This is a genomic window from Streptomyces sp. NPDC041124 (assembly GCF_055592385.1).
On sequence record NZ_JBVIYR010000001.1, the window covers coordinates 805,956 to 917,239 of the forward strand.

Below are 111,284 nucleotides of genomic sequence, written 5' to 3' on the forward strand. Positions count from 1 at the left end.
CGACCGCGCCGCCGTCCTGCCGTGCGCGCCGGCGCAGCAGCACGACGACGCCCGCGCCGAGGCCCAGCGCCAGCAGCGCCGCGCCGCCGATCAGCGTCATGCCCCCGGCGCCGGTGAGTGCCAGACCGCCCCCGGTGTCGTCACCCGTGACGTCACCGGACGAGCCGTTCGTGCCGGACGAGCCGTTCGTCCCGGAGTCGCCCTCCCCGCCGGACCCGGGCGGGGTGGAGCCGCCCGACGTGCCCCCGTCGTCCCCGTCGCCCGTGCCGCCGTCGCCCGTGCCCCCGTCCGTCGCGCCGTCGGCGCCGTTGAGCACGATCCAGGCCGAGTTGTTGGTGTGGTCGGAGTCGAAGGGGTTGTCCCACTCGGGCAGCGCCACCTTGCCCCGGGCGCCCTCGACGACCCGGTCGACGCGCAGCTCGAACGGGAAGTCCAGCGCGGCGTTCTCCAGCAGCGGGGTGCTCACCCAGCAGAGGTAGCCCTGCACACCCTCGTCGATGGTGGCCGCCCCGCAGCCCTTGGGCACCGAGGTGACGGTCGCCCCCTCGGGGACGGCCACGGTGAACCCGAGGGGCTCACCGCCGGAGCGCAGGGCGCTGATCCAGGCGGGACCGTTGTTGCGGAAGCCGATCCTCGCCGTGACGGTGTCGCCCGCCCCGGCGGTCCCCGAGGAACCGGTCAGTTCCAGGTCGTAGGTGTTGGTCGTGGGCAGGTCCACGTCCGCGTACCGGGAGTAGTCCGCGGGGTTGGCGGAGGAGAGCTTCCTCAGCGTCAGGTCCCCGCCGGTGCCCGGCCGGTAGTCCTTGGCGGCGCGCAGCGCGGCCGCTTCGTCCGGGGCGAGGGCGGTGAAGGAGTAGGTGAAGACGTCGTGCAGCGCGAAGTCGGCGGTCTTCACCTTCAGCGGCCCGGCCAGCGCGTAGGCGGTGCCCGCGTCGATGCGGTCGGGGAAGGTGCAGAGGGCGTCGGTGCCCTGGCGCAGCAGGGGCCCGGTGGTCACCTCGGCGTAGGCGCAGTTGCCGTAGGAGTCGGGGAAGGACACCCCGCGCGAGCCGTGGAAGCGCAGCACCGCGCCCTCGGCGGGCATGCTGCCGGCGTTGCGCAGGCCCACGGGCGCCTCGTAGGTGCCGCCCGCCCGGAGGCCGTCCGGCACCGACAGCGTGCGGTTGAGGAACTCGGGGCCGCCGACGAGCACGTCGATGGTGAGCGGCGTGAACTCCAGTCCCTCGCCCTCACCGGTGACGGTGATGCTGCCGAGGTCCCCGGCCTCGCTGTCCTCGCCGATGTCGAGCCGGATGCCGCCGACCCTGTTGTACCGGTCGCCCGCGTACAGTTCGCTGCCCGAGCAGACGGCGACCGGGCCGTCGGCCTCGCACGGGAGCTTCACCTTCGCCACGCCCGCCAGTGCGCTCGCGTCGATGCGGATCGTGTAGTCCCCGGTGAACACGGGCGGGATGACGCCGTCGCCCTCGAACGGCTCGCCCGGGGCGTTCAGCCGGAGGTCGACCTGCGGTTCCGAGGGATCGCCGTTGTCGGAGTGGAGCGACAGGTCGACCCGGTCCTCGCCGGTGATCGTCACGGGCAGGGGCGCGTCGGCCGCGTGGGCGGTGCCCGCCGCACCGGCCGCGATCAGACTCGTGGCGGCCACCAGCCCCAGGGCTCTGAGCGGCCCGAGGCGCCGGTTTGCCTGCTGTGTCATGGAAGGCTCTTTCGTCGAACGGGACGTGCCCGGCTGGGTACGTCCCGTTCGACGGCCGCCGTGGACGATCAGTTGCCCACGGAAGTGTCACGCGGTGATCACGGTCACGCATACCTCGCGGTCACAGCGGACAACGGCGGACACACCGCCTCACGCCTTCGGTGCCACCTTGCTCAGCCCGTTGATGATGCGGTCCATCGCGTCGCCGCCCGTGGGGTCGGTCAGGTTGGCGAGCAGCTTCAGGGTGAAGCGCATCAGCATCGGGTGGGTCAGTCCGCGCTGGGCGGCGATCTGCATGACCTTCGGGTTGCCGATCAGCTTCACGAAGGCGCGGCCGAGGGTGTAGTAGCCGCCGTAGGTGTCCTTGAGCACGCGCGGGTAGCGCTGGAGCGCGATCTCCCGCTGGGCCGGGGTGGCCCGCGCGTGCGCCTGGACGATCACGTCGGCGGCGATCTGCCCGGACTCCATGGCGTAGGCGATGCCCTCGCCGTTGAACGGGTTGACCAGACCGCCGGCGTCGCCGACGAGCAGCAGTCCGCGCGTGTAGTGCGGCTGGCGGTTGAAGGCCATGGGGAGCGCGGCGCCGCGGATCGGGCCGGTCATGTTGTCCGGGGTGTAGCCCCAGTCCTCCGGCATGGACGCGCACCAGGCCTTGAGGACCTCACGCCAGTCCAGCTCCTTGAAGGAGTCGGAGGTGTTGAGCACGCCGAGGCCGACGTTGCTGGTCCCGTCGCCCATGCCGAAGATCCAGCCGTAGCCGGGCAGCAGCCGGTCCTGCGGCCCGCGGCGGTCCCACAGCTCCAGCCACGACTCCAGGTAGTCGTCGTCGTGGCGGGGCGAGGTGAAGTACGTACGCACGGCGACGCCCATCGGCCGGTCCTCGCGCCGGTGCAGGCCCATCGCCAGGGACAGCCGGGTGGAGTTGCCGTCGGCGGCCACCACCAGCGGGGCGTGGAAGGTGACTTCCCGCTTGTCCTCGCCGAGCTTGGCCTTCACGCCCGTGATGCGCCCGGTCCGGTCGTCGATGACGGGCGCGCCCACGTTGCAGCGCTCGTACAGCCGGGCGCCGGCCTTCTGGGCCTGCCGGGCGAGCTGCTCGTCGAAGTCGTCGCGCTTGCGGACCAGACCGTAGTCGGGGAAGGAGGCCAGATCCGGCCAGTCGAGCTGGAGGCGGACGCCGCCGCCGATGATGCGCAGGCCCTTGTTGCGCAGCCAGCCGGCCTCCTCGGAGATGTCGATGCCCATCGACACCAGCTGCTTGACGGCGCGCGGGGTGAGGCCGTCGCCGCACACCTTCTCGCGCGGGAACTCGGTCTTCTCCAGCAGGAGCACGTCGAGTCCGGACCGGGCCAGGTGGTAGGCGGTGGTGGAGCCGGCTGGCCCCGCGCCGACGACGATCACATCGGCGGTGTTGTCGGAGAGGGGCTCGGTCACGGCGGGATCTCCCCAAGTTCGAAATCTGCGTGCCGACCGGCACTGGACACGGGCAGTCTATTCAGCGGCATTGATCACCCGGCTGAAGGGCTGCCCCGTGAACCGAGCTCTCCCCGCTGTACGGCTGCGTGTTCCCACCCATGAGGACGCCTTCACCTGGCACCGGATCTTCGACGACCCGGACGTGATGGAGTTCCACGGCGGCAAGGCGGCGGACCTGTCGGTCTACGAGGAACTCACCGCCCGCCAGCGCCGGCACGACGCCCAGCTCGGCTTCTGCCTGTGGACCATGACCGACGCGTCCGGGCAGGTCATCGGCTTCACCGGCGCCCAGCCGTGGGAGCGCGACTGGGGCCCGACGGGCGAGATCGAGATCGGCTGGCGGCTCGGGCGGGAGCACTGGGGCAAGGGCTACGCCACCGCCGCGGCCCGGGAGACCCTGCAGCGGGTGGGCGCGGCGGGCGTGACGGGCGTGGTGGCGATGGTGGACGCCCGCAACGCCCGTTCCGTGGCGGTCACCCGGCGGCTCGGGATGCGCCTCGCCGAGACCTTCATGACCCCGGTCTCACGGCGCGAGGCCCACTGCTACCGCCTCGGCCTCCGGACCGACACCCCGCCCGGCCACTCCCGGTGACCCATCGCTACGGAACGCCAGGCGCCGCTTCCGGCGGATACCGCACCGGACCACCGTGCCGGTACCGCTGGGGGTGACGTCCGTGCGAGTGACACCCGGGGGACCCGGGCCCCCCGGAGTGCGTGTGTGCCGGGCCTGGTCGCACCGATGGCCGTGGACGCGCGCGAATCGGCCCGCGCGCGGGGCCCGTTCGTGCACGCCCCGGACCGGCCGGACGTCCGGCACGCCGTCGCCGATCAGCTGCCCTTGAAGCCCCGGTGCAGCGCCACCACGCCGCCCGTCAGGTTTCGCCACGCCACCCGCGACCAGCCGGCGCCCTTCAGCCGGTCGGCCAGCCCGGGCTGGTCGGGCCAGGCGCGGATGGACTCGGCGAGGTAGACGTACGCGTCCGGGTTGGACGACACCGAGCGGGCGACCGGCTGCAGCGCGCGCATCAGGTACTCGGTGTAGACCGTGCGGAACGGCGCCCACGTCGGATGCGAGAACTCGCAGATGACGATCCGTCCGCCGGGCCGCGTCACCCGGTGCATCTCGCGCAGCGCCGCGTCGGTGTCCTGCACGTTGCGCAGCCCGAAGGAGATGGTGACGGCGTCGAAGACGTCGTCCTTGAAGGGCAGCCGGGTCGCGTCGCCCGCGGTGTACGGCAGCCAGGCGTGGTTGCGCTTGCCCACCCGCAGCATGCCGAGGGAGAAGTCGCAGGGCACCACGTAGGCGCCGCTGCGGGCGAAGGGCATCGACGACGTGCCCGTGCCGGCCGCCAGGTCCAGGACCTTCTGCGCGGGCCGGGCGTCGACGGCCCTGGCGACCTCCTTGCGCCATCGCCGGTCCTGCCCGAGGGACAGCACGTCGTTGGTCAGGTCGTACCGTTCCGCGACGTCGTCGAACATCGAGGCGACTTCGTGCGGCTGCTTGTCCAGGGATGCGCGGGTCACGGGCCCATTCTTGCAGCCCTCCACCGGCCCGTCCCCGGCGGCGTCCCGTCCCGCGCCCGGACCGGTCAGCGCCGCCGGTACACCAGGCGGCCGCCCACGACGGTGGCCACGCACGTGGACGCGCCGTCCCGCACGAGGGCGTCCCGGTCGGGCACGTCGAACACCGCGAACCGCGCGGGTCTCCCGGCGCCGAGGCCCGGCAGCAGCACGAGGGGCACCGGGGAGAGCGCCGGGGGCCCGGGCAGTGCGGCCGGACGCCCCGCCAGGGCGAGCCCGGCCCTGCGCACCGCGTCCAGGGCCTCGCGGCTGCGCAGTTCACCGGCGACCGCGACCGTCCCGTGCGCCAGCATGCGCTGTACTCCGCGGCGTGCGCTGGCGGCCCGCGCGGACGGTCCGGCGCCGAGGAGTGCCCGCGCCCGCTCCCCGAACACCGGCTCGGTACCGAGCCGGTCCGCCTCTCGCGGGTCGGGGTGGTACGCCTGCTCCAGCAGTTCCGGACCGTACGGGTTGAGCAGTCCGGGCGTCAGGATGCCGGGCCACCTCCGCGGTCGGGCGCCCGGATGACCGGCGGCCAGCTGTTCGTACGGACCGACGGCGGCGATGTGCGCGCCGTCGACCACGACGGCGGCCTCGGGCGAGGCGTCGGCGGTGTGAAGGGTCAGCACGGGGACGTCAGTTGGCGGACAGGAGCTTCAGCTCCGGGTGGGCCGTGCCGCCCTCGATGGCGGTGGAGGAGATGTGGGAGACGACCCGGTCGTCGACCGGGTCGTTCGCCGGGTCGTCGTGCACGACGAGGTGCTCGTACGTCGTCGACCGCTGGGCCGGGACGCGGCCCGCCCTGCGGATCAGGTCGATGATCTCCAGCCGGTTGGAGCGGTGCCTGGCGCCGGCGGAGGAGACCACGTTCTCCTCCAGCATGATCGAGCCGAGGTCGTCCGCGCCGTAGTGCAGCGAGAGCTGGCCGACCTCCTTGCCGGTGGTCAGCCAGGAACCCTGGATGTGGGCGACGTTGTCCATGAAGAGCCGGGCGATGGCGATCATCCGCAGGTACTCGAAGAGGGTGGCCTGCGTGCGGCCCTTCAGGTGGTTGTTCTCGGGCTGGTAGGTGTACGGGATGAACGCGCGGAAGCCGCCCGTGCGGTCCTGCACGTCCCGGATCATCCGCAGGTGCTCGATGCGCTCGGCGTTGGTCTCGCCGGTGCCCATCAGCATGGTGGACGTGGACTCGACGCCGAGGCCGTGCGCGATCTCCATGATCTCCAGCCACCGCTCGCCGGACTCCTTCAGCGGAGCGATGGCCTTGCGCGGGCGCGCGGGCAGCAGCTCCGCGCCGGCACCGGCGAAGGAGTCGAGCCCGGCCGCGTGGATCCGGGTGATGGCCTCCTCGACCGGCACCTTCGAGATCCGGGCCATGTGCTCGACCTCGCTCGCCCCCAGGCTGTGGATGACGAGCTGCGGGAACTCCTTCTTGATGGCGGAGAAGTGCTCCTCGTAGTACTCGACGCCGTAGTCCGGGTGGTGGCCGCCCTGGAACATGATCTGCGTGCCGCCGAGTTCGACGGTCTCCGCGCAGCGCCGCAGGATGTCGTCGAGGTCGCGGGTCCAGCCCTTCGCCCTGTCCTTCGGGGCCGCGTAGAAGGCGCAGAACTTGCACGCCGTGACGCACACGTTCGTGTAGTTGATGTTCCGCTCGATGATGTACGTCGCGATGTGCTCCGTACCGGCGTACCGGCGCCGGCGTACGGCGTCGGCGGCGGCGCCCAGCGCGTGCAGCGGGGCGTCGCGGTAGAGGTCGAGGGCCTCTTCCGGAGTGATCCGCCCACCGGCGGCGGCACGGTCGAGGACGGTCTGAAGCTCGGCCTTCTCGGTCACCGGCGTCCCTTTCGCAAGGTTCACAAGGGTTGTGGACGGACCGATCCAGCCTACGTCAGCCGCCCGTGACGCCCGGCGTCAGGCCGCGTACGCCCCCATCAGCAGCCCCACGAAGGCGCCGCCGATCAGGAACGGACCGAACGGGACGGCGGTCTTGCGTCCTGCCTTCCCGGCGACGACCAGCGCACCCCCGTACAGCGCACCGGACAGGAACCCGGCGAGGGTGCCGAGCATCACCGCCGGCCAGCCGTACCAGCCGAGGACGGCGCCCGCGCCGAGCGCGAGCTTCACGTCGCCGAATCCCATGCCGCCCGGGTTGATCCGGTACAGCACGTAGTAGCCGGCGCCCAGCGCGAGGGAGCCCAGCAGGGCCGTCGTCCACGCTCCGGCGTGCTCCGGGAGGAGAGCGGTGACGCCCAGCAGGGCCAGGGCGGCCGCCGCGAACGGCAGGGTGAGCGGGTCGGGCAGCCGCCGCACCCGGAAGTCGACCACCGCGAGCAGCACCCCGACGGGGGCCAGCAGCAGCCAGACGGCCAGCTCGGGCCGGGTGCCGGTGGCGGCGGCGAGGACGGCGCAGACCAGGGCGGTGACGACGACGGAGGCGGCACCCGGTCCGTACGGCGGTCCCGCGCACGGCTCGCACCGCGGGCGTCCGAGCCATCCGCTCATCGCGTGCCCCGCCGGACACGCCGCACGCCAGGGCTCGTCCGGGGGGACGGAGAACCGGTAGGCCGCCCGGGGCAGCACCGCGCCCGCCACCGCGCCCCACAGCGCGGCGAAGGCGACCAGCGAGACGTACAGGCCGTCGCTCATCCGGCCACCGGCGGGACGGTGGCGGTGCGGGGGCGGTGGTGTCGCGGCATGGGGAGCGTCCTGGGGCGAGGGGAGGGGGCTCTGTCGGGCCCTCAGATCCTAGGGACTTCCCCGGGCGCGAAAAAGGGCACCGGATCCGCCCTGGATCCGGTGCCGGTGAGGCCGCGGGGCCGTCAGTACAGCGTGGCGTGCAGGTGGCCGTCCACCGAGACGCCCTGGGCCGAGACCGAGGCGCCCATGCCCGCGGTGATGCCGAGGTTGCCGGCCTCGACGTGGACGCCGAGGGCGCCCGGCGCGGCGTGGACGCCGAGTTCGAAGGCGGCGCCCGCGCCCGCCTGGCCGCCGGCGACGGCGTCCAGGTCGGCGTCGGAGAGCTCGGCGGTGTGGATGTGGGGGGCGAGGTGCATGGGGCGCGTTTCCCTTCGGAGGACCGGATCACGTGGGGGGGAGACCCGATCAAAGCACGGGCGGGAAAGGGCGGCCAGCCGGTCGTCCGCCGCGCGGCACGCGGCCGGTCCGGCGCGTTCACGACCCTGACACGACGGTCACCCACCGGCCCCGGTTCTTCACGCGGACCGGCCCTCCCCCACCCCTGCCGGACCCCTCCCGGCGGCCCGGGAGGGGTCCGGCAGGGGTGGGGCGCGAAAGCTGTGCAGATCCGCGGAAGGTTCCGGGCAGCCCCGCCCCGGGAGGCCGTCGCCGACCGGGGCGAGCAGGACCGTGCGGGGTTCCTGGTCGCGGACGCCGCGGTTGTCCCGCGCTCCGGCAGCGCAGTGCGGTGGCGCCCGGGCCTCAGGGCCCCAGCAGTTCCACCTCGACGTCCGCGGGGAAACCCGTCGTCGGCCCCACCCGGCGGGCGAACTCCGCGACCGCCTCCAGCTGCGGGGCGCCGAAGCTGAAGTCGAGGGTGGTGAAGTACTGGGCCAGGGTCCGCTCGTCGAAGGCCTCCCAGCGGGCCGCCTGCTCGGCGACCTTGTCGACCTCCTCCAGGGAGACGTTGCGGGAGGTGAGGAAGGCCTCGTGCACCTTGCGGGTGATGACCGGCTCGCGCTCGGCGTAGTCGCGCCGGGCCGCCCAGATCGCGAAGACGAACGGCAGGCCCGTCCACTCCTTCCACAGGGCGCCCAGGTCGTGCACGTCCAGGCCGTAGCGGGGGCCGTCGACCATGTTGGCGCGCAGGGCCGCGTCCCCGATGAGGACGGCCGCCTCGGCCTCCTGCATCATCAGGCTCAGGTCGGGCGGACAGGTGTAGTAGTCGGGCTGGACGCCGTACCGCTCGGCCAGGAGGAGCTGGGCGAGGCGCACGGAGGTGCGGGAGGTCGACCCGAGGGCGACCCGGGCGCCGTCGAGCCGGTCCAGCGGGACCTGCGAGACGATCACGCAGGACATCACCGGGCCGTCGCAGCCCACGGCGATGTCGGGGAAGGCGACGAGGCGGTCCGCGTGCTTGAGGTACTCGACGAGGGTGATGGGCCCGATGTCGAGGTCGCCCTGCACCAGCTTCTCGCTGAGCTTCTCAGGGGTGTCCTTCGTCAGCTCGAAGTCGAGGAGCGTGCCCGTTCTCGCGAGCCCCCAGTACAGGGGCAGGCAGTTCAGGAACTGGATGTGGCCGACGCGCGGCCGGGTGCGAGGATTGTCCACATCCCGAGGCTAGCCCTCACCCGGACCGCGAAACCCTTCACCCCCTTGTTCACCTTTGAACGACCTTGAGAAGGGGTGCGGACGGGGCCCGCAAACATTCGAGTGACGTGATCTTGACCTCTGTTGCATCGGGCCTCCTGCGTGCTAGGCTCATCGCAAGTTGCAGTTTGGTTTCCCTTGCAGTACAGAGCCTGCGGAGCATGTGACCGCGGGCTCTCGTCGTTCTCAGACGGATGCAGTTGTGCGGAATTGGTCTTCACACTTGCTGGTTCTGGAGCAGGGCAACCCTTTGGGCCCAAGGAGGGCTTATGGCTACCGGAACCGTGAAGTGGTTCAACGCCGAAAAGGGCTTTGGTTTCATCGCCCAGGAAGGCGGCGGCCCCGACGTCTTCGTCCACTACTCCGCGATCAACGCGAGCGGCTTCCGCTCGCTCGAGGAGAACCAGCAGGTGTCCTTCGACGTCACGCAGGGCCCGAAGGGCCCGCAGGCGGAGAACGTCACCCCGGTCTGATCCTCCGATCCGGGAACGACTAGCAGTACCCAAGGAGCCCCGCGCCGTCAGGCGACGGGGCTCCTGCCTTTCCGCCCGGCCGGCCGCGCCTCACCCGTCCGGCCCCATTTCCCGGTCCGTTGTGCGCCCGGACCCGCCGGGCACGTGGGCCCGCCCCGTCCCGGCCGGCGGCACCGTCGGCGTGTCGTTCACCCGGTCGCCGCGCACCCGCGACCGGGGACGGAGGCCCCCCATGAGGCAGGGCCACGGTGCCGGCCGGGGCTGTCGGCGGCGGCGGATGGGGTCCCCGCCCATGACACCCACCGACGCTCACCACACGGCCGCGACCCGTACCTTCTACGACGCCATCGCCGAGGACTACGCCGCCGAGTTCCACGACGTCCTCGCCCGCCTGCCCCTGGACCGGGCGCTCATGGCCGCTTTCGCCGAGCTGGCCGGCAAGGGCGGCCAGGTGGCCGACCTGGGCTGCGGCCCGGGGCGGGTGACCGCCCACCTGGCCTCCCTCGGCCTCCCTCGGCCTCTCCGTCCTCGGCGTGGACCTGTCGGAGTCCATGCTCGCGATCGCCCGCCGCGAGAACCCGGGCCTGCGCTTCGAGCAGGGTGCGATGCAGCGCCTGGACCTCCCCGACGGCTCCCTCGACGGCGTCGTCTCCTACTACTCCACCATCCACACCCCCGAGGACGAGCTGCCCGCCCTCTACGCCGAGTTCCGCCGGGTGCTGGCCCCCGGCGGCCACCTCCTGCTCGCCTTCCAGGCCGGCGACGAACCGCGCCGGTACGAGAGCGCCTTCGGCCACCGGGTCGCCCTCGACTTCCGGCGCATGCGTCCGGAACGCGTCGCCGCGCTCCTGGAAGCGGCCGGCTTCACCGTCGTCCAGCACTCGGTGCGCGCGGCCGACACCGCACACGGTGAGACGACCCCCCACGCCTTCCTCATCGCCCGCACGCCGGCCTGACCTACCCGTACAGCCCCTCCACCTCCTGCGCGAAGTCCCGCAGGATCGCCTCCCGGCGGAGCTTCATCGACGGGGTCAGGTGGCCCGCCTCCTCGGTGAAGTCCACCGGGAGGACGGTGAAGCGGCGGATGGACTCCGGGCGGGAGAGCATCCTGTTGGCCTCGTCGACGGCGCGCTGGACGATCGCCAGCAACTCCTCGTCGTCGGCGACGAGCTCCGGCGGGACCGGGTGCCTGCCGTTCATGCGGCGCCAGTGGGCGATGCCGTCGGGGTCGAGGGTGACCAGCGCCGAGACGTACGGGCGGTTGTCGCCGAGCACCATGACCTGGGAGATCAGGGGGTGGGAGCGGAGCCAGTTCTCCAGCGGGGCGGGGGCGATGCTCTTGCCGCCCGCGGTGATGATCAGCTCCTTCTTGCGGCCGGTGATGGTGAGGTAGCCCTCGTCGTCCAGTTCACCGATGTCACCCGTGGGGAGCCAGCCGTCGGGGGCGGCGGGGGCGACGCCGCCCGCCTGGGAGTCCCAGTAGCCGCGCAGCACGTGTTCGCCGCCGAGCAGGATCTCGCCGTCGGCCGCGATGCGGACGCGGGTGCCGGGCAGCGGCCAGCCCACCGTGCCCAGGCGGGGTTTGAGCGGGGGTGTCACCGTCGAGGCTCCGGTGGTCTCCGTCAGGCCGTACCCCTCGAAGATCTCGATGCCGGCGCCGGCGTAGAAGGCGCCGAGGCGGCGGCCGAGCGGGGAGCCGCCGCAGATGGCGTAGCGGACCTTGCCGCCCATGGCGTTGCGGATCCTGCGGTAGACCAGCGGGTCGTAGAGGGCGCGGGCGGCCTTCAGGGAGCGGGAGGGGCCGGGCCCCGAACCGGTCTGCCTCTCCTCGACGGCCTCGCCGTAGCGGCGGGCCACCGACACCGCGCGGTCGAAGGTCGCGGCCCGTCCGCCCGACTCGGCTTTCGCGCGGGCGGAGTTGAAGACCTTCTCCAGCATGTACGGGATGGTCAGCAGGCAGGTCGGACGGAAGCTCGCCAGGTCCGGCAGCAGGTCCTGGGGGGCCAGGCTCGGCGCGTGGCCGAGCCGGACCCGGGCGCGCACGCAGGCGACGGCGACCATCCGGCCGAAGACGTGCGACATGGGCAGGAAGAGCAGCACGGAGGCTTCTTCGCTGGTCCGGGCCTTGAAGATGGGGTAGAGCAGCTCGATGGCGTTGTCCACCTCGGCGAAGAAGTTGCCGTGGGTGAGGGCGCAGCCCTTGGGGCGGCCGGTGGTGCCCGAGGTGTAGACGAGGGTGGCGAGGGTGTCGGGGACCAGCATGCCCCGGCGCACCTCGACCTCGGCGTCGGGCAGGTGCGTACCCGCTTCCGCGAGCGCGTCGACGTGCCCCTTCTCCATGGTCCACACCCGTCGCAGGTCGGGCAGGTGCGGGAGTTCGGGGCCGAGGGCGGCGGCCTGGCCGGTCGTCTCGGTGATCAGTGCGACGGCGCCGGAGTCGTGCAGGATCCAGCGGGTCTGGAAGACGGACGAGGTGGGGTAGACGGGGACGGTGACCAGGCCGGCCGCCCAGGCGGCGAAGTCGAGGACGGTCCACTCGTAGACGGTGCGCGCCATGACGGCGATCCGGTCCCCCGGTACCAGCCCTTCGGCGATCAGGCCCTTCGCGACGGCCAGGACCTCGGCGGCGAATCCCCTCGCCGTCACGTCCTGCCAGCCGTCGGCCGTCTTCCGGCTGAGCACCACCGCGTCGGGTGCCGTGCGCGCGTTGTCGAAGGGCAGGTCGGCGAGCGATCCGTGCCGCACCGGTGGGGCGAACGCCGCCACGGACACCTCCCGCACGACTCCGTCCAGCCGCCGGATCTCGGGCTCGACCGGGACGGGCGCTCCGTAGACGTCGTCGTCGAGAGCGGTGGAGGAATGCGCGGGTGACACGGGCGGCTCCTGGGGGCGTGCAGTGCGACTGCTCGGTGCCACGACGTACGTGCCTCGCACGCCGAGGCGCTCATCGGTGGCTTCCGGCGAGGGGGGCGGCACCGGTCGGTGCCGGGATCGTACGGCGGTGACGTGGGGAGTCTGTGCGGGTCCAGGGGTGGTACGGAGCCGGGGCTGTGCAGTGTCGGGGGGCGCGTGAGGTCACCCCCGTACGCCCGCGCGCCCCGGGGGGCTCACGGGCGTTCCAGGATCGCCGTCACCCCCTGCCCGCCGGCCGCGCAGACGGAGATCAGGCCCCGGCCCGGGGCGTCCCGTTCGGCGAGGAGGGCGGCGAGCGTCGCCACGATGCGGGCGCCCGTGGCGGCGAAGGGGTGGCCGGTGGCCAGGGAGGAGCCGGCCACGTTCAGGCGGGCGCGGTCGACGGGCGCCAGACCCCGCTTCTCCCAGGCCGCGAGCGTGGCCAGCACCTGGGAGGCGAACGCCTCGTGCACCTCGATCAGGTCGAAGTCCGCCATGCCGAGGCCGGCCCGTTCCAGCATGCGCGGGACCGCGTACGCGGGCGCCATCAGCAGGCCGTCCTCGCCGTCGGCGACGTCCCCGTGCACGAAGTCCACGGCGGCCGTCTCGTGCGCGGTGAGGTAGGCGAGCGGTTCCACGCCGCGTTCCCCGGCCCACTCCTCGCTCGCCAGCAGAACGAGGGCGGCGCCGTCGGTGAGCGGGGTCGAATTGCCCGCCGTCATGGTCGGATCGGGCCGGTCGAGGCCGAACACGGGTTTCAGCGCGGCGAGTTTCTCCACTGTGGAGCCGGGGCGCAGGTTCTGGTCGCGGTCCAGGCCCCGGAACGGCACCACCAGGTCCTTCAGCAGGCCGCGTTCGTACGCCGCCGCCAGTCGCTGGTGGCTGGCCGCCGCCAGTTCGTCCTGGGCCTCGCGGGTGATGCCCCAGGCGCGGGCGGTGACCGCCGCGTGCTCGCCCATGGACAGGCCGGTGCGCGGCTCGGCGTTGCGCGGGATGTCGGGGACGAGGTGCCCGGGCCGCGCCTTCGCCAGCGCCTTGAGCCGGGCGCCGAGGGACGTGGCGCGCCGCGCCTCCAGCAGCGCCTTGCGCAGGTCGTCGTTGACGCCGAGGGGCGCGTCGCTCGCGGTGTCGGCGCCGCCGGCGATCGCGGCCTCGGTCTGGCCGAGGGCGATCTTGTTGGCGGCGGCCACGACCGCCTGGAGGCCGGTGCCGCAGGCCTGCTGGATGTCGTAGGCGGGGGTGCGGGAGTCGAGCCGGGAGCCGAGGACGGTCTCCCGGGCGAGGTTGAAGTCACGGCTGTGCTTGAGGACCGCTCCGGCGACGAACTCCCCGACCGCGCCGGGTGCTTGCAGTTCGTACCGCTCGACCAGGCCGTCCAGCGCGGCGGTGAGCATCTCCTGGTTGGAGGCGGTGGCGTAGGGGCCGTCCGACCGGGCGAAGGGGACACGGCTGCCGCCGATGACCGCGACGCGCCGGACGGCGGCCGGCTTCAGGGTGCTCATCTCGACCTGCTCCTCACCGGTGACATAGGATTACCTCCGGTAACCTTACTCCAGAGTAAGGCAGCTGGGAGCAAGCAGGGCAAGGACCGCACGCACGGAGGAACCCCCATGGCCGACCGCTACCTGAGCTTCACGGGCACCCCGCCCGGCCGCTTCCTGACGCGCCGCCTGGGCCTCCCCCAGCCCGCGCCGCTGCGCCGCTGGTCGCCCGACCGGCCGTCCCTGGACGGAGGACTGCTCCACCTCACGGCCGGGAAGTCCGACCTCGGCCTCGGCCCCGTGCTCGCCCGCACCGGGCTCGCCTCCGACGACGCCACCGGCCGGCCCGCCGCGGTGGTCCTGGACGCCAGCGGGGTGCGCGACATCGAAGGGCTCGCCGAGGTGCACGCGGCGCTGCATCCCGTCCTGCGGTCGGTCGCCCCGAGCGGCAGGATCGTGGTGCTCGGCGCCCCCCTCGACCCGGCCGACCACCATCAGGCCGCCGCCCAGCAGGCGTTGGAGGGCTTCACCCGCTCCCTCGGCAAGGAGACCGGCGGGGGCAGGACCGTGAACCTGGTCCGCCTCACCGACGCCGACGCCGCCGAGTCGACCCTCCGCTTCCTGCTCTCCCCCAAGTCGGCCTACGTCAGCGGCCAGGTGATCGGGACCGGCACGCACGAGCCGGCCGCCCCGCACGACGCCGACCGCCCCCTCGCCGGCCGCACCGCCCTGGTCACCGGCGCCGCCCGGGGCATCGGCGAGGCGGTCGCCGAGACCCTGGCCCGCGACGGCGCCCGGGTGGTCGTCCTCGACGTGCCCCGGGCCGAACAGGACGCCCGCCGCGTCGCCGAACGGCTCGACGGCATCGCGCTCCCCCTCGACATCACCACCGCCGACGCGGGCGCCCGGATCGCCGACGCCCTCCCCGACGGCCTGGACGTGCTGGTCCACAACGCCGGCGTCACCCGCGACCGCCGCCTGGTCAACATGCCCGCCGAGCGGTGGAGTTCGGTGCTGGAGGTCAACCTGGCGAGCGTGCTGCGCACGACCGACGCGCTGCTCGCCGCCGGGGCCCTGAAGCGCGGCGGGCGGATCGTGGCTACGGCCTCCATCGCGGGCATCGCCGGGAACGCCGGGCAGACCAACTACGGGGCGTCCAAGGCCGGGATCACCGGCCTGGTCCGCTCCCTCGCACCGCACGCGCACGCCGCGCACGGCGTGACGGTGAACGCGGTGGCGCCCGGCTTCATCGAGACGAAGATGACGGCCGCCGTCCCGCTGCTCATCCGTGAGGCGGGACGCCGGATGAACTCCCTCGCGCAGGGCGGACTGCCCTCCGACGTCGCCGAGACCACCGCCTGGCTCGCCCACCCCGCCTCCGGCGCGGTGAACGGACAGGTCGTACGGGTCTGCGGCCAGAGCCTGCTGGGGGCGTGAGCACGCCATGACGCCCGCATCCCCGCCCACGCTGGAACTCTCCGGGCCGCCCGCCCTCGCGCCGCTGCTCACCCGGGGCGCCCTGCTGTCGCCCCTCAAGCGGCCACGCGCCGGCACCGGACACCCCCGCACCCGGCTCGTGCTGCCCGGCCTGCGCGTGGACCCCGGCCGGCTCGCCGCCTACGAGCGGGTGTGCGGCTTCCCCACCGGCGCGGACGCGCTGCCGGTCACGTACCCGCACGTGCTGGGCTTCCCGCTCGCCATGCGGCTGATGAGCGCACGCGACTTCCCGCTGCCCCTGCTCGGCCTGGTCCACACGTCGATAGGGATCACCCGGCACCGCGCCACACCGTCCGCCGACACCTACGACCTGGCGGTGCACGTCGACGGCCTGACCCCGCACCGGTGTGGCACGCAGGCCGCCGTGGTCACCGCGCTGCTCTCCGGCGGGGAGGTCGTGTGGGAGTCACGGAGCACCTATCTGGCCCGGCACCGGGTCCCCGCCGAACACACCGGGGACCCGGCCGCCCCGGCCGGAGCACCGCGGGACCGCACGCCCCTGCCCGCCCTCGCGGAGTGGAAGCTGCCCGGTGACCTCGGCCGGCGCTACGGAGCCGCGTCCGGCGACCGCAACCCCATCCACCTGTACCCGTTCACCGCCCGCCTCTTCGGCTTCCCCCGCGCCATCGCACACGGCATGTGGACCGTCGCCCGCTGCCTCGCCGCCCACGGCATCCCGGACACGGCGGAGATCCGGGCGGACTTCAGGAAGCCTGTGCCGCTGCCCGCCGCGGTGACGTACGCGGCGCACGGCGGACGCTTCGAACTGCGCGGATCCGGCGACCGCCTTCACGTCACCGGCGAGGTCCGCCCGGCCTGAACGTCGGAGGCGTCGCCGTCCTCGGGCGGGGACCAGCGGCGGCCGGCCATCAGGTCGCCCAGCCCCGCCCAGGCGAAGTTCATCAAGGTGGCCGCCGACTGCCGTGCCGTGACACCGGACGTGGTGTTGGCCCAGTCGGCGAGCGACTCGGCGGCCCCGACCAGGGCCTCCGCGAGCCCGGAGACCTCCCGCTCGGGGAAGTCGGGGTCGCGGTGGGCCTCCCGGGCGGCGACGAGGATGAGCTGCGTCACGAACGCCACGATCTCCGCGCGCATCGCGGCGACCTCGGCGGCGAACACCTCGCCGTGCGTGCGCGCCTGGAGGTGCAGCACCGCCCAGCCGTCGGGGTGCCGGGCGGTGTGCGTGAAGAACGCCGTGAGGCCCGACCAGAGCTGGCGGTCCGCCGGCAGCTCCGGCCGGGCACCCGCGCGGACCGCCTCGGTGAGGGCCCGCGCCTCCCGCCGGATGCAGGCGGTGAACAGGTCCTCCTTGGAGTTCAGGTACAGGTACACCAACGGCTTGGACACGCCCGCCAGTTCGGCGATCTCGTCCATCGACGCCGCCATGTACCCCCGCTGTCCGAAGGTCCGTACGGCTGCGTCCAGCATCTGCTGTTCACGGACCGCACGCGGCATCCGCTTCGTCTTCACGGCACCCATGGGACAACAGAGTACGGTCCCTCCGCTACCGCGGGTCGTGGCCGCCGTCGTCCGCCCGCCCCACCAGGTCACCGAGGCCCGGCCGGTCACCCGCCGTCAGCCGCGGCAGCAGCTGCGCGGTGAACAGCGTGGACAGCGCCGAGGTGTCGGTGCCGCCGTCGGTGCGCACCACCACCGGCTGCGGGGCCTTCCCCGCGAGTCCGGCGCCCACCTCCAGACGGCGGCGCGCCAGCTCGTACTGGAGCACCGCCCGGTTGTCCCGGTAGGCCTTGGCCAGGGCGCGCTGGGCGCGGGCCTCGTTCTCGGCGGCGATCAGGCCGCTGCGGCCGCGGGTCTCGATCTCGAACCGCACCCGCTGCGCCTCGGTCTCCTGCCGCTCCAGCAGCTGCGCGACCTCCTCACGGGCCCGGTTCAGGGCGGCCTTCACCTCGACGATCCGGGCGTCGCGCACCTTCTTGGCCCGCTCGATGTCCATGCCGAGGCTGTCGATGCGCCGCTTGCGGGTCAGGCCCCACTCCTGCTCGTAGGCGGTGCGCTCCTTGGCGATCCGCTCCCGGGTGGCCAGGTGCTGCTGGTACTGCGTCGGCAGCTGCACATCGGGGATGTTGCAGCCGGTGACGCGCACGCCGTAGCCGGAGAGCTGCCGGTTGAGGAGTTCCTGCATGTCGGCCACGTCCGATCCGCGCAGGTCGTAGGCGCGCTCGGTGCGCATCTGCCGGGCCCGCTGCCGGATCGCGTCCTGCACGGCGCTGGAGAGCACCAGGTCGAAGTTGCCCGCGCCGATGGTGCGGACGAACAGCACCGCGTCGGTGATGCGGAACTTCAGGAAGAACTCGATCGAGCGCAGCGGCACGTTCTCCCGCGTGGGGCAGGCCATGACCGGCGCCGAGTACGGGATCTCGGTGGCCGTGTCGACGACGAAGTCGACCCGCGACCAGGGGTGCCACAGGTAGTGCCGGCCGGCGTCGAGCGTGCGGGTGACCGCCCCGTAGCGGGTCAGCACCCCGTGGGTGCCCTGCTCGATCTCGACGATCGAGGAGCGCCACCACCACAGCGCGCCGATCAGCAGCAGCACCGCGCCGCCCGTGTAGGCGAGGCCGGCGAGCGCGCCGTAGGCGACGTCGGCCGCACCGTCGGAGCCGGCCTCCTTCAGCGTCAGCATCACGCCCGTCAGCAGGGTGTACGCGCCGAGCCACAGCGGCAGCATCCACCACAGCCGCTGCCGGTGACGGGGGATGATCACGGGGATGAGGGTGTCGGCCTCGCCGCCGCGCAGCAGCCGGGCGATGTCGCTCCAGGGGGCGACGGCCTCGGAGATGACCGAACGACGGTGGTAACGGGCGGAGCTCACTGCTGGGCCTCCTCGGCGGACTCGGACACGTCTGCGGCCGCGGTGGCCACGGGCTCCTCGCCCGCCCCCGCGCCCTCGGGCATCTGCGGCACCGTCGGCCGCTCGGCCGCCAGCAGCGCGCCGATCTCCTCCTCGCGGGCGGCGATCCGCGCCGACACCTCCGTGAGCCGGCCGCGTACGGCGGCCATGTCCGCGTCGCTGAACAGCTCCGCCCCGCGCTCGCCGACCAGTTCCCTGGCCAGTTCGAGGAAGTCGATGCCGGCCGCGCCGGTGGCGTCCACGCCGCCGATGCGCACCAGCCGGGGCAGGTGGTCGGCGACCTGCTCCAGGGTGTCGAGCACCTGCTGCTGGTAGCGGTACTCGAGGATCTCCGGGGCCTGCGCCGCGGTCACCGCGCGGATGTCGAGGGCCTGCGCCTCCAGCAGCGCCGCGTTGGCCTTGGCCTCCGACTCGGCCTGGACGTAGCGCTGGCGGGCCAGGGCCTCGGCGCGGTTGGTCTCGCGCTCCACGGCGGTGTCCATCTGCGCCTGGTACTGGGCGATGTCCGCCTGGATCGCGGAGAGCGTCTCCTGGCTGGAGGCGAGCTCCCGGGTCAGGTCGCCCTCGTCCTGCTCCTTGCGCAGCTGGAGCGCGTACTCGTGGGTGTACGCCTCCTTGGCCATGCGCACCATCTCGGGCGCGGCCAGGTCCATGCGGTAGCGCCGGTCGGACGGCTCGGCGTGGGTGATGTTGGCGTTGGTCAGCTCCACGGCGGGACGGAACTGCTGGTTGAGCTGCTCCAGCAGACGGCCGCTGTCCTCCCCCACCATGTCGTAGATACCGGCCGCCTCCTGCTCGTAGATCAGGCTGCGGATGGTCTCGCTGACCGCGTTGCCGAGCTTCTCCTCGAAGCCGCGCACGGCGCCGAGGGTGTAGACGAACTCGACCGGGTCGCTGATCCGGAACTGGATGAACAGGTCGATGGACGCCTTCACCCCGCCCTTGGTCGGGGCCTCGCGCACCGGCGCGTTGAAGGGGTACTCGCGGGTGGTGTTGACGATGTACGACACCCGCTTCCACGGGCTCAGCAGGGTGACCCGGCCGGGTCCGACGACCTTCTCCAGCTTGCCGAACCGGGTGATCATCGCCTGGCAGCCGTCCGGCACCATGACCAGGCCCTGCCGCCACCACACGAACGCGACGGCGGCCAGCGCGATGATCCAGTAGTGGAGTCCGAACAGCGGGTTCGTGAGCCCGTCACCGCCGGTCGCCGACACCACCGAGGTGCCCACGACTCCGATCACCAGCAGCGACAGCACCGGCAGCATGGACAGCAGCGAGCGGCCCTTCGGCATCACCATGGGGCAGATGGCGTGCACCACCTCGCCGTTCTCGCGCAGCTGCTCGCTGCGGCCGAGCGCCTCACCGGCCTCGTCCAGCGGCACCGTCTTCTGCCGCATCACGGTGTCGACGGAACTGCCGTCCTGTTCCCGGGCCGCCGGGAAGTCGGCGGGGTCCATGCCCTCGCCCTCGGCGGCCCGGTGTTCCCCCTGCTCACCGCCCGCGCGTCCGCCACCGCCGACGCGGCGGCGCAGCTCGTCCTGGGCCGCCGCGCGCGGATCGGCGCCGGAGGCGACCGCCCCGACGACGTTGCGTAGGCCCTGCGCCCGCGTACGTGCCACGGGTTCCCCCTTCGCGTGTGGTGCTGATCCGCTGGTCCCTGCCGGATCACCTCTGTGACTGATGTGGTTCCGGTGATTCCACACCATGGCGGGAACAGCGGTAAGGGGCGCTCCCAGCAACGGTCACCTGCCGGTGGTTGCCGGGAAACGCCCCTTCGCCCGGGGTGCGGGGGCCGTCAGGCCGCCGCGGGCACCCGCTGCGGCTCGTCGGCGGGGGTCTCGTCCACCGGGGAGGAGTGGACGGAGTCGTACGCCGTGCGGTCGAGCAGTCCCTCACGGGCGGAGACGATCACGGGGATGAGGGCCTGTCCGGCGACGTTGGTCGCGGTGCGGATCATGTCCACGATCGGGTCGATGGCCAGGAGCAGGCCCACGCCCTCCATGGGCAGGCCCAGGGTGGAGAGGGTGAGGGTCAGCATGACCGTGGCGCCGGTGAGGCCGGCCGTGGCGGCGGAGCCCACGACCGAGACGAAGGCGATCAGCAGGTAGTCGCCGACGCCCAGCTGGATGCCGAAGATCTGCGCGACGAAGATCGCGGCGATGGCCGGGTAGACGGCGGCGCAGCCGTCCATCTTGGTCGTCGCCCCGAACGGGACGGCGAAGGACGCGTACTCCTTCGGCACGCCGAGACGCTCGGTGACCTTCTGCGTCAGCGGCATGGTGCCGACGGACGAGCGGGAGACGAAGGCCAGCTGGATCGCGGGCCAGGCACCCTTGAAGAACTGCAGGGGGTTGGCCTTGCCGACGGTCGCCAGCAGAGCCGGGTAGACGCCGAAGAGGACGATGAGGCAGCCGATGTAGATGTCGGCGGTGAAGGTGGCGTACTTGCCGATGAGGTCCCAGCCGTAGGTGGCGATGGCGTTGCCGATGAGGCCCACCGTGCCGAGAGGGGCGAGGCGGATGACCCACCACAGGGCCTTCTGGAGGAGTTCGAGGACGGACTCGCTCAGGGTGAGGATCGGCTGGGCCTTCTCGCCGAGCTGGAGGGCGGCGACGCCGGCGACGGCGGCCATGAAGACGATCTGCAGGACGTTCAGCTCGGTGAACGGCGTGATGACGTCGGTCGGCACGATGCCGGTGAGGAAGTCGATCCAGGAGCCGGTCTTCTCCGGTGCCGCGCCGTCCGCCGGGGTGAGGCCGGTGCCGGCACCCGGGTTGGTGACGAGGCCGATGACCAGGCCGATCGCCACCGCGATCAGCGAGGTGATCATGAACCAGAGGAGGGTGCGCGACGCCAGCCGGGCGGCGTTGTTGACCTTCCGCAGGTTGGTGATGGAGACGAGGATCGCGAAGAAGACCAGCGGGGCGACGGCGAGCTTCAGCAGGCCGACGAAGGTGCCGCCGACCTTCTCCAGGGTGGTGACCAGCCAGGAGACGTCCTGGCTGCGGGCGAGCCAGCCGAGCAGGACACCCAGGACGAGGCCGGCGAGTATCTGGGCCCAGAAGGGCGCGCGTAGGGGCAGCTTGGACTGCGTGTTCGTGGACACGGAGATGCTCCGGTAAGGGGACGCGTGGGGAATGTGGCGTGGACTGGGGGCGCGGCAGGGCCGTCAGCGACGACAGGTCGCGGAGGTGACCCGGCAGAGGTCCACGTGCAGGCGCGCCACGAGCGGAACACTCCGGGGCGTGGGGAACACGGCTGCTGACTTCACCAGAAGACCGTAACACCTGGGCTTTGGGATCCTCAAAGCCTTACTTTGACAGGAGCGAGCCCGGATGCGCCCATACAACGCAAAGCACCCCGGGTTTCCAGGGGATGGGCGGAACCCGGGGTGCCGACGTGCGGTGCGCGGCTGTGACGGACGTTACGAGGTCCGCTCCTGCGTCCGGCCCTGCGCGCGGGCGGAGTCGTCGGCGGCGTCCTCCTGGTTGCGGTCGGCCTCCAGCTTGGCCTTGGCGCGGTCCACCCGCCGCACGATGCCCTCCGAGGCGCGGTCCCGCTCCTTGCGGAGCGCGACGAGACTGATCGGGGCGGAGATCAGCATCGCGAGCAGGATGATCCACAGGCCGTTGGAGTCGCCGAGGCCGCGCGGGGCGAGGCCGGAGTAGACGAGACCCCAGACGACCACGAGGCAGCCCACGAAGATCCCCAGGCGCATCAGCGTGTAGCGGAGCATCTCATCCACTTCTTCCCTGCGTATGGTCGAAACGCCCCAAAGGGACGTCCGTCCAGTGAAGCACGGCCGGGCGTCGATCTTTCAGCGGGGTACGTGTCTCACGTGAGCGGCAGCAGCATGACGATGTCGTCCCGGTCGTCGCCGGGGGCCACGCGGATGGCGCCCGGGACCCGGCCGACCTCCTTGTAGCCGCAGGAGGCGTAGAAGCGCTCCAGGCCGAGGCCGCCGCGGCAGGTGAGCCGGATCGCCTCGATGCCGTCGAGGCCGCGGGCGGCCTCCTCGGCGGCGGCGAGCAGGTCGCGGCCGTAGCCCCTGCCCTGGTGGCGGGGGTGGACCATCACCGTGTAGAGCCAGATCCAGTGGGTCATCAGACGGTGGGTGTTGAAGGTGAGGAACGCCGTGGCGGCCACCCGCCCCTCCTCGTCGTGCCCGACGAGGAGCCGGGAGCGCTCCTCGGTCATGGACACCAGCTGCCGCACCAGGCCCGGCCGGATCTCGTCCGTCGTCACGGGCGGCACGAACCCGACCGCGCCGCCCGCGTTGGTGACGTCGGCCCACAGATCGAGGATGCCGTCACGGAGCTCGGGGGTGACCACGGGATCGAAGGTGAAGGTAAGGGGCATAGGGCGACTATAGCTATTACCTCCGCGCTCGCGCAGCGCAATCCGGCGTGGCACCGGGCGCCCTCCGGCCGACATGCGAAGGGCCGGGTGGCACGGGCCGGAGGCACAAGCGCGGGAGCCCCCGGCGGCGGGGCCGAAGGGGCGGCCCCCTCAGACGCGCATCGGCTGCGGTGCCTCCCGGCGCGCCGGGTCGGGACCGTCGTACTCGCGGATGATCTCGTAGCGCGTGTTCCGCTCCACGGGCCGGAACCCGGCGTCCCTGATCAGGTCCAGCAGGTCCTCCCGCGTCAGCTTGTTCGGCGTACCGAAGTTGTCCGCGTCGTGCGTGATCTTGTACTCGACGACCGAGCCGTCCATGTCGTCCGCACCGTGCTGGAGGGCGAGCTGCGCCGTCTGCACCCCGTGCATCACCCAGAACACCTTGATGTGGGGCACGTTGTCGAACAGCAGCCGCGACACCGCGAACGTCTTCAGCGCCTCCGCCCCGGTCGCCATCTGCGTCCGCGCCTGGAGCCGGTTGCGCACCTTGCCGTCCTTCATGTCCACGAAGTCGTGCTGGTAGCGCAGCGGGATGAAGACCTGGAAGCCGCCGGTCTCGTCCTGGAGCTCACGCAGCCGCAGGACGTGGTCCACCCGGTGGCGGGGCTCCTCGATGTGCCCGTACAGCATGGTGCTCGGGGTCTTGAGCCCCTTCTCGTGCGCCAGCCGGTGGATGCGCGACCAGTCCTCCCAGTGGGTGCGGTGGTCGACGATGTGCTGCCGCACCTCCCAGTCGAAGATCTCCGCGCCGCCGCCGGTGAGGGACTCCAGACCGGCGTCGATCAGCTCGTCGAGGATCTCCGAGGCGGACATGCCGGAGATGGTCTCGAAGTGGTGGATCTCGGTGGCGGTGAACGCCTTGAGCGAGACGTCCGGCAGCGCGGCCTTCAACTCCCGCAGCGAGCGCGGGTAGTAGCGCCACGGCAGGTTGGGATGCAGTCCGTTGACGATGTGCAGCTCGGTGAGGTTCTCCGACTCCATCGCCTTGGCGAGCTTCACCGCCTCCTCGATACGCATCGTGTAGGCGTCCTTCTCCCCCGGCTTGCGCTGGAAGGAGCAGTAGGCGCAGGAGGCGGTGCACACGTTGGTCATGTTGAGGTGGCGGTTGACGTTGAAGTGCACGACGTCGCCGTTGAGCCGCGTCCGCACCTCGTGCGCCAGCCCGCCCAGCCAGGCCAGGTCGTCCGACTCGTACAGCGCGATGCCGTCCTCACGGGTCAGGCGTTCGCCCGCCCTGACCTTCTCCTCCAGCTCGCGCTTGAGCCCGACGTCCATGCCGTCCCTCTTTCCCTCGACCTTTGCGACCTCTTCAGACAGGCCCGTCAACCGTACTCCCCCACCTTTCGGGCGGGGGGACCCCCGAACGACGCTCCGCGCCTCCTCCTACTGCGCCTCTTCGGGCAGCTCACCGACGCGGTTCTCCCACTTGGTGGAGAGCACGATCGTGGTCCGGGTCCGGGAGACGCCCTTGGTGCCGGACAGCCGGCGGATGATCTTCTCCAGGCCGTCCACGTCGCTCGCCCGCACCTTGAGCATGAAGGAGTCGTCACCGGCGATGAACCAGCAGTCCTCGATCTCCCCGAGGTCCTTCAGCCGCTGCGCCACGTCCTCGTGGTCGGCGGCGTCGGAGAGCGAGATGCCGATCAGGGCGGTGACGCCGAGACCGAGCGAGGCGGAGTCCACGGTGGCGCGGTAACCGGTGATGACACCGGCCGCCTCCAGCCGGTTGATGCGGTCGGTGACGCTGGGTCCCGACAGGCCGACGAGGCGCCCCAGCTCCGCGTAGGAGGCCCGGCCGTTCTCCCTCAGGGCCTGGATGAGCTGCCTGTCCACCGCGTCCATTCGAATCGAGCCTTCCACTGAAGAGGTACGAACGTTGCTGAAAAGGGTGGTACGTGAAGGGGTGGTGCGTGCCGTGCTGCCGTGCCGTGGTGACGTACCGCCGCGCCGTGGTGACGTGCCGGCCCGGGTCAGTCGGCGCGGGATCCGCCGCCGAGCTCGCCCTTCCAGCGGCGGTAGAGCCCGTGCTCCACACCCGCCGCGTCGAGTACGCGTCCGGCGACGAAGTCCACCAGGTCCTGGATGTGCGTCGCGCCCGCGTAGAAGGCGGGTGAGGCGGGCACCACGGCGGCGCCCGCGTCGTCCAGCGTCACCAGGTGCCGCAGGGTCTGGCCGTTCAGCGGGGTCTCCCGCACGGCGACGACCAGCGTGCGTCCCTCCTTCAGGGTGACGCTCGCCGCCCGCTGCAGCAGGTCCTTGGACAGGCCGAGCGCCACCCCGGCCACACAGGCCGTGGAGGCGGGCACGATGAGCATGCCCTTGCTCGGATACGACCCCGAGGACGGGCCGGCCGCGAGGTCACCGGCGGCCCAGTGCCGGACGCCGTCGAGGTCGACGGTGAACGTGTCCGGCTTTCCGTCCGCGCCCCGGGACAGCCATTCCCGCAGGTCGTCGCGCCAGTGGGCGTCACGGAAGGAGATGCCGGTCTCGTCGAGCAGGGTGAGCCGCGAGGCCCGGCTGACGACGAGGTCGACGCTCTCGCCGGCGGCGAGCAGCGCCCGCAGCACCGAGGCGGCATACGGGGTGCCGGAGGCGCCGGACACCCCTACGATCCAAGGCGTACGCCGCGTCTCTCCTGGCTTGACTGGGTTCACGACACCGAGCCTATCGGGAGTCACAGGGTGGGAACCGGGCAAGGGGTGCCGGGCGTTCTTCCAGGAGAACGGACCGACGGCGGGGGGTGGATGATGTCGGGTTCGCGTCCGCAGTGGTCGCAGGGCGACCGGATCGGGACCGCGGCCAAGCTGATGGCGGGCTGGGTGGCCCTGCTGTGGCTGCTCGAAGTGATCGACACGGCCACCGGGCACGCCCTGGACGACTACGGCATCGTGCCGCGCGTCCCGTCCGAGCTGGTCGACATCCTCCCGGCGGCGTTCCTGCACTTCGGCTTCGCCCATGTCGCCGCCAACAGCGTGCCGCTGCTGGTCCTGGGCTTCCTTGCGGCCCTCGGGGGCATCCGCCGGTTCCTCGCCGTCTGCGCCCTGATCGTCGTGGCCGACGGTCTGGGGGTGTGGCTCATATCCCCGGCGGACAGCAACACCGCGGGCGCCTCCGGCCTGATCTTCGGCCTCTTCGGTTTCCTGCTGGTCAGCGGCTTCGTCGAGCGCCGCCCCTGGGGCGTGATCGTGGGGGTGCTGATCGCCGCGGTCTGGGGCGGCTCGATCCTGGCGGGCCTCGCCCCGACCCAGTCCGGCGTCAGCTGGCAGGGCCATCTGATCGGCCTGGTGGCGGGCGTGACGGCGGCGTTCCTCTTCCGCCGCCCGCGCGAATCCCGGCACCTGCCGGTCTGACGCTCCCGCTCCCGGCCCTACACCGTCAGTCCGCGCACCAGCAGGTCCAGCAGCGCGCAGACGAACAGCGCGATCCCGATGAAACCGTTGACGCTGAAGAACGCCCGGTTCAGCCGGGTCAGGTCGGTGGGGCGGACGATGGTGTGCTCGTAGACGAAGGCCCCGGCGACGATCAGCAGGCCCAGCCAGAAGAAGGCACCGGCGTCGGTGAGGAGGGCGTACCAGACGAACAGGGCCGTGGTCACGGCGTGGCAGGCGCGGGCGCCCCGGATCGCGGCCGGGATGCCGAAGCGGGCCGGGACGGACTTCACGCCGGTCTCGCGGTCGGCCTCGACGTCCTGGCAGGCGTAGATCAGGTCGAAGCCGCCGATCCAGATGCCGACCGCCAGACCGAGCACCACCGCGTCCCAGGACCAGGACCCGGTGACCGCCAGCCAGCCGCCGACCGGCCCCATGGCCTGGGCGAGTCCGAGGATCGCCTGCGGGAAGTCGGTGAACCGCTTGCCGTACGGATACACCACCATCGGGATCACGGCGACGGGCGCGAGGGCCAGACAGAGGGGGTTGAGCAGCGCCGCCGCGCCCAGGAAGACGGCGAGGGCGACCAGCGCGCCGGTCCAGGCGTGCTTGACCGACATCGCGCCGGTGACCAGTTCGCGGTGCGCGGTGCGCGGGTTACGGGCGTCGATCTCGCGGTCGATGATCCGGTTGGCGGCCATCGCGAAGGTGCGCAGCCCGACCATGGCGACGGTGACCAGGAGCAGCTCGCCCCAGTGGATGCTCCTGTCCCACTCGTACATCGCGGTGAGCGCGGCGATGTAGGCGAAGGGCAGCGCGAACACCGAGTGCTCGATCATGACGAGGCGCAGGAACGCCCTGACGCGCCCCGGCTGGGGTGCGGGGCCCGGACCCACGACCCCGTCGGCGGTGGTCATCATGCGAGGCTCCCGAGGAACGTGTCGAGGTCGGCCAGCAGCGCGGCGACGGGCTGCGCGCCCGTCTTCACGGCCGGCGCCGTGCCGGAGTCGTCGGGCGGGGTGAGGTGCGCGGTGAAGACGTACGCGTCGGTGCCGGACGGGCGGCCGTCCAGCCGCAGCACCGCGCCGCCGTCGACCGTGAAGGGCTTGCCCGCGGCGGCGGCGAGCTCCTCGCGGAGCCGCCGCGCGAACTCGGCGGGTTCCGCGTCCCGCACGCCGGGCAGTTCGAAGCCGTCGCCCTCGCCGCCCTGCTCGAAGAGGACCGCCCAGGTGTCACCGGAGCCGGCGAGCTCCTCGGGCGTGACGCCCGCCTCCTCGGCCGCCCGGCGGACCCCCTCGTCGGCCGGGTCCAGCTCGGGGCGCACGAGGGCCACGTAGTCGGTGTCGGTGCCGATGAAGAGCGCCGGGCTGCCCTCGGCGTCGGGACTCACAGTCCGTACTCCTTCCAGCGGCGGTCGACCTTCGCCGCCGTGTCGGGGTCGGACTCCACCATGTCGGGCCAGCCCCCGTCGCGCGTATACCCCTCCTCGGGCCACTTCTTCGTCGCGTCGATGCCCGCCTTGCCGCCCCAGAACTGCTGGTAGGAGGAGTGGTCGAGATGGTCGACGGGGCCTTCGACGACGGTGAGGTCACGGGCGTAGTCGGTGTTGCCGAGGGCCCGCCAGGACACCTCGTGCAGATCGTGGACGTCGCAGTCGGAGTCCACGACCACGATCAGCTTGGTCAACGACATCATGTGGGCGCCCCAGATGGCGTGCATCACCTTCTGCGCGTGTTTGGGGTACTTCTTGTCGATCGAGACGATCGCGCAGTTGTGGAAGCCGCCCGACTCGGGCAGGTGGTAGTCCACGATGTCCGGCACGATGATCTTCAGCAGCGGCAGGAAGAACCGCTCGGTCGCCCGTCCCAGCGGCCCGTCCTCGGTCGGCGGCCGGCCGACCACGATCGACTGGAGCAGCGGACGCTTCCGCATCGTCACGCAGTCGATCTTCAGCGCGGGGAACGGCTCCTGCGGGGTGTAGAAGCCGGTGTGGTCGCCGTAGGGCCCCTCGGGGAGCATCTCGCCGGGCTCCAGCCAGCCCTCGATGACGACCTCGGCCTGCGCCGGCACCTGCAGCGGGACGGTCTTGCAGTCGACCATCTCGATCCGCTTGCCCTGCACGAACCCCGCGAACAGGTACTCGTCGATGTCCCCGGGGAGGGGGGCGGTGGAGGCGTACGTCACCGCCGGCGGGCAGCCGAACGCGATGGCGACGGGCAGCCGCTCTCCGCGTCGCGCGGCCACCTGGTAGTGGTTGCGGCTGTCCTTGTGGATCTGCCAGTGCATGCCGATGGTGCGCTTGTCGTGCCGCTGGAGCCGGTACAGGCCCAGGTTCCGGATGCCGGTCTCCGGGTCCTTGGTGTGGGTCAGCCCCAGGTTGAAGAACGAGCCGCCGTCCTTCGGCCAGGTGAACAGCGCCGGAAGCTGCTCCAGATCCACGTCGTCACCCGTGAGCACGACCTCCTGCACGGGCGCGTCGCCGGACTTCACCTTCTTCGGCGGGACGTGCGTCATCGCACCGAGCTTCCCGAAGGCCTCGCGCACGCCGACGAAACCCTGCGGCAGCTCGGGCCTGAGCAGCCCGCCGATCTTGTCGCTGATGTCCGCGTACGACGTCAGCCCGAGCGCCTTCAGCAGGCGGCGGTCGGTGCCGTACACGTTCATGGCGAGGGGCATGCCCGAGCCGCGCACGTTCTCGAAGAGCAGGGCGGGACCGCCGGCCTTGTTCACCCGGTCGACGATCTCACCGACCTCCAGGTGCGGGTCGACTTCGGCCTTGATGCGCTTGAGGTCGCCCTCGCGCTCCAGCGCCCTGAGCAGGGAGCGAAGATCGTCGTAAGCCATGGGGTCAAGTATCCCCGAGCGGTTACCCTGGCCCTGTACCGCCCACCGCTTTCGCTGCTTTCGCTGGAGAGGCCCCATGTTGCGGGTGCTGATGTTCCTCGTGCCCCTGGCACTGAGCGTGTACGCGTTCATCGACTGCATCAGTACGAAGGACGAGGACATCCGTCACATGCCCAAGCCGTTGTGGGCGATCCTGGTCCTGCTGTTCCCGCTGGTCGGGTCGATCTCCTGGCTCATCGCCGGCAAGAAGCGCCACCCCGTGGGCGCGGGCGGCTCCGCGTGGGGCGGCGGCCGCCGCCAGTGGGTGGCGCCGGACGACAACCCCGAGTTCCTGAAGTCGCTGGACGACGACAAGGACAAGGACGACAAGCCGGGGGACGGCGATCGCGGCGGGTCCGCCTGACCGCCGCCGCCCGCGTCAGCCCCCGTCAGCTCCTGGCCCAGCGCTGACCCGCCGACCCGTCGCACTCCCGCGCCATGATCATGCCGCTCGGCCGGGCATGGTCCAGGCACTTTCCGGTCTTGGTGAGGACCACGGTGCCGCCCGCACCGAGACGCCACTCCTGGGCGTCGTCCGCGCCGCAGGTCGCGCTGTGCATGGATCCGTAGGCGGACAGGCAATTGCCGGTCGTCTGCTGGACGATCCGGTAGGCGCCGGACGCCGTGCTCCGCAGGCTCCAGCGGGCCGTCCCGGCAGTGCAGCTGCCCCCGGAGACATAGCCGTACCCGGGTCCGCCGGAGGCGGTGAGGCACTGTCCGCTCCCCCCGTTGCGCAGGGTGGATCCGCCCGTCGACGGCGCCTCGGCCCGCCCGTCCGGGGCCGCGTCGTCCCCTCCGCCGCCGCCCGCGTCCGCGCCGTCGTCCGGTGCGGATCCGCCGCCGCCCTGCACGCCGGCGTCCTGGTCGTCCGCGCCGGCGCCCGGCGCTCCTGGGGTGGTCGCCGACTCCCCGGATCCGGACTCCGGCTCCTTCTCCGAGGAGGACGGTGACGGCTTCGCGGATCCGCCGGCCGTTCCCGACGGGGTCGCGGTCGCGGAGACCGTGGCCGACGAGGAGGCGGGGGGAGGTCCGGCCGCGTCGCTGGCGTCGGTGATGTGGGGCAGGAGGGTGAAGGCGAGGGTCGTTCCCGTCACGACGACCACCACGGGGACGAACACGGGCAGGACACGGGTGCGGCGGCGCTCCTTCCGGGACGCCTCAGGCTTCTCCGCCTCCTTCGCCCGCTCCTTCTCCTGCTCCGGCCCGGGGGCCGGCTGCCGCGGCGGCGGCTCGGGGAGCGTGAGATCACCGGCGTCCGGGACCGCCGCCGCGAACGCGGCCCGTGCGGCCAGCTGCTCCGTGACGGCCGACGGCCACAGGGGCGGGGCGAACGGACCGTGCCGGTCGGCGATGCCGACCAGCTCCGCGGCGGTGGGCCGGCCCTCGTAGTCCTTGTCCAGGCAGGCCGCGACGACCTCGGCGAGCTCCGGGTCCACCTCCCGGACGGCGTCGAGGTCGGGTTGCTCGTGCACGATCCGGTACAGCACGCCGTGCCCGGACTCGTCACCGAACGGCGGCCGGCCGCTCGCCGCGTACGCGAGGACCGAGCCGAGCGCGAAGACGTCGACGGCCCCGGTCGACCTGCGTGCTCCCGACGCCTGCTCGGGGGACATGTAGGCGGGGGTGCCCACCACCATGTTGGTGACGGTGATGGTGCTCTGCTCGGCGGCGCGGGCCACGCCGAAGTCGATGAGGGCGAGGCCGTCCAGGGTGAGCATGACGTTGGACGGCTTGATGTCCCGGTGCACCATGCCCAGCGCGTGGACGTCGGTGAGGCCGGCCGCGGCCTCACGCAGCAGCAGCCACAGTGCCTCGGCGGGAAGGGGCCCTCCGTGGACCTCGAGCGCCTCGCGCAGGGTGAGGCCGGGGACGTAGGCGGTGGCGAACCACGGCGGGCGGGCGGTGCGGTCGCCCGCGAGGAGCGGGGCGGTGGCGTGCTCGGGTAAGCGGGCCAGGTTGTCCAGCTCGTGTCCGAAGCGGCGCAGGAAGTCCTTGTCCTCGGCCACGATGGACGGCAGCAGCTGTTTGACCGCGGCGTACCGGCCCTCGTGCACGCCGAGGTAGACGCGGCCCATGCCGCCGGCTCCGAGCCGCCCGACGAGCGGGATCGGCCCGATCCGTCGTGGGTCCTCGTCCTCCAGCGGCTCGGCGCCGCTTCCGCCCAGCTCGATCACGCGTGCCCCGTATTCGTCTTCCGTCGGCTCACCACCCGTGGCGGTCCACCCGCTCCCCCGCGACGGGCGGACCGCACGCCGGCAGGGGTCAGTCTGAACCAGCGCGGGCTAGGATTGGAAGGGAATTCTAGAAATTCACTCCAGAAAAACCGGAAGGTACAGCGACCGCGCGATGAGCCCCAAGCAGCACCGTGGTGAGGTCACCGCCGAACAGCTCCTGGACGCGGCGCTGCGGGTCTACGGCGAGTCGGGCGAACAGGGTCTCACCGTGAGCGCGGTGACCGGGGCGAGCGGTGTCAGTCCCGGCAGCCTCTACCACCACTTCGGCAGCATGGACGGCCTGTTGACGGCTCTGCTGATGCGCTGGCTGGAGCGGCTGCTGGTGGAGATGGTCACGGCGCTGGAGCGGTCGGACTCCGCCCGCACCGGCATCGAGGCCCTCGTGCGGGCGTACCTGTCGTTCATCCGGGACCACCGCGAGGCGGGCCTCCTCCTGCACTCCTCCCGCGCCGACGAGATCGGCATGCGGCAGGCGAAGCAGCTCCGCGACGCCCAGGAGGCCCGGCTCACCCCGCTCACCGCGTGGGTGAGCGGGCACGTCGCGTCGGGAGAGGTCGCGCCCCTGCCGCTGTCGCTCCTGGAGTCACTCATCCTCGGCCCGGTGGTCGGCGTGAGCCGCCGCTGGCTGACCCTCGGTGACGTCGACCTCGACGAGGCGACGGAGGTCCTGCCGGACCGGATCTGGCGGTCGGTCAGCGCGGCCGCGGAGTGAGCGCGGCCCGGCCGCATCACTCCTCGGCGAAGATCTCCCCGGCCTCCGGGACGACGACGGCCCGGCCGAGCCAACGACGGAGGACGTCGAGGTCGGCGCACTCCGTGATGCGTCCGCGGACGTCGTCCGGCACGTCGAGACCGCGCTGCTCCAGAACGACCAGGATGTCCTCGGCACGACCTTCGGCTCGGGCTTCGGCGCGGGCTTCTTCCCGGATCTCTTCGACGAGGTAGGACTTGTAGAAGGAGAGGTCCACGGCCACCAGGTTCCTCCAGAGGTGCTTGGCCGGGTACTTGCCCAGGCCCTGTGCGGTGAATTCGACGATGGGGTCCGCGATGTCTTCGGGCACGTCCCGCAGTGCGGTGGAGAGGGCCTTCAGTATCGCATTGACGGCGGGTTCGGCCGCGTGTGTGATGGCCGCCAGGCTGGCCAGGACGAGGTCGGCGCGGGCCTCGTCCGGGTCGGTGATCACGGGCATGTTGTGCGGTCCTGCGACCACGGGACGCAGGGTGAGGGTGGGCATCTGGGGCGGTCCGCTGCTGACGGCCCGCTGGGCCCACTTCGCCGTGGCGTGGTCCTGGCAGACGACGAGGAGGGCGGTGGGCAGCCGGTACTTCGTCCACAGGTAGGCGGTGTAGTACGCCCAGCTCGCCGGCTTGTCCGGGTCCCTTTTCCTCTGAGCCTCGATGGCCAGCAGGAAGTCACCCTGCTCCGCGGTCTCGAACTTCAGCAGCGTGTCGACCCGGCGTTCGACGAGGCTGGTCTCGGTGAGGTCGGTCGGCAGGGGCGTGGCCCCGACCGGTCTGGGGAGGTCGACTCCGAGGAAGCGCGAAACCCGGCTGAACAGCCCGGGGTCGTGCTGGAAGATGCGGTGCATCGCCTCGTGGGGCGGCTTGACCATCGGTTTCCTTGCTCTCAACTGACACAGCCGACATATGTCTTCGGCATGTGCGTAGAACGTAGGGAAACCGGGCCCTTGTGGAGTCCCGAACCGGCGATGTTCACCCAGGCGAGTGAGCCGCCGGGTCAGCGCAGGCGGGAGGAGGAGAGGATCGACAGCAGGTGGGCCGGGACCATCACCCAGGTGATGACGGCGAGCGCACCGAGCGCCCAGCGGGTCGGGTCGATGCTGTCGGTCAGCGCGTCGGCGACGGCGGCGACGAGGAGGACGAGCGACGCCTCGATGCCGTTGGTGACGCGGTGGATCTTGAACGCGGCGGCGACGCGGCGGACCGTGGCCACTCCCTGGGAGCGGGGGCGGGTCGACTCGTCGTCGGCGACCATCAGGCCCCTGCGGGCCCGGGCGACGTCCACCAGGTCGGTGGAGGCCTTGAGCAGGACGACGCCCAGGGCGGTGGCTATGCCGACCGACAGCCAGCCGCCGACGCCCGACTCGGCGGCCCGGTAGCCGGCTCCGGCCAGCAGGGCCGCGTCGGCGAGGTACGCGCCGAGCCGGTCGACGTAGATGCCGGTCGCGCTGTTCTGGCCCTTCCAGCGGGCGACCTCGCCGTCGACGCAGTCGAAGAGGAGGAAGAGCTGCATGAGGATCACGGCGAGGATCGCGCCGGTCAGGCCGGGGATCATCAGTGCGGCGCCGGAGGCCACGCCGCAGACCACCATGGTCCAGGTGAGCTGGTCGGGGGTGACCGGGGTGCGGACCAGGTGGCGGGTGGTGCGCAGGGAGATCTTCCGCATGTACAGCCGGCCGGCCCAGTGTTCGCCGTTGCGGCTCTCCATCTTGGCCTGCGGCTGGCAGACCTCTCGCAGCTCCTCCAGTGCCGGAGCACCCATGACGTTCCTCCCAGGCCCAACTGCCGCGCGTGCGGCGACGATCGGGCCAGGGTACAGAGGGGGTGCCGTGCGTCCGACGGGGGGCGGGGCCGGGAGGTTCCCGCCCCCGCCGCCCCTTCCCGTCCCGTCTCCGGGGGCTTTGCCCCCGGACTCCCTTCCGGCCCTGAACGGGCCTCGCCCTCAAACGCCGGACGGGCTGGGAATCAGCCCCTCCGGCGTTGCGGGAGCGGGGTGTGGGGCGGGGCAACCCCGGGCCCGTCCCCCGTGTGTCAGAAGCCCGCCGCGTGCAGCGCGCCCAGGCCGACGTCCGCGTAGGAGTGCTTGCCGGAGACGAAGATGTTGACGCCGTAGTAGTTGAACAGCCAGCAGCCGAACGCCGCCAGGGCGAGGTAGGCGGCCTTGCGGCCCTTCCAGCCGGCGGTGGCGCGGGCGTGCAGGTAACCGGCGTAGGCGACCCAGGTGATGAAGGACCAGGTCTCCTTGGGGTCCCAGCCCCAGTAGCGGCCCCACGCGTCACCCGCCCAGATCGCGCCCGCGATGATCGTGAACGTCCACAGCGGGAACACGGCCGCGTTGACGCGGTAGGCGAACTTGTCCAGGGAGGCGGCCGCAGGCAGTCGCTCCAGGAACGAGGTCGCGAAGCTGCCGGGCCTGCCGCCGTTCGCCAGCTTGTTCTCGTACGCGTCCTTGAACAGGTACATGATCGTGGCGAACGCGCCGACGTAGAACACCGCGCCGCACAGGATCGCCGTGGAGACGTGGATGTACAGCCAGTACGAGTGGAGGGCGGGGACGAGCTGGTCGCTCTCGGTGTACAGCACGGTGACGGCGAGACCGAGGTCGAGGAGGACCGAGGTGGTGAGGAACAGGCCGAGCCAGCGGACGTTCTTCTTCAGCGCGAGGAGCAGCAGGTAGACGCCCACCGCGGTGGTGGAGAACGTGATGTTGAACTCGTACATGTTGCCCCACGGCGCCCGCTCCACGGACAGCGCGCGGGTGAGCACGCCGCCGAAGGCGAGGGCGAAGGCGAGCACGGTGAGGGAGATGGCGATCCGCCCGTAGAGGTCGCCCTTCTCGTCCCCGCCGTGCGCTCCCGGCCCGTCGGGCACGTCGCGCGAGCCCGTCGCGGCGCGGACGACGACCTTCGGCCGCTCCAGCACGGCGGTGCCGCCGGACCGCTTCACGGTGACGGCCGGGGCTGCCGTCTTCGCCGCCGTCCCGGGGGTCAGGGCCGCGGCCGTGCGGGCGACCTTGCTGCGGCTGCCGAGGAGCCATTCGCCGATGTACGCGAAGAAGGCGAGGGTGTAGACCGCCATCGCGGAGTAGATCAGCACGTTGCTGATCTCCGCGAGGCTCTCGTTGGTCGCGGCGGCGAGAGTCACTGCTGCTCAGCCCCTTCGGCAGGCACGGCATCGGGATCGGGATCGGGATCGGTTGACGCGGAGGTCCGGGCGGACGTCTCGTCCGGGCCGGGGGCCGGGACGCCCGGGGCCTCGTCGTACAGGAGTCCGGCGAGTTCGCCGAGTTCCTCGGGCACCTTGGCGGACTCGCTGCGGCCGAGGCCCGCCATCTCGACGACGGTGACCCCGTCGGGGCCCTCGACGGCGCGCACCCACACGCGCCGGCGCTGGATGAACAGGGAGCCGGCGAGTCCGGCGATCGCGACGACGGAGCCGCCGAGGGCCCAGCCGCCGCCCGGTTCCTGGACGATCTGGTAGCCGGCCCACTCCCTGATGTCCTTCTCGAAGGTGACGGAGCCGGCGCCGTTCGGGAGCGTCATGGTCTCGCCGGGCATGAGCAGCTGCTTGAACAGCTCGCCGTCGGCGTCCTTGAACTCCTTCATCTTGGTCTTGTCCATCTGGTACACGCTCTGCGGAATGCCGGAGTCGGCCTTCAGGTCGCCGTGGTAGGCGGACAGGGCGAGCACCGGATAGTCCAGCGCGGGGAACTGGGACAGCATCGTGCCGCTGGCGGAGCCGCCGAAGGTGGGCACGAAGAAGGCGTTGAAGCCGAGCTGTTCCTTCTCTCCCTGCGGGTTGCGGTAGCCGTCGAGGACCTTGACCACGCCGGAGGAGGTGACGTTGGCGTCGAGCGGCAGCAGCGGCACGGCGTCCTGGAAGACGACCTTGCCCTTGCCGTCGCGGACGGTCACGACGGGCGCGTAGCCGTGGCTGACGAGGTAGACCTTGGCGTCGCCGATCTCCAGCGGCTTGTTCACCTTGACGAGAGCCGTCTTCTCCTCGCCGTCGGCTCCCTCGGTGTAGGTGAGCTCCGTCTCGTACGTGCGCGGGGTGCCCTTGTTGGGGCCGCTGCGCTCGTAGGTGCCGGTGAACTCCTTCACGTGGAAGCTGAACGGCTCCAGGTCCTCGTTGGTGAACAGGTTGCCGGACTTGAAGTCGTCGTACTGCGTGAGCGTGTTGGCGAAGCCGTCGCCCTCGACGATCAGCTTGTTGCCCTCGGACTTGAAGAGCTGGCCCCAGGCGAAGGCGATCAGCATCACGATCAGCGCGATGTGGAAGAGCAGGTTGCCGACCTCGCGCAGGTAGCCCTTCTCGGCGGCGATCGCGTCACCGACGGCGTGGGCGCGGAAGCGGCGCTTCTCCAACAGGGCGAGGGCGCTCTCGCGCACCTGCCCGGGTGTGGCTCCGGTGCGCCAGGTGGTGTGGGCGGGCAGCCGGGTCAGGCGCCGGGGGGCGCCCGGCGGGCGGCCGCGCAGCTGGCCCACGAACTGCCAGGTGCGGGGCACGATGCAGCCGATGAGGGAGATGAACAGCAGGATGTAGATCGCGGAGAACCACACCGAGCTGTAGACGTTGAAGAGGCCGAGCTTGTCGTAGACCGGCGCGAGGATGTCGTGCTGCTCGCGGAAGTCGGCGACCTTGGTCTCGTCGATGCCGGTCTGCGGGATGAGCGAGCCGGGGATCGCGCCGAGGGACAGCAGCAGGAGCAGCAGCAGCGCGACCCGCATGGAGGTGAGCTGCCGCCAGAACCAGCGGACCCAGCCGATGACGCCCAGGGAGGGCAGGTTCGGCGGTTCCTCCTTGGGCGCGGTGGACAGCTGGGAGCCGGCGGCGCCCAGGTCCTGGTCGTCACCGGTCTTCGGGGTGTTGTCCGTCGTGGTGTCGCTCATCGGGTCAGATCCCCACCGTGAAGCCGTTGGACCAGGTCTGCATCTCCGCCACGAGGGCGTCCCACGCGCCGGTCAGCAGCAGCACACCGGTCACGATCATCATCGTGCCGCCGATGCGCATCACCCAGACGTAGTGCCGCTTGACCCAGTCGAAGGCGCCGAGCGCCTTGCGGAAGGCGACGGCGGCGAGCACGAAGGGGACGCCCAGCCCCAGACAGTACGCGACGGTCAGTATCGCGCCGCGTCCGGCGCTCTCCTGCTGGGCGGAGAGGGTGAGCACGGAGGCGAGGGTGGGGCCGATGCAGGGGGTCCAGCCGATGCCGAACAGGGCGCCGAGGAGGGGCGCGCCGGCCAGCCCGGCGGCGGGCCGCTTGTGGAAGCGGAACTCGCGCTGGGTGAGCCAGGGCATCAGGCCCATGAAGAAGACGCCCATGAGGATCATGAGGACGCCGAGCACCTTCGTCAGGACGCCCGACTGTTCCTGGAGGGTCTGCCCGAAGTAGCCGAAGAAGGCGCCGCCGGAGACGAACACGACGGTGAAGCCGGCGACGAAGAGGGCGGCGCCGGCGACCATCCGTCCGCGCCGGGCCTCGGCCAGGTCGGTGCCGGAGACGCCGGTGACGTAGGAGAGGTAGCCGGGGACGAGCGGCAGCACGCACGGCGAGAAGAAGGAGACGAGCCCGCCGAGCACGGCGATGGGCAGGGCGACCAGCAGGGCGCCGTTGAGCACGGTGCCGTTGTAGCCCGTCTCGGCGGCGAGGGTGTGCAGGGCCGTCACGTCACTTCTCCGCGACGACCGGCTGGAGCATCTTCAGCAGCCGCTTCTCGTCGAGGGCCGTCAGCGAGCGGGCCGCGATCTTCCCGTCCCGGTCCAGGACCAGGGTCGAGGGGACGGCCTGCGGGTTGAGGGTGCCCTTCTCGAAGCGGAGCATCAGCTTGCCCGTCGGGTCGTACAGACTCGGGTAGGGAATGCCGAAGTCCTCCTCGAAGGCGAGGGCGGCCGTGGTGCTGCCGTCACGCGTGTTGATGCCGACGAACTGCACCCCCTTGTCGGCGTAGTCCTTCGACACCTTGGCGAAGTACTTGGCCTCCGCGCGGCACGGGTTGCACCAGGAGCCCCACACGTTGAGGACGACGACCTTGCCCTTGTAGTCGGCGACGTCGAGCGGCTTGCCCTCGAGTGTCTTGCCGGACAGTTCGGGCGCGGCGGCGCGCCGGCCCGCGGCGGCCGTGGAGATGCCGTCCTCGCCGACCACGAAGTTGGTGTTGCCTCCGCCGCCCGACGTCCCGCCCGACCCGCACGCCGAGACGAGCAGTGCGGTCGCGGCGGCGCCCGCGGCCAGGGTGGCGCGGCGGCGGACGCGGGTGGCGCGGCGTGAGCTCTGCGGGGCTCGGTTCGAGCGCTGGGGGGCACGGCTGGCGGCACTCATGTGAAAAGTTTCGCATGCCCGTTCTGGGGATCTTGCGCACCCCCCTGCCCGGCCCCCTAGCGGGGGGAAACCCGCATATCAGGCGGCGTCGGGGGCGCCCGTCCCGGTGGTGCCCGCGGGCACCCTGGCGAACGCCGTCCAGCCGCCTGCGGGTTTCTGCCCCACGTCCAGGGTGCGCAGCCGCTCCAGCACCTCGGGCCGCTGTACGTCCAGCCAGTCGGTGAACTGCCGGAAGGAGACGAGCCTCACGTCGCCGCCCTTCTCCTTCTCGCGCGCGATGTGCTTCAGCGCCTGTTCCACGGCGTCCATGTAGATGCCGCCGTTCCACTGCTCGAAGTGGTTGCCGACGAAGAAGGGCGCCCGGTTCGACTCGTACGCCCGCTGGAAGCCGGATATGTAGGCACCGGCGGCCTGTTCGCGCCAGCCCGGGTAGTTGTGGGCGGGGGCCCTGGTGGTGTTGAGGGACTGGTTGGCGAGCATGTTGTAGTCCATCGACAGGACTTCGAAGGAACGTCCGGGAAAAGGTATCTGCTGGAGCGGCAGGTCCCATATGCCCTGCTTCTTCGCGGGCCAGACCTGCCGCCCGCCGGGCGAGGAGGCGTCGTAGCGCCAGCCGAGCGCGCGGGCGGTGGGCAGCAGCCGTTCCTGGCCGAGGAGACAGGGTGTACGGCCGCCGACGAGTTCCTTGTCGTAGTCGAAGGGCAGGGACTCCAGGTCGGTCCAGCCGGAGTTGGTGCGCCATTCCTTCACGAACGACGTGGCCTGCTCGATCTCGCTGCGCCACTGCCGCGACGTCCAGTTGCCGACGCTGCCGGAGCCGGCGCAGAAGTGGCCGTTGAAGTGGGTGCCGATCTCGTGGCCCTCGAGCCAGGCGCGGCGGAGGTTCTTCAGCGTGTCCTTGATGTGCCCGTCGGTGAGGTAGCCGATGTCGGAGGCGCCGCGCGGGTTGTTGGGCGGGTCGTAGAGCCGCTTCTTCGACTCGGGCAGCAGGTACACGCCGGAGAGGAAGAAGGTCATGGCCGCGCCGTGCTCCTTGGCGAGGTCCAGGAAGCGCGGGAAGAGCCCGTTGCCGACCTCGCCGGCCCCGTCCCAGGAGAAGACGACGAACTGCGGGGGTGTCTGACCCGGCTCCAGCGGCACCGGCCGCTCCGGCTGGTGGGGCTGCGCGCCGGTGAAGGAGGTGGAACCGTCACCGATGGGGCGGGCCATCCTCGCCGGCTCCGGCTCCGCCGTCCCGGTCCGGTCGCCTCCCCCGGAGCGGGAGGCGTCACCGGGAGTCGCGTCCGAGCCGCCGTGGCCGCCGCAGCCGGCCAGCGAGACGGCGGCAGCGGCACCGGCCCCCGCACCGAGCCCGAGCATTCCCCTGCGGGAGAGAGCGCGCACGGCGTCCCCCTTCGTCAGTCCTTCGGTGGTCACTGACTCAGAGGACCCGACGGAGAGAAGGGTTCCCGTCACGTGAGGAGGTTTCGCAACGACGTCCCGGGGGCCGTGACCTCCCGGGACCCACGTCCGTTGCGCACCCCTTGGCGCGCGGCTACGCCCCGAAGGCCTTGCCCTTGCCCTTCACCGGCTTGGCGCCCGCCAGCAGGTGCGCGGGAACGAGGTCGCGGGCCGGCTCGCTGTAGCCGACGGAGACGATCCTGTCCCCCCGGTAGGTGAACGTGGTCAGCGAGGCGAGGGTGCACTGCCGCTTGCGCGGGTCGTGCCACAGCCGCCGCTTCTCGACGTAGGACCGCACGATCCAGATCGGCAGCTGGTGGCTCACCAGCACCGCCTCGTGCCCCCGCGCCGCGTCCTTCGCCGCGTTCAGCGCGCCCATCATCCGGATGACCTGATCGACGTACGGCTCGCCCCAGGACGGCTTGAAGGGGTTGACGACGTGCTTCCAGTTGGCCGGGCGGCGCAGCGCGCCGTCGCCGATGCCGAAGGTCTTGCCCTGGAAGACGTTCTCCGCCTCGATCAGCCGCTCGTCGGTGGCGATGTCCAGGCCGTGCGCCTTGGCGATCGGCTCGGCCGTCTCCTGCGCCCGCTCCAGCGGGGAGGCGACGACATGGGTGATGTCGCGCGGCGCGAGGTGCTCACCCACCCGGTCGGCCATGCGCCGGCCCAGCTCGGAGAGGTGGTAGCCGGCCAGCCGGCCGTAGAGGACACCGTCGGGGTTGTCGACCTCGCCGTGCCGCATCAGGTGGACGACGGTGATGTCGTCGCCCTTGTCCGGGGCGCTCGTGCCGTGGGCGCTCATGCCGTGGCCTCCGCCGCCGCCCGGGCCGCCGCCGGGAGGGCGTCGGCGATGCGCTGCACGGCCCGCTCGTCGTGGGCCGTGGACACGAACCAGGACTCGAACGACGACGGCGGCAGGTAGACGCCGCTCGCCAGCAGCGAGTGGAAGAACGCGGTGAAGCGGAACGACTCCTGCGCCTTGGCGTCCTCGTAGTTCCGCACCGGCCGGTCGGTGAAGAACACCGAGAACATGCTGGAGGCGTTCTGCAGCGTGTGCGCGACGCCCTCCTTGCTCAGCGCCTCGGTGACGAGCGACTGGATCTGCGCCGAGACGGCGTTCACCTTCTCGTACGCGGCGTCGTCGAGCAGCCGCAGCTGGGCGAGGCCGGCGGCGGTGGCGACGGGGTTGCCGGAGAGGGTGCCGGCCTGGTAGACGGGCCCGGCGGGGGCGAGGTGCGCCATGACGTCGGCGCGCCCGCCGAAGGCCGCGGCCGGGAAGCCGCCGCCCATCACCTTGCCGAAGGTCATCAGGTCGGGCCGCACCCCGTCGACGCCGTACCACCCGGCGCGGCTGGTGCGGAAGCCCGTCATCACCTCGTCGGAGATGTACAGGGCGCCGTTCGCGGCGCACGCGTCCTTGAGCCCCTGGTTGAACCCGGGCAGCGGCGGTACGACGCCCATGTTGCCCGGCGACGCCTCGGTGATCACGCAGGCGATCTCACCGGGGTGCGCGGCGAACGCGGCGTGCACCGCGTCGAGGTCGTTGTACGGCAGCACGATCGTGTCGCCTGCCTGCGCGCCCGTCACGCCTGGCGTGTCGGGCAGCGCGAAGGTGGCCACCCCCGACCCGGCGGAGGCGAGCAGCGAGTCGACGTGCCCGTGGTAGCAGCCGGCGAACTTGACGACCTTGGTGCGCCGCGTGAACCCCCGGGCGAGCCGGATCGCCGACATGGTGGCCTCGGTCCCGCTGGAGACCAGCCGCACCTGCTCCAGCGGCTCGATCCGGGCGACCATCTCCTCGGCGAGCGCGACCTCGCCCTCACCGGGGGTGCCGAAGGACGTACCGCGTGCGACGGCCTCCTGGACGGCGGCGATCACCTCGGGGTGCGCGTGCCCGAGGATCATCGGACCCCACGAGCACACGAGGTCGACGTACTCGCGTCCGTCGGCGTCGGTGAGGTAGGGACCGGTTCCGGACACCATGAACCGGGGGGTGCCGCCGACGGCCCGGAAGGCACGCACCGGTGAGTTCACACCACCGGGAGTGACGGCCGCGGCACGATCGAACAGCGCCTGCGAGGCTTGGGCTTCGTACGAATATGGCAGTTCGCTCATGACCTGCGACTTCTCCGACCTTCTCCGACGTCCCGGGACTCTCGCCGGGCTGCGGGTGCGTGTGACGTGTTTCAGGGTAGGCCAGCGGCGGCCTTCGGCATCCGGCCCCCGATTCGCCGTGATCTGCGAAACTGTCGTCTGGTACACACAGCTCACACGGCCAGGGCGGCGAGGGGCCGCGGCCGTCCCCCGGACGAGATGTCCGACCGCACGTTTCGGCGGGCGGCCGTGGGGGAGGTCACTGTCACGATGATCGGGTTGCGCGGCGGGGCCCGCGCGCCCTAGAAAAGCAGTCGGGTGGAGATATGCATCGCGGTGGCGGACTGGGCGAGGGGACTGACGACCTGGGTCCTCGACGTGCCCGGCGGGGAAGGCACCGACGCGAGGCGGAGGAATCGGACGAGACACGCCGCACCCACGGCGAGCCGGAGCGGATCGGCCCCCTGAGCGGGCCGGGGAGCGGGAATGGTGGTCGGGTGGGGGTGACGTACAAGTACTTCGGCGCGCCGGACGGCGCCACCGCGGCCCGCGTCCCGATCTCGATGCGCCCCGAGGAGCTCGGCGGCGACGAGCTCGGCATGAACGGCATGTTCACCAAGATCAAGCCGGAGACCATGGCCGCGATGGTCCTCACGGGCATCGAGGGCGTCCCCCTGCACAAGGTCCCGCCCCTGGAGCTGGTCGTCCTGCACCCCGACTACGCGGTCGTGAAGCTCCCCATGACGGTCGTCGACCCCCTGCGCGGCATAGGCGAGGAAGCGGTCGGCGCGGCGGCGTTCATCTGGTCCACGGTCCCGGACCGCGGCGGCCCCCGCGACGCGTTCAACGTGTACCGACTACTGCACGAGTGGCAGGACTTCTCGCACCGGCTGCATGAGGCGGGGCATCAGCCGTACTGCCTGGTGTGGCCCTGAGTCCGGGTTTCGTGAGAGTCGGGCGAGGTCTTCGGGCCTCGCCCTTGTCCGTGCCGGAGCGGGGCCGTCAGGCGGCCGGGGCACAGGGACGGCACATCGGTTCCGCCGAGGGTGGTGATGTGCCCTGCGGCTCTCCGGTTGGCGAGGGCTCCGCGCCTGTTCAGGTTCTGCTGACGCGCGATCCGTCGGACCGCCTCGCGGGCGGGGCGGCCCACACCGACAAGGGTGGCGGAGGCAGGTCCGGTCCAGTCGCCGTAACCGAGTAGGTGCGGGCGGGGCTCACCAGCGGCGAGGGTCCCGGAGGTCGCGACGTGGCCGCGCGGGCCGCGCAGTCCGAGCGGGGCGAGGTGCCAGGGCGGGCCGGGCGCGGCGGCTCCGATCACGACGTCACGGGCGGCCCGGTGCGGGTACGCGCCGCCCGTCTACCATCAGCGGGCATGGACTGGCTGGAGCGGATCGCGAAGCTGAGGCAGTGGACCAGGAGCGGTACCCGCGCTCCGCACAAACCGCTGCTGCTCCTGTACGCCCTCGGCCGGTTCCACCACGACGCCGACGGTGACCTGCGCTACAGCGCCGTGGAACAGGACCTGCGGCACCTGCTGACCGAGTACGGCCCGCCGAACCGGACCACACCCGCCTACCCCTTCCACCACCTGGTCGGCGACGGTGTCTGGGAGGTCCGCACCGATCGCGGTCCGGGCAGTCCCGGCACCGGGGTGCGGGACCTCCGCGAGACGGGCGCCACCGGGCGGCTCGCGCCGGACCTGCGAGCGGCCCTGCGACGCGAACCGGACCTGCTGGACAGGATCACGCGACTGCTTCTCGACCAGCACTTCCCACCCTCCCTGCACGGAGAACTGCGCGAGGCCGTCGGCCTGGAACGGGAACCGGCTCGAGCCGAGCGGCTCTCGGCGGTGGTACGCAGGCAGCGGGACCCGCGGATGCGGGAACTGGTGCTGACCGCCTACGAGTACCGGTGCGCCTTCTGCGGCTACGACGGCAGGATCGGCGCGGTACCGGTCGGCCTGGAGGCCGCCCACGTGCGCTGGTGGGCGTTCGGCGGACCCGACGAGGTCGAGAACGGGCTGTGCCTGTGCTCGCTGCACCACAGGCTCTTCGACAAGGGCGTCCTCGGCGTGGGGGACGACCAGCGCGTCCTGGTCTCCCAACGCTTCGTCGGTCACAGCCCCGCCGCCCGCGAGCAGGTCACGGCCCTCGCGGGACGCCCGCTCATCGGCCCGCAGCCCGGCTCGCGCCCCGTCGCCTCCGTCCACCGCGACTGGCACGCCCGGCAGGTCTTCCACGGCGAACCCCGCCCTGCCGCGGCCGCCTGACCCCGCGGTGCCCGCGGCGGACGGGTGCGCGGGCAGGTCCGGCTCAGTCGAGCGCTCCGCCGACGTAGAGGACTCCGCCGACCGCCGGCAGGCCGCCCACGAGTCCGGAGACGAAACGGACGCAGGCGTCGCCGTACCCGCCGGTCGCGGTGCGGTCGCCCGCGTCCCCGTCTTCCCGTACCGGCGGTGCCCAATCGGGTCGGACGGCCTCCGCTCCGCCGCCACGTGACGCGCGCCACACCGTCCGGCCGGAACTCACCGGACGTGCCGTCCGACTGCCTGAACGATCCTCAGTTGCCGCTCACCACCGACGAACACCCGGAGTCCGTTGTGTCCCGTCCCAGCAAGGCGCGCACCGCACGCCGTCTCGCCACCGTCAGCGCGGTCCTCGCCACGGCCGTCGTCGCCGTCGCCGGACCGGCGTACGCCCATACGGAAGTCACGGGGAAGGACGCGCGCGCCCTCGCGCAGAACGTCACCCTGGACTTCCACGCCGCGTCCGAGTCCTCCTCCGCCGGCATCACCAAGCTGGAGGTGGTCCTCCCGGAGGGGCTCGTCCCCACCGACATCACCTACGAGCAGGGCCCGCAGGGCTGGAAGTTCGACACCACCAGCCGTGGCTGGACCGTCTCGGGCCCCGAACTGACCAAGGGCGAGGACGCCGCATTCTCGGTGACGGTCCGGCAGTTGCCCGACGCCAGGGAACTGGTCTTCAAGACGCTCCAGTCCTACGGTGACGGCCGCGTCGACCGCTGGGTCGAGCTCGAGGACTCGGGGGGCGACGGGCACGGGCACGGCCACCCCGCTCCGACGCTGAAGCTCGGCGCCGCCGAACCGGGGGCGAAGACGGTCGCCCCGAGCCCCACCGCAAAGGCCACGACGGCCGCGCCGGCCGGCGCCTCGGCGGGCGAGCGGCCGGATCCGGCGGACACGCCGTCCACGCGGCAGGCGGCCGGGGAGAACGCGGGCGAGGACGGCGGGGGGTCTCCCGCCGTGTGGATCGGTGCCGGTGCCGTGGCGCTGCTCGCGGCCGGCGGCGTGTGGTGGTCCAGGCGCCGCGGCACGCCGTCCGCGTGACGCGTTCCAGGGCGGGTGCGCCGGGGGCGCAGGCGCCACGGAGGCTCGGGGACACGGCCGGGTCCCCGAGCCTCCGTGACCGCCCGCCACGGCCGGCCCCCGGGTCCGTCAGGCCGCGGCGCCCGCCGGTTCGGCCCGCTCGGCGTCGTGCAGCGACCGGATGAGTGAGGAGCGGGCGCGGGCGACCCGGGAGCGGACCGTACCGACCGGGCAGTCGCTGAGCTCGGCCGCCTCCGCGTAGGGCAGCCCGAGGAGTTGCGTGAGGACGAACGCCTCGCGGCGTTCCGCGGGCAGCGCGTCCAGCAGGTCGGCGAGGGCGACGCCGTCGTCGAAGCCCGGCAGCCCGCGGGGCTGGGCGCCCTCGGCGGCCGCCTGCCAGTCGTCGGTGTCGGCGGGGCGGGGCCGGGCGGAGGCGTACCGGTAGCTGTCGATCACCGCGCGTCGGGCGATGGACAGCAGCCAGGTCCGGGCGGAGGAGCGCCCCTCGAAACGGTGCAGGCTGCCGAGGGCCCGCAGGAAGGTGTCCTGTGCCAGGTCCTCTGCGGCCTGGGGGTCGGCGCTGAGATAGGTGACGTAGTGGCGGACGTCTCGGTGCAGGGCACGGACGACGTTCTCCACGGCCGCCGGGTCGCCGCCGCGGGCGGCCAGCAGCCAGGCGGTCGTCGACTCGTCGACGGTGGGGGTGTCCTCACGTGTTCTCGCGGCGTGTCGCGTGTTCTCGGGTGCGACAGACAGGGCAGGACCGATCACCTGGTGTCCTTTTCGGGAATCCGGACCTCCGGCATGCGGACGTCCGGCATCCGGACCGGGGCGTGCGGGGCACGCGGCGGATCCGGTGTGGGCGGGGGGGGTGGCGGGCGTGCGCGCGCACGGCGGCGTACGCCCGTTGCCCGAGCCGTCCCGGCGCATCGTGGTGCCGGGGACGGGGTCGGGGAACCGGCTGTCTCAGAGGACAGCGGTCCCCGTGGGCGGGCCCCGAGAGGTGATCGTGCAGACGAGGAGCAGCCGGCGCGGCGTACGGTCGCTCCGGCCGCGGCGGGCGGGGACGTTCGGGTGGTGCGCGGGTGTGGGCGGGGCGAGCGGCAGCCGCAGCGGGGCGGCCAGCCATCCGGCGAGGGTCCGCAGGATGCGGAAGACCGCGCGTTCGCCGTGTGCGAGCCACAGGCCGCACAGGAGCGCGGCCAGCAGATGGGCGGCGAGCATGCCCGCGGAGGACATCCCCTCCGGCGAGTGTGTGGCGTGGGCGGTGTGGGCCGGGTGGCCCGCGTGCGCCGCCGAGGTCACGTGCTCCACGGGATGCGGTCCGGCGCCCGGCGACCCGGGCGTGGCCGACAGCTCCTGCGCGTACGAGAACCACAGGTGCAGTGCCGTCTGGGCGGCCGGCACGGCCAGGGAGACGAGGAGCAGCCCGCGCTCCCGGCCGGCCAGGCCCCATACCGCGCCGCCGACCACCGCCGTCGCGCTGCCGAGCGCCCACCACGGCACCGTGGCGCCGGACATCAGGCTGTGCCCCAGGGCGGCGAGCAGCACGCAGACGGCCGCGAACACCGCGGCCCGTGTCGTGCGGAAGCACCACCCAGCAGTCATGGCGGCTCATCCTCGCATTCCCGGCCCCGCCGTCCTGTGGGGTACGGAAACTTCCCCCGTCCGGCACTCAGCACTCTCGCGGTGATCCGCGTCACAGTAAAGAGGGCCTGCCCGGGGGGAGTGGGGCCCGGCCGCCGTCAGGACGGCGCTTCCCGGCCCCGGTTCAGGCGGGACGAGCCGGTCCCGAGACACCAGGGCGCTCGGCGACGACCGTGGACGGTTCGGGCGTCCGGTCCCTGCCCCAGGCGGCCAGTGGTTCGAGGGCGGTGTTGAGGCGCTTGCCGTCCTCGGTGAGGGAGTACTCGACGCGGGGCGGCACCTCCTCGTAGGAGACGCGGCGCACGATGCCGTCCGTCTCCATCTCGCGCAGGTGCGAGGCGAGCACCTTCTCGGTGATGCCGGGGAGCAGTCGGCGCAGTTCGCCGAAGCGGCGGTGGGGGTGCTCGTGGAGCGCCCAGAGGATCAGCACTTTCCACTTGCCGCCGATCACCTCCATCGCGGTGTCGATGCCGCAGACGTGGCCGTGCGGTGTGCCGGGCCGGTTCAGCGTGGTCATGCCTCACCCCTTCTACGTGCTCGCTCACCCCGGGGTAACCACCCACTCCGAAGTGCGTACTTGATCGCCTCCGGGCCTGGCTCCAGCCTATGCGGCATGGCACAGAACACCTTCCGGAAGACGTCCGTCACGCTGCTGGGCCTCGGCGCGATGGGCACCGCGCTGGCCCGCACCTGGCTCGCCGCCGGGCACCCGCTCACCGTCTTCAACCGCACCCCGGCCCGCTCCGCGCCGCTCGCCGCCGAGGGGGCGACGGTCGCGGGGAGCGCCGCCGCCGCCGTCGCGGCGAACACGCTGGTCGTCGTCTGCCTGCTGGACGACGCCTCGGTGGAGGAGACGCTGGCCGGCGCCGATCTGGCCGGCAAGGACCTGGTCAACCTGACCACCACCACACCGGGCGAGGCCCGTGCGCGCGCCACGTGGGCCCGTGCACGCGGCGCCCGCTACCTGGACGGCGGGATCATGGCCGTCCCTCCGATGATCGGCACGCCCGACAGCGGCGGATACGTCTTCTACAGCGGTTCGCGGGAGCTGTTCGAGCGGCACCGGGAGACGCTGGCCGTGCCCGCCGGCACCACCTATGTCGGCGAGGAGGCGGGCGGTGCGGCCCTGCACGACGTGGCCCTGCTCAGCGCCATGTACGGCATGTTCGCCGGGGCCGCGCACGCCTTCGCCCTGATCCGCGCGGCGGACGTCGACCCCGTCGCCTTCGCCCCGTTCCTCGCCGACTGGCTGGTCGCGATGGCCCCGGCCGTGCACGGGACCGCGGGCCGGCTGCGCAGCGGCGACCACACCGAGGGCGTCGTCTCCAGCCTCGCCATGCAGGTGGCCGGCACGCCGACCTTCCTGCGCACCGCCGAGGAGCAGGGCGTCAGCCCGGAACTGCTCGCGCCGTACTTCGCGTTGATGCGCCGCCGCCTGGCCGAGGGCGGTGGTGAGGAGGATCTGGCGGGCGTGATCGACCTGCTGGCACGCTGACCGGCGGCCCCGGCCGGGGGAGCGGGTTTCCGCCCGCGATGTCAGGGCGTGGGGGTGGCCTCCGGTGCCAGGCGGTGGGCCAGGTCGGCGGCGAACTCCTCGGCGCGGGCGAGCTGGGTGCGCAGGGTCTCCACCCGCTGCTGGGCGGCCCGCTCGAAGTCCCGGATGCGCTCCAGCAGGGCCTCCATCAGCTCGGGGGAGAGCGCGTCGCCCGAGTCCAGCCGGTCGGTGGCTTCGAGCAGGGAGCGCATCTCGTCGAGGGAGAAGCCGAGCGGCTTCATCCGGCGGATGACCATCAGCCGGGCCACGTCGGCCTCGGTGTAGAGGCGGAATCCGCCCTGGGAACGGGCGGACGGGATGACCAGGCCGGTCTCCTCGTAGTGCCGGATGGTGCGCAGCGAGAGCTCGGTCCGTGCGGCGACCTCGCCGATCTGCATGTGTGCGCTGCTCACGCGAAGTGCCGTCCTCGTCTCTCGCCGGGGCTGCGGGCAGCCGACACCGATCTCTACCCTAACGTTAGGGTAGAGTTGCCCGGGTCAGCCGTGTCGGGGCCGACGAAGCCCCCGGCGAAGACCATTGTCCACAGGAGAGAGCGTGCGCATGTCCGTGCTGCCCGGCGCCGCTGTCTGCCCGCCGTGACCCTTCGCCCGCCGGCGCCGCCGCTTCTCCGCACGCCTCGCCGCGCCGCTGCCCCCTGACGCCGGTCCGCCGCCCCCGGACTTCACGGACGGCCCCTCCGGCCCCCGTGTCCCGCATGCCTCCCCTGCCCTTCCCGCGCGCCCGCACCGATGCCGGGCATGCCCGAGCACGACAGGTTCACTTCGTCTTGTCCACTTCCGCTCTGTCCCCCTCCGCCTGGCTGCGCGGCTCCCGGCGCCCGTCCTGGCTCTCCGACCCGAAGGTGCTGCGCACCGAGGTGCTGGCCGGTCTCGTGGTGGCGCTGGCCCTGATTCCCGAGGCGATCTCCTTCTCGATCATCGCCGGGGTCGATCCGGCGGTCGGTCTGTTCGCCTCGTTCACGATGGCGGTGACCATCGCGTTCGTCGGTGGCCGCCGGGCCATGATCTCCGCCGCGACCGGTGCCGTCGCCCTGGTCATCGCACCGCTCAACCGTGACCACGGCTTCGGTTACCTGGTCGCGGCCGTCATCCTGGCCGGTGTCTTCCAGATCGCGCTCGGCGCGCTCGGGGTGGCGAAACTGATGCGGTTCGTGCCGCGCAGCGTCATGGTCGGGTTCGTCAACTCCCTGGCGATCCTCATCTTCATGGCGCAGGTGCCGGAGCTGATGGACGTGCCGTGGCCGGTCTATCCGCTGTTCGCCGCCGGGCTGGCGCTGCTGGTCCTCTTCCCGAAGGTCACCACCGTGGTCCCGGCACCGCTGGTGTCCATCGTGGTCCTCACCGTCCTCACGGTCGGCGCCGGGATCGCCGTGCCGACCGTGGGCGACAAGGGCGAGCTGCCGTCCTCGCTGCCGGTGCCCGGGCTGCCGGACGTGCCGTTCACCCTGGACACGCTCACCACGATCGCGCCCTACGCGCTCGCCATGGCCCTGGTCGGCCTGATGGAGTCGCTGATGACGGCCAAGCTGGTCGACGAGATCACCGACACCCACTCCTCCAAGACCCGCGAGTCCGTGGGCCAGGGCATCGCCAACGTCGTCACCGGCTTCTTCGGCGGCATGGGCGGCTGCGCGATGATCGGCCAGACCATGATCAACGTGCGGGTGTCCGGGGCCCGTACCCGGCTGTCGACGTTCCTGGCGGGCGCCTTCCTGATGGTGCTGTGCATCGCCTTCGGGCCGATCGTCTCCGACATCCCGATGGCGGCGCTGGTCGCGGTCATGGTCATGGTGTCGGTCGCCACGCTCGACTGGCACTCCGTCGCGCCGAAGACACTCCGGCGCATGCCGGCCGGTGAGACCACCGTCATGGTCGTCACCGTCGTGTGTGTGGTCGCCACCCACAACCTCGCCGTCGGTGTGGTCGTCGGATCGGTCACCGCGATGGTCGTCTTCGCCAAGCGGGTCGCCCACCTCGCCGAGGTCACCGCCGTCACCGACCCCGACGGCGGCACGGTGGTCTACCGGGTGACGGGTGAGCTGTTCTTCGCGTCGTCCAACGACCTGGTCGGACAGTTCGCCTACGCCACCGACCCCGACAAGGTGGTCGTCGACCTGTCCGCCGCGCACATCTGGGACGCCTCGTCGGTGGCCGCCCTGGACGCCATCGAGACCAAGTACGCCCAGCGCGGCAAGAAGGTCGAGATCGTCGGGCTGAACGAACCCAGCGCGCGGATCCACAGGACGCTCAGCGGCGAGCTCACCGGCGGTCACTGACCGGTCAGTTTTCGAGAAGCGGACGGGCCCGGGTCGCCCCTACCGTCGAAGGCATGAACTCCATCGACTCCGTGACCCTCGAGGTGGCCGACCCCGACGCCGCCGCACGCTTCTACGCCGACGCCTTCGCCCTGGACCCGGCGCGGGTGCGCGTGCGCGGCTCGGACGCCCCCTCCACCGGCTTCCGCGGGTTCACCCTCTCCCTCGTGGTGTCCCAGCCGGGCGACGTGGACGCCCTCCAGGCCGCCGCCCTCGACGCCGGCGCCACCACCCTGAAGCCCGCCTCGAAGTCGCTGTGGGGCTATGGCGGTGTCGTCCAGGCCCCCGACGGCACGGTCTGGCAGCTCGCGACCTCCTCGAAGAAGGACACCGGCCCGGCCACCCGGGACGTGGACGAGATCGTGCTCCTGCTGGGCGTCGAGGACGTCAAGGCGAGCAAGCAGTTCTACGTCGAGCGGGGCCTGACCGTGGGCAAGAGCTTCGGCGGCAAGTACGTCGAGTTCACCACCGCCCCCGACACCGTCAAGCTGTCGCTGTACAAGCGCCGCGGCCTGGCCAAGGTGGCCGGTGTGTCCCCGGACGGCACGGGATCGCACCGCCTCACGGTCACCAGCCCCGCCGGCCCGTTCACCGACCCGGACGGCTTCGCCTGGGAGGCGGCCGACCGGTGACCGGCATTCGTACAACCTTCACCTAATGGTGCGTGTCTAGGTGTAGGCGGCACGTACCACGCCGCACCGAAGTCAGGAGCACCATATGTCCAGCAATGCGCTGATGACCTTCAAGAGCCACATCGAGGGCAGGAACGCCGACGTGGCCATCTATCACGACCGGGTCGAGTGGGCGCGGGGCGGCATGAGCGCCAAGAAGCTCACGGCCGGCTTCCTGACCGGCGGCGCCTCGCTGCTGGCCACGGGGGTCCGCAGCTCCAAGGCCGGCAGCGAGATGATCCCGGTCAAGAGCATCTCCAGCGTGGTGACCAAGCGGGACGGTCTGCTGTACACCAAGGTGGTCGTGGTGGCTTCGGGCAACACGATCGATTTCCGGGTGCCGCACGACTCCGCCCCCGGCATCAAGGCACTGCTCACCGACTTGGTGCTCGGCAAGGTCCCCGCCCCCGACCAGGCGCCTCCCGCCGCTCACCCGGTTCAGCCTGCCGCCCCCACGCCGCAGGCGAGTACGCCCGTCGAGCAGTTGCGACAGCTGGCGGAACTGCGGGACGCGGGCATCCTCTCTGAGGAGGAGTTCACGGCAAAGAAGGCCGAGATCCTCGCCCGCATGTGAGGTACGTCGGGGCACTCGGTCCGCCGCGTTGTCCGCTGCCCGCGCACGGCGCGGTCCACCGCCGGCGGTTGTCTCAGAAGCCGAACACCTGCGTCCACGTCCAGTCGTTCTGCGTCACGCCGACGCCGAGGGACTTCAGGGAGCAGTTGAGGATGTTGGCGCGGTGGCCCTCGGAGTTCATCCAGGCGTCCATGACGCTCGCGGCGGAACTCTGCCCCCTGGCGATGTTCTCCGCGCCGGGGCTCGGGTGGCCCTGGGCCTTGGCGCGGTCGACGAAGCTGCTGCCGTTCTGCCCGGTGTGGGAGAAGTAGTTGTGGGCGGACATGTCCTCGCTGTGCAGCTGGGCCGCCCTGGCGAGCCGGTCGTCGGCCTTCACGGGGCCGCAGCCCGCCTTGGCGCGCTCGGTGTTGGTGAGGCTCAGGACCTGGGCGGCGGGGCCTCCGGCAGGGGGAGCGGCAGGGGCCTTGGGCTCGGGCTGCGCGGGCGGCTTCGCGGGTGCCGTGGTGCGTGCGGGGGCGGCCTTCGTCTCGGACGTGTCCGGGCCGGGCGTGGCGCTGGGCTTCGGCTTCGTGGCGGACGCACTGGGCGAGGGGGAGGACGAGGCGGAAGGGGAGGTGGAGGACGCCTCGGCGGACGGGGCGGTGGACCCCGGGGTGGGCAGGGACGAGTCCGGGGCGCTCTCGGCGGCCGCCCGCACCCGGTCCGTGTCGCCGTCCGGGGTCAGGACGGCTATCGCGGATATCGTGCCGCCGGTGACCAGCAGCGCGGCGGCCACCGCCGCGACGGTCCTGCCGCGCCGCCTGCGCTGACGGCTGCGGGCGCGCAGGTGCGTGCGGTGGCCCACCACGGGACCGGCTTCCGGGCTCGCGGAGGGGTCGGAGCCGGACGCGGGTCCGGTGCCGTCGCCGTACGCCGTCCCCCGGCCGCCCCGCGCATCGCCGGCCCCCGCCCGCGCACCGCCGTCCCCGTCCGGCCAGGTCCCGCCCGGCCCCGCGGACAGCACCCCCGTCTCGCCCGCACCGGGCGCCGTGCCCCACCCGTCGGCTCCCGTCGCCTCCCCGGCGAAGGACACCGGCGTCGCGTCCGCCGTGCCGGCGCCGAAGACGGTGAACAGGGCGGACGCGGCGAGCAGGCCGGCGCCCACCGGGACCAGGCCCAGGCCGACCAGCAGCCCCTCCGCAGGAACGAGCCCCGACTCCAAGCCCGCGCACACCGTGCAGTCCCGGACGTGGCGGGCGACCCGCTTGCGCCACAGGGCCGAGGGGGCGCCGTCCCAGGACGCGACCACGTCGTCGAGGAGGACGCAGCGCGGGTGCGCGGCCAGCGCCCGCACCACCAGCCGGGCCGTCTCCAGCTGAGCCTTCATCCGCTGCACCCGCACCGCCGTGTGCTGCGGGGACAGCTCCATCGCGGCCGCCACCTCGGCCCGGGTCAGCTCGCCCGCCGCCTCCAGCCACCACAGCGACAGCAGCGCCTGGTCGTCGGGGTCCAGCCAGCGGGTGGCCTCGGCGGCCTCCCGCCGCTGGCCCTCCAGGCCGAGCCGCACGATCGTCAGGTCCACGAAGTCGGCGCCCGGGTCGGCGACGTCGTACGCGTCGTGCAGCGCCGAACTGGGCGGCGCCGTACGGTGATCGCGCCAGTGGTGGCGGAGCTGGTTCATGGTGATGGCGACCAGCCAGGACCGGAAACCGGCGGGATCCTTCAGCGAACCCAGCGCGGCGAGGGCGCGCAGCATGGTCTCCTGCACCACGTCGTCGACGTCGGGGTGCCCGTTCAGGGCCCGGCCCACGATGTTGTAGACCAACGGGAGGTAGGCGGCGACGAGTTCGTCCTGGGCGCGCATGTCGCCACGCCGTGCCGCCTCGACCGTCTCCCTGCCGCATCCGCTGCTCGCTGCCACGCTCGTCCACACTCCTTCTCGGTCCTGGACCGTACTGTCCTGGCCCTGTCACCTCAGGAGAGCCGCCGCCCCGGGCCGGATAACGGAAAGCGGGGAACCATCCCGAGGGGGCCTCATTCCAGTACGTGCCGCAGGTAGGCGCCCGGGTCGGCCAGGTAGCGGCGCCAGTGGTCGACCAGGGCGAGGTGGTCCCAGGTGGTGCGGCGCATGCCGTGGTCGCCGACCTCGACGATGTCCGCGCCGGGGAGCGCGGTCAGCAGGGGCGAGTGGGTGGCGCAGATCACCTGTGCGCCGGCACGGGTCAGCTGGTCGATGTGACCGATCAGTTCGAGGCAGGAGGAGAAGGAAAGGGCCGCTTCCGGCTCGTCCAGCACATACAGGCCGGGGCGCAGGAACTTGCCGCGGAACGCGGCGAGGAAGCCCTCGCCGTGGCTGCGCGCGTCGGGGTCGAGCCCTTCCCGGCCGAGGGCGTCCAGGGCCGTCTCGGCACGCAGGAAGAAGCCCTGGCGGGCGGACCAGGAGGCCATCATCCGGCGGCCCCCGGGGGCGGCGTCGAAGCGGATGCGTTCACCGAGGACGGACTTGGTGCGGTGGCTGGCGTAGCGCCACTCGTGGGAGCCGCCCCAGGGGTCCAGGCCGAAGCCCTCGGCGAGGGCCTCGACGAGGGTGGACTTGCCCGAGCCGTTCTCCCCGACGACGAAAGTCACCGGAGCGGTGAACCGCAGTCCGTCGCCGAGGAGTTCACGCACACAGGGGACCGACCAGGGCCACTCCCCCTCGTCGCGGGAGCCCTGGTGTGCGTACGCACGTTCGATGATCACGGGCCCGAGTGTCCCATGGGGGCGGGCCCGGGGTCAGGTGTCCACGCGGAACGCCGTCGGTGTCCCGCCCCTCACTTCGTGCCGACGGTCCGCAGCACCGTCAGCACCAGCGCCCGCGCCACCCGCACCGTCTCGCGCAGGGAGACGTGCTCGCGTGCGCTGTGGGCGACCGCGATGTCCCCGGGGCCGTACTGCAGCGTCGGGATGCCCGCCCCGGTGTAGTGCCGCAGGTCGCTGCCGTAGGTGGCCCCGCGCAGCCTCGGCCGGGAGCCGCCGCCGTCCGTCGCCTCGGCGTGCGCGGTCCCGACCGTGTCCGCGAGGGCGTGCCCCTCGGGCAGCCGGCCGCTCGCGAACTGTCCGCCCGGCCAGCTCACCGTCGCCGGGTGGTCCCGCAGCCAGGGGTCGGCGGCGCACGCCTCGGCCACGCACCGCTCCAGCGCGGCCCGCGCCCGCGCCGGGTCCTCGCCGAGCCGTACCCCGAACCGGCCCTCGGCGACCAGCAGATCGGGCACGCTGCTCGCCCAGTCCCCGGCCCGCAGCGTGCCCACGGACAGGCCGTAGGGGATCGGGTACTCGGCGAGCAGCGGGTCCGGGTCACGGTTCCGCTCGGTCTCCAGCGCGACCAGCGCCCGGTGCAGCGGCAGGTACGCGTCGACGGCGCTCACGCCCTGCTCCCGCGCACTGCCGTGCGCCGCCTTTCCGGGCACGGAGAGGCGGAAGGTCAGCGCGCCCGCGTTGGCGGTGATCAGGGTGCCCGCGGTGGGCTCCGCTATGACGCACGCGTCGCCGCCGTGACCACGCCGCAGGGTGCCGAAGGCACCGATGCCGCCGTCCTCCTCGCCGACCACGAAGTGCGCGGCGACCCGGCCGCGCAGCCGTGTCCCGGACGTGCGTATCGCGGCCAGCGCGGCGAGGTGCGCCGCGAGCCCCGCCTTCATGTCGCACGCCCCGCGCCCGTGCACCAGGTCCCCGGTCACCCGGGGCGCGAACGGATCCCCGTCCCACGCCCCGAGGTCACCCGGCGGTACGACGTCGACGTGGCCCTGGAGGATGAGCGTCGGCCCGTCGCCACCGTCGGGGGTGGTGCCGACCAGCCCCCACGCCTCGTCCCGGGGCGCCTCGGTGCCCGGGAAGTCCGGGTCGGCGCGGAGTGCGGGCAGGTCCAGCGGCCACAGGTCGACATCGAGGCCGAGCCACTCCAGCCGCCCGGCCAGCTGGTGCTGGAGTTCCGACTCGGCGGCGCTCCCCGTCACGCTCGGCACCGCGATCAGCTCCAGCAGCGTCCGCCCCAGCGCCTCCTCGTCGACCGCCGCCAGCGCGGCCGCCTCGGCATCCGTCAGCATGTGTCGCCCTCCCCTCGCACGGGGACGACGTCCGACCGCCCCCCATGCATACCTGCGCAGCCGGAGCACCCGCTACGCCTGCCGCACCACTGCCCGCGGGTGCGGATGCCGATGCGGAAGGGGACGTCGATGCGGAAGGTGACGTCGATGCGGAAGCGACCGCCGTCGCCGTCGCGGCACGGCTGCCCCCGGACCGCTCACGGCCCCGGCCCGGCCCCCGCCCCACCGCCCACCGTGAAGCCGGTGACCGTCCCGCCACCCTCGCGGTGGTGGGCGTACGGGGCGCCGCCGTGGGCGAGGGCCACCTCGCGGACGATGGACAGGCCGAGCCCCGACCCGGGCAGGGACCGGGCGTCGGCGGCCCGGTAGAAGCGGTCGAACACGCGGGTCAGGTCGTCCTCGGCGATCCCCGGCCCCCGGTCGCGCACCTCGACGCGCACCGTGCCCGGACGGGCCGGGCCCGAGACCCGGATCTCGACCGGCGAGCGGCCCTCCCGGTCGAACTTGACCGCGTTCTCGACCAGGTTGGACAGCGCCCGCGTCAGCATCACCGGCCGTCCGTGGGTCGTGGTGTCGCCGCTCGCGCCGACCACGATCTCCCGCCCGGTGCGCCGCCGGGCCAGTCCCGCCACGTCCTCGGCGATGTCCGCGAGGTCGACCCGCTGCGGCGGCTCGGTGGAGGACTGCCCGGCCGCCAGCTCGACCAGCTCGTTGACGAGGTCGGTCAGTTCGCGGGCCTCCTGGGTGAGATCGGCGACGAGTTCCTCACGGGTGCCGGGCGGCAGCTCGTCGATGCGGCGCAGCAGCGAGATGTTGGTGCGCAGCGAGGTGAGCGGGGTGCGCAGTTCGTGCCCGGCGTCCTGCACCAGCCGGCGCTGGTCCTCCTCGGACTGGGCCAGCCGGCCCAGCATCCGGTCGAAGGCGCGGCCGAGGCGCCCCACCTCGTCGTTGCCGGCGACGGGCACCTGGATGCCGAGGCGCCGGGTGCGGGCGACGACCTCGGCGGCGTCGGTCAGGACGACGAGGCGGCGGGTGATGCGGCGGGCCAGCCACCAGCCGAACAGCCCGGCGGCGACCACGACCGCCGCCATCAGGACGAGCGTGCGCCGCTGGAGGGCGCGCAGCAGGTCCTCGGTGTCGCTGAACTCCTGCGCCACCTGCACCGCGCCCCGCTCACCGCCCAGCGAGACGGTCGCCACCCGGTAGACGTCGTCGCCGACGTCGACGCCCGCGTGCACGACCACCCGTCCCGCCGCGGCGGCCCCGGCGATCCGGCGGTCGGCGTCGACGACCGGCAGCCCGGGGTCGCCCGGGTCGAAGACGCTGCCGTCGGGGCCGAGCACCTGGACGTCGGTCCGCGCGGGCCGCACCAGGTCGTGGCCGGGCGCGGCGGAGGAGAAGTCGAGCGGTGTCATCCGGTTGTCCCGGACCTCGCTCCGCAGGTCCTGCACGACCTCGTCGAACACGGACTGCTGGTCCACCCGCACCAGCCGGGCCGCGGCGTTGTACGACAGGATGCCGACCAGCACGGTGACGGTGGCGGTGACCGCCGCGAACGCCACCGCGAACGTCGTCCCCAGCGACAGCAGCCGCAGCCTCCTGCGCGGAACGGGCCCCGGCGTCCCGTGCGCGCGGCCGTCCGTCCCGTACGCGCGGCCGTCCGTCCCGTACGCGCCGTCCACGGGCACTCAGCCCTCCCGCAGCACGTAACCCACCCCGCGCACCGTGTGGATCAGCTGGGGCGCGCCGGGCTCGTCGAGTTTGCGGCGCAGGTAGCCGACGTAGACGGCGAGGTTCTTGGAGCCGGGGCCGAAGTCGTAGCCCCAGATGCGGTCGTAGATCGTGGCGTGTTCGAGGACGACGCCCGCGTGGCGGATCAGCAGCTCCAGCAGCTCGAACTCGGTGCGGGTCAGTTCCAGCTCCCGCCCGCCCCGCCAGGCCCGGCGAGCCTGCGGGTCCATGCGCAGCCCGGCCGCCTCGACGAACCGTCGGGAGGGCCCCGGCCTCGGCTCCGGTACGGGCTCCGGTGCGGGCGCCGGCGGGGCGGGCGCCGCGCGGCGCAGCAGGGCGCGCAGCCGGGCGAAGACCTCCTCGACGTCGAACGGCTTGACGACGTAGTCGTCGGCGCCCGCGTCCAGTCCCGCGATCCGGTCGGCGGTCTCCACCAGCGCGGTCAGCATCAGCACCGGCGTGCGGTCGCCCTCGGCGCGCAGCACCCGGCACACCTGCAGCCCGTCGATGCCGGGCATCATCACGTCCAGCACCAGGACGTCGGGCCGGCTGCGGTGGACCTGCGCGAGGGCCTCGACCCCGTCGGCGACGGCCGTGACCCGGTAGCCCTCCAGGGTCAGGGCGCGCTCCAGCGCGTTGCGGATGGCGCGGTCGTCTTCGGCGAGCAGAACGGTGTGCGGCACGCGCCCAGTGTGCCAACCGCCCACGTGCCGCGGCCCCGGTGGAGGGCACCGGGGCCGGCTTCTTACTCGTATCTCACCCGGCGGGCCGCAGCGCCGCCAGACGCTCCTCGAAGGGGGTGACCTCCTCGAAGGAGTCCCGCCGGGGCTGCGGGCGGGTGGCGGCCAGACCCGCTGTCAGCCCGGCCAGCTCGCCGGCCGCCCGCTCGATGCGCCCGTCCAGGCCCTCCGCGCCCCAGTCCTCGGAGGCCGCGTAGACGCCGGTCGGGACGACGACGGCCCGCAGGTAGGAGAAGAGCGGACGCAGCGCGTGGTCCAGCACCAGCGAGTGCCGGGCGCTGCCGCCGGTCGCGGCGATCAGCACCGGCTTCCCGGCGAGGGCGTCGGGGTCGGTGACGCTCAGCGCGTCGAAGAACGACTTGAACAGCCCGCTGTACGACGCCGAGAACACCGGGGTGACCACGATCAGCCCGTCGGCGCCCGTCACCGCGTCGAACGCGTCGGACAGCGCCCCGCCGGGGAAGCCGCTGGTGAAGGTGTGCGCGATCTCCACGGCGAGGTCGCGCAGCTCGATCACCCGGACCTCCGCGTCCCCGGCCGCCGGGGCGGCGGCCGCGGCCAGCCGGTCACCGAGCAGCCGTGTGGAGGACGGCACGCTCAGTCCGGCCGATACGACGACGAGCCTCATGCCCGTGCTCCTTCCTTCCGCCGGGCGGTGGCCAGCAGCGAACTGTGGGTCGGCGCGTCCGGCACGTCCGCCGGACGGTTCTTGGCGAACTCCTCGCGCAGTACCGGCACGACCTCCTCGCCGAGCAGGTCGAGCTGTTCCAGCACGGTCTTCAGCGGCAGGCCGGCGTGGTCCATCAGGAACAGCTGGCGCTGGTAGTCACCGGCGTAGTCGCGGAACGCCAGCGTCTTCTCGATGACCTGCTGCGGGGAGCCGACGGTCAGCGGGGTCTGCGCGGTGAACTCCTCCAGCGAGGGCCCGTGCCCGTAGACCGGCGCGACGTCGAAGTAGGGGCGGAACTCGCGCACCGCGTCCTGCGAGTTCTTCCGCATGAACACCTGGCCGCCGAGGCCGACGATCGCCTGCTCGGGCGTGCCGTGCCCGTAGTGGGCGTACCGGTTGCGGTACAGCTCGATCATGCGCCTGGTGTGGTCGGCCGGCCAGAAGATGTTGTTGTGGAAGAAGCCGTCGCCGTAGTACGCGGCCTGCTCGGCGATCTCCGGCGAGCGGATGGAGCCGTGCCAGACGAACGGCGGCACGTCGTCCAGCGGGCGGGGCGTGGAGGTGAAGCCCTGCAGCGGGGTGCGGAACGTGCCCTCCCAGTCGACGACGTCCTCGCGCCACAGGCGGTGCAGCAGGGCGTAGTTCTCGATCGCGAGGTTGATGCCCTGGCGGATGTCCTTGCCGAACCAGGGATAGACCGGGCCGGTGTTGCCGCGGCCCATCATGAGGTCCATCCGGCCGTCGGCCAGGTGCTGGAGCATCGCGAAGTCCTCGGCGATCTTCACCGGGTCGTTGGTGGTGATCAGGGTGGTCGAGGTGGAGAGGACGAGCTTCTCCGTGCGGGCCGCGATGTAGCCGAGCATGGTGGTGGGCGAGGACGGCACGAACGGCGGGTTGTGGTGCTCGCCGGTGGCGAAGACGTCCAGGCCCACCTCCTCGGCCTTCAGCGCGATGGCGACCATGGCCTTGATGCGCTCACGCTCGGTCGGCGTGCGCCCCGTGGTCGGGTCGGGAGTGACATCCCCGACCGAGAAGATCCCGAACTGCATGCCCGCTCACCCTCCAGATTGTTGACGGTTCAACTATACCCCTGGAACGACACCCCGCCCCTCGCTATTCCCCCGCACCGAGCGCCCCCGTCCCCGACGCGGAGCGCCCCCGCCCCCGATGCCGACGCCGAGCGCCCCCGCCACCCCCGACACCGGGTACCCCCGACGGCGCTCCTACGGCACCAGCACCAGCCGCCCCCGCGCCCCGCCCTCCGCCAGTCGCACGTGCGCCTTCACCGCGTCGGCCAGCGCATACGTGCCCCCGACCCGCGGCGTCAGCACCCCCTCGTCCACCAGCCGCACCAGCTCCGCCAGCCGCGCCCCGTCGGGGACCACCTCGACGGCGGCCACCCGCACCCCGCACCCGCCCGCCGGCTCCGCCCGCGGGATCAAACCGGCGTACGCACCCCCGTCCCGCACCCACGCCGGCGCCCGCTCGCCGGGCACCGCCGCGTCCAGTACGGCGTCGAAGCACCCCGCCTCCGCCTCGCCGCCCGTGCAGCGCGCGGCACCGCACTCGGCGGCCGGCCACCTGTCAGCTGCGTCAACAACGCTTCAGGTCCATACAGCCAGGCGGCCGACCGGACCGCCGCCCTACCCGGCCTCCCCGGCCCGCAGCCGCGCCGCCTGCCGCGCACCGTAGTCCGTCGTGCGCCTCAGGTGATCGATGAACAGGGCGAGCTCGGAGTCGTCCAGGTCGTCGAAGAACGCGACCCAGCCGCCCCCGAGGCGCTCCCACACCCGCTCGAACTCCGCGGCCTTCTCCGGTACCGGCGCCACCAGCACCAGGCGCCGGTCCGCCGCGTCCCGTTCCCGGGCCACATAGCCCGCCCGCTCCAGCCGGTCCACCAGCCGCGTCGCCGACCCGGTCGTCAGCCCCGTCAGCTCCGCGATCCTCCCGGTCGTCACCGGACCGCCCTCCAGCGTCAGGAGGTTCAGACACTGCAGGTCCGTGGGATGCAGCCCCAGATGGTCGGCGAGCGCCTGGTTGAACAACGCCTGCGACGCCATGTACCGCCGGGACACCACGGCCAGCTCCGCCATCAGCCGCGGCCGCGCGCTCACCGGCATGCCCGTACCTCCCCGTCCGTCGGATGTACCGCATGTATCCCCGCCGCGGCCCCCACCAGGCGCCCTCCAACAGGTGACACGCGCCCCGCGTGCGAAGCTGCCGACATGCTGATCCTCCGCTCCGCCGCCCTGTTCGTCCTCGCCGCGCTGCTGGAGATCGGCGGCGCGTGGCTGGTCTGGCAGGGCGTACGGGAGAACCGCGGCTGGATGTGGGCGGCCGGCGGCGTCCTCGCCCTCGGCGCCTACGGCTTCGTCGCGACCTTCCAGCCCGACGCCCACTTCGGCCGCGTCCTCGCCGCCTACGGCGGCATCTTCGTCGCCGGCTCGATCCTGTGGGGCGTGGTCGCCGACGGCTACCGCCCGGACCGCTGGGACATCACCGGCGCCCTGGTCTGCCTCGCGGGCATGGCCGTGATCATGTACGCCCCGCGCAACGGCTGACCCCCCGCCCATCACCCCCGCTTATGCTGACCGGGCACGGCCCCGACCGCCCGAGGAGCAGCCCCATGGCCACCGCCGCACCGCCCGCCGCGTCCCGTATCGCCGTCGTCACGGGCGCGAGCAGCGGAATCGGCGCCGCCACGGCACGCCGGCTCGCCGCGGCCGGCTACCGCGTCGTCCTCACCGCCCGCCGCAAGGACCGCATCGAGGCCCTCGCCGAGGAGATCACCGCCGCCGGCCACGCCGCCACGGCCTACCCCCTCGACGTCACCGACCGCGCGGCCGTCGACGAGTTCGCCACCGCCTTCAAGACCATCGGCGTCCTCGTCAACAACGCCGGCGGCGCGCTCGGCCTCGACCCGGTCGCCACCGGTGACCCGGACGACTGGCGCACCATGTACGAGACCAACGTCCTCGGCACCCTCCACCTCACCCAGGCCCTGCTCCCCAAGCTGGACGCGAGCGGTGACGGCACGGTCGTGGTCGTCTCCTCCACCGCCGCCCACTCCACCTACGAGGGCGGCGCGGGCTACGTCGCCGCCAAGCACGGCGCCCACGTCCTCGCCGAGACCCTCCGCCTGGAGATCGTCGGCCGCCCGGTCCGCGTCATCGAGATCGCGCCCGGCATGGTCAGGACGGAGGAGTTCGCCCTCACCCGCTTCGGCGGCGACACCGAGCGGGCCGAGAAGGTCTACCAGGGCGTGCCCGACCCCCTCACGGCGGACGACGTCGCCGACACCATCACCTGGGCGGTGACCCGCCCTCCCCACGTCAACATCGACCTCCTGGTCGTCCGCCCCCGCGCCCAGGCGTCCAACTCCAAGGTGCACCGGGAGGCGTGACGTCGGCCCCGGGAACCGACCCGAACAAGTCCGGTAACCCGCAGGGGTGAACGCCATCGATCACCCGGCCGGGGCAGAAACATTCGATCTAGGTTGAACGCCGAGTCAAGGAACGGCCCTCGGCCAGGACTGCCGTCCGGGCCGGGGGCCTCACCGTCAGGAAGGCACCACTTCCATGGTCGAACAGGGCCTCAGCGCGCCCGCCCGCCGTTTCATGGATCTCGAAGACCCCGATTATGCCTACATGTTCGGCTTCCTCCAGGCCGATGGCCACCTGCACCAGGGCACGGGGCAGAAGGGACGCCTGTCGGTCGAGATCAACGCGCGGGACGTGCACATCCTCCATGAATTCCAGCGCCTGACCCCGTATCACAGCTCCATCAGAGAGCGGGTCCGCGCCACGAACTTCACCGAACAGCACCGCTCGGCCATCTGGACCGTGTGTTCCCTCGAAGCCCGTACCACCGTCAATGAACTGGGTATCCCGTACGGCAAGAAGTCACTGCTCATCCGGCCACCCAACGTCGACTTCCGCCACCGCGACTACATCCGGGGAATCATCGACGCCGACGGTTCTCTCGGCTGGACGGCCGAGGGATTCCCGTACTTCTCCCTGACGTCGGCCAGCACCGATCTCGCCGCGTACGTGATCCGCTTCGCGAAGGAGATCACGGGCGCGGAGCGCACCCTCCGCCGCAACACCCGTGACCAGGTCTACGTCCTCACCTACTTCAAGGAGCAGGCACAGCGGCTCGCCGAGCACCTCTACTACCCCGGCAGCCTCTCTCTGGACCACAAGAGGGCCAACGCTGCTTCGATTCAGAGCTGGACCCGGCCCGCCGACATGAGGATCGCCCCTCCCCGCCGCCGGTGGACCCCGGAGGACGACCACGAACTGCTCCGGCTCGGCGATCCGACGGCCGCGGCCGCCGTCCTCGGCCGCACCCGGCAAAGCTGCTTCATGCGCTTGTGGCGCCTCCGCACCGGCCAGGTGATGACGCCCGCCGTCTGACACAGGAATCGAGGGCGCCGCCGGCCCGGCGCCACACCGACCTCAGCCCTTCACACAAATGACCTGCTTGAGCTTGGCCACGACCTCCACGAGGTCCCTCTGCTGCTCGATCACCTTCTCGATCGGCTTGTACGCGCCCGGGATCTCGTCCACGACACCGGAGTCCTTGCGGCACTCCACGCCCCGCGTCTGCTCCTCCAGGTCCCACGTCGTGAAGCGCTTCTTGGCCGCGTTCCGGCTCATCTTCCGGCCGGCGCCGTGCGAGGCCGAGTTGAACGAGGCCGCATTCCCGAGACCCTTCACGATGTACGAACCGGTGCCCATCGAGCCCGGGATGATCCCGAACTCCCCCGAGCCGGCCCGAATCGCGCCCTTACGGGTCACCAGGAGGTCCATCCCCTCGTACCGCTCCTCCGCCACGTAGTTGTGGTGGCAGGAGATCACCGGGTCGAAGGTGACCTTCGCCTTCCTGAACTCCTTGCGGACGACCTCCTGGAAGAGTGCCATCATGATCGCGCGGTTGTACTTCGCGTACTCCTGTGCCCAGAAGAGGTCGTGCCGATAGGCCGCCATCTGCGGGGTGTCAGCGACGAAGACCGCGAGGTCCCGGTCGACGAGCCCCTGATTGTGGGGCAGCTTCTGGGCCACGCCGATGTGGTGCTCGGCGAGCTCCTTGCCGATATTGCGGGACCCGGAGTGGAGCATGAGCCAGACAGAACCGGATGTATCGACGCAAAGCTCCACGAAATGGTTGCCCTGGCCTAGGGTGCCCATCTGCAACGCCGCCCGAACGCGCCGGAACTTCACCGCATCCGCCACCCCGTCGAACCGCGACCAGAAGTAGTCCCAGCCCCCGGTCGGGAACCGGTACAGCCGCGCCGGGTCGACCTCCTCGCGGTGCATGCCCCGCCCGACCGGGATCGCCTGTTCGATCTTCGACCGGACGCGGGACAGGTCACCCGGCAAGTCGTCGGCCGTCAGAGAAGTCCTCACCGCGGACATACCACAGCCGATGTCCACGCCGACCGCCGCCGGGCACACCGCATCCCTCATGGCGATCACCGAGCCCACCGTCGCGCCCTTGCCGTAATGCACGTCCGGCATGACCGCCAGACCCATGACCCACGGCAGCGTCGCCACGTTCCGCAGCTGCTGCATAGCGCCGCCCTCCACCGTCGCCGGATCGGCCCACATCCGGATCGGCACCTTCGCGCCCGGCATCTCGACGTACGACATAACGCCCTCATTCCCCCGGAAGACAAACAGAAGTCCGTGAAGCGCAATACCGGTGCCAAGGTCGACGAAAAGGGATGACGGACCGGCGTCCACGGCAGTGCGTGCGATACACATTGTCTGTGAAGGGCGCCCCCCTGCGGCAAGCGATTAACCAGCGGGGACACTGGGAGGGCCCGGCGGGCACCGGCCCGCCCCCACCGTCGAGAGGAGCCCGGCCGTGCAGCGGAGGGCGTACGTACCCGGCGTCGCCGCGCTCCTGGCGGCCGTGCTGGCCGGCTGCACCGGCAGCTCGGACGACGGCGGACCGTCGGACAACTCCAACCCGGGCACCGCCGGTTCGGCCTCCCCGGCGGCCCAGCCCGGCCGGTACGCCACACTGCCCGAGCCGTGCGGCGTGGTCGACCCCAGGACGCTCGGCGAACTCCTGCCCGGCATCGGGGAGATGGCCGACGAGACCAGGCGCGAGAAGGCGTACGGGGGCGAGGCGACGCTCACCTACGACACCGACCGCAAGGTGGGCTGCCGTTGGAAGGTGGAGTCGGCCGAGGCCACCAACCACCTGCTGGTCGACTTCGAACGGGTCGTCTCCTACGACAACGCGGTCAGCGACGACGCCCAGGCCGAGGAGCTCTTCGCGACCAGGCAGTCGGCGGCCGAACTGCCCGAGCCGGTGGTGACGACGACGGGCTCCCCCTCACCCTCCACGTCCGCCTCCCCCTCCGCGTCCTCCTCCACCGGCCCGTCCGCGGACGCCGGTTCGTCCCCGCCCTCGTCCGCCTCGCCCTCCGTCGCCCCGACCGACCTCCAGCCCCGTCTGCTGGAGGACCTCGGCGACGAGGCGTTCCTCGACGACGAGCTCGACAGCGCCGGTTCGACCGCCCAGCAGCGCACGGTGACTGTGGCGTTCCGCACGTCCAACGTGGTGGTGACCGTCGAGTACGCGGAGCAGCCGATGACCGTGGGCGCGGTCCCGGACAGCAAGGAAATGCAGGACAGGGCACGGAAACTGGCCGCGGAGCTGGCCGAGTCGCTGGGCGGCTGAACCTCGTTCACACCCTCGTCACCGCCCGGCGCGAAGCAGGCGAAGAAGGACCGCAGGGGTGACTCAGCGCGTACCGTGACCCCTCGGACCCGATCCGACCGCAGGGAACACGAGCGTCATGAGTGAAGGAACCATGCAGCGACGAGCACAGCGAGAGCAGCAGTCCGGTCAGAGAGTGAAGCGTCTTCGCCGCGTCCTTGTCTGCGCGGCTGCCGTCCCGGTGATGCTGGGCGCCGCCGGCTGCTCCTCGGACTCCGGCTCCGACGACGGCAAGGACAAGGTATCCGGGGCGTCCGCCTCGAAGTCCGCGAGCCCTTCGCCGACGGTGCAGGCGGCGGCGTACAAGACGCTTCCCGAGGCGTGCGGGGTGCTGTCGAAGAAGACCCTGGAGGACCTGGCCCCTCAGGCGAAGTCCGGCAAGGAGGGCGGTTCGGACGACGTCTCGACCCGTGCCAGCTGCTCCTGGAACAGCCTGGACAACAACGGGGTGAAGGGGTCGCAGTTCCGCTGGCTGAACGTGTCGTTGCTGCGTTTCGACTCCGACACCACCCGGGGTGCGGGCGACAAGCTGGCCAAGGAGTACTACGCCAAGCAGGTGCGGGACGCCCAGGCGACCGAGGGCGCGCAGGGCACGAAGGCGGAGCCGGTCGCCGGGACCGGTGACGAGGCCACCGCGGTGCGTTACGACCTGAAGAAGAAGGAAGGCACCTTCAAGCAGCAGACGGTGGTGGTCCGCGTGGAGAACGTGGTCGTCACCCTCGACTACAACGGTGCCGGTCTGGCCGGGGACAAGGCTCCGGCCGCCGACGATCTGATGAAGGACGCCCAGAAGGCGGCCAAGGAGGCCGTGACGTCGGTCACCAAGGCCAACGGCCCCGGTGGGGACGCCGGTTCGCCGTCGAAGTCCGCGTCCCAGGCGCCGTCCGCCTCCGCCTCGGGGGCCGCTTCCGACAAGGGCTGAGCCCTCCGGAGGAGAACCGGCCACCCGTCTCCCGCACACATGTGCCACTCTGTTGCGCGCAACAACACGCACTGGGAGGGGAGTACGGGTGGCCGCGCCCATTCAGCTGACACGGACGCACCGGGTTCTCATCGGCGTGGTCGTCTTCGGTGCCGTGATCATCGCCGGGATCGGCTTCGCCGGTTCGTACGCGGCGGTGCGGGAACTGGCCCTGCAGAAGGGCTTCGGGAACTTCAGTTACGTCTTCCCGATCGGCATCGACGCCGGTATCTGCGTCCTGCTGGCGCTGGACCTGCTGCTGACCTGGATCCGCATCCCCTTCCCGCTGCTGCGGCAGACGGCGTGGCTGCTGACGGCGGCGACGATCGCCTTCAACGGCGCGGCGGCGTGGCCCGACCCGCTCGGTGTGGGCATGCACGGGGTGATCCCCATCCTGTTCGTCGTCTCGGTGGAGGCGGCGCGGCACGCGATCGGCCGGATCGCCGACATCACCGCCGACAAGCACATGGAGGGCGTCCGGCTGACCCGCTGGATGCTGTCGCCGGTGCCGACGTTCCTGCTGTGGCGGCGGATGAAGCTGTGGGAGCTGCGTTCCTACGAGCAGGTGATCAAGCTGGAGCAGGAGCGGCTGGTCTACCAGGCCCGTCTGCGTTCGCGCTTCGGGCGCTCCTGGCGTCGCAAGGCCCCGGTGGAGTCCCTGATGCCGCTGCGGCTCGCCAAGTACGGCGTCCCCCTGGCCGAGACGGCCCCGGCGGGCCTCGCGGCGGCGGGCATAGAGCCCGCGCTCATCCCCCCGGCCCCGGAGGTCCGGGAGATATCCGCCGCTCCCCGCCCCGAGGTCACCGCCGGCCATGCCGTGGAAGCGGCCCCGGGCGGGGCACGGACGGGCGACGGTGGTGCCCCCCGGGCGGTGCAGGCGCCGGCGGAGGCGTCTCCCGGCGAGCAGCGCCCGGAGAGCCGGGGCGATCGGGGCCCCGGCTTCCCGGAGGGCACCGGCCAGGACCAGAACCAGTGGCTGCACGCCCGTGATCCCCGCACGGTCGAGTACCACGGCGGCTACGACCCCACCTACGACCCGGACGAGGAGTACGCCCGCTGGTACGCCGAGCAGCAGCAGGCCGAGCAGTACCAGGACCAGTACCAGGAGGAGCCCCCGCTCCGGGAGCCGTCTCCGGAGGAGACCGGCAGCTTCCCCATCCCCGTCGTCCCCGGCGGCCGCACCCGCGAGCTCGGTGAGGGCGGCGGCACCCCGGTCACCGACCCGGACGAGGAGGCGTACTACCAGGTGTTCCGTCAGTCGATCGACGGCAGCTACCCGACTCCCCGCGTCCTCGGCGACAACATCGAGGCGACCTACGGCACGACGCTGAGCCCGAGCGCGCTGAAGGCCCTCGCCGAGCGCTTCCAGGCGCGCCACGGGGCGGAGATGGAAGAGGACCACATCGCGTAGCCGTGGCGGCGGACCGCCAACGGCGGAGGGGCCCGCGATGCCGACGGCATCGCGGGCCCCTCCGCCCTTACGGCTGGCGTCTACTCCCCGAGGAGGGCCCGCACCCGCTCCTGCCCGACGGCGAGCAGCAGCGTGGGCAGCCGGGGGCCCGTGTCCCGCCCCACCAGCAGGTGGTACAGCAGCGCGAAGAACGACCGCTGGGCGGTCTTGATCTCCGGCGGCAGCTCCTTGGGCGTGGCGTCGGCGGAGAAGCCCGCCTGGACCTTGGGCACTCCGTAGACGAGGTGGGTGAGCCCGTCCAGGGACCAGTTGTCGGCGAGTCCGTCGAGCAGCAGCCGCAGCGACTGCTGTCCCTGCTCGTCGAGCGACTTCAGCAGCTCGGCGTCGGGCTCGGCGCGGACGATGGTGCGCTGATCGGCGGGGACGTGGGTGTTGACCCACGCCTCGGCCTTGTCGTACCGGGGCCGGGCCTCGTCGAGGGAGCCGAGCGGGTTCGACGGGTCCAGGTCGCTGAGGATGCGCAGCGCCTGGTCCTCGTGGCCGCCGGTGATGTCGGCGACCGAGGCGAGCGTGCGGTAGGGCAGCGGCCGGGTCGTCCTTGGCAGTTCGCCGCTCGCGGTGCGTACCGCGCGGGAGTGCGCGGCGACGTCGGCGGGCAGGGCGCTGCCGTCGGCGACCTTGGCGTCGAGGCGGTCCCACTCGTCGTAGAGCCGCTGGATCTCCTGGTCGAAGGCGATCTTGAAGGACTGGTTGGGCCGGCGGCGGGCGTACAGCCAGCGCAGCAGCTGCGGCTCCATGATCTTCAGCGCGTCGCCCGGGACGGGCACCCCGCCCTTCGACGAGGACATCTTCGCCATGCCGCTGATGCCGACGAACGCGTACATCGGCCCGATGGGCCGCTCGCCGCCGAAGATGCCGACGATCTGCCCGCCGACCTGGAACGACGAGCCGGGGGACGAGTGGTCGACCCCGCTGGGCTCGAAGATCACGCCCTCGTACGCCCACCGCATGGGCCAGTCGACCTTCCAGACCAGCTTGCCGCGGTTGAACTCGTTCAGCCGGACCGTCTCCGAGAAGCCGCACACCGTGCAGGCGTAGGTCAGTTCGGTGGAGTCGTCGTCGTAGGAGGTGACGGTGGTGAAGTCCTTCTCGCAATTGCCGCAGTACGGCTTGTACGGGAAGTACCCGGCCGAACCCGAGCTGCCGTCGTCCTCGGCGGCGGCGCCGGAGCCCTCGGCGGCCTCCAGCTCGGCCTCGTCGACGGGCTTCTGCTGCTTCTTCGCCGGTGCCTTCTTGGTGCGGTACTGGTCGAGGATCGCGTCGATGTCACCGCGGTGCTTCATGGCGTGCAGGATCCGCTCGCGGTAGGCACCGGAGGTGTACTGCTCCGTCTGGCTGATCCCGTCGAACTCCACGCCCATCGCGGCCAGCGACTCGACCATGGCGGCCTTGAAGTGCTCGGCCCAGTTCGGGTGGGCGGAGCCCTCGGGCGCGGGGACGGAGGTCAGCGGCTTGCCGATGTGCTCGGACCACGACTCGTCGACTCCGGGGACCCCGGCCGGGACCTTGCGGTACCGGTCGTAGTCGTCCCAGGAGATCAGGTGCCGGACCTGGTGGCCGCGGCGGCGGATCTCGTCGGCTACGAGGTGGGGGGTCATGACCTCGCGGAGGTTGCCCAGGTGGATCGGGCCGGAGGGGGAGAGGCCGGACGCGACGACGACGGGTTTGCCCGGGGCCCGGCGCTCCGACTCCTCGATGACCTCATCCGCGAAACGGGAGACCCAGTCGGTGGTCTCGGTGCTCTGAGCCACGATCGGCACGTCCTTCTTTCTGCTGGAGCAGCCGGCACGGTCGCACGGCTGACCGCTCCATTCTCCCAGTAACGGCGGCGACGGCGAAAACGCCTTTTCACCGGCTCGTCCAGGGGCGCGGGCCGTGCCGGTGTGCGGCTCCGCGGGGCGCGGGCGCGGCCGGCTCCCACCGCTCCGCGGCCGAGAAAACCGCTTTACCCCTCATGGGATACTGACCGTGTCTATCTGAACCCACGAGGAGAACGGCACCCACCCTTATGGCCTCGGTCACACCGCTCACCGATCTCGTCAACCAGCAGCTCGCATCCGCCCTCTCGGTCACCCAGCCGGAGGCGGACCCGCTGCTGCGACGAAGCGACCGGGCGGACTTCCAGGCCAACGGCATCCTCGCGCTGGCCAAGAAGGCGAAGGCGAACCCGCGGGAGCTGGCCGCCGAGGTCGTGGCGCGCATCACCACCGGTGAGCTGATCGAGGACGTCGAGGTCTCCGGCCCCGGCTTCCTCAACATCACCGTCGCCGACCGGGCGATCACCGCGAACCTCGCCGCGCGGCTCGCGGACGGTGAGCGCCTCGGCGTGCCGCTGAAGGCGGACGCGGGCGTCACGGTCGTCGACTACGCCCAGCCGAACGTGGCGAAGGAGATGCACGTCGGCCACCTGCGGTCGGCGGTCATCGGCGACGCGCTGCGCGCCATGCTCGACTTCACCGGCGAGAAGACGATCGGCCGGCACCACATCGGCGACTGGGGCACCCAGTTCGGCATGCTCATCCAGTACCTGTTCGAGCACCCGGGCGAGCTGGCCCCCGCGGCCGACGTCGACGGCGAGCAGGCCATGAGCAATCTGAACCGCGTCTACAAGGCCTCGCGTGCGCTCTTCGACGCGGACGAGGAGTTCAAGGAGCGGGCCCGGGGGCGGGTCGTCGCCCTCCAGTCCGGTGACAAGGAGACGCTCGAACTGTGGCAGCAGTTCGTGGACGAGTCGAAGGTGTACTTCTACTCCGTCTTCGAGAAGCTCGACATGGAGATCCGCGACGAGGAGATCGTCGGGGAGTCCGCGTACAACGAGGGCATGCCCGAGACGGCCCGGCTCCTGGAGGAGATGGGCGTCGCGGAGCGCTCCGAGGGCGCGCTGGTGGTGTTCTTCGACGACATCCGCGGCAAGGACGACCAGCGGGTCCCGCTGATCGTGCAGAAGGCCGACGGCGGCTTCGGCTACGCGGCCTCCGACCTGACGGCGATCCGCAACCGGGTCGTCGACCTGCACGCCACCACGCTGCTCTACGTCGTCGACGTGCGTCAGTCGCTGCACTTCCGGATGGTCTTCGAGACGGCCCGCAGGGCCGGCTGGCTGAACGACGGCGTCACCGCGCACAACATGGGCTACGGCACGGTGCTCGGCGCGGACGGCAAGCCGTTCAAGACGCGTGAGGGCGAGACGGTACGTCTGGAGGACCTGCTGGACGAGGCGGTGCAGCGGGCCGCGGAGGTCGTCCGGGAGAAGGCCCGGGACCTCACCGAGGACGAGATCCGGGAGCGGGCCGCGCAGGTCGGCATCGGGGCCGTGAAGTACGCGGACCTGTCGACGTCGCCGAACCGCGACTACAAGTTCGACCTGGACCAGATGGTCTCGCTCAACGGCGACACCTCCGTCTACCTCCAGTACGCCTACGCCCGTATCCAGTCCATCCTGCGCAAGGCCGGCGAGGTCCGCCCCGCCGCCCACCCGGAGCTGGAGCTGCACGAGGCGGAGCGCGCGCTGGGCCTGCACCTGGACGCGTTCGGCGACACGGTCTTCGAGGCGGCCGCGGAGTACGCGCCGCACAAGCTGGCCGCGTACCTGTACCAGTTGGCGTCGCTGTACACGTCCTTCTACGACAAGTGCCCGGTGCTGAAGGCCGATTCGCCGGAGCAGGTGGCCAACCGCCTCTTCCTGTGCGACCTCACGGCCCGCACGCTCCACCGGGGTATGGCGCTGCTGGGCATCCGGACGCCCGAGCGGCTCTGACCGTCCGAGGACGCACCGGGTGAGCCCGGAGGGCACGACCGGCTACCAGGTCGTGCCCTCCGGCACCCACTCCTCGCCGCCGAGCGGGAACTCGTACGCCGGGCGTCCGTTGTTGCCGCTGGTGCGGAAGGGGCGGCCCTTGTCGTCCACGGTGAGGGTGCCGCTGCGGGAGCCGCTGGACCACTTCAGCTCCAGGTACCAGCTCACGTCGTAGGCGGAGGCGTCGGCGGTGATGTAGTAGACCTCGGGGTCCGACTCGCTCACCGAGAACGGGAAGTTCCGCTGCCCGGCCTCCGGGGTGACGACGGGACGTGCGGCGTCGAGGGCGACGGTGAAGGACCGGGTGGGCACGTTGCCGCCGCAGCCCACACCGGGGTAGCCCATCGCGAAGTCGTTCCAGGCGAGCGGCGACCGCTTGCCCGCCACCCGCACGGCCAGCCCCTCCACGACCACCGTCTCCTCCCCGGTCCCCTGGACGGTGAGCCGCACGAACTGCTCCCCCGACGAGACGGCCCCGAACGAGCTGACCCACGCCGTCGCGTCCGGCTCCTCGGGCGGCGGTTTCACCTCGCCCGCCGGTCTGTTGATCAGATACCGCTGCGAGCAGGGGCTCTGCCACGCGTACGGTTCGGTCCGCACGGTCAGCGGCACGGCACTCCCGTCACTGTCACCCGTCGGGGCGGCGGAGGCCGTGGCCGGGGTGCGTGGTGTCTCCCTGGTCTTCGCGGAGGGGGACGCCGAGGACGAGACGGAAGCGGTGGCGGAGGCGGAGGCGGAGGGTGACGCGGCGGCGTCCTTGTTCCCGCCCGCCCCGGCGGCGCCGAGGGTCGCGGATGCCGCCGGGTCCTTCCGGTCGCCACCGCCCGCGTCGCCCCCGTCCGGCAGACCCAGGGCGAGCGTGACCCCGCCGAGCACGGCGGCCACGGCGATCCCCGCGAGGACGGCGGTACGGGTGCGGCGGGTGCGGGTGCGGGTGCGGGGGCGGGCCTCACCGGCGCCGGTGACCTGCGGGATCCCGGCCTGCCCGGTCTCCGCCCGCGGGTTCCCCGCTTCCGGCGTCCCGGCTTCCGGGCTTCCGTCTCCCGGCGCCCCGACACGGCGCGCACCGTCTTCCGGCACCCCGGCACCCGGAGTCCCCGCTCCCGGGGACTCCTCGTCCGCGGCCCCGGCACGGGGCGCCCCGACGTTCGGAGCCCCGCCTTCCGAGGCCCCGTCTCCCGCGGCGCAGGCATGGGACGTCCCGGCCTCCCGGAGCCCCGCCTCCCGATGCTCCGTCTCCCGGGTCTCCGCGGTCTCCGCCTGCGGGTCCTCGGGCTCGGCCCGTCCCGCCGCCGACCGCCCAGCCGCCGGGAGGCTGTCGCCGTGCCCCTCCCGGACGCCCGCGTCCGCCGCCGGCTCCCCGGGCCGTACCGGTTCCCCGAAGCGTGCCGGGTCCCCGGGCCGCGCCGGTCCCCCGGCAGATGCCGAGGGGCCCGGGCCCACCGCGCCCCCGGCGGACGCCGTCCCCTTCCTCCCCCGCAACGCGTCGGCGAGCACCCACCGGCGGTGCAGCTCGACCAGCTCCCCGGGGCCCGCCTTGCACAGCCGGGCCAGCCGTTCCACCGGGGCGTAGTCCGCCGGCACGGCGTCCCCGTTGCAGTACCGGTGCAGCGTCGACGTGCTCATGTGGAGCCGTCTGGCGAGCACCCCGTAGCTCAGCCCCGACCGCTCCTTCAACTGCCGCAGCAGCGCCGCGAACTGCGCCGCAGGCATGTCCTCCGACACCGTGACTCCCTCCCCCGCGTCCCATTCCACCGTTCCAGGGGACGGTCGTTTCCCCTGGTCACAACGGTGTGGGCGTTCCAGCGTCCCGGATCCCCCGCCAGGTGTGGCGGCCGGGACGGATCTCCCCGCAAGCTCTGGTCATCCAAGCACGCCGCTCCCGGCAACCGGTCGAGCGACGCCGCCAACCCCTCCCCGACGACAAGGAATTCGCCATGCGCACCTCCCGCCTCCGCCTGCTCGCCGCCGCCGGAATCACCCTCGCCACCCTGTCCCTGACGGCCTGCCAGGACGGCACGGGCACAAAGGACGAGGGCGCGTCCCAGCCGAACGCGACGGCGCCCACGAGCACGCCCACCAACCCGTCCTCGAAGCCCTCAACGGACGGCACCCCGTCCAACGACCCGTCCCAGGCCGGCGGTGGCACGGGCGCTGACAAGGCCTCCGGCAGCAGCTCGGGCAACGGCAACGGCTCCGGCTCCGGCTCCGGCTCCGGCTCCGGCAAGGAGAAGGGCACGAGCCAGGGGAAGGGTTCCGACGACGGCCCCCGGACCTTCGCCGCCTGCAACGGCTCCAACACCACCGTCACCGCCCAGCCGGTCCCCCGCCCCCTCAACCACATGCTGATCACGGTCAAGAACACCGGATCCAAGCTGTGCGACCTCACCTACTACCCGGTGCTCCGCTTCGACGAGATGCAGTGGGTGCCGCAGCCGGTCGAGGAGAGCAAGCCGCAGGCCGTGGTGAGTCTCAACCCGGGCGAGTCGGCGTACGCGGGTGTGCTCCTGTCGGCCGCCGACGGCAGCGGCGACGGCGGCACCACCGGTCACCGGCTCACCGTCGGCTTCCAGGGCCGCACCCCGGGCAGCGACGGCGGGCCGTCCGCGATCCCGTCCCTGCCGGCCAAGGGCGTGTACTACGACAGCTCGCTGGCGGTGACGTACTGGCAGCAGTCGATGGACGACGCGCTCACCTACTGAGCGGCGCTCAGCTTCTGGGCCGCTTCGGTGGCCCAGTAGGTGAGGATGTTGCGCGCGCCAGCCCGCTTGATGCCGGTGAGCGTCTCCAGGATCGCCCGGTCCCGGTCGATCCAGCCCTTCTCGGCGGCGGCCTCGATCATCGAGTACTCACCGGAGATCTGGTACGCCGCCACCGGCACGTCCACCGTGTCCGCGACCCGCGCGAGAATGTCCAGATAGGGGCCCGCCGGCTTCACCATCACCATGTCGGCGCCCTCCTCCAGGTCGAGCGCCAGCTCCCGCAGCGACTCGCGGACGTTCGCCGGGTCCTGCTGGTAGGTCTTGCGGTCGCCCTGGAGCGAGGAGGCGACGGCCTCGCGGAACGGCCCGTAGAAGGCGGAGGCGTACTTGGCGGTGTACGCCAGGATCGCCACGTCCTCCCGCCCGATCTGGTCGAGGGCGTCGCGGATGACGCCGATCTGCCCATCCATCATCCCGCTCGGCCCGACCACGTGCGCGCCCGCGTCGGCCTGGACCTGCGCCATCTCGGCGTACCGCTCGAGCGTGGCGTCGTTGTCGACGCGCCCCTGCTCGTCCAGCACTCCGCAGTGCCCGTGGTCCGTCGTCTCGTCGAGGCACAGGTCGGACATGACGAGCAGGTCGTCCCCGACCTCGGCCCGCACGTCCCGCAGGGCGATCTGGAGGATCCCGTCCGGGTCGGTCCCCGGCGTGCCGAGGGCGTCCTTCTTGGACTCCTCCGGCACACCGAACAGCATGATCCCGGAGACCCCGGCCGCCACCGCCTCCGCGGCGGCCTTCTTCAGGCTGTCCCGCGTGTGCTGCACGACCCCCGGCATCGCCGCGATCGGCACCGGTTCGTCCGCGCCCTCGCGCACGAAGGCGGGGAGGATGAAGTCGGCGGGGTGCAGCCTGGTCTCGGCGACCATGCGCCGCATGGCGGGAGTGGTACGCAGACGCCGCGGCCGCGCGCCGGGGAAGGATCCGTACGTCGTCATACCACCTACGCTACGCCCGCGCCGCCCCTGCCTTTACCGACGGGGAGTCGGCCGTCGCACTCGGTGCGGGTACCGTTCACCCCCGTCGCGAACACGCAAACGAGAGGACCACACCGTGCAGAGCGCCGCCGTGACGGCCGAGGGCGACCGCATCCGCTGGGTCGAACTGCCCGGCCGGGACCCGGCCCGCGTCTACGTCCACGGCCTGGGGGCCACCTCCCCCGCCTACTTCACGGCGACCGCCGTCCACCCCCTCCTCGCCGGGCACCGCTCGCTCCTGGTGGACCTCCTCGGCCACGGCCACAGCGACCGCCCCACCTCGTTCGCCTACACCCTTCAGGACCACGCCGACACCCTCGCCGCCACCCTGCGCGCCGCGGGCGTCAGGGGCGCCGAGGTCGTCGCGCACAGCATGGGCGGCTCCGTCGCCGTCGTCCTCGCCGCCCGGCACCCCGAACTGGTGTCCCGGCTCGTCCTGGTCGACGCCAACCTCGACCCGCTCCCCCGCACCCCCGGCGCGTCCGGCAGCAGCGGCATCGCCGCGTACACGGAGGAGGAGTTCGTCTCCGGCGGCTGGCGCGAGGTCCGCGACCGGGCGGGCGCGCACTGGTGGTCGACGATGCGCCTGGCGGGCCTGGAGGCCCTGCACCGCAGCGCGTCCCACCTGGTCGCCGGAACCGTCCCGACGATGCGCGAGCTGCTGCTCGACCTGCCGCTCCCCCGCGCGTTCCTCTACCCCGAGGCCGACGGCCCCTTCCCCGGCGCGGCCGAACTGACCGCCGCGGGAGTGTCCTTGACCGCGGTCCCCGACTGCGGCCACAACATCATGCTGGACAACCCGGAGGCGTTCACCCGGGCGGTGGCCGAAGCGCTCGTCTGACGCCGGCCGGTGCGCCGTCAGTTCAGGGTGTACTCGCACAGGTGCTTGCCCTCGACACCGCCCTGGCCCTCTTGCCCTCGCCGCCCACTTCGACGGTGATCGTGCGCTGATCCCGTCTCCCGGCGGGCTTTTGGACCTCTCGAGCCGCTCCCTTTTGGCTCTGCCCTCCGGTCCATCACCGCATCAGGCTGGGAGGACCACCGACCTCCCGGAGGGTTCACTTGAGTCCCGCTTTCCTTCTGACCACGCTGGTCGTGGTCGTCACCCCCGGCACCGGCGTGGTGTACACCCTCGCCGCCGGGCTGTCCCACGGCCGCCGGGCCGGTGTGGTCGCCGCGCTCGGCAGCACCCTAGGTGTCGTGCCGCACCTACTGGCGACGATCACCGGCCTCGCCGCGCTCCTGCACACCAGCGCCGTCGCCTACGCGGTGGTGAAGTACCTCGGTGTCGCCTATCTGCTGTACATGGCGTGGGCGACGCTGCGCGACAAGGACGCGCTGACCGTCACGGCGGACGCCGAACCGCAGCCGGCGCTCCGCGTGATCACCTCCGGCGTGCTCCTCAACCTCCTGAACCCGAAACTGACCATGTTCTTCGTCGCGTTCCTCCCCCAGTTCGTCCCCTCCGGCACGCCCGGTTCCACCGGCCTCATGCTCCGACTCGGCGCCGTGTTCATGGCCCTGACCTTCATCGTCTTCGCCGCGTACGGCATGCTCGCCGCGGCCGTGCGCGACCGTCTGTCGCTCCGGCCCCGGATCATGACGGCCGTCCGCCACGTCTTCGCGGTCTGCTTCGTGGGCCTGAGCGCCCGGATGGCGGTGGCCTGAGATGCGCTTCCGGCACACCGACGCCCTCTGGTCCGACCACCCCCGCCTCGCGGCGGGCGCGCTGTACACCACCGGCGTCGACGAGGCGGCCGACGTCGGCCCGAGCGTCGCCGACTACACCGCCCGCGCCCGAACCCGGCTGGCGGGCGCCTCCGAGGGCCAGTTTCCCGAAGTGCTGGCGTGGCGGCGGGCGTTCGCCCGGATGGGACTGAAGCCGACGCAGTACCGCTGCGCCTCGGAGTCACTCCTGCGGCGCCTCCGCAAGGAGGGCACCCTGCCCCGCATCCACCCGGTGGTCGACGTGTGCAACGCGATCTCCGCCGCCCACGCGGTCCCGGTCGCCGTCCTCGACGCCGACCGCATCACCGGACCCCTGCTCGAAGTGCGGTACGCCCACGGCGACGAGGAGTACACGACCTTCGGCGGCGACCTGGAACACCCCGCACCCGGCGAGGTGACGTACGCCGACTCCGCCGGGCACGCGCACGCCCGCCGCTGGACCAACCGGCAGAGCGGCCACTCCGCGGTGAGCGAGGGCACCGACCGGATCCTCGTGGTGACGGAGGCCCTGCACGACGGCGGCACGGACACCGTCGCGGAGGTGCTGGAGACGATCGCCCGGGAACTCACCGCACACTGGCCGACCACCCCCATGACGGCCCTCCTCACCTCCGCCGCACCGGAGTTCACCCTCACGGACCAGCCGCTGTCCGACACCCGGGCGCCTTGATGCGCCGTGGCACCATGGGTGCGGTGAGCGAGAGGAACGCGGCGACGAGCGGCCCGGCGGCGCCCGGCTCCGACTTCCTCCAGCTGCGCCCTGACGACGCCCCCACGGGCGGCAAGGCGGACTGGCTGGCCCAGCGACTGCGGCAGGCGATCACCGACCGCCGGCTGACCGTCGGCAGCAGGCTGCCGGCCACCCGGGTGCTCGCCGCCGAACTGCGCGTCTCCCGGGGCGTGGTCACCGAGGCGTACCGGCGGCTCGCGGAGGACGGCCACGTCGAGGGCCGCCGGCGCGGCGGCACCGTCGTCGTCGCGACACCCCCCGCCCACCTGCCCCCGGCCGGTCACGCACCACCGCCGCACTCCCCCTTCACCGGCGAACCGGGCGCCGACGCCTTCGACGCGCTGCGCGCCGCCGACGCCCGCATCGACCTCACCCCCGGCCGGCCCGACCTCTCCGCGTTCCCGCGCACGGCCTGGCTCCGCGCCGAACGGGCCGTCCTCGCCGAGCTGTCCGCCACGGACCTCGGCTACGGCGATCCTCGCGGTGCCCCACGGCTGCGCCGCGCCGTCGCCGACTGGCTGGCCCGCAGCCGCGGCATCCGGGTCGAGCCGGACGGCATCCTGGTCGTCGCCGGTACCGCGCAGGCCCTCACCCTGCTGAACCCCGTCCTGCTGGCGGACGGCGTCACCGGTGTGGCGGTGGAGGACCCCGGCTCGCTCGGCACCCGCCAGCACCTGCGCCACGGCGGTCTGACCACCCCGCCCGTGCCGGTCGACGCCCACGGCATACGCGTCGACGCGCTGCGCGCCACCGGAGCCGACGCCGTCCTCCTCACCCCCGCCCACCAGTTCCCCACCGGCGTCGTGACCAGCGGCGAGCGCCGCCGCGAGCTGCTGCGCTGGGCGGCGGACGGGGGGCTGATCCTGGAGGACGACTACGACGCCGAGCACCGCTACGACCGCCCGCCGGTGCCCGCCCTGCGCTCGCTCCTCGCCGACCGGCTCTGCTACATGGGCAGCGTCTCCAAACTGCTCGCCCCCGCCCTGCGCATCGGCTGGCTCCTCCCCCCGCCCCGCCACCTCCGTGCCCTGACGGACGCCAAACGCTTCGCCGACCTGGGCAACGCCGTCCTCCCCCAGCTCGTCCTGGCCCGACTGATGGAATCGGGCCAACTGGAGCGGCACCTGCGGCTGCTCCGCGCCCGCCACATCCGCCGCCGCGACGCCATGATCGAAGCCGTCGGGCTCCACCTTCCGGGCGCGGTCGTCCACGGAGCGGCGGCCGGCCTGCACCTGACGGTCACCTACGCACCGGACGTGCCCGACACCGAACTCGCCGCCGCGGCCCTCACCCATGGCGTGAAATGCCACCCCCTGTCCTGGCACCGTCAACTCCCGGGCCGCCCCGGCCTCGTCCTCGGCTACGCGGCGGACCCACCCGGGGCGATCACCGAGGGCATCGCCCTCCTGGGCCGGGCCCTGCGCGAACTGACCTGACGGCCGGGTGTCGGTACCGCCGGATACGGTGCCCGCGTGAACCGGACGACCCATGACGACCGCACCCTGCCCCCCGCCCTCGCCGACCTGGCCCGCACGGAGATCGACTACGCCGGCGGCGAGGGCATCGACACCCTCTGCCGCTGACCTCACCACGAGCGGCCCGGCCCTTGGGGTCCGGTACGGCAGCACCCCCGTCCGGGTGAACGGCACGTGCACAGTCCAGCGCAAGCACCTAGCGTGACGTGCGACAACTCTCCGCACTCGCATCCCCTGGGAGCTCTGTGTGCAGAAACTTCCGATACGTCACCCGAAGGCGCCACGCCGACGCCGCATGGCGGTGACGGCCGTCAGCGGCATCGCGGCCGGCTGCACCCTCCTCTGCCCCGCACCCGCGGCCCTCGCCCGGCCCGCACCCACCGCCCCGTCTCCCGCCGCGCTGACCGCCCCGCCACCGGCCCCGGCCAAGCCAGGTGGCCCGACCTCTACCGCGCCAGTCTGGACGGCATCGAACAGGCCGCGCGCTCCCACGGACTCCCGTCGGGCGACGACGGACACTGGATCTTCGCCGGTACGGCGATCCGCGCCCCCGCCCCGGCCGCGAACACCTCGGCCTCGCCCCCCGCCGACCCCCACCTGGCCCGTTTCAAGAGCCAGTTGGGGCGGTCCGGGTACGTGTCCCAGTCCGGCACCGAGGCCGTGTTCGACCTGAACCGCAGGTACTGCGAGGGCGCCCTGTTCAGCGGCATGTGGCCGAACCCCCAGTCGCCCTACATCGTCACCAACCTGCCGGAGGTGCCGGGGCAGAAGGCCAACACCAATCCCCCCGTCACCTGGCGCATGCGCGAGGACGAAGCCGTCGTCCTGATCGGCACGACCCCGCCGCCGGAGGCCTACTTCTCCTTCGACCTCACCATGGTGCGGGGGTCCCTGAACACCGGCCCGGTCCTGTGGCCCGCCGTCGGCGACCCGGTCAACAGGGGAACCGTGAAGACCGCCGGCCCCACCCCCTTCGGCCGGCCGTTCGCCCTCGTGGTCACGGGGCACGAACGCACGCGGGCCGAGGTGCACGAGATGCTGGCCGCCTCCGGGCTCGGCGGCGCGATCAACGACGCGACCGTCCCCCCGGCCATGTTCCGCCTGGGCCTCGGCGAGGACGCCGACCAGTTCCTGCTCGGCATCCGCACGGCCGCGCCCGAGCCCGGCTTCGAGAAGGCGCTCGACGCCTACCGCGACGCGCCCCCGCTCCAGATCCTGCGGGTACGGCCGAAGGGCGCCTCCGCCGACCAGACGAAACCGGTGTACGCCCCCGCCCCGCTGCCCGTCCCCCGGCTGCGCGTCGCCGGTACCGGCGCCACCGAGCTCGACCTCAACCCCACGCTGCAGGAACTGCGTCAGCGGATCATCGACGCCCACCCGGGTTTCGAGGCACGCGACGTGGCGATGGAACGCGGATTCGAGCAGTCGTACCCGGGGCTGCAGTCCAACAAGGTGATCGATCCCCCCACACCCGGGATCGGCGCCCTGTCCAACGACGCCGACGACCCGCTGAGCCCGGCCTTCAGCCTGCCCGACGGCTCCTTCGTCGTCGCCTACGGCACCAACCACGTGGCCACCCGGCAGGCGAGCTACTCCAGCATCTCCCTCTACGCCGACGAGGAGGCCGCCGTCTCGGTGGCCGCCAGGAACCACCGCGACCTGCGGGGCAGCGCGCGTGACTACCTCCCCGACAGCCCGGACGCGGACAAGCTCTACGCGTGGACCTTCAGCCGGGCCGGCAAGGCCGGCCCGACCGGGCCGCACGTCACCGAGCTCCCGTCCGCCGGCACGGACTTCTGCGCCCAGTACGGCGCCGACCGGCCCGTCGACATGAGCACCATGCAGGCGGTGGCACGCGCCTACATGCAGCCCGAGACCCTCACCCACCCGGCCCTCTCCTCGCTCCTCCTGGACCGTCTGCTGGTCTTCACGCCCAAGCAGAAGTCCACGTAGGACGCGGCCCCGAGGCACGGAGCCGTCAACGGCCGGCGCCGAGACGGAGCGCCCCCCGGACGGGCTGCTCCGTCTCGTCCGGCCGACCGGCTCGGGCCGTCGACCGACGCCTCCCTGTCCTGGCCACCGCTCCCGCGGCCGGACGACCGGGGTCACCGGGCCTCGGAACCGCCGCATCGCCCGTCACGGACGGCGGTCAGGCCGCACGCGCCGCCCCGCTCGCTGCCGCCGGTCCATGGCGGCAGTCGCGGCAGAGGCCTGGTTCCGGAGCACGGAAGACCCGGTCACAGCCGTCACAGTCCTGGAAGGGGGACGGGCGGTGGCCCCCCGGCATGGGCGGGGGAGGTTCCGGGGCTGCGGGAAGCGGCGGGGGCAGCAGTTCACGCAGGCGGTAGGCGAGCACACCCGCCGGGTGCTTCATGACGACGGGCAGGTCGGCGGTCAGGGTGTGGCGCAACGCGGCGACATTGACGCCCCGTTCGAGCCAGTCGACGACGGCCGGGGCCAGCCGGCGCACCTCACGCAGCGACAGTGTGAGGCGCTCGTCGGCACGGCGCAGACCGGCGAGCAGCGCGACCGCCTTCTCGTGCGGCGGTCCGGAGGAAGCCGACTCGTGCGGCGGCATCACGGGGGCGGCGGAGACGGGCGCCTCAGGTACCGGCACCGGCGCGTCCGGGACCGTGGGGGCCGTCGGACCGGCCGGGACCACCGGCTCGGCGGCGGCTTGATCGTCCTCCTGAGGTGTCTCGCCGCCTACTGCCTCCACCGTGTGACGGGTGCGGGCGCGACCTGCTCCCGCACGCCGGCCCACCGGCCGCACGGGCTCCGCGACGGCGGCGGACGGCACCTCCAGCGGTGTGTGGTGGGCGTACGTCCGCGTCACCAGCCGCCCGTCCTCCGTGTGCTCACGGACCCGCCGCAGATATCCGTGCGCCTCCAGCTCCCGCAGGGCGAAGGCGATCCGGTCCCGCCCTTCGGGGAAGCGCTCGGCGAGACTGCGGATGTCGACCGGGGTGCTCTCGGGCACCGAGAGGATGTGCGTCGCGAGTCCGATCGCGGTCAGCGACAACTGACGGTGCTGGGCGAGGTGGTTGCCGACGACCACGTACTGCCCGGATAGGCACGTACGTACGTGGGTGACACCGGACGGGGTGGCGGATCGCGGAACACCCTGGATCGGGCGCGGGGCAGCACTAGTCTTCTGTTCAGCCATGGGGAAGGGTTTGCTTCCTCTGTGGTCAGGCCCTCGCCCGGGAGTCCTACGTCCCGGCGGGGGCCGACGTCTGTACGGGGTCAAGTGAGCGCCGAGTTGATCCGGCCCTCCGAGCTGAGAGTGCCCGCCCTCACCACCGCCGCGCCAGCCAGTTCGACGCGTTTCACCCGGCCGAGTGATCAACACGAGGTTTGGTCGGGTTGGTTGGTATTTACCCTGGGTACTTAGGTCTTTTTACGGCCCGCAGCCCCGTCGGCCGACCCACCGGAGCCCGTCCCACCCGGCCCCGGCGCACCGCCGTGCGTGCCGGGCACGGCACGGATGTCACCGCGCATGCCTCCGTCTGTAACAGGCTTGTCCGGACCCGCCGTCGAGCGAAACGGCGAGCGGGCGGGACGTCTCTTGCGGGGTGCGACGGCCGCGCTGACGGCCCGTCACACACACAACCCCACCGACACCGAGGAAGACACCATGCGCGTCACCAAGCTCACCATCGCCGCCCTGGCCGCCGTCGCGGGCCTCTCGCTCACCGCCTGCGAGAACGGCGACGACATCGCCGCGGACCCCAAGCCGGCCACCTCGGCCCCCGCCGCGAACGGCGACGCGGGCCAGGAGCAGGGTCAGAAGCAGGGTCAGGAGGGCGGCACGGTCGCCGGAACCGGGAACAACGAGGACGGCAAGACCGACACGTGCCGCACCGACGAACTGGACGTCACGGCGACGGACGCCACCATCGACGGCGACACCGACGGCACCGTCGCGGTGACGTTCACCAACGGCGGCGGCCGGGACTGCGCGATCTCGGGCTACGCGGGCGTCGACCTGAAGACCAGCGCGGGCTCCCTCTCCGCCGAGCGCACCGGCGAGGAGGCCCCCTCGGTCGTCCTGAAGGACGGCGAGAAGGTGTCCTTCGCCGTCGTCTACCCGGTCAACGACTCCGGCGGCTCCGGCGTCCGCGTCACGGGCCTGGTCGTCACCCCGCCGGACGAGACGAAGTCGGTGACCCTCGACTGGCCGGGCGGCTCCTCCCTGCCGGTCACGGACGGCTCCGGCACCCCGGTGAAGGTCGGCCCGATCGGCAGCGCGGGGCAGGGCGGCTGAACATTCCGGACGCCGTCCAGGTGACCTGGGCTGCCCCGCCGGTGTCGTCTGCCCATATCAACAGTCGCGGCGGCCTCGTTCCGCAGCAAGGAAGACATGCTCGCGGCCATCACACTTCTGACTGGCGTCCTTTGTTACCCGGCTCCGGCCCTCGGAGCGGCAGCAAGCACCAGGCGCCCCAGCTCGCGGACACCGGCGGCCTGAGCGTGTGAGCGGTTCAGCTCTTCGACGATCGCCCGCATGCTGGGGCGGTCCCGGACTTCGGCCGGTGTCACGCGAAAGGCTGCCAGCAGGCTTTGGGCAGTCGGCTCGGGCTTCCCCCACTGCCACCATGCACGGGCCATGTCGGTGTGCAGACGTCCTTTGCGCTCCGCCGTGGTGAATTGCTCGGGGCGAAGCTGTCCGCCCGCCCTGATCGCGGCTCCCGCATCACCGAGCGCCCAGTGGACACCTACTTGGTACAACTGCACGGAGGCGGGTGTGATGGCGAAGAGGCGACCGGCCAGCGGAACGGCGGGCAGATCTCGGGCTGCCCGGGCGGCATCCTCGATCATCGACAACGCTTCGTCGCGGTTTCCCGCACGAGCCGCTGTGTAGGACGTGGTGCAGAGCAACTGCGCATAGGCGGCCGCTTGAGCCTGGGTGTGCAGACCGGTCGCCTCCACGACAGACGCTGCCCTGAGGACCAGCCGCTGCGCCGTGTCCGCCTGATTCTGGTGGCGCAGCACGATGGCCAGTTCGCGGGCCGCAGCCGCCGAAACCAGCGGCGACCCGGAGAGGTCGGCGTAGAGACCCGCTCTGTCGGCGGTGAGCCGCGCTTGGTCGTACCGCCCGATCTTCACCAGTACCTGCGCCGTCAGTGAGTAGCAGGCGGACAGACGCGCGTAGTCGATGTCGGCACGCTCACGGATACGGGCGTGGGCCGTGGCGAGCAAGTCAGGCAGGGCCTTGAGTAGATCGCCGTACCGGCCTGTGTCGAACAGGGCACGCGCACGAGCCAGGCGCACGTCCAGCGGCACCGATGAACCCGAGGGCGCAGGCAGGTCGGCGAGCGCCGATTCCACCCCGAGCAGGAGGGACGTGGGGGCGGCCAACCCGGCCGCTGCGAGCAGCGTTCGGCGTCGCATCGGGTCCTCCTCGATGTGGCGTGGACCGTTCGGCGCAACATTAGTGGCTCGTGGGCCCGTGAGGCCCAGTGCCGCTCCCAGGATGTGCGGTGGTACACCGACCTCACACGCAGCCCGCTGTAACAGACGCAGATCACTGACGCGGCCGGACTTCTCCAGGCGCGAGACGGTCGACGCCGAACAGCCGAGGCGACGCCCCAGATCCGCCTGGCGCCACCCGCGTAGGGCCCGACCAAGTCGGATCAACCCACCAGGGTCACTCATCTCCATCAGTGACCGCACCCTGGACGAGTTCCACACCGGGTCGATGGTGCGCTGCATCGCGCCTCCCCCATGACAGGAGCAGGACCGTCTGTCCACGGTAGGGGCTTCGCACCGGCACGCCCAGTGCGTGTGCACGTCGTGCACACCGCGTGCGGGGCACGGTCGTTGCGGACGCTCCTCGCCTACGACGTGATGCCGTGATGTTGCGCCCCGCCGAAAGGGAGCGGGTACGCGGTACACGGGAGGAGAGCCACGATGGCCACAGCCCTGGAGATTGACCGGACGGTTCCCGCGACACGGGACCCCAGGATGTACGTGGAGCCAGAGGTCTGGCAGCGGGAGATCCAGCTCCTGATGCGTGATCACCCCTTCGACGAGGTCATGGCCGAGCGCCTGTTCGCCGCTGCCGTCTCGTACCTGATCACGGCGATGGAGAAGTGGGGCCAAGGGCTGGAGATGTGCTGCGGTCGCCTGGTCGACATCGCCGTCCACGTCTTCATCCTGGACACGAAGAACTACCGCGAGTTCTGCGCCCGGCACTTCGGCGGCCGGTTCCTGGAACACATCCCGGAGATCGAGTTCAAGTACGACGGCTCGGTGGAGCGCACGGCCCACATCATCGCGGAGAACGGCTTCCCGGTGGACTGGAAGCTGTGGGAGCGCGACTTCGCCAAGTGCGGCCCGTGCAGGCCGGGCGAGAACTGCCACTGATCGAGCACGACCTGAGGTCCGGGCGCCCACCACGGGTGCCCGGGCCCCCGTTCGTGTCTTCGTGGCGTGTCGCGTGTGGGCCGCGGCTACGGTGCTCGGGCACCGTGCCCGCTCCCCTCAAGGACGCCCATGCTCCGTACGTCACACGATCCCGTCTTCTTCTGGGACCGCTACAAGCCGGACCGTGACGGACCGGCGCCGCCTCCCGAAGTAACGGCTTTCGAGTGGACGCAGTACGAAGGTCACGGCCCCGGAGCCGAACTGCTCGGCCGGCCGCGCACCGCGCTCGAACTGGGAGCGGCCGAGTGCCGGGAGGCGTCCTGGCTGGCGCGCCGTGGGGTACGCGTCACTGCACTGGACCTCTCCCCGGTGCAGGTCGAGCGGGCACGCAGGTGGTGGAAGGACGTCCCCGCCCTGACGATCGAAGAAGGAGAGGCCTGCTCCTTCCTCCGGGGCGACGACCAGACGTACGACGCCGTCTACTCGATCTGGGGCGCGGTGTGGTTCACCGACCCGGACGAACTGTTCCCCCTGGTGGCCGAGCGACTGTTGCCTGGCGGGGTGTTCGCCTTCTCGCACGGTGAGACGCCCCAGCACGCCACTGGCTGCCAACCCATGTACGGGAAGGGCCCTGAAGGCAGGGAGATGACCGTGGACCGCTGGTGTCATCCTCCCGAGACGTGGGCCGCCATCGCACACAAGCATGGCTTCGTCGACGTCGAGGCGCGGTGCCTTACCGCGCCCACCGGCCAAGCACTGGGCACGATCATCGTCGAAGCCCGGCTGCCTGACCGGGCAGACCACGCCACGTCCTCTCGCTAAAGGGGAACTCCGTGCCACCGTCTTCCTACTCGGCGAACGGGCGATGCCGTCTCTGTGGTAGCGCCATACAGATAGACGTACGGAGCGGAAAGGTCTATCCCCATCGGCGTGCTGACGCCCGAACGCAATGCTCCGAGTCCGGCAAGCCCCGTTATCGCCCCGGGGCGCCGACAGAGCTGCTGCACGAGTTGAAGCCGTCTGTCATCACCAGACGCCCGCCCCGGCCGGTCAGCACGATCCTGGAGGTGCCAGTTCCCAGGCCGGCGTGGGTCCCGTCGCTGGACGACGCCGACGCTCCGGTGATCACCTTGCCCGCTCATGGCCGTCTGGGTTACTGGGTCCCGGGACACGGGTGGCAGAAGCACGAGGAGTTCGTGCATCGTCACGTCCATGGCCGCGCCCGGCCGGAATGGGACCACGGCGGTGGCTCCTGGTCCCTCGCCACCCGTCACTTCATCGAGCTCGCCGGCGTACTGGTCAAGCAGTACGGCCGCATACTCCTCGGACGCGAGTACAACAGCTCGGAGAGATGCAACCCGAGGTGCATGAACGCTTCCGGCTACGAGTGCACCTGCTCTTGCCTGGCACGTAATCACGGCCGCGGCGGGTGGATGTCCGGATGGCGCATCACCGCAGAGACGACCAGCCTGGTCCACGGACGCCACTGGAGTTGGACCGTGCTGACGCGATCCTCCTCGAACCCTCGCAGTTGACACGCAATCCGTCACTGGCCGAGGTCCAGCTCCGCCCACACGGTTTTCCCCGGCGCCGGGCCCCTTCGTACGCCCCAGCGGTCGGCCAGCTCCTCGACCAGCAGCAGGCCGTAACCGGACTCGGCAGGTTCAGCCCCGGCGAGTGTCCGTGCCCGCGTGGGCACGCACTCGCCCCGAGTGTCGGTGACCTCGATGCGGAGGGTGACGGACGCTGTGACGGTGAGGCCGAGCCGGAAACCGCGGCCCGAAACACGACCGTGCACGACGGCATTCGTAGCGAGTTCAGCGACGATCAACCGAGCCGGGTCGAGTGGCAGCCCCCAGGAGCGCAGTTGCTCGGTGGCGAGCAAGCGCGCGAGGCGGGCGCCTCGTCGGGTGGCGGAGAGCGGCACCGTGAACTGGTGGAGCGGGGTGCTCGGTGCGGTGATTTCCTGACTCATGTCACACAGGGTGTTTGTGCGTGCGTAGCCTGTGAAGACGGGCGGCCCGTGCGACCAGTGGCTGTCCGTGAGGTGTCCGGTTTCCGTCCGGGCTGCCCGGGATGACCGGGCGCGGGCGGCCGGAGTTGGTCCGGGGAAGGGCGCGCGACGGGAGGCGGCGAGCATGAGTGAGTGGGAAGCGGGGCTGGACGACGAAGAGGCCGGGGCCGTGATGCGCACGGTCACACGGCAGCTGAAGCTGTGGCGGGAGGCGGCCGGCCTTACGCAGGCGGAGTTCGGGGCGGCGATCGGGTACGGGGAGGAGCTGGTCTCCTGCGTGGAGCGGGGGCGGCGGATTCCCCGGCCGGAGTACTTGGACGCGGCGGACGAGGTCCTGAGCGCGGGCGGGAAGATCGCCGCGATGAAGAAGGACGTGGCGGAGGTCCGGTACCCGAAGAAGGTACGGGACTTGAAGAACCTGGAGGCGGAGGCCACCGAGCTGTGCGCCTACAACAACACCGTCATCCACGGGTTGTTGCAGACGGAAGGGTACGTGCGCGCGTCGGTCGCGACCCGACGACCTCCGTTCACGGAAGACGAGTTCGAGCGGCATGTGGCAGCCCGTTTGGCCCGGCAGGACATCCTGACCGAGACCGCTCCGCTGCGCCTCTTCAACTTCGTCCAATGCGAGTCCACGCTCCGTCGTCCCATCGGTGGCAGGATGGTGATGCGAAGGCAGCTCGAACGCTTGCTGGAAGTGGGGCAGTTGAGAAACGTTGATCTGCAAGTCCTGCCCCTGGACCGCGAGGACAACGCCGGACTGGCAGGCTCGTTCAGGCTGCTGCGGCTACGAGATGGCGGCACGGTGGGGCACAACGAAGTCCAGCTCGTCAGCCGTTTGATCACCGATCCCAAGGAAGTCCAAGTGCTGGACATCCGCTACGGGACCATCCGGGCGCAGGCTCTCACCCCCCGGGAGTCGCTGGCCTTCATCGAGAAAGTGCTGGGAGAAGAATGATCCACAAGACCTCAAGCGAAGACGCCACGGCTCCCGAGTGGATAAAGAGCAGCTACAGCACACCCGACGGCCCCGACTGCGTCGAGGTGGCGGCGGCCCCTGACCACGTCCTCGTCCGTGACTCCAAGGACCCGGACGGCCACCGCCTTGCCCTCACCCCCACCACCTGGGCCGCCTTCCTGCCGTACGCGTCCGAGCACTGACGTAGCGAACACAAGTGGCCCGCACCCGGATGCACGGGTGCGGGCAACGGACCACGTCTGCGTGTCAGTCGGCGGCCGGGGCCACCGCAGCTCGAGGGCTCAATCGCAGGGCGGTACCGGGGACCTGAGACCGAGCCACTGATCGGCGTCCCAGGCCCGGAACCGCTCCACTTCGGTGAATCCCAGCCTTGCGGCGAGGCGCATCGAGCGGACGTTGGCGGTCTGGGTGGCGAGCACCACCGGCTCACCCGGCAGGACACTGTCGAGCCAGTCCAGTGCCGCCGCGCACGCCTCGGTGGCATAACCGCATCCCCACGCCCGCGGCAGGAACAGGTAGCCGAGATCGACCTTCCCCACGGCAGCCGGGCGAAGGTGTTCCGCTGCTCTCCTGAGCAGGATGTGGCCGATCATCTCCCTGCCGAGCTCGACGACGAGACTCCCGGGCGCCCGCCCGGGCACCTCGGGCATCTCGCGCTCCAGCTCGTCACGCGGCCGGGGACCGCCGAGATAGGTGTGCGTCTCCGGCGAGGCTTGCAGCTCGATGAACGCCGCGCGGTCCCGGGCCTCGGACCCACGCAGCACGAGCCGCTCGGTGGTGATCGGTAAGGGCGGCCACGCGACAGGTCCGAGGTCATCCATGTCAGCCAGCCAATCAGCGGCCCCACCAGCGATCAAGACGCGCGGTCCTTCTGGCTTTCCCTCCCCCCGGGATGCCTCGGAGGGCCGGGGCGACTCGCATCGTGCCGGCGACCGGCACGGCGATCAACCGGACAACACCCTGCGCGCCGAGTGCCTGAACACGGCAGCGGGAAGTGTTGACGCATTCATCGTGGTAGGCATGCACGGTGACCGGACACCTCCCGCTGGACGAGCAACTCGCCGCCCTGCAAGTCGCCCTGTCCCGCAACGAGACGCTCCTCCAGGTGCTCGACCGGACCGCGGCGATGGGCCTGCCCGGCTGGTACCTGACAGCGGGCTGCCTCTTCCAGACCGTGTGGAACGTCGTCACGGGCCGGCCTCCCACCGAGGGGATCAAGGACTACGACGTCTTCTACTTCGACGACCGCGACCTGTCCTGGGAGGCGGAGGACGCGGTGATCCGTGCCGCGGCCACGGTCTTCGCGGACCTCCCGGCCGAGGTCGAGGTCCGCAATGAGGCCCGCGTCCACCTCTGGTACGAACAGAAGTTCGGCGTCCCGTCTCCCCCGTACACCTCCACCGAGGCGGCGATCGACAGTTTCGCCGCGACCACCTGCTGCCTGGGCGTGCGGCTGGAACCCGGTGGCCGGTGGCGCGTCTACGCGCCACACGGGCTCTCCGACGTGTTCGGGCTCGTCGTACGCCCCAATCCGGTCCTCGCGCCGCGTGCCGTGTACGAGGCCAAGGCGGCACGCTGGTGCCGGCAGTGGCCCGAGCTGACCGTGCTGGCGTGGCCTACGGCCTGAGTCAGAACAATTGGAGCGTTTCTCCAAGCTCGCGCGACCGGCCACCTGCGAGTTTCAGGCGGACCGATGGAGAACCGCTCCAATCGCCCCCTCGGCCGCCCGGCCACAGTCCCAACGCGCAGTGGCGGGGCGCGCCCTCACGGCACGCCCCGCCACCACCTCACGTGTACGACCGTTACGGCCCCGTCACGTCGTCGACCGCCGCCTGCGCGCCCCCGGGCGCCGCTCGCTCGGCCGTGTCACCGGGTCGCCCGCCTCGATCGCCGCCAGCCGGCGCCGCGTGCCGAAGTCGGCCAGGGCCTCCGCCAGCTTGTGGACCGACGGCTCGGGAGCCATCACGTCGACCCGCAGGCCGTGCTCCTCGGCGGTCTTCGCCGTGGCCGGGCCGATACAGGCGATCACCGTCACGTTGTGCGGCTTGCCCGCGATGCCGACCAGGTTCCGCACCGTCGACGACGACGTGAACAGCACCGCGTCGAAGCCGCCGCCCTTGATCGCCTCCCGGGTCTCCGCCGGGGGCGGCGACGCGCGGACCGTACGGTAGGCGGTCACGTCGTCCACCTCCCAGCCCAGCTCGATCAGCCCGGCGACCAGCGTCTCCGTGGCGATGTCGGCGCGCGGCAGGAAGACGCGGTCGATCGGGTCGAAGACCGGGTCGTAGGGCGGCCAGTCCTCCACCAGACCGCGGGCCGACTGCTCACCGCTCGGCACGAGGTCCGGCCGGACGCCGAAGTCGATCAGCGCCTGGGCGGTCTGCTCACCCACCGCGGCGACCTTGATGCCCGCGAAGGCACGCGCGTCGAGCCCGTACTCCTCGAACTTCTCCCGCACCGCCTTCACCGCGTTGACGGACGTGAAGGCGATCCACTCGTAGCGGCCCGTCACCAGGCCCTTGACCGCCCGCTCCATCTGCTGGGGCGTGCGCGGCGGCTCGACGGCGATCGTCGGCACCTCGTGCGGCACGGCCCCGTAGGACCGCAGCTGGTCGGAGAGCGACGCCGCCTGCTCCTTCGTGCGCGGCACGAGGACCTTCCAGCCGAACAGCGGCTTGGACTCGAACCACGCCAGCCGGTCGCGCTGGGCGGGGGCGGAACGCTCACCGACCACGGCTATCACTGGCCTTCCGCCCTCCGGGGAGGGCAGCACCTTCGCCTGCTTCAGGGTCTGCGCGATCGTGCCGAGCGTCGCCGTCCAGGAGCGCTGCCGGGTCGTCGTCCCGGCGACCGTCACCGTCATCGGCGTATCGGGCTTGCGACCGGCGGACACCAGTTCGCCTGCCGTGGCCGCCACGGAGTCCAGCGTGGTGGAGACGACCACCGTGCCGTCCGACGCGCCGACCTCCGTCCAGCACCGGTCGGACGCCGTGCGCGCGTCGACGAACCGCACGTCCGCGCCCTCGGCGTCACGCAGCGGCACACCGGCGTACGCGGGCACGCCGACCGCGGTGGCGATACCGGGCACGACCTCGAACGGCACCCCCGCCGAGGCGCACGCCAGCATCTCCTCGGCGGCGTACGCGTCGAGCCCGGGGTCACCGGACACCGCACGCACGACCCGCCTGCCGCCCCGCGCGGCCTCCATGACAAGATGTGCGGCATCCCGCACCGCGGGGACACTGGCGGGTGTTGACGCGCCGTCGACGACCGTCAGTTGGGGCGTGCCCGTGCCCGGAACCGACGCGTCGGCCTCCGTGTGCACCTCGGCGACGCCCTGCCTGGCGTGGGTGCGCACGACCTCGAGCACATCGTGCTCGGCGACGAGGACGTCCGCGTTCGCCAGCGCCTCCACGGCGCGCAGAGTCAGCAGTCCCGGATCCCCGGGTCCGGCACCGAGGAAGGTGACGTGCCCGTGTTCGGGAGGGGCGGGAAGGGTGGTGGGGCTCACTGTGCTCGCTCCCCCATCAGACCGGCCGCGCCCTGCGCCAGCATCTCGGCGGCGAGTCCGCGACCGAGCGCCATCGCCGCCTCGTGCGTCCCGGGCACGGGACCGGTGGTGGACAGCTGCACCAGGGTGGCACCGTCGGTCGAACCGACGACGCCCCGCAGGCGCATTTCCTTGACAGACTGCCCGCCGGTCAGGAGATCGGCCAGCGCCCCCACGGGTGCGCTGCAGCCGGCCTCCAGGGCGGCGAGCAGTGACCGCTCGGCCGTCACGGCGACCCGCGTGAACGGGTCGTCGAGCTCGGCGAGCGCGGCGATGAGTTCCGCGTTGTCCGCGGTGGTCTCGACCGCCAGTGCTCCCTGGCCGGGAGCGGGCAGAATCGTGTCGACCGACAGGAAGTCGGTCACCTCGTCGCTGCGGCCGACCCGGTTCAGCCCGGCGGCCGCCAGCACCACGGCATCCAGTTCGCCCTGGTGGACGTACCCGATGCGGGTGTCGACGTTGCCCCGGATCGGGACGGTCTCGAAGTCCATGCCGTGGCTGCGCGCGTACGCGTTCAGCTGTGCCATGCGGCGCGGCGAGCCGGTGCCGATGCGGGCGCCGCGCGGCAGGTCGGTGAGCTTCAGCGCGTCGCGCGTCACCAGCACGTCGCGCGGGTCCTCGCGCACCGGGGTGGCCGCCACGACCAGTTCGTCGGGCTGCGTGGTCGGCAGGTCCTTCAGCGAGTGCACCGCGAAGTCCACCTCGCCGCGTGCCAGCGCCTCCCGCAGCGCGGCCACGAACACACCCGTGCCGCCGATCTGCGCGAGGTGCTCGCGCGAGACGTCGCCGTACGTGGTGATCTCGACGAGCTCGACGGGCCGTCCGGTCACCTGGCTCACGGCATCCGCCACCTGCCCGGACTGGGCCATGGCGAGCTTGCTCCGCCGTGTCCCCAGCCTCAGTGCCTTCTCAGTCATCCCGGCCCTCGGTTCCTTGCGTCTCGCTTCTCGGTGCTTTCCTCGGCGCGGGAGACGGAGGCCACCGTCTCGGGGTCGAGGTCGAACAGGGTGCGCAGCGCGTCGGCGTACCCGGCTCCGCCGGGCTCGGCCGCGAGCTGCTTGACCCGTACCGTCGGTGCGTGCAGCAGCTTGTCGACCACCCGCCGCACGGTCTGGGTGATCTCCGCGCGGTGCTTGTCGTCCAGGCCGGGCAGCCGCCCCTCCAGGCGGGCGATCTCTCCGGCCACCACGTCGGCCGCCATGGTGCGCAGGGCGACGACGGTCGGCGTGATGTGCGCCGCCCGCTGTGCCGCCCCGAACGCGGCGACCTCGTCGGAGACGATACGCCGCACCTGGTCCACATCGGCAGCCATCGGGGCGTCCGCGGAGGCTTCCGCGAGCGATTCGATGTCGACCAGCCGTACGCCGGCCAGCCGGTGCGCGGCCGCGTCGATGTCGCGCGGCATCGCGAGGTCCAGCAGGAACAGCACCGGTTCGGGGCGCGGCGGCTCCGCCACCGGTTCCGGGCGGCGACGCTCGGGGATCCGGCCGACCACGGACGCGGTCGCGGCGAGCGCGCCGATCAGGTCGGCGTCGGCCTCCGGGCCGCTCCGGCCCGCCGGGCGGCGGCCCGCGGTCGTGCCCGCGGCCCACGCGGCGTGCTGCTCCAGCGTCGCCGCGTCCATACCGGCGACCGCGGCCTCGCCCATCACGGAGAAGCCGGGCGGTACGGAGGCCAGGTCGAGCGGGCAGTTCTCGTCGGTGGCAGCGGCGGGCGGCAGCGGGGACTGCGCCGCGGACAGGGCCCGCTCCGCCTCCTCGTCGAGGTCGACGACGACCCGCTGCTGACCGGTGCGGCCCTCGACACCCGCCGCGACCGCGTCGCCCGTGAGGACCAGTCCGGTCGCGCCGGTGCAGGAGACGACGACGTCGGCACGTGTCAGCTCGGCCGGCACCGACGTCATCGGTACCGCGCGGGCCAGCACGTTCGTGTCGTCGCCCTCGGTCAGGATCTGCGCGAGCCGCTCCGCGCGGTCGGGCGTGCGGTTGGCGACGACGACCTCGGCCACGCCGGCCCGCGCGAGCGTCGCCGCGGCCAGCGAGGACATCGAGCCGGCACCGATGACCAGGGCCTTCTTGCCGTCGGCCCAGGTCTCCACGGGTGCACCGAGGGCGAGCTGTTCCAGGCCGAAGGTCACCAGGGACTGCCCGGCGCGGTCGATGCCGGTCTCGGAGTGGGCGCGCTTGCCGACCCGCAGCGCCTGCTGGAACAGGTCGTTCAGCAGCCGTCCGGCGGTGTGCAGCTCCTGCGCCCGGGCGAGCGAGTCCTTGATCTGGCCGAGGATCTGCCCCTCGCCCACGACCATCGAGTCCAGCCCGCAGGCCACCGAGAACAGGTGGTGGACGGCCCGGTCCTCGTAGTGCACATAGAGATAAGGAGTGAGCTCCTCCAGGCCGACCCCGCTGTGCTGGGCGAGCAGCGTGGACAGCTCGGCTACACCGGCGTGGAACTTGTCCACGTCGGCGTACAGCTCGATGCGGTTGCAGGTGGCGAGGACCGCGCCCTCGGTGGTGGGCTCCGTGGCGAGCGTGTCCTGCAGCAGCTTGGTCTGCGCGTCCGCACCCAGCGAGGCCCGCTCCAGCACGCTGACCGGAGCACTGCGGTGGCTCAGTCCGACGACGAGGAGACTCATGCCGGCATCACGGCGGGGACGTCCCCGTCGGGCCCCTGGTCGGTGGCGGAGTCCTTGCGGGCGGCGGCGGCCGGGGCGGCGGCGGTGTCCGACGCGGCCTCCTCGCCGGCCTTGCGCTGCTCGTGGAAGGCGAGGATCTGCAGCTCGATGGAGAGGTCCACCTTGCGCACGTCGACGCCCTCCGGCACGGACAGCACGGTCGGCGCGAAGTTCAGGATGGAGGTGACACCGGCGGCGACGAGACGGTCGCAGACCTGCTGGGCGGCGCCGGCGGGGGTCGCGATCACGCCGATCGACACGCCGTTGTCCGTGATGATCGACTCGAGTTCGTCGGTGTGCTGCACCGGGATGCCGGCGACGGGCTTCCCGGCCATCGCCGGGTCGGCGTCGATCAGCGCGGCGACCCGGAAACCACGGGACGCGAACCCGCCGTAGTTGGCGAGCGCGGCGCCGAGGTTGCCGATACCGACGATCACAACCGGCCAGTCCTGGGTCAGGCCGAGTTCACGGGAGATCTGGTACACGAGATACTCGACGTCGTAGCCGACACCCCTGGTCCCGTAGGAGCCCAGGTAGGAGAAGTCCTTGCGCAGCTTCGCGGAGTTGACGCCCGCGGCGGCCGCCAGCTCCTCCGAGGAGACCGTCGGCACCGAACGCTCGGAGAGCGCGGTGAGGGCTCGGAGGTACAGCGGAAGCCTGGCGACGGTGGCCTCGGGAATCCCTCGGCTACGGGTCGCCGGTCGGTGAGTTCGGCCAGTTGCCACGGTGCTCCTGCGGGTAGAGCGGGGCTTTTGGCGGTCATACGTCAGCTCATACGTCTCCGGACCGCCCCGTCGCATGCAGGCTATGTCTTTGTGAACGCGTGCACAAAGATGGTGTCCGATTTGCCCGGCCAACGTGACCGGGGTCACGCAACCCCGGCGCACTCGTAGGGAACCGGCGCGCGCGCACCATGGTTCCTTTTCTTTCGGGGGCAAAACCGCACACTCTCCTCTGTCAATCCCGCCCCCGAGACCAAGTCACCATCGATCCTAAGCGACTTTCCGCCAGATTGGACTGGCCGGTCAGTCACTCAGCGCCTTGCGCAGACGCCGCTCGTCCACCCGCCAGAAGGTGTGCTGCTCCCCGTCGACGAGCACGACCGGAATCTGCTCCCAGTACCTGTCGTACAGTTCCCGGTCCTCGGTGATGTCCTTCCGCTCCCACGGGACGCCGAGCTCCCCGCACACCTTCTCCACCACCACCTGCGCGTCGTCGCACAGATGGCAGCCGGGCTTGCGGACGAGGGTGACGAGCCGGTCCCGCGGAGCGGCCGGGGTGTTGCGGCGGAAGAGAGGGCTCATACGGGCCATTGTCTCCCCCTCCTTGACGACACGGACACGGAGAGTTCACGACGCTCCAACCTCTCGGCTCCGGAACATGCCCGCCGACTGGCTATGCTCACGCCATGGCCGCTCTCGGATGGCTCACCCCCCGTAGGCGCTCCGCCACGGCGCGGAGCGTGTTGGCAGGCGAGGCCTCGGCGGAGGCAGCACGGAAGTCCACCCAGGAGATTTCCGAACGCGAACCCGAATTCCCGGTACCGGGTGACGAACGGGCCGCCGCGTTCTTCGACCTGGACAACACGGTGATGCAGGGCGCGGCCCTGTTCCACTTCGGGCGCGGCCTGTACAAGCGGAAGTTCTTCGAGACCCGCGAGCTCGCCCGGTTCGCCTGGCAGCAGGCGTGGTTCCGGCTCGCCGGGGTCGAGGACCCCGAGCACATGCAGGAGGCCCGCGACTCGGCGCTCTCCATCGTCCAGGGCCACCGCGTCTCCGAGCTGCAGTCCATCGGCGAGGAGATCTACGACGAGTACATGGCCGAGCGGATCTGGCCGGGCACCCGGGCGCTCGCCCAGGCGCACCTCGACGCGGGACAGCGGGTGTGGCTGGTCACGGCGGCTCCGGTGGAGATCGCCACCGTGATCGCCCGCCGGCTGGGGCTGACCGGCGCGCTGGGCACGGTCGCCGAGTCGGTCGATGGCGTGTACACCGGCAAACTGGTGGGCGAACCGCTGCACGGCCCCGCCAAGGCGGAAGCGGTACGCGCCCTGGCGCTGGCCGAGGAGCTGGACCTGGGACGCTGCGCCGCCTACAGCGACTCGCACAACGACATCCCCATGCTGTCGCTGGTGGGCCACCCCTACGCCATCAACCCCGACTCCAAGCTCCGCAAGCACGCCCGCCGCATGGACTGGCGGCTGCGCGACTACCGCACCGGACGCAAGGCCGCCAAGGTCGGCATCCCCGCGGCGGCGGGCGTCGGCGCGGTCGCCGGCGGCACCGCGGCAGCCATCGCCCTCCACCGGAAGCGCCGCTGACCCCGCTCGGCCACGTGCCCGAACGATCTGACGGGCCGTCCGCTCTTCCCTCGGTGCCGGACCATGTGTTCCTGTGGCTCCTTACCCGGACCATGTGTTCCTGTGGCTCCTTACCCGGACCATGTGTTCCTGTGGCTCCTTACGGTGACCGGGTCCGAGCAGGGGGTGGACGTGCCCGCACGTGAACGCCGGTCACGCGGCGAGCTGATTCGGCAACGCGCCCAGGCGCATTTCGTGGGCCGACGCGCACAGCTGTCGCTCTTCACGGAGAACCTGGCGAAGGACCCGCTCGCCGAAGCCGATCCCGCGGACTTCCTGTTCCACGTCCGCGGAGTGGGCGGGGTGGGCAAGTCGACGCTGCTGCGCCAGTGGCGCGAAGCGGCGCGGCGGGCCGGCGCCGTGACCGCGGTGGTCGACGAGAACGACGTCCACGGCGTACCGCAGGCGTTGGCGGAACTGGCCCGTCAGCTGGCCGGCGAATCCGGCCCGATGAAGGGGTTCGACCGGGAGGTCGAGCAGTTCCGCCGGAACCAGGCGGCCGCTGCCGAACCCGTACCGGCGGACGGTGCCGGCCCGGCCGGGGGTGAGGCGTCGCTGTCGAGCCGGGTGATGGCCCAGGCCACCCTGGGGGCGGTGTCACTGATCCCGGGAGCCGGGATGGTGACGGCGATGGCGAGCCCCGAGTCCGCGGCGCAGGGGCTGGACCGGCTGCGGGGTGCCGGAGCACGCGGCCGTCGAGGGCGGGGGAGCGACGCGACCGGACTGAGCCGGGCGTTCGTCGGCGAACTGGACCGCATGGGCGGACAGCACCCGTGGGTGGTGCTGTTCCTCGACACCTGGGAACAGACGGGCCGCTACCTGGACCAGTGGCTGCGCGATCTGGTGCAGGACACCTACGGCCCGTTGCCGGCGAACGTGATGGTGGTGCTCGCCGGCCGTGACGAACTGTCGGAGCGGGAATGGGCGCCCCTGCGGGCCGTGGTGGTGGACCTGCCGCTGGAGGTGTTCACCGAGGCTGAGACGCGGGCGCTGCTGGCCGCGCGGGGAGTGACCGAGCCCACCGCGGTCGAGGCCGCGCTGGAACTGTCCATGGGGCTGCCGCTGCTGGTCGAGCTGCTGGCCCTGACCCGGCCCGCGACCGCCGGGGACATCCGGCAGGGCGGGGACGCCGTGGACGCGGTGGTCGAGCGCTTCGTCCAGTGGATCAGCGACCCGCGGGAGCGGGAGACGGTGCTCGCCTGCGCCCTCGCCCCGCAGCTGAACGAGGACGTGTTCGCCGCCGCCGCGCCGCAGGAGGGACGGGACCTGTGGGAGTGGCTGTGCGGGCAGCCCTTCGTCACCGGTCACGGCGACTTCAAGCAGTACCACGCCGTGGTACGCGCCAGCATGGTGCGCCACCAGCGCACCCACTCCCCCGAGCGCTGGGCCTCGGCCCACCGGCAGCTCGCCGACGCCCACGCCGCCTGGCGCGAGGACGCCGAGCAGCGCTTGCCGCGGACCAAGCGGTGGGGCGACCCCCGGTGGCGCCGTCACCACCTGGCCGAGACCTACCACCGGCTGTGCGCCCACCCCGCGGCCGGTCTGGAGAAGGCGCTGGAGGTGACCGCTCATGCCGCCGGACAGGACACGGCGGTCCTGCGGGAGTGGACCGACACGTACGAACAAGCGGCCCGCGACACGGGCGATCGCGCCCTCCTGTCCTGGGCAGAACGTTTCCAGGCCGCCGCCGCCGACGGCGACCCCGCCCTCGCCGTCCTGTCCACCCTGTCGGCCCACGGCGGGCTGACCCCCGCCGCCCGGGCATGGGTCCACACCCATCGTGGCCGGCGTCTCTTCCTCACCGACCGGGACGACGAAGCGCTCGCGGAGGTCGACCGCGCCCTCGCGATCGACCCCGGTCATTCCCGCGCCTGGGCCTACCGGGGGAGGATCCACGCCTGGCAGGACCGCACCGACCAGGCCGTCTCCGACCTGACGACCGCGCTGCACCTCGACCCCACGGACGCCTGGGCCCTCGCCGAGCGGGGAGAGGCCCACCGGGAGGCCGGCCGCTACGACGACGCGATCGCCGACCTGACCGCCGCACTCGCCCTCGACCCCACGGACGCCTGGACCCTCGCCGGCCGGGGCCAGGCCCACCGGGAGGCCGGCCGCTACGACGACGCCGTCACCGACCTCACCGCCGCACTCGCCCTCGACCCCACCCTCACCCGCGCCCTCACCGGCCGGGGCCAGGCCCACCGAGGGGCCGGCCGCTACGACGACGCCGTCACCGACCTCACCGCCGCCCTCGCCCTCAAGCCCGGGGACGGCTGGATCCTGGCGCAACGAGGAGTCACGCACTGGGCGGCGGGCCGCGACGAGGAAGCCGTCCACGACCTCACCGCCGCCCTGGACCTGGACCCCACGCTCGACTGGGTCCTCTCCTACCGGGGCAGGGCCTACGGATCGGCGGGCCGCTATGACGAAGCCGTCGCCGACTTCACCGCCGTTCTCGCCCTCGACCCCACACACGCCTGGGCCCTCGCCTCCCGGGGCCAGGCGCACGGATGGGCCGGCCGCCTCGACGACGCCGTCACCGACCTGACCGCCGCACTCGACCTGGACCCCACGCACGCCTGGGCCCTCGCCTGCCGGGGCGAAGTGCACCACCAGGCCGGCCGCCACGACGACGCCGTCGCCGACCTCACCGCCGCACTCGACCTCGCCCCCACCCTCGACTGGGCCCTGGCAGCACGGGGCGAAGTGCACCGGCAGGCGGGCCGCCACGACGACGCCGTCACCGACTTCACCGCCGCCCTCGACCTGGGATTCACCGACGCCCCGGTCTTCGTGCAACGGGGCCAGGCCCACCGGGCGGCCGGCCGCTACGACGACGCGATCGCCGACTTCACCGCCGCCCTCGACCTCGACCCCACCCTAGGCTGGACTCTCGCAGTCCGGGGTGAGGCCCACCGGCAGGCGGGCCGCCACGACGACGCCGTCACCGACTTCACCGCCGCTCTCGACCTCGACCCCACGGACGCCTGGACCCTCGCCTCCCGGGGCCAGGCCCATCGGGAGGCCGGCCGCCTCGACGACGCCGTCACCGACCTCACCGCCGCACTCGACCTGGACCCCACCCTCGACTGGGCCCTCGCAGCCCGGGGCGAAGTGCACCACCAGGCCGGCCGCTACGACGACGCGATCGCCGACTTCACCGCCGCCCTCGAGATCAGCCCCACGCACGCACTCGTCCTCGCACAGCGGGGCGACACCCATCAGCTGGCGGGTCACCTCGACGACGCCGTCGCCGACCTCACCGCCGCACTCGACCTGGACCCCACCCTCGGATGGACTCTCGCAGTCCGGGGTGAGGCCCACCGGCAGGCGGGCCGCCACGACGACGCCGTCACCGACTTCACCGCCGCCCTCGAACTCGACCCCACGGACGCCTGGGCCCTCGGGCAGCGAGGTATCGCCCACCGGCAGGCGGGCGACCTGGCGCTCGCCCGGCGGGACTTCGCCCAGGCCGCGGCGCTCGACGGGGAGGACCAGGGCCTGTTGTTCGAGACGCTGGTGCTGGACACGGTCGCATCGGGACTCGCGGCCTGCGAGGAGCGGTGGGCGGCGTTGCTCCGTACCCCGCAGGGGGACCCGAGGGACGACACGGCCGCGGTCTTCGGCCTCCTGCGGGTGCTGCTGCTCGAACCCGACCGGAGCGTGCCGGACGCCACGCGCACCTTCCTCGCGGCGCACCCGGAGCCCGACACCGTCAACGACCTGCTTCTGCACCTGCGCGAACTCGGCGGCGTCGGCGGGCCCCAGGCGGACCGCGCACGGCTCTGCCGTCAACTCATCCCGGAACTCCTGCGCGGTTGACGGCACCCCCGTGACCGGCCCCGACCAAATCCCCCGCCCCACCCGCAAACACCCCGAATCCAACTCCCGTACCCCGCAACCCCCCTGTTCAGTCACGTTGGCTGCACACGGCCACAACTCGCCCCGCTCCCACCCCCAATACGAAACCTTCCGATCAGCAACCGTTCACCAAACATCACTTGAACGAACGTCAACCGGTTACGGAAGCGACGTAATCGGCGATTTGAGCAACTCGGCGTAGCAGGCCCTGCACGAAGCGTTATTCTCCTCAGACGCAATCCGGGACCAACCCGTCGCTACGACGGGTGAACGGCCCCGCACTGCATGTACTGCACGTGATCGAAAGCTCTGCCTCTGGGAGTCCCGTGTACCCACACGTCGGGGTTGACGCCTCGGGCCTGGCTACGCTGCGCGCAACCGTCGCGACAGCCCGAGACATGCTGCGCGCCGCCGTCCCCACCGCGCACACCGTCCCGGCATTCGCCACCGCCCCCGCCGGCCCGTGCTACGCCCTCGCCGAGGGCATGGGCACCGCCGCCGTCGGCAGACGGGGGCGTGCGACCACCACCCGCCGCCCCGCCGCCGACAGCGACAGTGCCCGGATGATGGACCTCGTGGAGCGCGCCCAGGCCGGCGAGGCCGAAGCCTTCGGACGGCTCTACGACCAGTACAGCGACACCGTGTACCGGTACATCTACTACCGGGTCGGCGGAAAGGCGACCGCCGAGGACCTGACCAGCGAGACCTTTCTGCGGGCGCTGCGCCGCATCGGCACCTTCACCTGGCAGGGCCGCGACTTCGGCGCCTGGCTGGTGACCATCGCCCGCAACCTCGTCGCCGACCACTTCAAGTCCAGCCGCTTCCGCCTCGAGGTCACCACCGGGGAGATGCTCGACGCCAACGAGGTCGAGCGCTCCCCCGAGGATTCCGTTCTCGAGTCCCTGTCCAACGCCGCCCTCCTCGATGCCGTGCGACGGCTCAACCCCCAACAGCGGGAGTGCGTCACGCTCCGGTTCCTCCAGGGTCTGTCCGTCGCCGAGACCGCGCGCGCGATGGGCAAGAACGAGGGCGCCATCAAGACCCTCCAGTACCGGGCCGTCCGCACGCTCGCTCGGCTCCTCCCGGACGACGCCCGCTGACCGGACCGCGCGCCCCCGCCCGCCGGGCGGGGCACGCTCCGCGACAGCCAACTGACAGAACGTGAAACCCGGTTGACTTCCACATTCGGCCGCGCCACCTCCGTAACCCAAGTGCCGTGCCGCTCGTTGTGCGGGATACAGGCTCCCTGTGGTCACCCGCCGACCGACCGCGATCACCCGATCGTGTGGTCTTGGTCGGGGCGGGGAACCCTCAGGACCCCCTGGGGAGTCGACCGTCATGACGAGAGGAGGTGCCGCCAGTGATCGCGAACGTATCGGCGCACCGGCGGGCGAACGCCTTCGCCCAGGCCCTGGAGGAGCAGTCCGACCGGGGCGCGGCGGCCGAGCAGTCCGAAGGACCGGCACCGGCACCGGCCGCCGCGGAGCGCCAGCAGGCACGACTGCTCGCGCTGACCTCGGGCCTCGGCGCGCTGCCCAAGCCGGAACTGGACCCCGAGGTCAAGGTCGTACAGCGGGCCCAGCTGGTGGCCGCGTTCGAGGCCATGCTCCAGGAGGGCACCGCGGCGGGCGAGGCGACGGATCAGGCCCTACCCGAACAGCGTGCGCGCCGGGCCCGGGGCACGCACCGGGCGACCCCCCTGGGCAAGCTGCGGCCACGGTCACGGCTTGCCAAAGGACTCACCGCGGGCGGCCTCACCGTCGGCGTCGCCGCCGGCGCCTTCGGCGGAGTGGCCGTCGCCAGCTCCGACGCCCTGCCCGGCGACTCCCTCTACGGGCTCAAGCGCGGCATCGAGGACGTGAAACTCGGCCTCGCCGACGGCAGCGACGAGCGCGGCCGGGTCCACCTCGACCACGCCTCCACCCGGCTCGGCGAAGCCCGCCGGCTCATGGAACGCGACCGCGGCGGCCCCCTCGACCACGAATCACTCGGCGAGGTCCGCCGCGCCCTCTCCGGCATGCGGCACGACGCCTCCGAGGGCCACCGACTGCTGCGCGAGGCCTACGAGCGGAACCCGGACTCCCTGGGCCCCATGCAGGCGCTCTCCTCCTTCTCGCACGCACACCGCGCCACCTGGGGCACCCTGCGCGACCGGCTCCCGGTGCAACTGGGAGACGTCAGTCAGCAGGTCTCGTCGGTGTTCGACGCCATAGACGAAGACGTCGCCCCGCTGCGGTCCCTGCTCCCCCAGCCCCCGAGCGACAAGGCCCGCGACGGGACCCGGCACAGCGGCTCCGAGTCCACTCCAGGCGACACCACCGAGGCCGGTCCCTCGCAGTCCCCCGGCCCCGACGACGGCGGCACCGGCGGCAGCGGCTCCCGCAGCGCCGCCCCCTCCGGCTCCGCCGACACCGGCCGTGAGGACGAGGGACTGCTCGGCGGCAACACGGGCGGCCTGCTCGACCCGCCCCAGGAGAGCGGCACCCCCACCTCTCCGCCCACGGGCTCCGTCACTCGGTCCCCCGCCCCCGACGTCACGCTCCCGCCCCTCCTGCCCGGTCTCCTGCCGGGCCTGGGCATCGACGCCGAAGACGCGGAATAGCCGTGGGGGCGCCCCTCACCACGAGGGGCGCCCCCAGGGACGCACACAGACGGATCGACGTGCGGCCGGCCGCCTAGAAGAACACCGACCGCCGCTGCACCAGCAGTTTGTACAGCGTGTGCTGGATCTGTTCCCGGACCTGGTCGGTCAGGTTGAACATCAGCATCGGGTCCTCCGCCGCCTCCGGCGGATAGCCGTCCGTCGGGATCGGCTCACCGAACTGGATCGTCCACTTCGTCGGCAGCGGCACCGCCCCCAGCGGCCCCAGCCACGGAAACGTCGGCGTCAGCGGGAAGTACGGAAAGCCCAGCAACCGCGCCAGCGTCTTCGCGTTGCCGATCATCGGATAGATCTCCTCCGCGCCGACGATCGAGCACGGGATGATCGGAGCCCCCTGCCGCAGCGCGGTCGAGACGAACCCGCCCCGCCCGAACCGCTGCAGCTTGTACCGCTCACCGAAGGGCTTCCCGATGCCCTTGAACCCCTCCGGCATCACCCCCACCAGCTCCCCCCGGGCCAGCAGCCGCTCGGCGTCCTCCGCGCAGGCCAGGGTGTGCCCGAGCTTCCGGGCGAGCTCGTTGACCACCGGCAGCACGAACACCAGGTCCGCCGCGAGCAGCCGCAGATGACGGTCGGCCGGATGATGGTCGTGGACGGCGACCTGCATCATCAGACCGTCCACCGGCACCGTCCCCGAATGGTTGGCGACGATCAACGCGCCGCCCTCCGACGGGATGTTCTCGACGCCCTTCACCTCGACCCGGAAGTACTTCTCGTACAGCGGACGCAGCAGCGACATCAGCACCTGGTCGGTGAGCTCCTCGTCGTAACCGAAGTCGTCGACCTCGTAGTCACCGGTGAGCCGGCGGCGCAGGAAGGCCAGACCGCCCGCGACCCGCCGCTCCAGACCACCGCCGTCCCTCCCGGCGGCCGGCTCCTGGGGCTGCTCGTCCTCATCGGTCACCGGATCATCATCCGGCACGGACGCGACGCCCGGCAGGGGCTGGACCGCACCGACCGCCGCGGGCTGCCCGCCCCCCTGGCGCCGGCTGCCCGCACTTCGGCGGCGCGACGGGCGCTGAGCGCCACCCCCACGGGAACGGTGGTCGTCGTCGAACGGAATGACCTTGGCGTCCGCCATCGTTGCTGCGCTCCTCAGTTGGCGCTCTGCGTAGGGGAGTGTCCGCCGCCCGGCCGGGGCAGCGCGGCGATCCGGTCGACGGCCCCCGCCAGGGCCTCCGGCGGAAGCAGCCCGGGACCACGGCTGCGCACGAAGTCCGCAAACGTTTCAGCAGTCGAGTACTTCGGGGTGAAGCCCAGCGTCTCCCGCATCTGGTCCGTCGCCACCACCCGCCCGTGGGTGAGCAACCGGATCTGCTCGGGTGAGAAGTCCGTCATCCCCAGCGTACGCACCAGCGAGCCCACCCAGGTGACGGCGGGAAGCAGCAGCGGCACGGTGGGCCGGCCCAGCCGCCGCGCACACTGCGACAGCAGCAGCACACCGTCACCGGCGATGTTGAAGGTTCCGCTGTTGAGCGTGCCCCGCTCCGGTTCGTGCGAGCCGATCCGCAGCACCTCGATGACGTCGTCCTCGTGCACGAACTGCAGCCGGGGGTCGTAGCCCAGCACGGTCGGCAGCACCGGCAGCGAGAAGTACGCCGCCAGCGGACTGTCCGCGGCCGGACCCAGGATGTTCGCGAACCGCAGCACGCACACCGCGACGTCGGGGCGGCGCCGCGCGAAGCCGCGCACATACCCCTCGACCTCCACCGTGTCCTTGGCGAAGCCGCCGCTGGGCAGCGACTTGGCCGAGGTGGTCTCGGTGAAGACCGCCGGATCCCGGGGCGCCGAACCGTAGACGTTCGTACTGGACTTCACGACCAGCCGCTTGATGCTCGGCGACTTCTGGCAGGCACCCAGCAGCTGCATGGTGCCGATGACGTTGGTCTCCTTGAGCGCGGTCCGGCTGCCGCTGCCGAACGGCGTCCCCGTCACGTCGAGATGCACGACCGTGTCCGCACCCGATTCGGCGAGCACCCGCCCGATGCTGGGCTGCCGGATATCCGCCTGGACGAAGTCCGCGCCGCCCAGATGGTGCTCGGGCGGGACCGCGTCCACGCCGACGACCCGGTCCACCTCGGGATCCCGCTGGATCCGCCGGACGAACCGGCCCCCCAGCTGCCGGGCCACCCCGGTCACGAGCACGACCCTTCCCAAGATCAGCGCCTTCCTCTCGCCCTGCTCCCGACGGCCAACCTATCGGGTCGCCGTCGCTCTGCGGTGCCGACCAGATGCTTGAAGTGACGACGGCCCCGGACGTACGCACCCCGGGACCGGCCGCACCCACGCACGGACCGGCAGGGGAACGAGTGCCCCGGCCGCGCGGACGAAGCCCTCCGGACCCGGGCACGGCAGTGGCCCCCCACCGAACCGCGGTGGGGGGCCACTGGACACGCTTCCGCGCTGTCGCTTACTTCTTGTTGCGACGCTGAACGCGCGTGCGCTTGAGCAGCTTGCGGTGCTTCTTCTTAGCCATCCGCTTGCGCCGCTTCTTGATAACAGAGCCCACGACTACCCTCGCTCACTTCTCATCACTCGGTGTTTGGGCGCCATGGGCCCACACGACCTACGAGGGGCTAGCCTACCCGCCCGAGCGCTGAGGTCGTAATCGAGGTGACCGGAGAGGCCCGCGAGTGCCCTGTACGGGTCTCCCCGGCGCGCCGTCAGGCGGTTTCCACCCCCACGTAGCTCTCGCGGAGGTACTCGTGAACCGCTTGCTCCGGGACGCGGAACGACCGCCCCACCCGGATCGCGGGCAGATGACCGCTGTGCACCAGCCGGTACACGGTCATCTTCGACACTCGCATCACCGAGGCGACTTCCGCCACGGTAAGGAACTGAACCTCGTTCAGAGGCCTCTCGCCAGCTGCAGCCATGACACACCTGAACCTTCCGCACTCGACGGCCACCGGCTTCCCCTTCCGGTGACTCTTCGTCGTTGCGTGCTCACTCCCCAATGTAGGGGCGGGTGATGCGAGTGGGGAAGAGGTGCACCCATCGGCGGCCTACTGTGACAGACACGCTCGATTGAGTACGTAGCGGGCCAGTGGCAGGTAGTCATCGGATCGCACGCCGTCATCAAGTGGAACGGCCACCGAGACGACCCCCTCGGCCTCCCCGACGAACGGCGCCGGGTCGTTCACGTCCGCCGGCCCGACGGCCTCGAACCCCAGCTGACCTGCCCCGCAGACCCAGCCGTGATCGCCGATCACCAACTCGGGAAGCGGCCCGCCGGCGTCGGCCGCCGCGGCGAGCGCGGTCCGAACCGGGAGGGGGGAGTGCGTGTGTGCGCCCGGCTCACCACCGGAGCGCCGGGAGGTCGCGCTCCGGACGAGCCCGACTCCCCGTACGTAGTCGAGGTTGCACGTACGTAGACCGAACCGGGTCGTTATGTCGACACGGCGACCCTGCGCCGGAGTGAGGACAGCACATCCCGCCGCCGACAAACCGTCTGCCAGAGCGGCGTAGAAACCGAGCAGCCGGTGCGGATGACCCGTCCCGAGGAGCACCGGGACACCACGCTCCGCAGCCACCGCCAGCCGCTCCGCACAGGCGTCCAGCGCCGCCAGGGTGCGTCCGGGGTCGATCACATCATGGCCCGACACGCGCCCGGGGTCTGCCGGAACTCCGCACTTCTCCGCCATCAGCGCGACCAGGTCCCGTTCGCTCCATGCCCGTTCGGGATCCAGCCCGATCAGCAGCCGCGGATCCCGGGCCGCGAACAGCCGGTAACTGCGCAGGCTCTCCTCGCGGGTGGTGCCCACCACCCCGGCGATCCGGGCAGCCAGAAGATGCCCGCGGAGGCCGTCGGTGGTCAGCAGCACGCAAGCGATGCTGCGCCACGCGGACGCGGAGCGCGGCCGGAACGGGACCGACACCGCACGGTTGGCGTAACGGACAGCGGCGCCGGGCCGCTACGGCAGCAGCCCCCGCAGCGGGAACACCGCGCGCCGGGACGCGAGAATCGCCTGGTCGAGCCGGTCAGCCGGGTCGTATCCCTCGTCCCACGCGGCCCAGGACACGGGCCACCGCCCGTCCGTCATCCGCCGCGGCGCCGGCTGCCGGGTCCGGGCGTAGACCTGCTGCCGCCACTCCTCCGGGATCATCGCGGTGGGCTCCACGGGCCGCCCGGCGGCGATGCCCACCAGATGCGTCCAGGACCGGGGCACCACCTCCACCACCGCGTATCCGCCTCCGCCCAGCGCCACCCACCGCCCGTCGGCGTACTCGTGCGCCAGCTCGTGGCACGCCACCTGCACCGCCCGCTGCGCGTCCAGCGACACCGCCAGGTGAGCCAGCGGATCCTCGAAGTGCGTGTCGGCCCCGTGCTGGGTCACCAGCACCTGCGGCCGGAAGTCCGCGATCAGCTCCGGCACGACCGAGTGGAAGGCCCGCAGCCATCCCGCGTCCCCGGTGCCGGCCGGCAGGGCGACATTGACCGCTCCGCCCTCCGCGCTGCCCGCGCCCGTCTCCTCGGGCCACCCGGTCTGCGGGAACAGGGTCCGCGGATGCTCGTGCAGCGAGATCGTCAGGACCCGCGGGTCCTCCCAGAACGCCGCCTGCACCCCGTCCCCGTGATGGACGTCGACGTCGACGTACGCGATCCGTTCCGCGCCCAGCTCCAGCAGCCGGGCGATGGCGAGCGAGGCGTCGTTGTACACGCAGAAGCCGGAGGCGGCACCGGGCATGGCGTGGTGCAGCCCGCCGGCGAAGTTCACCGCGTGCAGCGCCTCACCCCGCCACACGGCCTCCGCGGCGCCCACGGACTGCCCGGCGATCAGTGCCGACACCTCGTGCATCCCGGCGAACGCGGGATCGTCCATCGTGCCGAGCCCGTACGACTGGTCGGCGGCGGCGGGGTCCGCCGACGCGGCCCGCACGGCCTCGATGTAGTCCTCCCGGTGGACCAGCCGCAGCGTCGAGGGCCCGGCCGCCTTCGCCGCGACCACCTTCACCTCACGGTCCAGGCCGAAGGCACCGACCAGACTCCGGGTCAGCGCGAGCCGGACCGGATCCATCGGATGCTCCCGGCCGAAGTCATAGCCCGTTACTGCCTCGTCCCACATCAGCTGTGCGCGGCCGCTCATGCCCGCCACCGTATCGGTCCGGTTCGGATGCGAACGACTTGGCGTACACCAGGGTCACCAGCACCAACACCATCGGCACCAGCATCGCCCCGCGGTAGCTCCACGCGTCGCCGAGCGCCCCGACCAGGGGCGAGCCGATCAGGAAACCCACGTAGTTGAAGACGTTCAGCCGCGCTATCGCCGCGTCCGAGGCGCCCGGGCCGCCCCGCTCGGCGGCCCGCCGCCCCGCCGCCGCGAAGGTCCCCGGCACCAGCACGCACAGTCCGAGCCCCAGCAGCGTGAACCCCAGCATCCCCACCCACGCACCGGGAGCCCCGGCCACCACGGCGAATCCCACCGCCGCCACCAGCGCCCCCGCCCGCACCACCGCCACGGCCCCGAACCGCCGGACCCCGACGTCCCCGAGGGTCCGCCCCAGCAGCGTGGTGACCATGTAGACGTTGTACGGAACGGTCGCCAGCTGCTCCGAACCGCCCAGCACGTCCTGGAGGTACTTCGCGCTCCAGTTGGAGACCGTCGAGTCCCCGATGTACGCCACGGTCATCACCAGACACAGCGGCAGCATCCAGGTGAGGCCCGCGGAAGCGCCGGCGCCCGCGCCCTTGGTCTCCTCCGGGACCGCCGGCCCGCCGCCCCTGTCGACGTACCAGCGGCTGCCGGCCAACGCGGCCGGCAGCAGCACCAGCACCACCGGCAGGTACGACACCCACAGCGCCACGTCCCCGCGCGCCCCCACCCACGCCAGCGACGCCCCGATGATCCCGCCCAGGCTGTAGGCGGCGTGGAAGCTGAGCATGATGCTCCGCCCGTACGCCCGTTGCAGGCTGACCCCGAGCATGTTCATCGACGCGTCCAGCGCCCCCACGGCCAGTCCGAACGCGGCCAGCGCCACGGCGAGCCCGGCCATGTGCCGCCCGGCGCCCACCGCCGGCAGCGCGAGCAGCACCACGGGCTGCGACCACCGCAGCACCCGGCTGGGCGGAACCCGTTTCACGAGCCGTTCCGTCGTCACGCTGCCGATGCCGGCGAGGATCGGAACCGCGGCGAGGAAGACGGGCAGCAGCGCGTCGGAGACCCCGTACCGGTCCTGGATGGCGGGGATCCGCGTCACGAGCAGAGCGAAGGCGACGCCCTGCACGAGGAAGCTGAACGCCAGCGAGGCCCTGCCGCGCCGCAGCACATCAGTCATGGCGGCGAGCGTAGGGCTCGGGGGTACCGGTGGGTAGATCCGGTCAAAGCTGAATCGGATTCAGTTCCGGGTGTGCAGCAGGCCGGTCAACTCCCGCATGTCGTCGAAGAGTCGTGTCGCTGCGGCCAGCTTCGCCGCCGGTGTCATCGCGGTGAACCCGTACACGTCCATGCCGGCCGCGACCGCCGCCCGCACGCCCAGGGGACTGTCCTCGACGACCACGCACCGCTCGGGTGCCACGCCCATCCGCTCGGCCGCGTACAGGAACAGGTCGGGTTCCGGCTTGCCCCGTCCCACGTCCTGCGAGCTGAAGATCCGCTCGTCGTCGAACCAGCGGTCGAGACCGGCGGTGCGGTGCCCCACCCGGATCCGCTCGTGGCTTCCTGAGGAGGCCACGCAGTACGGGACTCCGTCAGCGGTCAGCTTCTCCAGCACGTCCATGGCTCCGACGACCGGCTTCAACTCCCTTTCGAACGCGGCGAAGACCCGGGCGTGGAACACGTCGTCGAAGTCCGCCGGCAACCGCTGCCCGGTCCGCTCCTCGACGAGGTCGTGGACGCGGTGCATGGCGGAGCCCATGTAGTCCCGGATGGACTCCTCGTAGGAGGTCGGGTGCCCGAGCTCCGTGAGGTAGGCGGCCAGGTGCCGATTGGAGATCGGCTCACTGTCGACGAGGACACCGTCGTTGTCGAAAATGATGAGGTCATAGCGCATGCATCGACCTTAAACGCAGAAAGCCCCGTGCCAATGGCACGGGGCTTTCCCACAAATTGTTCGGCGGCGTCCTACTCTCCCACAGGGTCCCCCCTGCAGTACCATCGGCGCTGTAAGGCTTAGCTTCCGGGTTCGGAATGTAACCGGGCGTTT

Annotated in this window: 103 protein-coding genes, 1 rRNA gene and 4 pseudogenes (1 of these 108 only partly in view); 38 read left to right on the forward strand and 70 right to left on the reverse strand. The window is 72.0% G+C overall.

Going from position 1 to position 111,284, the window contains the following annotated elements; genetic code table 11:
- A protein-coding gene (locus ACZ6A9_RS03805; protein WP_468977491.1) for a hypothetical protein crosses the window boundary here: on the reverse strand, positions 1-1,696 show its 5' portion. Its footprint begins 5 nt before the window's first position; only the first 1,696 of its 1,701 coding nucleotides appear in the window; it begins with the start codon at positions 1,694-1,696; its stop codon lies off the left edge, out of view.
- Between the two features lie 150 nt (positions 1,697-1,846).
- Complete coding sequence (locus ACZ6A9_RS03810) at positions 1,847-3,130, reverse strand: geranylgeranyl reductase family protein (RefSeq protein WP_468977493.1); 1,284 nt, start codon at positions 3,128-3,130, stop codon at positions 1,847-1,849.
- Between the two features lie 97 nt (positions 3,131-3,227).
- Between ACZ6A9_RS03810 and ACZ6A9_RS03815 the strand changes: the two genes are divergently transcribed.
- Entirely contained in the window at positions 3,228-3,764 is a 537-nt protein-coding gene (locus ACZ6A9_RS03815; protein ID WP_468977495.1) for a GNAT family N-acetyltransferase, read from the forward strand.
- 236 nt (positions 3,765-4,000) lie between these two features.
- Here ACZ6A9_RS03815 and ACZ6A9_RS03820 read toward each other — a convergent pair whose 3' ends face one another.
- From ACZ6A9_RS03820 to ACZ6A9_RS03845, 6 genes are all read right to left on the reverse strand, one after another.
- Positions 4,001-4,696 (reverse strand): demethylmenaquinone methyltransferase, encoded by a 696-nt coding sequence (locus ACZ6A9_RS03820; protein WP_468977498.1) that lies wholly within the window; start codon positions 4,694-4,696, stop codon positions 4,001-4,003.
- Positions 4,697-4,761: 65 nt separating this feature from the next.
- Complete coding sequence (locus ACZ6A9_RS03825) at positions 4,762-5,361, reverse strand: imidazolonepropionase-like domain-containing protein (protein ID WP_468977502.1); 600 nt, start codon at positions 5,359-5,361, stop codon at positions 4,762-4,764.
- A gap of 7 nt (positions 5,362-5,368) precedes the next feature.
- The gene (mqnC, locus tag ACZ6A9_RS03830; protein WP_468977504.1) at positions 5,369-6,568 is read right to left on the reverse strand and encodes a cyclic dehypoxanthinyl futalosine synthase; all 1,200 of its coding nucleotides are present in this window, start codon (positions 6,566-6,568) and stop codon (positions 5,369-5,371) included.
- Positions 6,569-6,646: 78 nt separating this feature from the next.
- A complete protein-coding gene (locus ACZ6A9_RS03835) occupies positions 6,647-7,381 on the reverse strand; it encodes a prepilin peptidase (protein ID WP_468977506.1) in 735 nt (244 codons plus the stop codon).
- 173 nt (positions 7,382-7,554) lie between these two features.
- Complete coding sequence (locus ACZ6A9_RS03840) at positions 7,555-7,788, reverse strand: hypothetical protein (protein ID WP_468977509.1); 234 nt, start codon at positions 7,786-7,788, stop codon at positions 7,555-7,557.
- 385 nt (positions 7,789-8,173) lie between these two features.
- A complete protein-coding gene (locus ACZ6A9_RS03845) occupies positions 8,174-9,022 on the reverse strand; it encodes a menaquinone biosynthetic enzyme MqnA/MqnD family protein (RefSeq protein ID WP_468977515.1) in 849 nt (282 codons plus the stop codon).
- A 308-nt stretch (positions 9,023-9,330) separates the two neighbouring features.
- Here ACZ6A9_RS03845 and ACZ6A9_RS03850 point away from each other — a divergent pair, with 308 nt between their 5' ends.
- Together ACZ6A9_RS03850 and ACZ6A9_RS03855 are read left to right on the forward strand one after the other, a co-directional pair.
- Positions 9,331-9,534: a cold-shock protein gene (locus tag ACZ6A9_RS03850; protein WP_003992177.1), complete on the forward strand. Its 204-nt coding sequence runs from the start codon at positions 9,331-9,333 to the stop codon at positions 9,532-9,534.
- 292 nt (positions 9,535-9,826) lie between these two features.
- Positions 9,827-10,490 (forward strand): annotated as a pseudogene (locus ACZ6A9_RS03855) (class I SAM-dependent methyltransferase).
- 1 nt (position 10,491) lies between these two features.
- Here the strand turns inward: ACZ6A9_RS03855 and ACZ6A9_RS03860 are convergent.
- Positions 10,492-12,408, reverse strand: coding sequence for an AMP-dependent synthetase/ligase (locus ACZ6A9_RS03860; RefSeq protein ID WP_468977521.1), 1,917 nt, complete (start codon positions 12,406-12,408; stop codon positions 10,492-10,494).
- A gap of 233 nt (positions 12,409-12,641) precedes the next feature.
- Entirely contained in the window at positions 12,642-13,928 is a 1,287-nt protein-coding gene (locus tag ACZ6A9_RS03865; RefSeq protein WP_468977525.1) for an acetyl-CoA C-acetyltransferase, read from the reverse strand.
- Positions 13,929-14,036: 108 nt separating this feature from the next.
- On the opposite strand from ACZ6A9_RS03865, the gene ACZ6A9_RS03870 reads away from it, so the two are divergent.
- Both ACZ6A9_RS03870 and ACZ6A9_RS03875 read left to right on the forward strand, forming a co-directional pair.
- Positions 14,037-15,344 (forward strand): 3-oxoacyl-ACP reductase, encoded by a 1,308-nt coding sequence (locus ACZ6A9_RS03870; RefSeq protein ID WP_468977528.1) that lies wholly within the window; start codon positions 14,037-14,039, stop codon positions 15,342-15,344.
- 7 nt (positions 15,345-15,351) lie between these two features.
- Complete coding sequence (locus ACZ6A9_RS03875; RefSeq protein WP_468977530.1) at positions 15,352-16,224, forward strand: MaoC family dehydratase; 873 nt, start codon at positions 15,352-15,354, stop codon at positions 16,222-16,224.
- On the opposite strand, the gene ACZ6A9_RS03880 is transcribed toward ACZ6A9_RS03875, so the two are convergent.
- The 10 genes from ACZ6A9_RS03880 to ACZ6A9_RS03925 form a co-directional block, all read right to left on the reverse strand.
- Positions 16,194-16,883 (reverse strand): TetR/AcrR family transcriptional regulator, encoded by a 690-nt coding sequence (locus ACZ6A9_RS03880; protein ID WP_468977532.1) that lies wholly within the window; start codon positions 16,881-16,883, stop codon positions 16,194-16,196. The genes ACZ6A9_RS03875 and ACZ6A9_RS03880 overlap by 31 nt on opposite strands.
- 25 nt (positions 16,884-16,908) lie before the next feature.
- Positions 16,909-18,234, reverse strand: a complete 1,326-nt coding sequence (locus ACZ6A9_RS03885; RefSeq protein WP_468977535.1) for an SPFH domain-containing protein — start codon at positions 18,232-18,234, stop codon at positions 16,909-16,911.
- On the reverse strand, positions 18,231-19,895 hold the full coding sequence (locus tag ACZ6A9_RS03890; RefSeq protein ID WP_468977540.1) for an SPFH domain-containing protein: 1,665 nt from the start codon (positions 19,893-19,895) through the stop codon (positions 18,231-18,233). The genes ACZ6A9_RS03885 and ACZ6A9_RS03890 overlap by 4 nt, the downstream gene beginning before the upstream one ends.
- Before the next feature lie 176 nt (positions 19,896-20,071).
- The gene (locus tag ACZ6A9_RS03895; protein ID WP_468977963.1) at positions 20,072-21,388 is read right to left on the reverse strand and encodes a dicarboxylate/amino acid:cation symporter; all 1,317 of its coding nucleotides are present in this window, start codon (positions 21,386-21,388) and stop codon (positions 20,072-20,074) included.
- 57 nt (positions 21,389-21,445) lie between these two features.
- Positions 21,446-21,547 (reverse strand): putative leader peptide, encoded by a 102-nt coding sequence (locus ACZ6A9_RS03900; protein ID WP_468977543.1) that lies wholly within the window; start codon positions 21,545-21,547, stop codon positions 21,446-21,448.
- 153 nt (positions 21,548-21,700) lie between these two features.
- Complete coding sequence (locus ACZ6A9_RS03905; protein WP_468977547.1) at positions 21,701-22,012, reverse strand: DUF4229 domain-containing protein; 312 nt, start codon at positions 22,010-22,012, stop codon at positions 21,701-21,703.
- A gap of 98 nt (positions 22,013-22,110) precedes the next feature.
- The gene (locus ACZ6A9_RS03910; protein ID WP_468977553.1) at positions 22,111-22,635 is read right to left on the reverse strand and encodes a GNAT family N-acetyltransferase; all 525 of its coding nucleotides are present in this window, start codon (positions 22,633-22,635) and stop codon (positions 22,111-22,113) included.
- A gap of 150 nt (positions 22,636-22,785) precedes the next feature.
- Positions 22,786-23,949, reverse strand: a complete 1,164-nt coding sequence (gene mqnE, locus ACZ6A9_RS03915) for an aminofutalosine synthase MqnE (protein ID WP_468977558.1) — start codon at positions 23,947-23,949, stop codon at positions 22,786-22,788.
- A gap of 108 nt (positions 23,950-24,057) precedes the next feature.
- Positions 24,058-24,516: an Lrp/AsnC family transcriptional regulator gene (locus ACZ6A9_RS03920; RefSeq protein ID WP_189558526.1), complete on the reverse strand. Its 459-nt coding sequence runs from the start codon at positions 24,514-24,516 to the stop codon at positions 24,058-24,060.
- Positions 24,517-24,644: 128 nt separating this feature from the next.
- Positions 24,645-25,328 carry a UbiX family flavin prenyltransferase gene (locus tag ACZ6A9_RS03925; protein WP_468977567.1) on the reverse strand — a complete coding sequence of 228 codons (684 nt, stop codon included), beginning with the start codon at positions 25,326-25,328 and terminating at the stop codon, positions 24,645-24,647.
- Between the two features lie 93 nt (positions 25,329-25,421).
- Between ACZ6A9_RS03925 and ACZ6A9_RS03930 the strand changes: the two genes are divergently transcribed.
- Positions 25,422-26,024 carry a rhomboid family intramembrane serine protease gene (locus tag ACZ6A9_RS03930; RefSeq protein WP_468977572.1) on the forward strand — a complete coding sequence of 201 codons (603 nt, stop codon included), beginning with the start codon at positions 25,422-25,424 and terminating at the stop codon, positions 26,022-26,024.
- 17 nt (positions 26,025-26,041) lie between these two features.
- Here the strand turns inward: ACZ6A9_RS03930 and mqnP are convergent, their stop codons facing one another.
- The 3 genes from mqnP to ACZ6A9_RS03945 are packed head-to-tail and all read right to left on the reverse strand — an operon-like array spanning position 26,042 to position 28,886.
- Positions 26,042-26,962 (reverse strand): menaquinone biosynthesis prenyltransferase MqnP, encoded by a 921-nt coding sequence (gene mqnP, locus ACZ6A9_RS03935; RefSeq protein ID WP_468977578.1) that lies wholly within the window; start codon positions 26,960-26,962, stop codon positions 26,042-26,044.
- Entirely contained in the window at positions 26,959-27,432 is a 474-nt protein-coding gene (locus tag ACZ6A9_RS03940) for a hypothetical protein (RefSeq protein ID WP_468977581.1), read from the reverse strand. Before ACZ6A9_RS03940 ends, mqnP begins: the two co-directional genes overlap by 4 nt.
- Positions 27,429-28,886 (reverse strand): menaquinone biosynthesis decarboxylase, encoded by a 1,458-nt coding sequence (locus ACZ6A9_RS03945; protein ID WP_468977587.1) that lies wholly within the window; start codon positions 28,884-28,886, stop codon positions 27,429-27,431. Before ACZ6A9_RS03945 ends, ACZ6A9_RS03940 begins: the two co-directional genes overlap by 4 nt.
- Before the next feature lie 76 nt (positions 28,887-28,962).
- Here ACZ6A9_RS03945 and ACZ6A9_RS03950 point away from each other — a divergent pair, with 76 nt between their 5' ends.
- Positions 28,963-29,289, forward strand: a complete 327-nt coding sequence (locus tag ACZ6A9_RS03950; RefSeq protein WP_468977593.1) for a PLD nuclease N-terminal domain-containing protein — start codon at positions 28,963-28,965, stop codon at positions 29,287-29,289.
- A gap of 25 nt (positions 29,290-29,314) precedes the next feature.
- Here the strand turns inward: ACZ6A9_RS03950 and ACZ6A9_RS03955 are convergent, their stop codons facing one another.
- Positions 29,315-31,099 carry a serine/threonine-protein kinase gene (locus ACZ6A9_RS03955; protein ID WP_468977597.1) on the reverse strand — a complete coding sequence of 595 codons (1,785 nt, stop codon included), beginning with the start codon at positions 31,097-31,099 and terminating at the stop codon, positions 29,315-29,317.
- 172 nt (positions 31,100-31,271) lie between these two features.
- On the opposite strand from ACZ6A9_RS03955, the gene ACZ6A9_RS03960 reads away from it, so the two are divergent.
- Entirely contained in the window at positions 31,272-31,871 is a 600-nt protein-coding gene (locus ACZ6A9_RS03960; protein WP_468977602.1) for a TetR/AcrR family transcriptional regulator, read from the forward strand.
- A gap of 16 nt (positions 31,872-31,887) precedes the next feature.
- Here the strand turns inward: ACZ6A9_RS03960 and ACZ6A9_RS03965 are convergent, their stop codons facing one another.
- The 9 genes from ACZ6A9_RS03965 to hemL form a co-directional block, all read right to left on the reverse strand.
- Complete coding sequence (locus ACZ6A9_RS03965) at positions 31,888-32,772, reverse strand: hypothetical protein (RefSeq protein ID WP_468977607.1); 885 nt, start codon at positions 32,770-32,772, stop codon at positions 31,888-31,890.
- Between the two features lie 125 nt (positions 32,773-32,897).
- On the reverse strand, positions 32,898-33,662 hold the full coding sequence (locus ACZ6A9_RS03970; RefSeq protein WP_468977612.1) for a CDP-alcohol phosphatidyltransferase family protein: 765 nt from the start codon (positions 33,660-33,662) through the stop codon (positions 32,898-32,900).
- 269 nt (positions 33,663-33,931) lie between these two features.
- The gene (ccsB, locus tag ACZ6A9_RS03975; RefSeq protein WP_468977616.1) at positions 33,932-35,044 is read right to left on the reverse strand and encodes a c-type cytochrome biogenesis protein CcsB; all 1,113 of its coding nucleotides are present in this window, start codon (positions 35,042-35,044) and stop codon (positions 33,932-33,934) included.
- Positions 35,041-36,792 carry a cytochrome c biogenesis protein ResB gene (gene resB, locus ACZ6A9_RS03980; RefSeq protein ID WP_468977621.1) on the reverse strand — a complete coding sequence of 584 codons (1,752 nt, stop codon included), beginning with the start codon at positions 36,790-36,792 and terminating at the stop codon, positions 35,041-35,043. The genes ccsB and resB overlap by 4 nt, the downstream gene beginning before the upstream one ends.
- A 4-nt stretch (positions 36,793-36,796) precedes the next feature.
- The gene (locus ACZ6A9_RS03985; protein ID WP_468977624.1) at positions 36,797-37,570 is read right to left on the reverse strand and encodes a cytochrome c biogenesis CcdA family protein; all 774 of its coding nucleotides are present in this window, start codon (positions 37,568-37,570) and stop codon (positions 36,797-36,799) included.
- Between the two features lies 1 nt (position 37,571).
- Positions 37,572-38,222 carry a TlpA family protein disulfide reductase gene (locus ACZ6A9_RS03990; protein ID WP_468977627.1) on the reverse strand — a complete coding sequence of 217 codons (651 nt, stop codon included), beginning with the start codon at positions 38,220-38,222 and terminating at the stop codon, positions 37,572-37,574.
- A gap of 78 nt (positions 38,223-38,300) precedes the next feature.
- Complete coding sequence (locus tag ACZ6A9_RS03995; protein ID WP_468977965.1) at positions 38,301-39,581, reverse strand: polysaccharide deacetylase family protein; 1,281 nt, start codon at positions 39,579-39,581, stop codon at positions 38,301-38,303.
- A 175-nt stretch (positions 39,582-39,756) separates the two neighbouring features.
- Positions 39,757-40,464, reverse strand: a complete 708-nt coding sequence (locus ACZ6A9_RS04000; RefSeq protein WP_468977630.1) for a histidine phosphatase family protein — start codon at positions 40,462-40,464, stop codon at positions 39,757-39,759.
- Positions 40,461-41,777 (reverse strand): glutamate-1-semialdehyde 2,1-aminomutase, encoded by a 1,317-nt coding sequence (gene hemL, locus ACZ6A9_RS04005; protein WP_468977633.1) that lies wholly within the window; start codon positions 41,775-41,777, stop codon positions 40,461-40,463. The genes ACZ6A9_RS04000 and hemL overlap by 4 nt, the downstream gene beginning before the upstream one ends.
- A 305-nt stretch (positions 41,778-42,082) precedes the next feature.
- Here hemL and ACZ6A9_RS04010 point away from each other — a divergent pair, with 305 nt between their 5' ends.
- Entirely contained in the window at positions 42,083-42,691 is a 609-nt protein-coding gene (locus ACZ6A9_RS04010) for a hypothetical protein (protein WP_468977635.1), read from the forward strand.
- 176 nt (positions 42,692-42,867) lie between these two features.
- On the opposite strand, the pseudogene ACZ6A9_RS04015 reads toward ACZ6A9_RS04010, so the two are convergent.
- Positions 42,868-43,044, reverse strand: a pseudogene (locus tag ACZ6A9_RS04015) (pyridine nucleotide-disulfide oxidoreductase); the annotation flags it as partial.
- A gap of 84 nt (positions 43,045-43,128) precedes the next feature.
- On the opposite strand from ACZ6A9_RS04015, the gene ACZ6A9_RS04020 reads away from it, so the two are divergent.
- Positions 43,129-44,025 carry a phosphorothioated DNA-binding restriction endonuclease gene (locus ACZ6A9_RS04020; protein WP_468977638.1) on the forward strand — a complete coding sequence of 299 codons (897 nt, stop codon included), beginning with the start codon at positions 43,129-43,131 and terminating at the stop codon, positions 44,023-44,025.
- Positions 44,026-44,319: 294 nt separating this feature from the next.
- The gene (locus ACZ6A9_RS04025; RefSeq protein ID WP_468977641.1) at positions 44,320-45,102 is read left to right on the forward strand and encodes a DUF1775 domain-containing protein; all 783 of its coding nucleotides are present in this window, start codon (positions 44,320-44,322) and stop codon (positions 45,100-45,102) included.
- A 108-nt stretch (positions 45,103-45,210) separates the two neighbouring features.
- Here the strand turns inward: ACZ6A9_RS04025 and ACZ6A9_RS04030 are convergent, their stop codons facing one another.
- From ACZ6A9_RS04030 to ACZ6A9_RS04040, 3 genes are all read right to left on the reverse strand, one after another.
- The gene (locus ACZ6A9_RS04030; RefSeq protein ID WP_468977644.1) at positions 45,211-45,852 is read right to left on the reverse strand and encodes a sigma-70 family RNA polymerase sigma factor; all 642 of its coding nucleotides are present in this window, start codon (positions 45,850-45,852) and stop codon (positions 45,211-45,213) included.
- A gap of 195 nt (positions 45,853-46,047) precedes the next feature.
- On the reverse strand, positions 46,048-46,689 hold the full coding sequence (locus ACZ6A9_RS04035) for a hypothetical protein (protein ID WP_468977648.1): 642 nt from the start codon (positions 46,687-46,689) through the stop codon (positions 46,048-46,050).
- A 163-nt stretch (positions 46,690-46,852) separates the two neighbouring features.
- Positions 46,853-47,245, reverse strand: coding sequence for a winged helix-turn-helix transcriptional regulator (locus ACZ6A9_RS04040; RefSeq protein ID WP_468977652.1), 393 nt, complete (start codon positions 47,243-47,245; stop codon positions 46,853-46,855).
- A gap of 96 nt (positions 47,246-47,341) precedes the next feature.
- Here ACZ6A9_RS04040 and ACZ6A9_RS04045 point away from each other — a divergent pair, with 96 nt between their 5' ends.
- Positions 47,342-48,223 carry an NAD(P)-dependent oxidoreductase gene (locus ACZ6A9_RS04045; protein ID WP_468977657.1) on the forward strand — a complete coding sequence of 294 codons (882 nt, stop codon included), beginning with the start codon at positions 47,342-47,344 and terminating at the stop codon, positions 48,221-48,223.
- Positions 48,224-48,264: 41 nt separating this feature from the next.
- Here the strand turns inward: ACZ6A9_RS04045 and ACZ6A9_RS04050 are convergent, their stop codons facing one another.
- Positions 48,265-48,675, reverse strand: a complete 411-nt coding sequence (locus ACZ6A9_RS04050) for a MerR family transcriptional regulator (protein ID WP_468977663.1) — start codon at positions 48,673-48,675, stop codon at positions 48,265-48,267.
- A gap of 374 nt (positions 48,676-49,049) precedes the next feature.
- Here ACZ6A9_RS04050 and ACZ6A9_RS04055 point away from each other — a divergent pair, with 374 nt between their 5' ends.
- The 3 genes from ACZ6A9_RS04055 (at position 49,050) to ACZ6A9_RS04065 (ending at position 51,842) form a co-directional block, all read left to right on the forward strand.
- Entirely contained in the window at positions 49,050-50,558 is a 1,509-nt protein-coding gene (locus tag ACZ6A9_RS04055; protein WP_468977670.1) for a SulP family inorganic anion transporter, read from the forward strand.
- Between the two features lie 53 nt (positions 50,559-50,611).
- Complete coding sequence (locus tag ACZ6A9_RS04060; RefSeq protein ID WP_468977676.1) at positions 50,612-51,229, forward strand: glyoxalase; 618 nt, start codon at positions 50,612-50,614, stop codon at positions 51,227-51,229.
- A gap of 85 nt (positions 51,230-51,314) precedes the next feature.
- Positions 51,315-51,842 (forward strand): SHOCT domain-containing protein, encoded by a 528-nt coding sequence (locus ACZ6A9_RS04065; protein ID WP_468977683.1) that lies wholly within the window; start codon positions 51,315-51,317, stop codon positions 51,840-51,842.
- A 73-nt stretch (positions 51,843-51,915) separates the two neighbouring features.
- On the opposite strand, the gene ACZ6A9_RS04070 is transcribed toward ACZ6A9_RS04065, so the two are convergent.
- From ACZ6A9_RS04070 to ACZ6A9_RS04110, 9 genes and pseudogenes are all read right to left on the reverse strand, one after another.
- On the reverse strand, positions 51,916-53,685 hold the full coding sequence (locus ACZ6A9_RS04070) for a sigma-70 family RNA polymerase sigma factor (protein ID WP_468977968.1): 1,770 nt from the start codon (positions 53,683-53,685) through the stop codon (positions 51,916-51,918).
- Between the two features lie 170 nt (positions 53,686-53,855).
- Positions 53,856-54,563, reverse strand: a complete 708-nt coding sequence (locus ACZ6A9_RS04075; protein ID WP_468977686.1) for an AAA family ATPase — start codon at positions 54,561-54,563, stop codon at positions 53,856-53,858.
- 71 nt (positions 54,564-54,634) lie between these two features.
- A complete protein-coding gene (locus ACZ6A9_RS04080) occupies positions 54,635-55,906 on the reverse strand; it encodes an ArgE/DapE family deacylase (RefSeq protein ID WP_468977693.1) in 1,272 nt (423 codons plus the stop codon).
- A gap of 197 nt (positions 55,907-56,103) precedes the next feature.
- A complete protein-coding gene (locus ACZ6A9_RS04085) occupies positions 56,104-57,501 on the reverse strand; it encodes a HAMP domain-containing sensor histidine kinase (protein ID WP_468977970.1) in 1,398 nt (465 codons plus the stop codon).
- Positions 57,502-57,594: 93 nt separating this feature from the next.
- On the reverse strand, positions 57,595-58,320 hold the full coding sequence (locus tag ACZ6A9_RS04090) for a response regulator transcription factor (protein ID WP_468977699.1): 726 nt from the start codon (positions 58,318-58,320) through the stop codon (positions 57,595-57,597).
- A gap of 73 nt (positions 58,321-58,393) precedes the next feature.
- The gene (locus tag ACZ6A9_RS04095; protein ID WP_468977705.1) at positions 58,394-59,005 is read right to left on the reverse strand and encodes an FMN reductase; all 612 of its coding nucleotides are present in this window, start codon (positions 59,003-59,005) and stop codon (positions 58,394-58,396) included.
- A complete protein-coding gene (locus tag ACZ6A9_RS04100; protein WP_468977711.1) occupies positions 59,002-60,096 on the reverse strand; it encodes an LLM class flavin-dependent oxidoreductase in 1,095 nt (364 codons plus the stop codon). Before ACZ6A9_RS04100 ends, ACZ6A9_RS04095 begins: the two co-directional genes overlap by 4 nt.
- A gap of 174 nt (positions 60,097-60,270) precedes the next feature.
- Positions 60,271-60,567 (reverse strand): annotated as a pseudogene (locus ACZ6A9_RS04105) (zinc-binding dehydrogenase); the annotation flags it as partial.
- Between the two features lie 123 nt (positions 60,568-60,690).
- The gene (locus tag ACZ6A9_RS04110; RefSeq protein WP_468977719.1) at positions 60,691-61,167 is read right to left on the reverse strand and encodes a MarR family winged helix-turn-helix transcriptional regulator; all 477 of its coding nucleotides are present in this window, start codon (positions 61,165-61,167) and stop codon (positions 60,691-60,693) included.
- A gap of 105 nt (positions 61,168-61,272) precedes the next feature.
- Between ACZ6A9_RS04110 and ACZ6A9_RS04115 the strand changes: the two genes are divergently transcribed.
- The 3 genes from ACZ6A9_RS04115 (at position 61,273) to ACZ6A9_RS04125 (ending at position 63,462) form a co-directional block, all read left to right on the forward strand.
- On the forward strand, positions 61,273-61,608 hold the full coding sequence (locus ACZ6A9_RS04115) for a YnfA family protein (RefSeq protein WP_468977726.1): 336 nt from the start codon (positions 61,273-61,275) through the stop codon (positions 61,606-61,608).
- Positions 61,609-61,673: 65 nt separating this feature from the next.
- Complete coding sequence (locus ACZ6A9_RS04120) at positions 61,674-62,450, forward strand: SDR family NAD(P)-dependent oxidoreductase (RefSeq protein ID WP_468977733.1); 777 nt, start codon at positions 61,674-61,676, stop codon at positions 62,448-62,450.
- A gap of 175 nt (positions 62,451-62,625) precedes the next feature.
- The gene (locus tag ACZ6A9_RS04125) at positions 62,626-63,462 is read left to right on the forward strand and encodes an LAGLIDADG family homing endonuclease (protein WP_468977737.1); all 837 of its coding nucleotides are present in this window, start codon (positions 62,626-62,628) and stop codon (positions 63,460-63,462) included.
- Positions 63,463-63,504: 42 nt separating this feature from the next.
- Here the strand turns inward: ACZ6A9_RS04125 and ACZ6A9_RS04130 are convergent, their stop codons facing one another.
- Entirely contained in the window at positions 63,505-64,698 is a 1,194-nt protein-coding gene (locus ACZ6A9_RS04130) for an RtcB family protein (protein ID WP_468977973.1), read from the reverse strand.
- A 217-nt stretch (positions 64,699-64,915) separates the two neighbouring features.
- On the opposite strand from ACZ6A9_RS04130, the gene ACZ6A9_RS04135 reads away from it, so the two are divergent.
- The 3 genes from ACZ6A9_RS04135 to ACZ6A9_RS04145 all read left to right on the forward strand — a co-directional run bounded on the left by ACZ6A9_RS04135 (position 64,916) and on the right by ACZ6A9_RS04145 (position 68,151).
- A complete protein-coding gene (locus ACZ6A9_RS04135) occupies positions 64,916-65,740 on the forward strand; it encodes a DUF3558 domain-containing protein (protein WP_468977743.1) in 825 nt (274 codons plus the stop codon).
- A 118-nt stretch (positions 65,741-65,858) separates the two neighbouring features.
- A complete protein-coding gene (locus tag ACZ6A9_RS04140; protein ID WP_468977750.1) occupies positions 65,859-66,701 on the forward strand; it encodes a DUF3558 family protein in 843 nt (280 codons plus the stop codon).
- Positions 66,702-66,789: 88 nt separating this feature from the next.
- Positions 66,790-68,151, forward strand: coding sequence for a DUF2637 domain-containing protein (locus tag ACZ6A9_RS04145; protein ID WP_468977756.1), 1,362 nt, complete (start codon positions 66,790-66,792; stop codon positions 68,149-68,151).
- 80 nt (positions 68,152-68,231) lie between these two features.
- Here the strand turns inward: ACZ6A9_RS04145 and lysS are convergent, their stop codons facing one another.
- Entirely contained in the window at positions 68,232-69,971 is a 1,740-nt protein-coding gene (gene lysS, locus ACZ6A9_RS04150; RefSeq protein WP_468977761.1) for a lysine--tRNA ligase, read from the reverse strand.
- A 248-nt stretch (positions 69,972-70,219) separates the two neighbouring features.
- On the opposite strand from lysS, the gene argS reads away from it, so the two are divergent.
- Entirely contained in the window at positions 70,220-71,968 is a 1,749-nt protein-coding gene (gene argS / locus ACZ6A9_RS04155; protein ID WP_468977766.1) for an arginine--tRNA ligase, read from the forward strand.
- A 42-nt stretch (positions 71,969-72,010) separates the two neighbouring features.
- Here argS and ACZ6A9_RS04160 read toward each other — a convergent pair whose 3' ends face one another.
- Positions 72,011-73,720 (reverse strand): helix-turn-helix domain-containing protein, encoded by a 1,710-nt coding sequence (locus ACZ6A9_RS04160; protein WP_468977773.1) that lies wholly within the window; start codon positions 73,718-73,720, stop codon positions 72,011-72,013.
- 224 nt (positions 73,721-73,944) lie between these two features.
- Between ACZ6A9_RS04160 and ACZ6A9_RS04165 the strand changes: the two genes are divergently transcribed.
- Positions 73,945-74,709, forward strand: a complete 765-nt coding sequence (locus tag ACZ6A9_RS04165) for a DUF4232 domain-containing protein (RefSeq protein ID WP_468977778.1) — start codon at positions 73,945-73,947, stop codon at positions 74,707-74,709.
- On the opposite strand, the gene hemB is transcribed toward ACZ6A9_RS04165, so the two are convergent.
- Positions 74,703-75,704, reverse strand: a complete 1,002-nt coding sequence (hemB, locus tag ACZ6A9_RS04170; RefSeq protein WP_468977782.1) for a porphobilinogen synthase — start codon at positions 75,702-75,704, stop codon at positions 74,703-74,705. The genes ACZ6A9_RS04165 and hemB overlap by 7 nt on opposite strands.
- Positions 75,705-75,819: 115 nt before the next feature.
- Here hemB and ACZ6A9_RS04175 point away from each other — a divergent pair, with 115 nt between their 5' ends.
- From ACZ6A9_RS04175 to ACZ6A9_RS04195, 5 genes are all read left to right on the forward strand, one after another.
- Positions 75,820-76,584, forward strand: coding sequence for an alpha/beta fold hydrolase (locus ACZ6A9_RS04175; protein WP_468977787.1), 765 nt, complete (start codon positions 75,820-75,822; stop codon positions 76,582-76,584).
- A 221-nt stretch (positions 76,585-76,805) separates the two neighbouring features.
- Positions 76,806-77,411 carry a LysE family translocator gene (locus ACZ6A9_RS04180; RefSeq protein WP_468977792.1) on the forward strand — a complete coding sequence of 202 codons (606 nt, stop codon included), beginning with the start codon at positions 76,806-76,808 and terminating at the stop codon, positions 77,409-77,411.
- Position 77,412: 1 nt separating this feature from the next.
- Entirely contained in the window at positions 77,413-78,141 is a 729-nt protein-coding gene (locus ACZ6A9_RS04185) for a B3/B4 domain-containing protein (RefSeq protein ID WP_468977794.1), read from the forward strand.
- Between the two features lie 14 nt (positions 78,142-78,155).
- Positions 78,156-79,637: a MocR-like pyridoxine biosynthesis transcription factor PdxR gene (pdxR, locus tag ACZ6A9_RS04190; protein WP_468977797.1), complete on the forward strand. Its 1,482-nt coding sequence runs from the start codon at positions 78,156-78,158 to the stop codon at positions 79,635-79,637.
- Positions 79,638-80,312: 675 nt separating this feature from the next.
- On the forward strand, positions 80,313-81,629 hold the full coding sequence (locus ACZ6A9_RS04195) for a hypothetical protein (RefSeq protein WP_468977801.1): 1,317 nt from the start codon (positions 80,313-80,315) through the stop codon (positions 81,627-81,629).
- Between the two features lie 196 nt (positions 81,630-81,825).
- Here ACZ6A9_RS04195 and ACZ6A9_RS04200 read toward each other — a convergent pair whose 3' ends face one another.
- Entirely contained in the window at positions 81,826-82,842 is a 1,017-nt protein-coding gene (locus ACZ6A9_RS04200; protein WP_468977808.1) for a helix-turn-helix domain-containing protein, read from the reverse strand.
- A gap of 471 nt (positions 82,843-83,313) precedes the next feature.
- On the opposite strand from ACZ6A9_RS04200, the gene ACZ6A9_RS04205 reads away from it, so the two are divergent.
- On the forward strand, positions 83,314-83,943 hold the full coding sequence (locus ACZ6A9_RS04205) for a DUF4232 domain-containing protein (protein ID WP_468977813.1): 630 nt from the start codon (positions 83,314-83,316) through the stop codon (positions 83,941-83,943).
- 134 nt (positions 83,944-84,077) lie between these two features.
- On the opposite strand, the gene ACZ6A9_RS04210 is transcribed toward ACZ6A9_RS04205, so the two are convergent.
- Together ACZ6A9_RS04210 and ACZ6A9_RS04215 are read right to left on the reverse strand one after the other, a co-directional pair.
- Positions 84,078-85,070, reverse strand: coding sequence for a transcriptional regulator (locus ACZ6A9_RS04210; RefSeq protein ID WP_468977975.1), 993 nt, complete (start codon positions 85,068-85,070; stop codon positions 84,078-84,080).
- Positions 85,071-85,166: 96 nt separating this feature from the next.
- Positions 85,167-85,391 (reverse strand): annotated as a pseudogene (locus ACZ6A9_RS04215) (helix-turn-helix domain-containing protein); the annotation flags it as partial.
- A gap of 198 nt (positions 85,392-85,589) precedes the next feature.
- Here ACZ6A9_RS04215 and ACZ6A9_RS04220 point away from each other — a divergent pair.
- Both ACZ6A9_RS04220 and ACZ6A9_RS04225 read left to right on the forward strand, forming a co-directional pair.
- A complete protein-coding gene (locus ACZ6A9_RS04220) occupies positions 85,590-86,045 on the forward strand; it encodes a glycine-rich domain-containing protein (RefSeq protein ID WP_468977816.1) in 456 nt (151 codons plus the stop codon).
- Positions 86,046-86,174: 129 nt separating this feature from the next.
- Positions 86,175-86,867, forward strand: a complete 693-nt coding sequence (locus tag ACZ6A9_RS04225; RefSeq protein ID WP_468977819.1) for a class I SAM-dependent methyltransferase — start codon at positions 86,175-86,177, stop codon at positions 86,865-86,867.
- Between the two features lie 724 nt (positions 86,868-87,591).
- On the opposite strand, the gene ACZ6A9_RS04230 is transcribed toward ACZ6A9_RS04225, so the two are convergent.
- Positions 87,592-88,020: an ATP-binding protein gene (locus ACZ6A9_RS04230; RefSeq protein ID WP_468977822.1), complete on the reverse strand. Its 429-nt coding sequence runs from the start codon at positions 88,018-88,020 to the stop codon at positions 87,592-87,594.
- 163 nt (positions 88,021-88,183) lie between these two features.
- Here ACZ6A9_RS04230 and ACZ6A9_RS04235 point away from each other — a divergent pair, with 163 nt between their 5' ends.
- Complete coding sequence (locus ACZ6A9_RS04235; protein WP_468977824.1) at positions 88,184-89,017, forward strand: helix-turn-helix domain-containing protein; 834 nt, start codon at positions 88,184-88,186, stop codon at positions 89,015-89,017.
- Positions 89,014-89,220: a DUF397 domain-containing protein gene (locus tag ACZ6A9_RS04240; protein WP_468977827.1), complete on the forward strand. Its 207-nt coding sequence runs from the start codon at positions 89,014-89,016 to the stop codon at positions 89,218-89,220. Before ACZ6A9_RS04235 ends, ACZ6A9_RS04240 begins: the two co-directional genes overlap by 4 nt.
- Before the next feature lie 99 nt (positions 89,221-89,319).
- Here the strand turns inward: ACZ6A9_RS04240 and ACZ6A9_RS04245 are convergent, their stop codons facing one another.
- Complete coding sequence (locus tag ACZ6A9_RS04245; protein ID WP_468977830.1) at positions 89,320-89,859, reverse strand: GNAT family N-acetyltransferase; 540 nt, start codon at positions 89,857-89,859, stop codon at positions 89,320-89,322.
- A gap of 206 nt (positions 89,860-90,065) precedes the next feature.
- Here ACZ6A9_RS04245 and ACZ6A9_RS04250 point away from each other — a divergent pair, with 206 nt between their 5' ends.
- The gene (locus ACZ6A9_RS04250; protein ID WP_468977833.1) at positions 90,066-90,665 is read left to right on the forward strand and encodes a nucleotidyltransferase family protein; all 600 of its coding nucleotides are present in this window, start codon (positions 90,066-90,068) and stop codon (positions 90,663-90,665) included.
- Between the two features lie 186 nt (positions 90,666-90,851).
- Here the strand turns inward: ACZ6A9_RS04250 and ACZ6A9_RS04255 are convergent, their stop codons facing one another.
- The 5 genes from ACZ6A9_RS04255 to ACZ6A9_RS04275 form a co-directional block, all read right to left on the reverse strand.
- A complete protein-coding gene (locus ACZ6A9_RS04255; protein WP_468977836.1) occupies positions 90,852-92,549 on the reverse strand; it encodes a bifunctional uroporphyrinogen-III C-methyltransferase/uroporphyrinogen-III synthase in 1,698 nt (565 codons plus the stop codon).
- Entirely contained in the window at positions 92,546-93,505 is a 960-nt protein-coding gene (gene hemC / locus ACZ6A9_RS04260) for a hydroxymethylbilane synthase (RefSeq protein WP_468977839.1), read from the reverse strand. The genes ACZ6A9_RS04255 and hemC overlap by 4 nt, the downstream gene beginning before the upstream one ends.
- Positions 93,502-95,220, reverse strand: a complete 1,719-nt coding sequence (locus ACZ6A9_RS04265) for a glutamyl-tRNA reductase (RefSeq protein ID WP_468977841.1) — start codon at positions 95,218-95,220, stop codon at positions 93,502-93,504. The genes hemC and ACZ6A9_RS04265 overlap by 4 nt, the downstream gene beginning before the upstream one ends.
- Complete coding sequence (locus ACZ6A9_RS04270) at positions 95,217-95,984, reverse strand: redox-sensing transcriptional repressor Rex (protein WP_228971534.1); 768 nt, start codon at positions 95,982-95,984, stop codon at positions 95,217-95,219. Before ACZ6A9_RS04270 ends, ACZ6A9_RS04265 begins: the two co-directional genes overlap by 4 nt.
- 300 nt (positions 95,985-96,284) lie before the next feature.
- A complete protein-coding gene (locus ACZ6A9_RS04275) occupies positions 96,285-96,563 on the reverse strand; it encodes a glutaredoxin family protein (RefSeq protein WP_468977846.1) in 279 nt (92 codons plus the stop codon).
- A gap of 104 nt (positions 96,564-96,667) precedes the next feature.
- Between ACZ6A9_RS04275 and ACZ6A9_RS04280 the strand changes: the two genes are divergently transcribed.
- The 4 genes from ACZ6A9_RS04280 to ACZ6A9_RS04295 all read left to right on the forward strand — a co-directional run bounded on the left by ACZ6A9_RS04280 (position 96,668) and on the right by ACZ6A9_RS04295 (position 104,081).
- Positions 96,668-97,579 (forward strand): HAD family hydrolase, encoded by a 912-nt coding sequence (locus ACZ6A9_RS04280; protein WP_189561511.1) that lies wholly within the window; start codon positions 96,668-96,670, stop codon positions 97,577-97,579.
- Positions 97,580-97,813: 234 nt separating this feature from the next.
- Positions 97,814-101,440: a tetratricopeptide repeat protein gene (locus ACZ6A9_RS04285; protein ID WP_468977852.1), complete on the forward strand. Its 3,627-nt coding sequence runs from the start codon at positions 97,814-97,816 to the stop codon at positions 101,438-101,440.
- 365 nt (positions 101,441-101,805) lie between these two features.
- Complete coding sequence (locus ACZ6A9_RS04290) at positions 101,806-102,579, forward strand: ECF subfamily RNA polymerase sigma factor, BldN family (protein ID WP_468977856.1); 774 nt, start codon at positions 101,806-101,808, stop codon at positions 102,577-102,579.
- Between the two features lie 260 nt (positions 102,580-102,839).
- Entirely contained in the window at positions 102,840-104,081 is a 1,242-nt protein-coding gene (locus ACZ6A9_RS04295) for a DUF5667 domain-containing protein (RefSeq protein WP_468977859.1), read from the forward strand.
- Between the two features lie 73 nt (positions 104,082-104,154).
- On the opposite strand, the gene ACZ6A9_RS04300 is transcribed toward ACZ6A9_RS04295, so the two are convergent.
- From ACZ6A9_RS04300 to rrf, 9 genes are all read right to left on the reverse strand, one after another.
- Positions 104,155-105,222, reverse strand: coding sequence for a lysophospholipid acyltransferase family protein (locus ACZ6A9_RS04300; RefSeq protein ID WP_468977862.1), 1,068 nt, complete (start codon positions 105,220-105,222; stop codon positions 104,155-104,157).
- 14 nt (positions 105,223-105,236) lie between these two features.
- Entirely contained in the window at positions 105,237-106,298 is a 1,062-nt protein-coding gene (locus ACZ6A9_RS04305) for an NAD-dependent epimerase/dehydratase family protein (RefSeq protein ID WP_468977865.1), read from the reverse strand.
- Positions 106,299-106,551: 253 nt separating this feature from the next.
- On the reverse strand, positions 106,552-106,650 hold the full coding sequence (locus tag ACZ6A9_RS04310) for a 30S ribosomal protein bS22 (protein ID WP_003948845.1): 99 nt from the start codon (positions 106,648-106,650) through the stop codon (positions 106,552-106,554).
- 154 nt (positions 106,651-106,804) lie between these two features.
- On the reverse strand, positions 106,805-107,017 hold the full coding sequence (locus ACZ6A9_RS04315) for a helix-turn-helix domain-containing protein (protein WP_004984898.1): 213 nt from the start codon (positions 107,015-107,017) through the stop codon (positions 106,805-106,807).
- Positions 107,018-107,146: 129 nt separating this feature from the next.
- Positions 107,147-107,962, reverse strand: coding sequence for a phosphatase (locus ACZ6A9_RS04320; RefSeq protein WP_468977977.1), 816 nt, complete (start codon positions 107,960-107,962; stop codon positions 107,147-107,149).
- A 93-nt stretch (positions 107,963-108,055) separates the two neighbouring features.
- Positions 108,056-109,228, reverse strand: coding sequence for an acetoin utilization protein AcuC (locus ACZ6A9_RS04325; RefSeq protein WP_468977867.1), 1,173 nt, complete (start codon positions 109,226-109,228; stop codon positions 108,056-108,058).
- The gene (locus ACZ6A9_RS04330; RefSeq protein ID WP_468977870.1) at positions 109,179-110,417 is read right to left on the reverse strand and encodes an MFS transporter; all 1,239 of its coding nucleotides are present in this window, start codon (positions 110,415-110,417) and stop codon (positions 109,179-109,181) included. The genes ACZ6A9_RS04325 and ACZ6A9_RS04330 overlap by 50 nt, the downstream gene beginning before the upstream one ends.
- Positions 110,418-110,477: 60 nt before the next feature.
- Positions 110,478-111,131, reverse strand: a complete 654-nt coding sequence (locus ACZ6A9_RS04335) for an HAD family hydrolase (RefSeq protein ID WP_468977874.1) — start codon at positions 111,129-111,131, stop codon at positions 110,478-110,480.
- Between the two features lie 58 nt (positions 111,132-111,189).
- Positions 111,190-111,284, reverse strand: a 5S ribosomal RNA gene (rrf, locus tag ACZ6A9_RS04340); the annotation flags it as partial.

Excerpts from the sequence above, each read along its gene's own strand:
- ACZ6A9_RS03835 (WP_468977506.1), bottom strand. The coding sequence starts at position 7,381 with ATGAGCGACGGCCTGTACGTCTCGCTGGTCGCCTTCGCCGCGCTGTGG.
- ACZ6A9_RS03840 (WP_468977509.1), bottom strand. The coding sequence starts at position 7,788 with ATGCACCTCGCCCCCCACATCCACACCGCCGAGCTCTCCGACGCCGAC.
- ACZ6A9_RS03850 (WP_003992177.1), top strand. The coding sequence starts at position 9,331 with ATGGCTACCGGAACCGTGAAGTGGTTCAACGCCGAAAAGGGCTTTGGT.
- ACZ6A9_RS03865 (WP_468977525.1), bottom strand. The coding sequence starts at position 13,928 with ATGAGCACCCTGAAGCCGGCCGCCGTCCGGCGCGTCGCGGTCATCGGC.
- ACZ6A9_RS03870 (WP_468977528.1), top strand. The coding sequence starts at position 14,037 with ATGGCCGACCGCTACCTGAGCTTCACGGGCACCCCGCCCGGCCGCTTC.
- ACZ6A9_RS03875 (WP_468977530.1), top strand. The coding sequence starts at position 15,352 with ATGACGCCCGCATCCCCGCCCACGCTGGAACTCTCCGGGCCGCCCGCC.
- ACZ6A9_RS03880 (WP_468977532.1), bottom strand. The coding sequence starts at position 16,883 with ATGGGTGCCGTGAAGACGAAGCGGATGCCGCGTGCGGTCCGTGAACAG.
- ACZ6A9_RS03905 (WP_468977547.1), bottom strand. The coding sequence starts at position 22,012 with ATGCTCCGCTACACGCTGATGCGCCTGGGGATCTTCGTGGGCTGCCTC.
- ACZ6A9_RS03910 (WP_468977553.1), bottom strand. The coding sequence starts at position 22,635 with ATGCCCCTTACCTTCACCTTCGATCCCGTGGTCACCCCCGAGCTCCGT.
- mqnE (WP_468977558.1), bottom strand. The coding sequence starts at position 23,949 with ATGGACGTCGGGCTCAAGCGCGAGCTGGAGGAGAAGGTCAGGGCGGGC.
- ACZ6A9_RS03920 (WP_189558526.1), bottom strand. The coding sequence starts at position 24,516 with ATGGACGCGGTGGACAGGCAGCTCATCCAGGCCCTGAGGGAGAACGGC.
- ACZ6A9_RS03930 (WP_468977572.1), top strand. The coding sequence starts at position 25,422 with ATGTCGGGTTCGCGTCCGCAGTGGTCGCAGGGCGACCGGATCGGGACC.
- mqnP (WP_468977578.1), bottom strand. The coding sequence starts at position 26,962 with ATGATGACCACCGCCGACGGGGTCGTGGGTCCGGGCCCCGCACCCCAG.
- ACZ6A9_RS03945 (WP_468977587.1), bottom strand. The coding sequence starts at position 28,886 with ATGGCTTACGACGATCTTCGCTCCCTGCTCAGGGCGCTGGAGCGCGAG.
- ACZ6A9_RS03950 (WP_468977593.1), top strand. The coding sequence starts at position 28,963 with ATGTTGCGGGTGCTGATGTTCCTCGTGCCCCTGGCACTGAGCGTGTAC.
- ACZ6A9_RS03960 (WP_468977602.1), top strand. The coding sequence starts at position 31,272 with ATGAGCCCCAAGCAGCACCGTGGTGAGGTCACCGCCGAACAGCTCCTG.
- ACZ6A9_RS03965 (WP_468977607.1), bottom strand. The coding sequence starts at position 32,772 with ATGGTCAAGCCGCCCCACGAGGCGATGCACCGCATCTTCCAGCACGAC.
- ACZ6A9_RS03970 (WP_468977612.1), bottom strand. The coding sequence starts at position 33,662 with ATGGGTGCTCCGGCACTGGAGGAGCTGCGAGAGGTCTGCCAGCCGCAG.
- resB (WP_468977621.1), bottom strand. The coding sequence starts at position 36,792 with ATGAGCGACACCACGACGGACAACACCCCGAAGACCGGTGACGACCAG.
- ACZ6A9_RS03990 (WP_468977627.1), bottom strand. The coding sequence starts at position 38,222 with ATGAGTGCCGCCAGCCGTGCCCCCCAGCGCTCGAACCGAGCCCCGCAG.
- ACZ6A9_RS03995 (WP_468977965.1), bottom strand. The coding sequence starts at position 39,581 with ATGCTCGGGCTCGGTGCGGGGGCCGGTGCCGCTGCCGCCGTCTCGCTG.
- ACZ6A9_RS04000 (WP_468977630.1), bottom strand. The coding sequence starts at position 40,464 with ATGAGCGCCCACGGCACGAGCGCCCCGGACAAGGGCGACGACATCACC.
- hemL (WP_468977633.1), bottom strand. The coding sequence starts at position 41,777 with ATGAGCGAACTGCCATATTCGTACGAAGCCCAAGCCTCGCAGGCGCTG.
- ACZ6A9_RS04010 (WP_468977635.1), top strand. The coding sequence starts at position 42,083 with ATGCATCGCGGTGGCGGACTGGGCGAGGGGACTGACGACCTGGGTCCT.
- ACZ6A9_RS04020 (WP_468977638.1), top strand. The coding sequence starts at position 43,129 with ATGGACTGGCTGGAGCGGATCGCGAAGCTGAGGCAGTGGACCAGGAGC.
- ACZ6A9_RS04035 (WP_468977648.1), bottom strand. The coding sequence starts at position 46,689 with ATGACTGCTGGGTGGTGCTTCCGCACGACACGGGCCGCGGTGTTCGCG.
- ACZ6A9_RS04040 (WP_468977652.1), bottom strand. The coding sequence starts at position 47,245 with ATGACCACGCTGAACCGGCCCGGCACACCGCACGGCCACGTCTGCGGC.
- ACZ6A9_RS04045 (WP_468977657.1), top strand. The coding sequence starts at position 47,342 with ATGGCACAGAACACCTTCCGGAAGACGTCCGTCACGCTGCTGGGCCTC.
- ACZ6A9_RS04060 (WP_468977676.1), top strand. The coding sequence starts at position 50,612 with ATGAACTCCATCGACTCCGTGACCCTCGAGGTGGCCGACCCCGACGCC.
- ACZ6A9_RS04065 (WP_468977683.1), top strand. The coding sequence starts at position 51,315 with ATGTCCAGCAATGCGCTGATGACCTTCAAGAGCCACATCGAGGGCAGG.
- ACZ6A9_RS04070 (WP_468977968.1), bottom strand. The coding sequence starts at position 53,685 with ATGCGCGCCCAGGACGAACTCGTCGCCGCCTACCTCCCGTTGGTCTAC.
- ACZ6A9_RS04080 (WP_468977693.1), bottom strand. The coding sequence starts at position 55,906 with ATGCTGACGGATGCCGAGGCGGCCGCGCTGGCGGCGGTCGACGAGGAG.
- ACZ6A9_RS04095 (WP_468977705.1), bottom strand. The coding sequence starts at position 59,005 with ATGAGGCTCGTCGTCGTATCGGCCGGACTGAGCGTGCCGTCCTCCACA.
- ACZ6A9_RS04100 (WP_468977711.1), bottom strand. The coding sequence starts at position 60,096 with ATGCAGTTCGGGATCTTCTCGGTCGGGGATGTCACTCCCGACCCGACC.
- ACZ6A9_RS04110 (WP_468977719.1), bottom strand. The coding sequence starts at position 61,167 with ATGCCGGTGAGCGCGCGGCCGCGGCTGATGGCGGAGCTGGCCGTGGTG.
- ACZ6A9_RS04115 (WP_468977726.1), top strand. The coding sequence starts at position 61,273 with ATGCTGATCCTCCGCTCCGCCGCCCTGTTCGTCCTCGCCGCGCTGCTG.
- ACZ6A9_RS04120 (WP_468977733.1), top strand. The coding sequence starts at position 61,674 with ATGGCCACCGCCGCACCGCCCGCCGCGTCCCGTATCGCCGTCGTCACG.
- ACZ6A9_RS04125 (WP_468977737.1), top strand. The coding sequence starts at position 62,626 with ATGGTCGAACAGGGCCTCAGCGCGCCCGCCCGCCGTTTCATGGATCTC.
- ACZ6A9_RS04130 (WP_468977973.1), bottom strand. The coding sequence starts at position 64,698 with ATGTCGTACGTCGAGATGCCGGGCGCGAAGGTGCCGATCCGGATGTGG.
- ACZ6A9_RS04140 (WP_468977750.1), top strand. The coding sequence starts at position 65,859 with ATGAGTGAAGGAACCATGCAGCGACGAGCACAGCGAGAGCAGCAGTCC.
- argS (WP_468977766.1), top strand. The coding sequence starts at position 70,220 with ATGGCCTCGGTCACACCGCTCACCGATCTCGTCAACCAGCAGCTCGCA.
- ACZ6A9_RS04160 (WP_468977773.1), bottom strand. The coding sequence starts at position 73,720 with ATGCCTGCGGCGCAGTTCGCGGCGCTGCTGCGGCAGTTGAAGGAGCGG.
- ACZ6A9_RS04165 (WP_468977778.1), top strand. The coding sequence starts at position 73,945 with ATGCGCACCTCCCGCCTCCGCCTGCTCGCCGCCGCCGGAATCACCCTC.
- hemB (WP_468977782.1), bottom strand. The coding sequence starts at position 75,704 with ATGACGACGTACGGATCCTTCCCCGGCGCGCGGCCGCGGCGTCTGCGT.
- ACZ6A9_RS04185 (WP_468977794.1), top strand. The coding sequence starts at position 77,413 with ATGCGCTTCCGGCACACCGACGCCCTCTGGTCCGACCACCCCCGCCTC.
- pdxR (WP_468977797.1), top strand. The coding sequence starts at position 78,156 with ATGGGTGCGGTGAGCGAGAGGAACGCGGCGACGAGCGGCCCGGCGGCG.
- ACZ6A9_RS04200 (WP_468977808.1), bottom strand. The coding sequence starts at position 82,842 with ATGGCTGAACAGAAGACTAGTGCTGCCCCGCGCCCGATCCAGGGTGTT.
- ACZ6A9_RS04205 (WP_468977813.1), top strand. The coding sequence starts at position 83,314 with ATGCGCGTCACCAAGCTCACCATCGCCGCCCTGGCCGCCGTCGCGGGC.
- ACZ6A9_RS04210 (WP_468977975.1), bottom strand. The coding sequence starts at position 85,070 with ATGCGACGCCGAACGCTGCTCGCAGCGGCCGGGTTGGCCGCCCCCACG.
- ACZ6A9_RS04220 (WP_468977816.1), top strand. The coding sequence starts at position 85,590 with ATGGCCACAGCCCTGGAGATTGACCGGACGGTTCCCGCGACACGGGAC.
- ACZ6A9_RS04225 (WP_468977819.1), top strand. The coding sequence starts at position 86,175 with ATGCTCCGTACGTCACACGATCCCGTCTTCTTCTGGGACCGCTACAAG.
- ACZ6A9_RS04230 (WP_468977822.1), bottom strand. The coding sequence starts at position 88,020 with ATGAGTCAGGAAATCACCGCACCGAGCACCCCGCTCCACCAGTTCACG.
- ACZ6A9_RS04235 (WP_468977824.1), top strand. The coding sequence starts at position 88,184 with ATGAGTGAGTGGGAAGCGGGGCTGGACGACGAAGAGGCCGGGGCCGTG.
- ACZ6A9_RS04240 (WP_468977827.1), top strand. The coding sequence starts at position 89,014 with ATGATCCACAAGACCTCAAGCGAAGACGCCACGGCTCCCGAGTGGATA.
- ACZ6A9_RS04245 (WP_468977830.1), bottom strand. The coding sequence starts at position 89,859 with ATGGATGACCTCGGACCTGTCGCGTGGCCGCCCTTACCGATCACCACC.
- hemC (WP_468977839.1), bottom strand. The coding sequence starts at position 93,505 with ATGACTGAGAAGGCACTGAGGCTGGGGACACGGCGGAGCAAGCTCGCC.
- ACZ6A9_RS04265 (WP_468977841.1), bottom strand. The coding sequence starts at position 95,220 with ATGAGTCTCCTCGTCGTCGGACTGAGCCACCGCAGTGCTCCGGTCAGC.
- ACZ6A9_RS04275 (WP_468977846.1), bottom strand. The coding sequence starts at position 96,563 with ATGAGCCCTCTCTTCCGCCGCAACACCCCGGCCGCTCCGCGGGACCGG.
- ACZ6A9_RS04280 (WP_189561511.1), top strand. The coding sequence starts at position 96,668 with ATGGCCGCTCTCGGATGGCTCACCCCCCGTAGGCGCTCCGCCACGGCG.
- ACZ6A9_RS04300 (WP_468977862.1), bottom strand. The coding sequence starts at position 105,222 with ATGGCGGACGCCAAGGTCATTCCGTTCGACGACGACCACCGTTCCCGT.
- ACZ6A9_RS04315 (WP_004984898.1), bottom strand. The coding sequence starts at position 107,017 with ATGGCTGCAGCTGGCGAGAGGCCTCTGAACGAGGTTCAGTTCCTTACC.
- ACZ6A9_RS04325 (WP_468977867.1), bottom strand. The coding sequence starts at position 109,228 with ATGAGCGGCCGCGCACAGCTGATGTGGGACGAGGCAGTAACGGGCTAT.
- ACZ6A9_RS04330 (WP_468977870.1), bottom strand. The coding sequence starts at position 110,417 with ATGACTGATGTGCTGCGGCGCGGCAGGGCCTCGCTGGCGTTCAGCTTC.
- ACZ6A9_RS04335 (WP_468977874.1), bottom strand. The coding sequence starts at position 111,131 with ATGCGCTATGACCTCATCATTTTCGACAACGACGGTGTCCTCGTCGAC.